At 43.0% G+C, this 115,343-nt stretch carries 103 protein-coding genes and 1 riboswitch (1 of these 104 running past the window's edge); of the genes, 40 read left to right on the top strand and 63 right to left on the bottom strand.

Features of this window, described 5'->3' with window-relative positions; all coding sequences use genetic code 11:
• The 8 genes from ACW689_RS10015 to ACW689_RS09980 form a co-directional block, all read right to left on the bottom strand.
• A protein-coding gene (locus ACW689_RS10015) for an AAA family ATPase (RefSeq protein WP_476290875.1) crosses the window boundary here: on the bottom strand, positions 1 to 333 show its start. 1,179 nt of this gene lie to the left of the window's left edge; the window shows 333 of its 1,512 coding nt (coding positions 1-333); it begins with the start codon at positions 331 to 333; the stop codon falls past the left edge of the window.
• Positions 333 to 1,403 (bottom strand): 3-dehydroquinate synthase, encoded by a 1,071-nt coding sequence (gene aroB, locus ACW689_RS10010; protein WP_476290873.1) that lies wholly within the window; start codon positions 1,401 to 1,403, stop codon positions 333 to 335. The genes ACW689_RS10015 and aroB overlap by 1 nt, the downstream gene beginning before the upstream one ends.
• 26 nt (positions 1,404 to 1,429) lie before the next feature.
• A complete protein-coding gene (aroK, locus tag ACW689_RS10005; protein ID WP_476290871.1) occupies positions 1,430 to 1,948 on the bottom strand; it encodes a shikimate kinase AroK in 519 nt (172 codons plus the stop codon).
• Positions 1,949 to 2,110: 162 nt separating this feature from the next.
• On the bottom strand, positions 2,111 to 4,153 hold the full coding sequence (locus ACW689_RS10000) for a type IV pilus secretin PilQ (protein ID WP_476290869.1): 2,043 nt from the start codon (positions 4,151 to 4,153) through the stop codon (positions 2,111 to 2,113).
• A 19-nt stretch (positions 4,154 to 4,172) separates the two neighbouring features.
• Positions 4,173 to 4,715: a pilus assembly protein PilP gene (locus tag ACW689_RS09995; RefSeq protein ID WP_476290867.1), complete on the bottom strand. Its 543-nt coding sequence runs from the start codon at positions 4,713 to 4,715 to the stop codon at positions 4,173 to 4,175.
• Positions 4,712 to 5,317 carry a type IV pilus inner membrane component PilO gene (locus ACW689_RS09990; RefSeq protein ID WP_476290865.1) on the bottom strand — a complete coding sequence of 202 codons (606 nt, stop codon included), beginning with the start codon at positions 5,315 to 5,317 and terminating at the stop codon, positions 4,712 to 4,714. Before ACW689_RS09990 ends, ACW689_RS09995 begins: the two co-directional genes overlap by 4 nt.
• A gap of 23 nt (positions 5,318 to 5,340) precedes the next feature.
• Positions 5,341 to 5,913: a PilN domain-containing protein gene (locus ACW689_RS09985; protein ID WP_476290863.1), complete on the bottom strand. Its 573-nt coding sequence runs from the start codon at positions 5,911 to 5,913 to the stop codon at positions 5,341 to 5,343.
• Positions 5,901 to 6,980 (bottom strand): pilus assembly protein PilM, encoded by a 1,080-nt coding sequence (locus ACW689_RS09980; RefSeq protein WP_476290861.1) that lies wholly within the window; start codon positions 6,978 to 6,980, stop codon positions 5,901 to 5,903. The genes ACW689_RS09985 and ACW689_RS09980 overlap by 13 nt, the downstream gene beginning before the upstream one ends.
• A gap of 132 nt (positions 6,981 to 7,112) precedes the next feature.
• On the opposite strand from ACW689_RS09980, the gene ACW689_RS09975 reads away from it, so the two are divergent.
• A complete protein-coding gene (locus tag ACW689_RS09975; protein WP_476290859.1) occupies positions 7,113 to 9,566 on the top strand; it encodes a penicillin-binding protein 1A in 2,454 nt (817 codons plus the stop codon).
• 244 nt (positions 9,567 to 9,810) lie between these two features.
• On the opposite strand, the gene metL is transcribed toward ACW689_RS09975, so the two are convergent.
• Complete coding sequence (gene metL / locus ACW689_RS09970; RefSeq protein ID WP_476290857.1) at positions 9,811 to 12,159, bottom strand: bifunctional aspartate kinase/homoserine dehydrogenase II; 2,349 nt, start codon at positions 12,157 to 12,159, stop codon at positions 9,811 to 9,813.
• A 4-nt stretch (positions 12,160 to 12,163) separates the two neighbouring features.
• Positions 12,164 to 13,387, bottom strand: coding sequence for a cystathionine gamma-synthase (gene metB, locus ACW689_RS09965; RefSeq protein ID WP_476290856.1), 1,224 nt, complete (start codon positions 13,385 to 13,387; stop codon positions 12,164 to 12,166).
• A gap of 287 nt (positions 13,388 to 13,674) precedes the next feature.
• On the opposite strand from metB, the gene metJ reads away from it, so the two are divergent.
• The 11 genes from metJ (at position 13,675) to ACW689_RS09910 (ending at position 28,591) form a co-directional block, all read left to right on the top strand.
• Positions 13,675 to 13,995, top strand: coding sequence for a met regulon transcriptional regulator MetJ (metJ, locus tag ACW689_RS09960; protein WP_476290854.1), 321 nt, complete (start codon positions 13,675 to 13,677; stop codon positions 13,993 to 13,995).
• 507 nt (positions 13,996 to 14,502) lie between these two features.
• On the top strand, positions 14,503 to 15,660 hold the full coding sequence (locus ACW689_RS09955; RefSeq protein WP_476290852.1) for an ATP-grasp domain-containing protein: 1,158 nt from the start codon (positions 14,503 to 14,505) through the stop codon (positions 15,658 to 15,660).
• 51 nt (positions 15,661 to 15,711) lie between these two features.
• Positions 15,712 to 16,938, top strand: coding sequence for an ATP-grasp domain-containing protein (locus ACW689_RS09950; protein WP_476290850.1), 1,227 nt, complete (start codon positions 15,712 to 15,714; stop codon positions 16,936 to 16,938).
• Entirely contained in the window at positions 16,931 to 18,133 is a 1,203-nt protein-coding gene (locus ACW689_RS09945; RefSeq protein ID WP_476290848.1) for an MFS transporter, read from the top strand. Before ACW689_RS09950 ends, ACW689_RS09945 begins: the two co-directional genes overlap by 8 nt.
• Positions 18,134 to 18,167: 34 nt before the next feature.
• Positions 18,168 to 19,058: an efflux RND transporter periplasmic adaptor subunit gene (locus ACW689_RS09940; protein ID WP_476290846.1), complete on the top strand. Its 891-nt coding sequence runs from the start codon at positions 18,168 to 18,170 to the stop codon at positions 19,056 to 19,058.
• Positions 19,058 to 22,066 carry an efflux RND transporter permease subunit gene (locus ACW689_RS09935; RefSeq protein WP_476290844.1) on the top strand — a complete coding sequence of 1,003 codons (3,009 nt, stop codon included), beginning with the start codon at positions 19,058 to 19,060 and terminating at the stop codon, positions 22,064 to 22,066. The genes ACW689_RS09940 and ACW689_RS09935 overlap by 1 nt, the downstream gene beginning before the upstream one ends.
• A gap of 18 nt (positions 22,067 to 22,084) precedes the next feature.
• Positions 22,085 to 23,098 carry a TauD/TfdA family dioxygenase gene (locus ACW689_RS09930; RefSeq protein ID WP_476290842.1) on the top strand — a complete coding sequence of 338 codons (1,014 nt, stop codon included), beginning with the start codon at positions 22,085 to 22,087 and terminating at the stop codon, positions 23,096 to 23,098.
• 90 nt (positions 23,099 to 23,188) lie between these two features.
• Positions 23,189 to 24,817, top strand: coding sequence for a phenylalanine aminomutase (D-beta-phenylalanine forming) (locus ACW689_RS09925; RefSeq protein WP_476290840.1), 1,629 nt, complete (start codon positions 23,189 to 23,191; stop codon positions 24,815 to 24,817).
• Between the two features lie 9 nt (positions 24,818 to 24,826).
• The gene (hisC, locus tag ACW689_RS09920; RefSeq protein ID WP_476290838.1) at positions 24,827 to 25,942 is read left to right on the top strand and encodes a histidinol-phosphate transaminase; all 1,116 of its coding nucleotides are present in this window, start codon (positions 24,827 to 24,829) and stop codon (positions 25,940 to 25,942) included.
• A gap of 4 nt (positions 25,943 to 25,946) precedes the next feature.
• A complete protein-coding gene (locus ACW689_RS09915; RefSeq protein WP_476290836.1) occupies positions 25,947 to 27,332 on the top strand; it encodes an FAD-binding oxidoreductase in 1,386 nt (461 codons plus the stop codon).
• Positions 27,333 to 27,352: 20 nt separating this feature from the next.
• Entirely contained in the window at positions 27,353 to 28,591 is a 1,239-nt protein-coding gene (locus ACW689_RS09910; protein ID WP_476290834.1) for an ATP-grasp domain-containing protein, read from the top strand.
• A 121-nt stretch (positions 28,592 to 28,712) separates the two neighbouring features.
• On the opposite strand, the gene ACW689_RS09905 is transcribed toward ACW689_RS09910, so the two are convergent.
• The 12 genes from ACW689_RS09905 to rpsJ all read right to left on the bottom strand — a co-directional run bounded on the left by ACW689_RS09905 (position 28,713) and on the right by rpsJ (position 34,668).
• A complete protein-coding gene (locus ACW689_RS09905) occupies positions 28,713 to 29,237 on the bottom strand; it encodes an N-acetyltransferase family protein (RefSeq protein WP_476290832.1) in 525 nt (174 codons plus the stop codon).
• Positions 29,238 to 29,703: 466 nt separating this feature from the next.
• Positions 29,704 to 29,961: a 30S ribosomal protein S17 gene (rpsQ, locus tag ACW689_RS09900; RefSeq protein ID WP_070986407.1), complete on the bottom strand. Its 258-nt coding sequence runs from the start codon at positions 29,959 to 29,961 to the stop codon at positions 29,704 to 29,706.
• Positions 29,961 to 30,152: a 50S ribosomal protein L29 gene (gene rpmC / locus ACW689_RS09895; protein WP_476291042.1), complete on the bottom strand. Its 192-nt coding sequence runs from the start codon at positions 30,150 to 30,152 to the stop codon at positions 29,961 to 29,963. The genes rpsQ and rpmC overlap by 1 nt, the downstream gene beginning before the upstream one ends.
• Positions 30,152 to 30,565 carry a 50S ribosomal protein L16 gene (gene rplP, locus ACW689_RS09890; RefSeq protein WP_070986409.1) on the bottom strand — a complete coding sequence of 138 codons (414 nt, stop codon included), beginning with the start codon at positions 30,563 to 30,565 and terminating at the stop codon, positions 30,152 to 30,154. Before rplP ends, rpmC begins: the two co-directional genes overlap by 1 nt.
• A 13-nt stretch (positions 30,566 to 30,578) precedes the next feature.
• Positions 30,579 to 31,280, bottom strand: a complete 702-nt coding sequence (gene rpsC, locus ACW689_RS09885; RefSeq protein ID WP_476290830.1) for a 30S ribosomal protein S3 — start codon at positions 31,278 to 31,280, stop codon at positions 30,579 to 30,581.
• Positions 31,281 to 31,292: 12 nt separating this feature from the next.
• On the bottom strand, positions 31,293 to 31,625 hold the full coding sequence (gene rplV, locus ACW689_RS09880) for a 50S ribosomal protein L22 (RefSeq protein ID WP_058031283.1): 333 nt from the start codon (positions 31,623 to 31,625) through the stop codon (positions 31,293 to 31,295).
• A gap of 12 nt (positions 31,626 to 31,637) precedes the next feature.
• Positions 31,638 to 31,916 (bottom strand): 30S ribosomal protein S19, encoded by a 279-nt coding sequence (gene rpsS / locus ACW689_RS09875; RefSeq protein WP_010367084.1) that lies wholly within the window; start codon positions 31,914 to 31,916, stop codon positions 31,638 to 31,640.
• A gap of 16 nt (positions 31,917 to 31,932) precedes the next feature.
• Positions 31,933 to 32,757 (bottom strand): 50S ribosomal protein L2, encoded by an 825-nt coding sequence (gene rplB / locus ACW689_RS09870; protein ID WP_476290828.1) that lies wholly within the window; start codon positions 32,755 to 32,757, stop codon positions 31,933 to 31,935.
• 17 nt (positions 32,758 to 32,774) lie between these two features.
• Positions 32,775 to 33,077: a 50S ribosomal protein L23 gene (gene rplW / locus ACW689_RS09865; protein WP_063701042.1), complete on the bottom strand. Its 303-nt coding sequence runs from the start codon at positions 33,075 to 33,077 to the stop codon at positions 32,775 to 32,777.
• The gene (gene rplD / locus ACW689_RS09860; RefSeq protein WP_070986413.1) at positions 33,074 to 33,676 is read right to left on the bottom strand and encodes a 50S ribosomal protein L4; all 603 of its coding nucleotides are present in this window, start codon (positions 33,674 to 33,676) and stop codon (positions 33,074 to 33,076) included. The genes rplW and rplD overlap by 4 nt, the downstream gene beginning before the upstream one ends.
• Positions 33,677 to 33,693: 17 nt before the next feature.
• The gene (gene rplC / locus ACW689_RS09855) at positions 33,694 to 34,329 is read right to left on the bottom strand and encodes a 50S ribosomal protein L3 (protein ID WP_070986414.1); all 636 of its coding nucleotides are present in this window, start codon (positions 34,327 to 34,329) and stop codon (positions 33,694 to 33,696) included.
• 27 nt (positions 34,330 to 34,356) lie between these two features.
• Positions 34,357 to 34,668 (bottom strand): 30S ribosomal protein S10, encoded by a 312-nt coding sequence (rpsJ, locus tag ACW689_RS09850; RefSeq protein WP_005495349.1) that lies wholly within the window; start codon positions 34,666 to 34,668, stop codon positions 34,357 to 34,359.
• A gap of 361 nt (positions 34,669 to 35,029) precedes the next feature.
• Between rpsJ and plsB the strand changes: the two genes are divergently transcribed.
• On the top strand, positions 35,030 to 37,456 hold the full coding sequence (plsB, locus tag ACW689_RS09845; RefSeq protein WP_476291040.1) for a glycerol-3-phosphate 1-O-acyltransferase PlsB: 2,427 nt from the start codon (positions 35,030 to 35,032) through the stop codon (positions 37,454 to 37,456).
• Positions 37,457 to 37,504: 48 nt separating this feature from the next.
• Here the strand turns inward: plsB and tesB are convergent, their stop codons facing one another.
• Positions 37,505 to 38,368 carry an acyl-CoA thioesterase II gene (tesB, locus tag ACW689_RS09840; protein ID WP_476290825.1) on the bottom strand — a complete coding sequence of 288 codons (864 nt, stop codon included), beginning with the start codon at positions 38,366 to 38,368 and terminating at the stop codon, positions 37,505 to 37,507.
• Positions 38,369 to 38,506: 138 nt separating this feature from the next.
• Here tesB and ACW689_RS09835 point away from each other — a divergent pair, with 138 nt between their 5' ends.
• Positions 38,507 to 38,953: an EVE domain-containing protein gene (locus ACW689_RS09835; RefSeq protein WP_476290823.1), complete on the top strand. Its 447-nt coding sequence runs from the start codon at positions 38,507 to 38,509 to the stop codon at positions 38,951 to 38,953.
• Here ACW689_RS09835 and ACW689_RS09830 read toward each other — a convergent pair.
• A complete protein-coding gene (locus ACW689_RS09830) occupies positions 38,950 to 39,171 on the bottom strand; it encodes a hypothetical protein (RefSeq protein ID WP_476290821.1) in 222 nt (73 codons plus the stop codon). The two genes, ACW689_RS09835 and ACW689_RS09830, sit on opposite strands and share 4 nt — an antisense overlap.
• Positions 39,168 to 40,232 carry a potassium channel family protein gene (locus tag ACW689_RS09825; protein WP_476290819.1) on the bottom strand — a complete coding sequence of 355 codons (1,065 nt, stop codon included), beginning with the start codon at positions 40,230 to 40,232 and terminating at the stop codon, positions 39,168 to 39,170. The genes ACW689_RS09830 and ACW689_RS09825 overlap by 4 nt, the downstream gene beginning before the upstream one ends.
• 205 nt (positions 40,233 to 40,437) lie before the next feature.
• On the opposite strand from ACW689_RS09825, the gene ACW689_RS09820 reads away from it, so the two are divergent.
• The 5 genes from ACW689_RS09820 to ACW689_RS09800 all read left to right on the top strand — a co-directional run bounded on the left by ACW689_RS09820 (position 40,438) and on the right by ACW689_RS09800 (position 47,728).
• Positions 40,438 to 41,385, top strand: coding sequence for a chemotaxis protein CheV (locus tag ACW689_RS09820; RefSeq protein ID WP_476290817.1), 948 nt, complete (start codon positions 40,438 to 40,440; stop codon positions 41,383 to 41,385).
• Positions 41,386 to 41,535: 150 nt separating this feature from the next.
• The gene (gene uvrD, locus ACW689_RS09815; RefSeq protein WP_476290815.1) at positions 41,536 to 43,701 is read left to right on the top strand and encodes a DNA helicase II; all 2,166 of its coding nucleotides are present in this window, start codon (positions 41,536 to 41,538) and stop codon (positions 43,699 to 43,701) included.
• The gene (locus ACW689_RS09810; RefSeq protein WP_476290813.1) at positions 43,679 to 45,754 is read left to right on the top strand and encodes a tRNA(Met) cytidine acetyltransferase TmcA domain-containing protein; all 2,076 of its coding nucleotides are present in this window, start codon (positions 43,679 to 43,681) and stop codon (positions 45,752 to 45,754) included. The genes uvrD and ACW689_RS09810 overlap by 23 nt, the downstream gene beginning before the upstream one ends.
• 31 nt (positions 45,755 to 45,785) lie before the next feature.
• Complete coding sequence (locus ACW689_RS09805) at positions 45,786 to 46,835, top strand: ABC transporter substrate-binding protein (protein ID WP_476290811.1); 1,050 nt, start codon at positions 45,786 to 45,788, stop codon at positions 46,833 to 46,835.
• Between the two features lie 44 nt (positions 46,836 to 46,879).
• Positions 46,880 to 47,728, top strand: a complete 849-nt coding sequence (locus tag ACW689_RS09800) for a CZB domain-containing protein (protein ID WP_476290809.1) — start codon at positions 46,880 to 46,882, stop codon at positions 47,726 to 47,728.
• Positions 47,729 to 47,792: 64 nt separating this feature from the next.
• Here the strand turns inward: ACW689_RS09800 and typA are convergent, their stop codons facing one another.
• A complete protein-coding gene (gene typA / locus ACW689_RS09795; RefSeq protein ID WP_476290807.1) occupies positions 47,793 to 49,616 on the bottom strand; it encodes a translational GTPase TypA in 1,824 nt (607 codons plus the stop codon).
• Positions 49,617 to 50,186: 570 nt separating this feature from the next.
• Here typA and glnA point away from each other — a divergent pair.
• From glnA to ACW689_RS09770, 5 genes are all read left to right on the top strand, one after another.
• The gene (gene glnA / locus ACW689_RS09790) at positions 50,187 to 51,593 is read left to right on the top strand and encodes a glutamate--ammonia ligase (protein WP_476290805.1); all 1,407 of its coding nucleotides are present in this window, start codon (positions 50,187 to 50,189) and stop codon (positions 51,591 to 51,593) included.
• Positions 51,594 to 51,714: 121 nt separating this feature from the next.
• Positions 51,715 to 52,224, top strand: a complete 510-nt coding sequence (locus tag ACW689_RS09785; protein WP_476290803.1) for a DUF4124 domain-containing protein — start codon at positions 51,715 to 51,717, stop codon at positions 52,222 to 52,224.
• 65 nt (positions 52,225 to 52,289) lie between these two features.
• Positions 52,290 to 53,369 carry a nitrogen regulation protein NR(II) gene (gene glnL, locus ACW689_RS09780; protein ID WP_476290801.1) on the top strand — a complete coding sequence of 360 codons (1,080 nt, stop codon included), beginning with the start codon at positions 52,290 to 52,292 and terminating at the stop codon, positions 53,367 to 53,369.
• On the top strand, positions 53,369 to 54,763 hold the full coding sequence (ntrC, locus tag ACW689_RS09775; protein ID WP_476290799.1) for a nitrogen regulation protein NR(I): 1,395 nt from the start codon (positions 53,369 to 53,371) through the stop codon (positions 54,761 to 54,763). Before glnL ends, ntrC begins: the two co-directional genes overlap by 1 nt.
• 408 nt (positions 54,764 to 55,171) lie before the next feature.
• Positions 55,172 to 55,630 (top strand): cyclic nucleotide-binding domain-containing protein, encoded by a 459-nt coding sequence (locus ACW689_RS09770; RefSeq protein WP_476290797.1) that lies wholly within the window; start codon positions 55,172 to 55,174, stop codon positions 55,628 to 55,630.
• 47 nt (positions 55,631 to 55,677) lie between these two features.
• On the opposite strand, the gene ACW689_RS09765 is transcribed toward ACW689_RS09770, so the two are convergent.
• From ACW689_RS09765 to ACW689_RS09700, 14 genes are all read right to left on the bottom strand, one after another.
• A complete protein-coding gene (locus ACW689_RS09765; RefSeq protein WP_476290794.1) occupies positions 55,678 to 56,916 on the bottom strand; it encodes a cysteine desulfurase-like protein in 1,239 nt (412 codons plus the stop codon).
• A gap of 9 nt (positions 56,917 to 56,925) precedes the next feature.
• Positions 56,926 to 57,558, bottom strand: a complete 633-nt coding sequence (locus ACW689_RS09760; protein ID WP_476290792.1) for a 2OG-Fe dioxygenase family protein — start codon at positions 57,556 to 57,558, stop codon at positions 56,926 to 56,928.
• Positions 57,559 to 57,777: 219 nt separating this feature from the next.
• Entirely contained in the window at positions 57,778 to 60,375 is a 2,598-nt protein-coding gene (acnB, locus tag ACW689_RS09755) for a bifunctional aconitate hydratase 2/2-methylisocitrate dehydratase (protein ID WP_476290790.1), read from the bottom strand.
• A gap of 689 nt (positions 60,376 to 61,064) precedes the next feature.
• Positions 61,065 to 61,322: a hypothetical protein gene (locus tag ACW689_RS09750; RefSeq protein ID WP_476291038.1), complete on the bottom strand. Its 258-nt coding sequence runs from the start codon at positions 61,320 to 61,322 to the stop codon at positions 61,065 to 61,067.
• A gap of 60 nt (positions 61,323 to 61,382) precedes the next feature.
• A complete protein-coding gene (locus ACW689_RS09745; protein ID WP_476290788.1) occupies positions 61,383 to 62,021 on the bottom strand; it encodes a hypothetical protein in 639 nt (212 codons plus the stop codon).
• Positions 62,022 to 62,081: 60 nt separating this feature from the next.
• Positions 62,082 to 62,774, bottom strand: coding sequence for a PspA/IM30 family protein (locus ACW689_RS09740; RefSeq protein ID WP_476290786.1), 693 nt, complete (start codon positions 62,772 to 62,774; stop codon positions 62,082 to 62,084).
• 24 nt (positions 62,775 to 62,798) lie between these two features.
• Positions 62,799 to 63,212, bottom strand: coding sequence for a YjfI family protein (locus tag ACW689_RS09735; protein ID WP_476290784.1), 414 nt, complete (start codon positions 63,210 to 63,212; stop codon positions 62,799 to 62,801).
• Positions 63,213 to 63,289: 77 nt separating this feature from the next.
• A complete protein-coding gene (locus ACW689_RS09730; RefSeq protein WP_476290782.1) occupies positions 63,290 to 65,011 on the bottom strand; it encodes a polyamine aminopropyltransferase in 1,722 nt (573 codons plus the stop codon).
• Between the two features lie 3 nt (positions 65,012 to 65,014).
• On the bottom strand, positions 65,015 to 65,914 hold the full coding sequence (locus ACW689_RS09725) for a DUF350 domain-containing protein (RefSeq protein WP_476290780.1): 900 nt from the start codon (positions 65,912 to 65,914) through the stop codon (positions 65,015 to 65,017).
• 30 nt (positions 65,915 to 65,944) lie between these two features.
• The gene (locus ACW689_RS09720; RefSeq protein ID WP_476290778.1) at positions 65,945 to 66,880 is read right to left on the bottom strand and encodes a CHAD domain-containing protein; all 936 of its coding nucleotides are present in this window, start codon (positions 66,878 to 66,880) and stop codon (positions 65,945 to 65,947) included.
• 204 nt (positions 66,881 to 67,084) lie between these two features.
• On the bottom strand, positions 67,085 to 67,594 hold the full coding sequence (locus tag ACW689_RS09715) for a DUF2489 domain-containing protein (RefSeq protein ID WP_476290776.1): 510 nt from the start codon (positions 67,592 to 67,594) through the stop codon (positions 67,085 to 67,087).
• Positions 67,595 to 67,599: 5 nt separating this feature from the next.
• Positions 67,600 to 68,184, bottom strand: a complete 585-nt coding sequence (yihI, locus tag ACW689_RS09710; RefSeq protein WP_476290774.1) for a Der GTPase-activating protein YihI — start codon at positions 68,182 to 68,184, stop codon at positions 67,600 to 67,602.
• Entirely contained in the window at positions 68,181 to 68,858 is a 678-nt protein-coding gene (locus ACW689_RS09705) for a class I SAM-dependent methyltransferase (RefSeq protein ID WP_476290772.1), read from the bottom strand. The genes yihI and ACW689_RS09705 overlap by 4 nt, the downstream gene beginning before the upstream one ends.
• A gap of 648 nt (positions 68,859 to 69,506) precedes the next feature.
• The gene (locus ACW689_RS09700) at positions 69,507 to 70,139 is read right to left on the bottom strand and encodes a c-type cytochrome (RefSeq protein WP_476290770.1); all 633 of its coding nucleotides are present in this window, start codon (positions 70,137 to 70,139) and stop codon (positions 69,507 to 69,509) included.
• 314 nt (positions 70,140 to 70,453) lie between these two features.
• Here ACW689_RS09700 and yihA point away from each other — a divergent pair, with 314 nt between their 5' ends.
• Positions 70,454 to 71,107 (top strand): ribosome biogenesis GTP-binding protein YihA/YsxC, encoded by a 654-nt coding sequence (gene yihA / locus ACW689_RS09695; RefSeq protein WP_476290768.1) that lies wholly within the window; start codon positions 70,454 to 70,456, stop codon positions 71,105 to 71,107.
• On the opposite strand, the gene ACW689_RS09690 is transcribed toward yihA, so the two are convergent.
• From ACW689_RS09690 to polA, 3 genes are all read right to left on the bottom strand, one after another.
• Positions 71,104 to 71,625, bottom strand: a complete 522-nt coding sequence (locus tag ACW689_RS09690) for a DUF1285 domain-containing protein (RefSeq protein WP_476290766.1) — start codon at positions 71,623 to 71,625, stop codon at positions 71,104 to 71,106. The genes yihA and ACW689_RS09690 overlap by 4 nt on opposite strands.
• Positions 71,609 to 72,181, bottom strand: a complete 573-nt coding sequence (locus ACW689_RS09685; RefSeq protein WP_476290764.1) for a YceI family protein — start codon at positions 72,179 to 72,181, stop codon at positions 71,609 to 71,611. The genes ACW689_RS09690 and ACW689_RS09685 overlap by 17 nt, the downstream gene beginning before the upstream one ends.
• A 355-nt stretch (positions 72,182 to 72,536) precedes the next feature.
• Positions 72,537 to 75,302, bottom strand: coding sequence for a DNA polymerase I (gene polA, locus ACW689_RS09680; protein ID WP_476290762.1), 2,766 nt, complete (start codon positions 75,300 to 75,302; stop codon positions 72,537 to 72,539).
• A gap of 432 nt (positions 75,303 to 75,734) precedes the next feature.
• Here polA and elbB point away from each other — a divergent pair, with 432 nt between their 5' ends.
• The 3 genes from elbB to ACW689_RS09665 all read left to right on the top strand — a co-directional run bounded on the left by elbB (position 75,735) and on the right by ACW689_RS09665 (position 79,667).
• A complete protein-coding gene (gene elbB, locus ACW689_RS09675; protein WP_476290760.1) occupies positions 75,735 to 76,385 on the top strand; it encodes an isoprenoid biosynthesis glyoxalase ElbB in 651 nt (216 codons plus the stop codon).
• Positions 76,386 to 76,546: 161 nt separating this feature from the next.
• Positions 76,547 to 76,939: a c-type cytochrome gene (locus tag ACW689_RS09670; RefSeq protein ID WP_476290758.1), complete on the top strand. Its 393-nt coding sequence runs from the start codon at positions 76,547 to 76,549 to the stop codon at positions 76,937 to 76,939.
• A 154-nt stretch (positions 76,940 to 77,093) separates the two neighbouring features.
• A complete protein-coding gene (locus tag ACW689_RS09665) occupies positions 77,094 to 79,667 on the top strand; it encodes a diguanylate cyclase domain-containing protein (RefSeq protein WP_476290756.1) in 2,574 nt (857 codons plus the stop codon).
• On the opposite strand, the gene rep is transcribed toward ACW689_RS09665, so the two are convergent.
• On the bottom strand, positions 79,656 to 81,671 hold the full coding sequence (gene rep / locus ACW689_RS09660) for a DNA helicase Rep (protein WP_476290754.1): 2,016 nt from the start codon (positions 81,669 to 81,671) through the stop codon (positions 79,656 to 79,658). The two genes, ACW689_RS09665 and rep, sit on opposite strands and share 12 nt — an antisense overlap.
• A gap of 117 nt (positions 81,672 to 81,788) precedes the next feature.
• On the opposite strand from rep, the gene ubiK reads away from it, so the two are divergent.
• Entirely contained in the window at positions 81,789 to 82,055 is a 267-nt protein-coding gene (gene ubiK / locus ACW689_RS09655; protein WP_476290752.1) for a ubiquinone biosynthesis accessory factor UbiK, read from the top strand.
• Between the two features lie 4 nt (positions 82,056 to 82,059).
• Here the strand turns inward: ubiK and can are convergent, their stop codons facing one another.
• The 8 genes from can to ilvG form a co-directional block, all read right to left on the bottom strand.
• A complete protein-coding gene (gene can, locus ACW689_RS09650; protein WP_476290750.1) occupies positions 82,060 to 82,713 on the bottom strand; it encodes a carbonate dehydratase in 654 nt (217 codons plus the stop codon).
• A gap of 10 nt (positions 82,714 to 82,723) precedes the next feature.
• On the bottom strand, positions 82,724 to 83,902 hold the full coding sequence (locus ACW689_RS09645; protein WP_476290748.1) for a methyltransferase: 1,179 nt from the start codon (positions 83,900 to 83,902) through the stop codon (positions 82,724 to 82,726).
• A gap of 28 nt (positions 83,903 to 83,930) precedes the next feature.
• Positions 83,931 to 85,025 (bottom strand): ABC transporter substrate-binding protein, encoded by a 1,095-nt coding sequence (locus ACW689_RS09640; RefSeq protein WP_476290746.1) that lies wholly within the window; start codon positions 85,023 to 85,025, stop codon positions 83,931 to 83,933.
• 69 nt (positions 85,026 to 85,094) lie between these two features.
• Positions 85,095 to 86,636, bottom strand: coding sequence for a threonine ammonia-lyase, biosynthetic (gene ilvA, locus ACW689_RS09635; RefSeq protein WP_476290744.1), 1,542 nt, complete (start codon positions 86,634 to 86,636; stop codon positions 85,095 to 85,097).
• 2 nt (positions 86,637 to 86,638) lie between these two features.
• Complete coding sequence (gene ilvD, locus ACW689_RS09630) at positions 86,639 to 88,495, bottom strand: dihydroxy-acid dehydratase (protein WP_476290742.1); 1,857 nt, start codon at positions 88,493 to 88,495, stop codon at positions 86,639 to 86,641.
• Between the two features lie 92 nt (positions 88,496 to 88,587).
• Positions 88,588 to 89,511 carry a branched-chain amino acid transaminase gene (locus tag ACW689_RS09625; protein ID WP_476290740.1) on the bottom strand — a complete coding sequence of 308 codons (924 nt, stop codon included), beginning with the start codon at positions 89,509 to 89,511 and terminating at the stop codon, positions 88,588 to 88,590.
• A gap of 39 nt (positions 89,512 to 89,550) precedes the next feature.
• Positions 89,551 to 89,793, bottom strand: coding sequence for an acetolactate synthase 2 small subunit (gene ilvM, locus ACW689_RS09620; RefSeq protein WP_476290738.1), 243 nt, complete (start codon positions 89,791 to 89,793; stop codon positions 89,551 to 89,553).
• A complete protein-coding gene (ilvG, locus tag ACW689_RS09615) occupies positions 89,790 to 91,439 on the bottom strand; it encodes an acetolactate synthase 2 catalytic subunit (RefSeq protein WP_476290736.1) in 1,650 nt (549 codons plus the stop codon). Before ilvG ends, ilvM begins: the two co-directional genes overlap by 4 nt.
• Positions 91,440 to 91,958: 519 nt before the next feature.
• Here ilvG and ACW689_RS09610 point away from each other — a divergent pair.
• On the top strand, positions 91,959 to 92,843 hold the full coding sequence (locus ACW689_RS09610) for a TraB/GumN family protein (protein WP_476290734.1): 885 nt from the start codon (positions 91,959 to 91,961) through the stop codon (positions 92,841 to 92,843).
• Positions 92,844 to 92,857: 14 nt separating this feature from the next.
• Here the strand turns inward: ACW689_RS09610 and ACW689_RS09605 are convergent, their stop codons facing one another.
• Positions 92,858 to 94,606 carry a response regulator gene (locus ACW689_RS09605; RefSeq protein WP_476290732.1) on the bottom strand — a complete coding sequence of 583 codons (1,749 nt, stop codon included), beginning with the start codon at positions 94,604 to 94,606 and terminating at the stop codon, positions 92,858 to 92,860.
• 132 nt (positions 94,607 to 94,738) lie between these two features.
• Positions 94,739 to 94,942, top strand: a riboswitch (Lysine riboswitch).
• A gap of 113 nt (positions 94,943 to 95,055) precedes the next feature.
• Between ACW689_RS09605 and dapA the strand changes: the two genes are divergently transcribed.
• From dapA to ACW689_RS09585, 4 genes are read left to right on the top strand one after another with little or no spacing between them, the layout of a single operon-like run.
• Positions 95,056 to 95,940: a 4-hydroxy-tetrahydrodipicolinate synthase gene (gene dapA, locus ACW689_RS09600; protein WP_476290730.1), complete on the top strand. Its 885-nt coding sequence runs from the start codon at positions 95,056 to 95,058 to the stop codon at positions 95,938 to 95,940.
• A gap of 10 nt (positions 95,941 to 95,950) precedes the next feature.
• Entirely contained in the window at positions 95,951 to 96,691 is a 741-nt protein-coding gene (locus ACW689_RS09595; RefSeq protein WP_476290728.1) for a 2,3,4,5-tetrahydropyridine-2,6-dicarboxylate N-succinyltransferase, read from the top strand.
• The gene (locus ACW689_RS09590; RefSeq protein ID WP_476290726.1) at positions 96,691 to 97,896 is read left to right on the top strand and encodes a PLP-dependent decarboxylase; all 1,206 of its coding nucleotides are present in this window, start codon (positions 96,691 to 96,693) and stop codon (positions 97,894 to 97,896) included. The genes ACW689_RS09595 and ACW689_RS09590 overlap by 1 nt, the downstream gene beginning before the upstream one ends.
• A gap of 7 nt (positions 97,897 to 97,903) precedes the next feature.
• On the top strand, positions 97,904 to 99,016 hold the full coding sequence (locus ACW689_RS09585) for a succinylglutamate desuccinylase/aspartoacylase family protein (protein ID WP_476290724.1): 1,113 nt from the start codon (positions 97,904 to 97,906) through the stop codon (positions 99,014 to 99,016).
• Between the two features lie 102 nt (positions 99,017 to 99,118).
• Here ACW689_RS09585 and ACW689_RS09580 read toward each other — a convergent pair whose 3' ends face one another.
• The 5 genes from ACW689_RS09580 to ACW689_RS09560 all read right to left on the bottom strand — a co-directional run bounded on the left by ACW689_RS09580 (position 99,119) and on the right by ACW689_RS09560 (position 101,664).
• Complete coding sequence (locus ACW689_RS09580; RefSeq protein WP_476290722.1) at positions 99,119 to 99,688, bottom strand: hypothetical protein; 570 nt, start codon at positions 99,686 to 99,688, stop codon at positions 99,119 to 99,121.
• Between the two features lie 16 nt (positions 99,689 to 99,704).
• Positions 99,705 to 100,271: a hypothetical protein gene (locus ACW689_RS09575; protein WP_476290720.1), complete on the bottom strand. Its 567-nt coding sequence runs from the start codon at positions 100,269 to 100,271 to the stop codon at positions 99,705 to 99,707.
• 16 nt (positions 100,272 to 100,287) lie between these two features.
• Positions 100,288 to 100,854, bottom strand: coding sequence for a hypothetical protein (locus tag ACW689_RS09570; protein ID WP_476290718.1), 567 nt, complete (start codon positions 100,852 to 100,854; stop codon positions 100,288 to 100,290).
• 64 nt (positions 100,855 to 100,918) lie between these two features.
• Entirely contained in the window at positions 100,919 to 101,479 is a 561-nt protein-coding gene (locus ACW689_RS09565; RefSeq protein ID WP_476290716.1) for a hypothetical protein, read from the bottom strand.
• A gap of 32 nt (positions 101,480 to 101,511) precedes the next feature.
• Positions 101,512 to 101,664, bottom strand: a complete 153-nt coding sequence (locus ACW689_RS09560) for a hypothetical protein (protein ID WP_476290714.1) — start codon at positions 101,662 to 101,664, stop codon at positions 101,512 to 101,514.
• Positions 101,665 to 102,067: 403 nt separating this feature from the next.
• On the opposite strand from ACW689_RS09560, the gene ACW689_RS09555 reads away from it, so the two are divergent.
• The gene (locus tag ACW689_RS09555) at positions 102,068 to 103,090 is read left to right on the top strand and encodes a phospholipase A (protein WP_476291036.1); all 1,023 of its coding nucleotides are present in this window, start codon (positions 102,068 to 102,070) and stop codon (positions 103,088 to 103,090) included.
• Positions 103,091 to 103,270: 180 nt separating this feature from the next.
• On the opposite strand, the gene ACW689_RS09550 is transcribed toward ACW689_RS09555, so the two are convergent.
• Both ACW689_RS09550 and rpmE read right to left on the bottom strand, forming a co-directional pair.
• Entirely contained in the window at positions 103,271 to 104,527 is a 1,257-nt protein-coding gene (locus ACW689_RS09550) for a malic enzyme-like NAD(P)-binding protein (protein WP_476290712.1), read from the bottom strand.
• Between the two features lie 678 nt (positions 104,528 to 105,205).
• Positions 105,206 to 105,421 carry a 50S ribosomal protein L31 gene (rpmE, locus tag ACW689_RS09545; RefSeq protein WP_152087320.1) on the bottom strand — a complete coding sequence of 72 codons (216 nt, stop codon included), beginning with the start codon at positions 105,419 to 105,421 and terminating at the stop codon, positions 105,206 to 105,208.
• A gap of 229 nt (positions 105,422 to 105,650) precedes the next feature.
• On the opposite strand from rpmE, the gene priA reads away from it, so the two are divergent.
• From priA to ACW689_RS09520, 5 genes are all read left to right on the top strand, one after another.
• Complete coding sequence (gene priA, locus ACW689_RS09540; RefSeq protein WP_476290710.1) at positions 105,651 to 107,822, top strand: primosomal protein N'; 2,172 nt, start codon at positions 105,651 to 105,653, stop codon at positions 107,820 to 107,822.
• An 8-nt stretch (positions 107,823 to 107,830) separates the two neighbouring features.
• Positions 107,831 to 108,361: an SPOR domain-containing protein gene (locus ACW689_RS09535; RefSeq protein WP_476290708.1), complete on the top strand. Its 531-nt coding sequence runs from the start codon at positions 107,831 to 107,833 to the stop codon at positions 108,359 to 108,361.
• A 78-nt stretch (positions 108,362 to 108,439) separates the two neighbouring features.
• Positions 108,440 to 108,958 carry an ATP-dependent protease subunit HslV gene (hslV, locus tag ACW689_RS09530; protein WP_476290706.1) on the top strand — a complete coding sequence of 173 codons (519 nt, stop codon included), beginning with the start codon at positions 108,440 to 108,442 and terminating at the stop codon, positions 108,956 to 108,958.
• A gap of 11 nt (positions 108,959 to 108,969) precedes the next feature.
• Positions 108,970 to 110,298, top strand: a complete 1,329-nt coding sequence (hslU, locus tag ACW689_RS09525) for an HslU--HslV peptidase ATPase subunit (RefSeq protein ID WP_476290704.1) — start codon at positions 108,970 to 108,972, stop codon at positions 110,296 to 110,298.
• A 45-nt stretch (positions 110,299 to 110,343) separates the two neighbouring features.
• Positions 110,344 to 110,715, top strand: a complete 372-nt coding sequence (locus tag ACW689_RS09520) for a gamma-butyrobetaine hydroxylase family protein (protein ID WP_476291034.1) — start codon at positions 110,344 to 110,346, stop codon at positions 110,713 to 110,715.
• A gap of 17 nt (positions 110,716 to 110,732) precedes the next feature.
• Here ACW689_RS09520 and ACW689_RS09515 read toward each other — a convergent pair whose 3' ends face one another.
• From ACW689_RS09515 to ACW689_RS09505, 3 genes are all read right to left on the bottom strand, one after another.
• Entirely contained in the window at positions 110,733 to 111,533 is an 801-nt protein-coding gene (locus tag ACW689_RS09515) for a VOC family protein (protein WP_476290702.1), read from the bottom strand.
• 241 nt (positions 111,534 to 111,774) lie between these two features.
• Positions 111,775 to 114,459 carry a hypothetical protein gene (locus tag ACW689_RS09510; protein WP_476290700.1) on the bottom strand — a complete coding sequence of 895 codons (2,685 nt, stop codon included), beginning with the start codon at positions 114,457 to 114,459 and terminating at the stop codon, positions 111,775 to 111,777.
• 384 nt (positions 114,460 to 114,843) lie between these two features.
• Positions 114,844 to 114,969: a GNA1162 family protein gene (locus ACW689_RS09505; protein WP_476290698.1), complete on the bottom strand. Its 126-nt coding sequence runs from the start codon at positions 114,967 to 114,969 to the stop codon at positions 114,844 to 114,846.
• Between the last annotated feature and the right edge of the window lie 374 nt (positions 114,970 to 115,343).

Below are 115,343 nucleotides of genomic sequence, written 5' to 3'. Positions count from 1 at the left end.
CGCACCGTCCAAAACCCAAAGACAAGGTCCACAGGCTTGCTCTCGATATAACTGGAAAAAGTTTTGACTCAATGACTGCGTCGCATCTATCAAAGGGCGTGTGAAACTGTTTTGAAGCAGCTGAGTCATAAGCTCAGCGTCTTTCATTGAAGCTGATAAGTGAATAAAGGCCTTGTTAAATTCTGGGTACTTATCAGTGATAAAGGATTCGGCTAAGTAGCTTTTTCCAAGTCCTGATGAGCCCACCAGACAAATTAAATTTTGCCCATACTCAAATTGCAGGGCGACACGATCAACTAACGCTGAACGACTCGGCAATATTTGCGACTGCATTAGCGCCCTATAAGTGCTCTCACCGTGTCATCAGACACGTCATCAACTAAAGCGCACTTGCCAAGGGCCGTGGGAACAATAAAGCGAATCCGGCCTTGCTTATTTTTCTTGTCTTTGCGCATATGATGTAAAAACTGCTCTGAAGTCATATCTACTGGTACCTCGGTCGGCAAACTGTAGTTTGCTATCAATGCAGTAATTCTAGCAACTTCCGCGCCAGCCAACGAGTCCCTTAAATGCGCAAGCTTAACAGCCAACACCATACCTGCAGCGACAGCTTCGCCGTGAAGCCAGTTTCCATAGCCCATTTGTGCTTCAATCGCATGGCCGAACGTATGCCCTAAATTGAGCAATGCTCTTAACCCGGCTTCAGTTTCATCTTGAGCCACTATCTGCGCCTTAATTTCACAGCAACGATGGATAACGTGTGTTAAAGTTGCTTGATCAAGTTGCTGTAAAGCAGCGTGATGTGTTTCGAGGTAACTTAAAAATTCTGCGTCGTAGATAAGACCATATTTGATCACTTCTGCCATACCTGCTGCAAATTCTCTCGCAGGCAAAGTTGATAGGCTATCCGTATCAATAAAAACCGCTTTAGGCTGATAGAAAGCACCTATCATATTTTTGCCCAGCGGATGGTTTACTGCCGTTTTACCACCCACAGACGAGTCAACTTGCGATAGCAATGTCGTAGGAATTTGAATAAATGGCACACCGCGTTGGTAACAAGCAGCAACGAAACCACTAAGATCACCAATCACTCCGCCACCCAGCGCAATTAAACAAGTATCTCTGCCACAGTTATTTTCTAACAAAAAAGCATTTACTTGTTCAAACGACTCTAAATTCTTAAATTGCTCGCCGTCGGGTAATAAATAGTGCAAAGGTTTCAGTGCTTTTAGCGCGTCAAGCAAGCGCTCGAGGAATAGTGGTGCAATAGTGTGATTGGAAATAATGACAGGACGGCAATTACCAATATGCTTAGCAAGCCGTCCAGCATCTGCTAGAAGGTTTTGACCAATATAGATAGGGTAGCTGCGTTCGTTTAAATCCACCTTCAACTCAAGCATCCATCCCTCCTAGGTGATCAAAATAATTAAAAATCTAGCTTTTCTATGATTTGATTTGCGACAACTTTCGCGCTTTGCTCATCTGTGCGCACAACAAAGTCTGCCACTTCTTTATACAGAGGTTCACGCTCCTCTGCCAAACGCTCTAGCACGTCACGTGGCGCTTCTTCTGTTTGTAACAGAGGACGACGCTTATCACGTTGTGTACGAGCCACTTGCTTTTCAATTGGTGTTTCTAGATAAACAACGATACCACGCGCGGATAACTTATTGCGCACCTCTTTGCTCAATACCGAACCACCACCGGTAGCTAAAACTATACCTTGCATTTCTGTGAGGTCTGAAATTACGCCTTCTTCGCGTAAACGGAACCCTTCCTCACCCTCAAGATCAAACACCCACGCAATATCTGCGCCAGTACGGCGTTCAATTTCTTGATCCGAGTCGAAAAATTCAAGGTGTAATTGATCAGCTAGGTGACGACCAATTGTGCTCTTACCAGCCCCCATCGGGCCAACTAGAAATATATTACGTTTCTCAGCCATATCTTTTTAGTACTAACGAACTCTAAAATTTGAAATAAAACCCCGCCTAACGACCTGGCCCCAAAATTAAGGAGGGGATTATCTCAATATTCTGTGAACGATTTCAAGTCAAATAGTATAAAAAGCAACTAAGGCATGTAAATTCGTTCAACTATCTACCAATTACTGACTATCCAACATGATTTTAGGGGTCACGAATATCAGTAATTCTTTCTTTTCATTAATTTCACGGGTATTTCTAAACATAGCACCCAAATACGGAATATCTCCCAACAAAGGTATTTTGCTGACCGCACTGGTGATTTCTTGCTGGTAAATCCCACCAAGTACTACTGTCTGGCCATTATCAACCAAAACTTGCGTTTGAATTTGTTGCGTATTGATCGCTACCGCAGGGCCATTCGGTGTTTGTACATTATCACCACGAGTGTCTTGCGTGATCACCAAATCCAAAATGATTTTATTATCTGGTGTAATTTGTGGTGTTACCTCCAAACTTAATACCGCTTTTTTGAAACTGACCGATGTTGCACCACTCGATGCTGCTTCAACATACGGAATTTCCGTACCCTGCTCTATTCTTGCTTTTTTTTGGTTTGCCGTCGTAATGCTGGGTGTCGCTATAATTTCACCCTTATTTTCTTGTTCTAATGCTGACAATTCAAGATCAATTAGGGTTCCATCGGCAAGTTTTGCGATATGCATACCAATTGTGCCCGCCGATGTACCAGATACAGGTAGATTTACATTCAACCTATTTGCTAAATCAGGGATCGCACCATTCGATAACTGTTCTGCCCCCGCTAAATTACCAGAGATAGCGTCTGAACCTTGTTGATCACTGAACCCCCAACGAACGCCTAAATCTTCTTGCACATTGTCTTTTACTGTGACCATACGCGACTCAATGCGTACTTGCTTCACTGGCACATCTAAAGTCTCAACCATACGGCGAATACTTTCAATACTTCGCGCACTATCTTTAATAAGCAAAGTGTTAGTGCGTTTGTCTACTGACACACTGCCTCGTTCACTCACAATGCTGTTAATATCAGTTTTGAGTAAATCTGCAAATTCTTCCGCTTTGGCATAATTCAATTGAATATATTCGCTGTATAGCGGTTCTAGTTCTTCGACCTGTTTACGCGCCTGCAATTCTTTTGCTTCGCGTGCCGCCAGCTCTTCAGACGGCGCAACCATCAAAATTGAACCATCCATGCGTTTATCAAGGCCTTTGATCCTCAGAACCACATCCAGAGCTTGATCCCAAGGTACGCCGTCCAAGCGTAATGTGATATTTCCTGACACTGAATCACTGGTCACAAGATTAAAATTGTTAGTATCCGCAATGATCTGTAACACTGAGCGTACTGGAATATCTTGAAAGTTAAGCGTAATAGGTTGGCCTTGGTAATTTTTACTGAGTCCAAAGCTATGTTCTTCATCATCTTTTTCAACCGTTAATGTGAAGATATTTCCTAACTGCTGATAGGTATATTTAAATGCTGTATTTGGTGCAATGACCATGCGGCTCTTTCCGTTCTCACGGAAAGTTTCCACGCTACTAACCACTGTACCGAAGTCAAGCACATCTAATTCATAAAGTAAGTCGTCAGGAATGCTTATATGGTGAAAATCTGCATAAATTTTACCTCCGCGCTCTTGCACATCAATTGCAGCTTGAGCATTATCGAGAAAAGCCAATATCTTAGCTTCCCCTTTCTCTCCTCGGCGGAAGTCTATAGATTGAATTTGGTTCATTTGCCCATTAAGCGCTTCGGTCACATCACTGGGCTCACTACCAAGGGGATTATTAGATACTTCGAGATAAACGATGTTGTTTTTCACATAGGTCTTGTAAAGTTTCAACTGCTCCATGTTCACCGTAACAATCAACCCCTGATCGTTTAGTTGGCTTTCAATACTGGTGATCCCCGCCTTGTTGACCATTAACGAACGCAGGCTTTCTTCGAACTCAGCACCAGGAAAAAACAGTTCAAAACGAGCTGGTTCATTCAATGCTTTCACTTCCGGAGAAATACCCAACTGCTCATCAAACACGAGCTCTAATTGCGTTTCACCCTCTGGTACTGGGTTATAGCGAACATCATAGAGCATTGGCACAGCGCATGCCCAGTTTGAAGCTAAAGCAAAAATACCACCTACGATAAATTTAACGCTCAATTTGCTCCTTAAGAGAGCCATATCTACACTACCTTTTTTGTTATTCACTCACCACGCTCCCATCTTCTTCACGGATCTCCACTCGGGATAAACGTTCTTTCCAACAGCCGCTGCCATCGGGGATGAGCTCTAAAAGTTCAACATATCCAGGCTGTACACTGATCACTTCACCGTGATACAAACCCATATATTGACCTCGTTTAATTTTATACAAACCTTGATCTGATGCTTTGATTAGCGCCCAAGTGACATCCTTTGTTGCGATTGTTCCTTTCATTGATAATGTATCTATTGGATATTTCTCCAATGGATCGCGATCTCTGTCAGGATCTGGGTGCAAGCAGTTTTGCACTTGGATCATTTTACTTTCAATAACCTCAGGCTCTGGTGCTACAAATGGACTACGCAAGTTTTGAGCTGTGTACTCAAAATGACTGAACTCTCGCATCTGCGGGATCGGCTCTACCTGCGGCGTGGCGCTTGCCTGAATTTGATCGATAAACTCTTTTTGTTCTGCGGTATTGTCATTGCAACCACTCAATGCACAGAGCAAAACTGAAGAACTTATTAGGCGCCAGTTCATGGTGCATCACCTTGCTCATAACGATAGGTTTTTGCGACCACACTAAAAATAAGCTTACTACTGCCTGAGTTTTCAATTCTAAAGTCGTGTAAACTGACTATTCGCGGCAACTGAGCAACTTTGCTAACAAACTCTCCAAACTCATGGTAGGTACCTATCACCTCCAATTTAATGGGTAGTTCAGTATAAAATTCTTTTTTGTTTTCCGATAGCCAGCCAATTTTTAAAAAGGTTAAGCCACTGGATGTACCGACATAAGTTAAATCATCCAATAGCCCTGGCGTTTCATTTGAAGTGGGCAATCGGCGTAATAGTTGAGCAAATTGTTCTTCCATATCCTTCATTTGCTGGCGATATAAGTCTAAGTTATTTGCTCGTGCATATTTAATACGATAGCTATTTCTTAATGATGCTTCTTGTTGCACTTCTTGTTCATATCGTTCAATTGATGTTGACACAAGCAAACTGTAACCAACGGCAAAAGTCACGATAACGACCAGCGCACAACACATAACCTTAACAACAAATGGCCACTCGCCGATGTTGTCGAGCTCAATTTCGTTCCAATCGATGTTTTGTAAAGATTTTAAATCAAAGTCCACGTACAGTCTCATCAATACAAAAGTTAATTACCACGCTCAGCCACCTCAATCTCTCTAAATGGCTTCACATAAAAGTGCATTGTAAAATCACTTAACAACCTTGAATTTTGCTCGCCTGTTACAATGCCTTGAATCGATGGTTTTTCAAGTAAATACGAACCCTCAACCGCTCTTAACATCTGTGATAACCGGTTGTTTGACTCACTACGGCCCACCACTTTAACTAAGTTTTCTTTTCTTTCTAAACTGGTGAGGTAAACCCCCGCCGGCACCACTTTCACTACTTCATCAATAATTTGAGTGCCCAAATTTCGATTACTTTGCAATTCTTCGATTAAGTTGATCCGACGTTGCAAGCTGCCTTTTTGCTCGCTTAAATCGTTGATCTCTACAATCCTTGAATCGAGTTTAATCACTTCTGAACGAAGGTAGTCATTCTTTATGCGCTGTCCCTCAGTTAAGCTATCGTAAAAAGAACCAATCAGGTACAAAAACACCAACACAGCTGCAATGTTAAATGCAATGATAGTAAGAAATTTCTTCTGTGATTCCTGGCGCTTTTGCTCACGCCAAGGGAGCAAATTTATATGTGGCATGACGAAAAGCTCCTTAATGCCAACCCAGTTGCAACCACAAATTGAGGCTTGTGTCGCTCTAATACGTTACGATCTACCTTAGGTGCAATTTCCATATCGGCAAAAGGATCGGCAACTATAGTGTGAATACCCAACTCTTCTATCAACAGTCTATCTAGCCCTTCTACAAGCGCTGTTCCTCCTGTTAATACAATATAGTCCACTTGTTCCTTACCGCTACTAGTCATAAACATTTGAACCGCTCGCCTTACTTGCTGTAGCAGCGTTGTTTGAAATGGCGCCAAGACTTCAAAAATGTAATTGGGCGGCAAGTCCCCAGTGGTCTTCGCTATTTCAGCTTCATCAAATGATTTGTTGTAATAGGCGACAATACTGTTGGTGTATTGCTCACCGCCAAACACTTGGTCGCGGGTATATATGGTTTTGCCAGACAACACTACACTGACTAAGCTGATAACCGCCCCTACATCTATCACAGCCACCACTTTATCAAATGCATCAGCTGGTAATTGTCCATATAACACAGTTAAAGCTCGGCTCAATGCATAGTTTTCCACATCAACGACTTTTCCTTGCAATCCGCCTTCTTCCAAAGCACCCACACGCGCTTCTACGCTCTCCGTACGAGCGGCCGATAACAACACATTCATTTTAGATGGGTCTGCTTCATTAACAGAAATCTTTTCAAAGTCGATGCTTACTTCGTCCAGCGAATAAGGGATCAAGCTATCTGCTTCTATCGCAATTTGAGACTCTAATTCAGCATCAGTTAATGCAACGTCCATAAAGATAACTTTGGTAATCACCGTTTGCCCAGATACAGCCACAGCTGCATACTGAGTGAGCCGTGGCAAGCGCTTTTTAATTTTTCCAATAACTCGGCCTATTGCTTCGATATCTTGGATTGCACGCTCAGTGATTGCGCCTTTAGGAATAGGCTCAATGGCAACGCCTTCAACGCGATATCCAGCTGACGACTGCGACAGCAAAACAGCCTTGGCACAGTGAGAACCGATATCTATACCAATCATCATCGGAGCTTGCTTTTGAAAAAGGTTACTGAGCATGCGTTTGGTCTTTATCCTTTGTTTTAACTTTTAATAAGTTATAATTATAACGCGAAAATTATTAATCGTTTTTTATTCAAGATATACTAGCAGTGTCTACCTATAATTGGGAGTCTAACTAGGGAACATTCCGTGACTTTATTGAGAAGAGCAATACAATTTTTTATCGTTATAAGCCTTTTAGCGCTGCTTACGTTAATCAGTCTTTATTATTATGTCAAATCGGATATACCCAGTGTGGAAGTTTTGCGTGACGTACAGCTGCAAACTCCCATGCAAGTGTTTACCCAAGACGGCAAGCTGATCAACCAATTTGGTGAAAAGCGCCGTATTCCGGTCAAAATTAACGATATTCCAACGCCTTTGGTGCAGGCTTTTCTTGCCACTGAAGACAACCGCTTTTATGAGCACTTTGGTGTTGATCCAATCGGGATAGTTCGTTCTGCACTTGTTCTGATCAGTACTGGCCAGAAAAAGCAAGGAGCGAGTACCATCACTATGCAACTTGCTCGTAACTTCTTTTTGACACGCGAAAAAGCCTATATTCGTAAGGTGAAAGAGATTTTTATCGCTTTGCACATCGAAAACCTGTTGAGCAAAGATGAAATCCTCGAGTTATACCTCAATAAAATAGAACTTGGAAACCGCGCATTTGGGATCGGCGCTGCAGCGCAAGTCTACTATGGAAAATCATTGAATGACTTGACGCTGGCACAAATGGCAATGATCGCAGGTTTGCCCAAAGCACCTTCAGCGTTAAACCCTATTCGTAACCCAAAAAGAGCAAAATTACGCCGTAATGTCGTATTGGGCCGTATGCTCAAAGAGCGCTATATCAGCAAGGTACAGTACGATGAAGCTCGATCACAACCTATCACGGCCAAGTTACACGGCGCAGAAATTGAGCTCTATGCACCATATATTTCTGAAATGGTGCGAAGCTATATGGTTGAAACATACGGTGAAGACAAGGCGTATAACAGCGGCTTTAAAGTTTTCACGAGTGTGGAATCACACATTCAACAAGCGGCACAGCAAGCGTTAGTCAATAATTTACACAACTATGATATGCGTCACGGTTATCGAGGCCCAGAAAAAATCTTATGGAACCCAAGTGAACAGTTCCCAATGAGCCATGAACAAATTATGCAAGCACTGGGCAAAACGAAAGAAATCGCGCCATTAAAAGCGGCTGTGGTCATTACGGTTGATGAGCAAAGTGCAACTGTCTTGCTAAAAAATGGTAACGAAGTCACTTTGCAATGGCCAGGATTAAAGTGGGCGCGCGCATACATCACAGACACCCGCCAAGCCACACCACCAAAAACGGCAACAGAGATCCTAACACCTGGTATGCAGATTTGGGTAAGACAAGTTGCACAACAATGGCACCTCAGTCAATATCCTCGCCCTTCCAGTGCCCTAGTATCGCTCGATCCACAAGATGGCCGGATCAAAGCCCTCGTTGGTGGTTATAGCTTTGCACAAAGTCAATACAATCGAGCAACTCAAGCCAAGCGCCAAGTAGGCTCAAATATAAAGCCCTTCATTTACTCCGCTGCATTTGAAAATGGTTATACACTCGCCACCATTATTAATGATGCGCCCATTAATCAATGGGACAAGAGCGTAGGGGTTGCTTGGCGTCCGAAAAACAGCCCGGAAGTATATAATGGCCCTATTCGTATCCGACGTGCACTTGCGCAGTCTAAAAACGTTGTATCTGTTAGGCTTCTAAAAGGAGTTGGCTTAAATAAAACCGCAGATCATTTACTGAAATTTGGTTTCGATGATAAAGACATAAACCGCAGTGAATCGCTTGCTTTAGGTAGTGCGGCAATTACACCTCTTGAAATGGCTCGCGGTATGAGTACTTTTGCCAATGGCGGACACCTGATAGAACCCTATTTTATTAGCGAGTTACAGGATGCTTTTGGCAACACCTTGGGCAAAGCTGAACCTTTGATAGCCTGTAATGAAGAGCAACTGGAGAATACCCTTGAACATTGCGCACCTCGTGTCGTATCCGAACAAAACGCGTTCTTGGTGGCCAGCGCCATGCACAGCGCTATCTGGGGTGGTGGTAGCTGGCGTCACAAAACAGGTTGGACAGGCACTGGCTGGCGAGCTCAGGCATTAAAGCGTAAAGATTTATATGGTAAAACAGGTACTACCAACGACTCGGTTGATACTTGGTTCAGTGGTTTCAATCGCAATGTGCTCACGACCGTTTGGGTTGGCTTTGACGATGCAGGTAAACCACTTGGCCGTGCTGCTTACAATACGAATCTGGGTAAAAATCAAATTGTAGGCGCTGAAGCCGGCGCAACCACCGCTCAACCTGCTTGGGTTGAATATATGCGCGCCGCATTAGCGGATCAGCCGCTTGCGCCTGTAGAACCACCTCCGGGTCTCATATCAGTTCGTATTGATTTAAAAACCGGATTACTCAGCTCTAAAAATGATCATACAAGTCGATTTGAATATTTTGAGTCGGGCACCGCACCAAACAAATACGCGCTTGATGAAGACAACAGCACCCCATTTGACGACCAACAACCAGTCACGCAAGAAGAGCTATTTTAAAGCATACAATAAAGGCACCATCTGGTGCCTTCAAATCAGCCTATATACTATTTAACCTCAGCTGCACATAAGCGAATTTGCCCAATAAAGCTATTTCGCTCACTCTCTGCGTTATTTCCACTTGTAATAGCCTGCTATTACTTCGCGAAAATGCCTTGATATTAAGCGAAATATCATCATTGGATGTCGAAATAGTTGCAATGTTTCTATTGCTAGCTATCAAAACTCTTATCCACAGCTGAGGTTATTTAAGTTTTTGTACTAACCAGTACAGATCAGAATGTATCCCTGCAGCCGTCACTTCTTTTCCTGCACCTGGGCCTTGCAGTACTAATGGGTTACTCTCATACCAGACACTTTTGATCACAAAAATATTATCGCCCGGCGTTAAATGAGCGATGGCAGATGCTTTATCAACCAAAGCGATACCAACTTTAGCCGTCACTTTGCCACCTTCGCTTATCGTCAACGCGCCCGTGTAACGTAGCACTTTATCCTGCAGTATGGCACTTTTATGTTGCTCTTGGTAAAAAGCATCGAGCAACTCCCGGCGCGCTAAAAACTCATTCCAACTGCCCTGTGCTAACTCCACAGGCATAAGCGGTTCTAATGCAATATCTTTTAGGTCTAAATTAAGGCCAATATCACGGGCTAAAATCAGCAATTTACGCTGCATATCTCGCCCAGATAAGTCCTCTCTTGGATCAGGTTCAGTGTAGCCTATCTCTTGCGCTGTCAATACCAGTTCGGAAAATGACTTACTGCCATCAAAGCTACTACACAACCAAGATAAAGTACCTGAGAACACCCCTTCAATGTGCGTTATCTTGTCGCCACTATATTGCAAGTCAGCCAATGCAAAATTAATTGGTAGACCCGCACCGACGCTGGTGTTGTAGCGCCAGTAAAGGTCACGTTCCTCGAGTTGCTCTCGCAATCCTTGATACCATTGACTATTTGCTGTACCGGCATATTTGTTGGCACTGATCAAATGACAATCTTGTTTTACAAACTCTGGATACAGCTCACTAAAAGGCTCGCTAGCAGTTATATCGACGATCACTTTGTGCTCGTAATCTAATTCGCCAATACGCTCAATCAGTTCCTCTTTACCATATTGGACTGCTTCGTTTTGCCATTGCTGCTGCCAATTGTCTAAAGCAATGCCACTTGCACAAAAAAGCATTTGCTTGGAACGCACCAATGCAACGACTTTAACATCAAATTGATCTTGCAAACGAGACACTTGCTGACTGCACTGTTCAACAAACACTTCACCCACGTTACCGAGTCCAGCAATGATCACGGCTAACTCACGACCTTTGTTGATAAGCTTATCGTGCAGTAATGCCAAAGTGTCGCTATCAATAGCTTGGTCCGTCAAAAACAAAGCATATTCTGAGGCAACGTGCTTAAAACGTACTACGACATCCTGTTCATTGAGAAGCTGTTGTGTTTGTAACTGTAAGTGCGCAATATCGGCGCTCGGGGCAACAATTGCACAACCTTGCAGCGCACTTTCGACAATATTTGCTCTGCCTGTTAAGGTCTGTAATACCGCATGTGTATGTGCGGCCGGTACCAGTAAAAACGCATCTCCACTCGCTTCAAAATGATGAATGCTGTGTTGAATAAGCTGGCTTAACTCTCCAACTTCACCTTGCGCCAGTCCATCTACTCGAATTAAATCAAGCTCATTAAAAGTGGTAATAAATCGTTTTGCTTTACTATAACCTTCTTTGACAATTTCCGTTGGCGTAGCTTCAGCATCAAAGCTGCTGCGCACTTGTAATTTAATTGCGGTACTTTTAAGTGGTGATAAGGTCTTTGCATGTAGTACAGGATTACCCAATCGGGCTAACAAGTTAGCTTGTGAGCGGCACACTTTATTGTACTTAATAGCGCTAGCAACTTTACGGGGATCAGTACTAAACACCCCCTGCGTATCAGTCCAAATCGACACGGCGTCCGCATCAATATAATTTGCCAACAACGTGGCACTATAATCGCTACCATTACGACCGAGCGTGACGGTTTTACCATCAGCGTCTGAGGCGATAAATCCAGTAACAACATGAATAACGTCATCATTTAAACATTCATTACAGGCTTGCTTATTTTGCTGATGTAGCAATTGACCATGGTGTAATCGAAACAAACTACGTGCGTCTATATCTTTGGCTACACTACCCAGTTGTGACAAATAACTGGCTAAGATCCGCGCCGACCATAGCTCGCCATGTGCCAGTAAACTTGCTTCATGCAATGTACCTTGCTTACCCGCTTCGGTGATAACTTGCAGCTCTTCTAGCAAACATGCGAGCAGGTCACGTTGCTCATCACCTTTCAATAAAGCGCGGATCAACTCAGTTTGATGATTCTCAAGTTGCAGCAATATATCACTAAAGCCTTGGCTATCTTTTTGTTGATAGCACTCCCAAAGTTTCACGAGCGTATTAGTAGTTTTACCCGCAGCGGATACAACAACACAATCACCTTCTTTGCATTGACTTAACACGATTTGCGCAACAGCTTGATAACGCGCCGAAGAACTCAGACTAGAGCCGCCAAATTTATGTACTACTTTTGCCATTTGATTACCATAAAGCCGTATGAGCCGGCGTTAACTTGAACGATTTGCCTTCATCCGAGGCATTTACAGCGCCTGGCTGCGTTTTATTAAATGCCTGGTCGAGATCGTCGATTAGATCTTCGACCTGCTCTATTCCGACAGAAATGCGGATTAACGTATCACCAACCCCAGCTTCTAAACGAGCTTGGGGCTCCATGCCTGCATGTGTCATCGTAGCTGGATGACAAATTAAACTTTCAACGCCACCTAGAGACTCAGCAAGAGAAAACTGTTTAAGGCTTGTCAAAAATGCCGCAGATTCTTTCAAACCACCTTTGATATCAAAACTAACCATTCCACCAAAGCCGCTCTGTTGCTGCTTTGCTAGCTCATGCTGTGGGTGCGACTCAAGTCCAGGATAGTACACTTGGCTGACATAGGGCGATTGTTCTAAGTATTGTGCGATCTTGAGCGCATTTTTTTGATGTTGCTTTAATCGAACATTGAGTGTACGTAGCCCTCGCAAAGTTAAATAGCTATCAAATGGTGCACCAGTAATACCGATGTTGTTTGCCCACCACGCAAGCTCTTCACCAAGCTGTGCCGTTTTGGCGATAACAGCACCACCAACGACATCTGAGTGACCATTGATATATTTCGTTGTTGAGTGAACAACGATATCCACCCCCTGCTTAATTGGATTCTGCAACGCCGGTGACAAGAACGTATTATCTGCTGCCACCAAAGCCCCGGCTTCTTTCGCAACTTTACTCACTGCAGCAATATCCGTCAGACGTAAAATTGGATTACTCGGTGTTTCAATCCATACTAGTTTAGGTTTGATAGCAAGGATCTGCTCATAGCTACTAGACTGAGTCAGATCTAACACTTTTACTTTTAGTAAGCCTCTTTTTTCTAATGAGGTAAACAAGCGATAACTGCCACCGTAGCAATCATGGGGGATAACAATAGTCTCGTCGTGATTAAGAAGCTGTGTCACTAAATGCACTGCCGACATGCCCGTCGCTGTAATAATGCCTCGCTCACCGCCCTCTAACTGCGCTAATGTTTGCGCCAAAATATCACGATTTGGATTACCACTACGGCCATAGTCATAATCACGCTTCGTATCAAAATCAGCAAACGAATATGTGGTTGATAAATATAAAGGGGGCACGACAGCACCATGATGTTTGTCAGCTTCGATGCCATGACGCACAGCGATGGTTGCTTTATTACTTTGACTCATATCATCACCTAGATAGTTGGATGTTTAGACGTCTAAAAGGTTAGACGATCAAAATACAGAAGTCAAAACATTTATACTGCTAAATGGCTATTTAACTAGTATTTGACTATCTTTTTTAAACCGATAAAATTTCGCCACTTAACTAAATCGTATTGCTAATAAGACTACATTTTTGAATAATCTACCATGAATATTCTGTGTCAATCTCAAGCATAGACAAGCACTTGGTCGATGCCTTACGAATTTAGTCTTATTGGCATTTAAAACTCTGAGGCAACAATAACATTATGGCTAAATGGAACGGTGAGTATATTCACCCATATGCGGAGCACGGTAAAAAATCTGAACAAGTAAAAAAAATTACTGTCTCTATCCCGTTAAATGTACTGAAAGTGTTAACTGATGAGCGCACCCGTCGACAAGTGAACAACCTTCGTCATGCAACAAACAGCGAGCTATTATGTGAAGCCTTTTTGCATGCCTTTACAGGCCAACCACTGCCAAGTGATGAAGACTTAAGAAAGGATAACCCAGAGAAAGTACCTGAAGAAGTACGTAAGATAATGGAAGAAATGGGATTAGAAGTACCGGTTATAAACGAAGAGTAGCCTGACTTACTGGCTCGAGTACTCACTCGAGCCAAACTCAAGCTAGTCACGAACTATCATATGCTTATTTTGCATATTTATGATGCAAACACTTCAAAATACAACGCATAAACATATGCTAGCAGGCACTTTCAAGCGCAAGTCACTCCATATTCAGACTCAATACTCATACTAGGTCTTGAAGTGCACTTTTAGAGCAACTCAGTAACATATAATTTAACACTTGCAATAGTCCCCCTATCATCTGTAGCATTCATGTGTCAGAAAAAGATACCTTAATAGTACATGCCGTTCTAACCACCTCTAACTAAAACAACAACTTAATATTACTGACATCAAAAAGTCACTTTAATATATGCAAAGTGATACGTAGGAAATAAATGTTATTTTGTACCAAAAAAACAAAAACAGAAACTTTACTTAAAGAAACAAATATGCATAATGCGTACACATTATAAAAACATTAATGCAATGTTTGGGACGCAAGTTATTTAAGGAAAAATTTACGTGCAAGTTTTAATTGTTGAGCCACTGAGCGAACACGCTATTAAACGGTTTAGCGCAGCTGTCAAAGCTCTTAATTGTGAAAAATCTGTCTTATTACTCACTCCACAAAGCACTTTGATAAAATTTGCATACTTGTTTGATGAGTGCTTATTGTTGGACTCTAATATTGATGAAACTCTAGAAAAGTTAGCTGGATATCATTTCAATGCGGTTATTCCTGGTGGTGAACTGTCGGTGTATGAGGCTGACTATATAGCAAGTAAATTAAAGTTACCGCACAACCCACTTGATAGCTCAATATGCTTTCGTAACAAAGCAAAGATGAGAAAGCTGCTTGCACAAAACAATATTTCCCAACCCGCTCTTTATGGTGAATTTAGTCATCCAAGTGAATTAGATAGTAAAAATTTTACCTTTCCTGTTGTTGTTAAACCTGTTGATGATTGTGGCAGTATTAATGTTTCACTTTGTGATAATCTAGAACAATTGAAACGCCAAACACACACGATAACACAACGCAAAGAAAGCGATTTAAAGGGCATTTCGTTGGCAGGTAAAGCAATAGTGGAACAAGCTATTCTAGGTGACGAGTACAGTGCTGAAGTTGCGATAAAAAACAATCAAATAAAGCACCTTTCCATAACTAAAAAACACCTCTCCCCTTTGCCACACTTCGATGAATTAGGTCACGATGTTGGCATAACTAACCCAGAGTTAACCGATAAATGCACAAGCTTAATTCACCAAATAAAGTCAGCCTATCAATTTAATAATGGCGTACTTCATGTAGAGTTTAAGTACGTTGAAGGTGAGCTTTATGTCATTGAGTGTGCAGCTAGAGTGGCAGGTGGCCGCATTGCCGACCTTGTGGAGTATCAATATGGTATTAGTTTAGAAGCGGCTTTAATTGATTCAAGAGCCAATATCAGCACTTCATTTTCACTCAAAGCACAATCTCAGCCAGACATGATCAGTATCCGGTTTATCTATTCAGATTCAGATCTAAAACATCTCACTAGCCTAAAAGATATTGACATTCAGCAAGTTGAATATCGATTTAAAGCCCCCGCTGAAGGTAAGCCGAAAAATGCACATTATAACCGAAACGGTTTTGTCATTTTTAGAAAAGCAAGTGATGAGTTAACTGTGCATTCGTAAATACATAGAACTTGGTAATGTCGTTGAGCAACTAGGAAGTTGAATTAAAAAATGACTAAAAAACACGCATTAATTATTGGCGGTATTAGAAGCTGCCATACCTATCTGTACGACTGTGATTATAGAGTCACTTGGATCAACAAAAAATCACTTTCAGTGGCAAGTGATATCACAGCTAAAAGCCAAAGGCTCATCTTGCTCAGTGATGCAGATGAACATAACAATATCGTATCTATCGCTTATGCAATACACGAAAAAGACCCTATAGACGCTGTTTTTTGCTTTCATGATGCACTACAGCTTGCAGCCATTCACTTATGTCAAAAGCTCCACTTAGATTTTGTTGTGAATGAACGCTTACTTAGCTTGACCAGAAATAAATTTAAAATGCGCGAGGCGCTGCAACAACACGACGAATTTAAAGTAACAGCCCAAGTCGTTGAACGAAAAAGTGCCTTACAGCAGTTCTTGGCTTCACACCCAGCCGGCGATTGGATAGTAAAACCAGTTGATGGCGCGGGCAGCTTAGCAATAAAAAAAGTGAACACTCAAGATGACTTGTCCAACGTTGAGGACTTCATCTTTCCATCTATTGTTGAGTCTTATCTTGACGGCCCCGAGTATAGCGTTGAAACCTTTAGCATTGATGGTAAACATTATTTTTTGGGCGCGACAGCAAAAACCATAGAGCCTAACAGCCATATTGAACTGGCACATTCATTTCCGGCGAAGCTTTCTCTACAAGAAAAAAGCGATATACAAGCGTATATTTTTAGGTTTCTTAACCTCATTGGGCTTGAAAATGGTCCAGCACATACTGAAATTAAACTTTCTCAATTTGGCCCCAAAATAATAGAGACGCACACCCGCTTGGGCGGCGATCAAATTCCAGATATGGTTAAAGCGTCAACAGGCATTGACCTATACAAACTAACAACGATGCAACAAGCCGGTGTTTGCTCAGCGCAATTGGAGGCTGAGTTGGCCGACATTCAATATCATCATTACTGCACTATTCAATACTTAATTCCACAATGTTTTGATACCCAGATTAGCGCGATTAACTTAAGTGAAAGCGTAAAAAACAATCCATTTAAAGCTGAGATCCAAATAAACAAAAAAGTGGGGGATCATATAAAAGCTTTCACCAACAGTGCAGATAGATTGGGTTATGTTTACATGGTCAGCTCGAACAGGGAGCAACTGGCGCATCAGTTTGAACAGGTTTTAAGCCAGATAGAAATACAATATAGCGATAAGGGCAATACGCGTGACTAAACACCTTATAGCTGGAGAGTTTTTTATTAATGTAGTGCGTGCAGCATTGTTAATTTGTGTCGCCAAATATACTTTTGAAGTCACAGGTCAAATTTGGTCCTTCGGATTAACCTTTATCGTCAGTGCATTTTCATCGTTTATTATCCCATTTTATATCGGTGACAGAATCGACCGTTTTGGGGCTGAAAGGGTATTAAAGACTTGTATGCTCTTAGTCGTATCGCTATTTGCTGTGAGTCTTATTTGTTCTTGGTTTTTGAGCGTCAACTTGTATTTAGTATTAAGCGCTTCTATCGCTTTTAATTTACTCAACCCCATACTCAAGATGACCGTATTTGTACTCATTCCTCAGCTCTCACAAAACCGTAACTTGACCAAAGAAAATGGCAAAGTTCAAATTGCATTTCATTGCGGTCAGCTAAGTGGATTAGCTGTTGCAGCTGCAATTATGGAGCTAGCTGGGCTGTTTGAAGTGTATCTCGCTTTAACTTTATTCTCGTTGCTGTCCTTGTTTTTTTACGCTCGCATTGTGACTGTTGGGAACACACAGACGGTAGGTGCGAAGAAAGAGCAAGATACAATCTCTAATCATGCATTTTACAAATCAATAATCAGTGCCCATGGCTTCTTATTTTTAATTTCACTCAGTACTTTTGACTATACAGCGGTTGCACTTTTTAACTTGTCACTGCCACCTATCGTGGATATTTTTCACAATGGACTTGCGCGTTATTTGAGTATTTATGATGCCGCATATGCTGTTGGTGCAGTCATTATTTCTGTGTACCTCAAACAGTATGTCACACGAGATGTACTCAGTGAATGGCTAATTCTCTTATCGCCTTTGAGCACCTTAATGATGTTTGGCTTATTCAATTTTGAAATGCCAAGTGTGCTTAGAGTAATCACAATTGTATGCTTTGGTTGCTGTGTTACCCTCTCAACTATCTTCTTCAATTCATATATACAAAAGAATTACGCAGTCCATGTCGCCGGTAAAGTCATCGCATTTAAAGGTGTAGCGACTTCTATAGTCACTTCCATTGCCATCCTTGCTGGGGCAAGTGCGTTTGATATGTCTTTCTCTCACTTGATCTTTTTCGCTGCACTAATGAGTGGATTAGCTATTTTGTTAGCCATGATATTCATTGTAAAAATCAGCCCTAGTAAGCAGAGTTTGTCTATCAATGTGTAACTTTAAATTGAGTCGCAAAGCACGCACATTTCTTATGAGGTACCTACATTCCTATGCGGTTATCTTATTGATGCTACTGCCTCTTAGAGTTCATGCTGAGCAAATCCCCGCAGAGCATGTCCATGCCGAACAAGCTCAAACCATACAACTTCGATTAACTGAAGTGTTTAAACCAGTGACTTTTGTTGGCACCGTAGAGTATGTGGATTATCAAAAAATCTATTGCCACTTCAACTGTCTGATCAAAACGCTGGCCGTCAAACCAGGTCAAACTGTGAAACAAGGGCAACGGTTAGCGACGGTTGTGTCTACCGAAGAAGTTGGCTTTCAGCCTTTTGATATTCTTGCAAATAATGATGAGCTCACCGTATCCGGTGTTGCATTCAAAGCGGGTGATAAGGTCAAAAAGAACGAGAATATCGCCATTCTAGTCAATAAACGTCAGTTCATGGTTAAGTTTTATTTGAGCCAGAAGGATTTATTAAGAATTGGCAATCTCGATACACTTCATATTATGCCGGACCTTATTGGTAATAGTGAAGAAGTCTCTACCAATGAGGTTTTTATCCATGACTCAAACCAAGAAAATTGGGGGCAATTTTTGGTAGAGGCACACTTTCATTGCGATAGGCAGTGCCAAAGTACGATCCGCGCAGGCATGATCACTCAGGTTTTATTTAAAGAAGACAAAGAGAAAATACTTTTAGTTGATGCTAAAGCGATATCTAGCAACGCAAATGCCGTATACACCATCACAAAAAAGGGGACGCTGAGCAAGCAAACAATAAAAACTGGTCGTAAGTTTGGCAATAAGCTAGAAGTACTCGAAGGTTTAAAAGTCGACGATACCGTTATTCACAACTTCTTTGAAGCAAGCCGACTGCAACTCAGTGACGCTAAAGAGGCTAAGGTGCAATCGTACTGATGGAAAAGATCCTGAGTAGACATCAAGCAATTATCATGAGCAGTATTTTCGCTGCCGTGATGGGCTTACTATTGCTTGAGCATCTGCCAATTTCTTTGTACCCCAATGTGCAAAAAACCGCAGTTCGTGCCAAAGTATTCTTTAAGCATGACGTCGAAGCCTTCATGGATGTCTGGGGGAAAAAAATAGAAACGAGCCTCAAAGTTGTTGAAAATGCAAAAGAGATAGAAGTTATCTATAGCAGTGGTCAAGCGAGTTTCGATATTGAATTTGAGTGGAACACTGACAATACGCAAGCACTAAGAGATGTCACTTCTGTCATTTCATATTATGCGGGGCAACTAGATAAAGACTTGCCACCACCTTCTGTTGATATTTACAACCCGGGCTCTGAAAGCTACGTCGCTGTTCAAGCCACCGAAGTCCCTGTTGAGACGCTCAGTCGTCATTTAGAGAATAACCTCATTCCTAAGCTGGCACAAATGGATGGTGTTTCAAATAGTTACCTAACTCGAATTGGTCAGCGTAGTGTCACAATTTCTGTAGACCCTTATGCGTTAATTCAACATGATTTAGATATTACTGATATCGAAACTGCCATTAAAAATAGTGAATTTAATAAGTTTGTAGGTAAGTACCGAGTTGATAGGCGAGGCAAGTCCATCGTACAAATGAATCAAAAATTCACGTCCATAGCGCAATTGTCGCACTTAGTGGTGGGTTCAAAACAGCATGTGCCTATCTATTTAAAGGATGTTGCAAAAGTTCAGCATGAAGTTGATGACCTTACTCGTGTACTCAAACTCAATGATGATGACACTATCGCTGTCGCCATTGCCCCTTTTCCTAAAGCAAACCTATACAAAGTATCTAATGCGTTTGTAAGCAAAGTGCGTCAAGCAACGGCAGGAATGGGAAAAGTCATTATTCTCAATCACCCCTCTATCTTTATTTGGGAGGCGATAGAAACCGTCTTATATGCCCTACTCATCGGAATGCTGGTTTCTTCCTTACTCGTTTTAGTGTTTTTTTCTTCCTTAAAGAAAACCTTCATTACTTGCTTGATCATGCCTTTTTCATTAGCTATCAGCATAGTTTTAATGAAAGTTTTTGATGTTGGAGTCAATTTACTTTCTCTTGGCGCGATGAGTATTTCAATTGGTATGGCCATTGATGCAGGGATTGTTGTCATAGATAGCATTAGCCGAAAAATGGCCGAGCAATCAGCCTGTCACTCTGATAAATTTTCTATAATCGTCAGTGCACTTGAGCAAGTAAAAGGCTCTATTATCTTTGCTGCATTAACAACCGTTTTAGTGTTTGCTCCCCTACTTTTCACAGCCCCATTAGTGTCACTGAGCTTAAGGGATTTATCCATAGTCGTCATCTCAATCATCAGTGCTTCAACGTTCATCAGTTTAGTGTTGTTGCCTTCACTTTATATCGTGCTATTTGGCAACAAACGTAGGCACATAGCGCAACAAGCATCAGCCCCCAAAGTGGGACTCTTAGTTAAATTATACAGCTATTTTATCATTTTCTTTTTGAACAGAAGAAGCGTCGGTCGCACCGCCTTAGCTGCGCTTTTTGTGCTGTCTTTGTTTCCAATCACATTAGTTACAGAATTAAAAAAAGAAATCATTGCAATGCCCAAAGCGACCATAGTCGATGTGAGTGTTGAGTTCAAACGAGACAGTGTAAGTATTTTGGCAAAAGAGCAAATGCTTAAGTCAATACGCGAGCAAATGGCGCTGAATGTTTCTGACTACGTAAAGTTTTACTACACAGATATACGCGCTAATGTCGCCTATATTTCGGCACATTTAACACATTTTGAGCATAGTGACTATGTACTAGAAACCCTACGTAGCACTATCCATAGCAATGATGACTACAGCATTAGTATAGAGCCGTGGGTCACATCCAAGTTTCCGGTACCTGAATACCCTGATTATCGCCTAATCATAAACGGTGACTCTAAGCAGGCTCGTCGCGAGAATATGCGTACCTTAGTGCGCCGACTACGCGATGAAGGGTTTGCAAAAAGAGTGATAGAGCGCCCTAAACTGATCCAAGCTGAGCAACTACTTATTGAGTATGATGAGCAATGGGCCGCTAAAGTCTTCTCTGGTGCTGACTTAATCGAAATTAGAAAAGATATTCTAACTTATCTCGATCTTCTTTTTGAAAAGAAATTTAAAGCTTATATAGAGCTTAATAATTTAGAAACGCCGATTTTCCTTGAGTTAAAGCACAATGAACAAACTCAGCTAGACGACATTCTCAACGTTCCTTTGGAGCTTGAAGGGCGAATTATCTATTTGAGAAACTTCATCACAGTGACAAAAGACTTAGGTTGGCGCTACTACTACAGCAAAAATAACCAAGAAATATTTTTGCTCGACGTATGGCTTAACAAAGGGGTTAATGCCAAAGATTTACTTCAGTTAGCACACAACCCAAGGTCGTCAAAGCAAACGCTATTTTCAATTTTAGATGATAACCGCGAGGTGGAAGAGTCAGTATCAAGCTTAATTTTTGCTTTGACTACTTCAGTTATCCTGATTTTCATATTACTACTGTTTAAATATCGTTCCATTGCGCAAACTTTGGTTGTGTGCTCTGCAATTCCTATCGGCATTTCTGGTGCCGTACTGTCTTTATATCTTTTCGACAGCAATATTTCGATGAACTCAATGATTGCTATCATCATGCTTTGCGGGATCTGTGTTAACAGTTCAATTATTTTTATCGACTTTTATAACTATGCCTCAAAAACCCAAGATACAGATACAGCGATAGTGCAAGCAGCACAATCAAGAGTTAACCCTATTTTAGTGACCAGTTTAACAACCCTGCTTGGCATGCTGCCATTGGCCATTGGCGCAGGCAGTGGTGGCGACATTTTAAAACCGCTTGGCATTGCGATGAGCGGCGGAATGATTTTCTCAACATTAATAATATTATTTATCTTGCCCATTATGGCAAAGGAAATACTGTCAAACTAGCTTAAGGAAAGTGTAAAAATGAGTAACGAAAGCATTAATGAATTGGGGCTACATCGCTTTGAACTAGACCCCAAAACAGTGAAAGATGTTGCTTCACTACAACAGTGCCTACTCGACAACAGCGAAAGCATCAATGATATTCTTAATCAGCATGGTGCCATCTTGATTGACTCTGGCAATATCATCAATAATGCAAAAGACTTTGAAGAAACAATTAAAACATTCAATCCAAAGTTACGAGACTATATAGGTGGAACTTCGCCAAGAGAAGCTGTCAAAGGCAAAGTTTTTGAAGCTACAAAGTTAGCTAAAAACTGGTCTATACCTCTTCATCAGGAAATGGCTTATACCCTAGATCCGCCCGATAGAATTTCGTTTTTTTGCGAGCAACCAGCATTAAAAGGATCTGGATTTTCCACCATAGGAGACATGCGCAAAGTCAAATCGATGATAAGCCCTTCTACACTTGAAAAATTCGCTCGTCACGGCGTACAGCTAAGACGTACATTGCCATCAGAAGCAACTCAACACAAAAAGCCTGGGGTTAAGAAGCTTTGGTCAGAGGTATTCGGCACCCATGATAAAAATGAAGTTGATAGGCTTGTTAAGGAAAAAGGTTGGTCTGCGCAGTGGATAGAATCAGACACATTACAACTTTGGCAAGAAATTTTACCCGCCTGTCGAACTCACCCAGCCAGCGGTGAGGAGATCTGGTTTAATCAAGCTCACTTTTTTTCATCAATCTGCATGATGGAGTGGGCAAAAGAAGATGGCCGTATCGATGATTATAACGAGTTAAAAGCAGCTAGAGAAAATCACCCCGAAATGCTAGATCAAGCTTTTTACGGCAACGGCGAGCAAATAGAAGATGAAGTCTCGTTAGAGATTTACTCGGTACTCAAGCAAATTGAGATCAATGTTGAACTTAATCAATCTGAAATCTTGATTTTGGACAATATGATTTATGCCCATGGTCGTACTTCATTTGAGGGAGATCGCAGAATCTTGGTATCACTACTAGCGAACAGCTAAAACTTAAAAAATCTTTTAAATCAAATTATTAATAACGTTTTTGTTTAAGCGTCGGACACGCACACCCAAAATTTATAATAAGGAAAAATTATGTACAAAAATTTTAACCTCAACGACGGAAGTTCAGGACTAACAGATGGCCTAAATGCGGCACATCCAATGAACGAATACTTCAATATCAAGCCAAATACACAAGTTACGTTAGAAGAGCTTGCTCGTGCTGCAATTTTGCATTTGCCGGTGACTTTGGATGAGCAAGTTGTTGCTCGCGTAAAGCGATCACGCCAAATACTCGAAGGCATGGTCAAAGAAGACCGTGTTATCTACGGTGTTAACACAAGTATGGGCGGCTTTGTAAATTACATGGTGCCTATCGACAAAGCAAATGAGCTACAAAATAACCTAATCAATGCTGTTGCTACCAATGTGGGTAGCTATTTTGACGATACAACGGTCAGAGCCACGATGCTATCGCGTATTGTCTCTCTATCACGCGGTAATTCAGCAATTTCTATCGAGAACTTCAATACACTAATCGATCTATATAACAAAGGCGTTGTCCCATGCGTACCTGAAAAGGGCTCCTTAGGCACAAGTGGCGACCTTGGTCCACTTGCAGCCATTGCCTTAGTGTGCACAGGCCAATGGAAAGCACGCTTTGAAGGTGTAGAAATGACAGGTGCGCAGGCACTTGAAAAAGCCGGTATCAAGCCTATGAAGCTGAGTTTCAAAGAAGGCCTTGCCATGATCAACGGTACTTCGAACATGGTCGGTCTTGGTACCTTGCTGTACGATGAGGCAACACATCTACTCGATACGTATCTGACCATTACATCACTATCGCTTGAAGGCTTACATGGCAAAACTAAGCCATTTGACCCGAGAGTTCACAAAATGAAACCTCACTTAGGGCAATTAGAAGTTGCGCAAACTATCTGGGATCAGCTGGCTGACTCGACAATGGCTGTCAATGAGCAAGAAGTTGAAGAGATGATCTCCCAAGAGATGGACGGCTCAGTTAAATCAAGTACTCATCAGATTGAAGATGCCTACTCTATTCGTTGTACACCTCAAATTTTAGGTCCTGTTATTGATAACCTAAAACAGATTAAAGAAACTTTGAAGAACGAACTTAACTCTTCAAATGACAACCCGCTTATTGAACCCGATGCTGAAGAAGTGTTCCACAATGGTCATTTCCATGGGCAATACATCGCAATGGCAATGGATCACCTGAACATCTCCCTTGTCACCACAATGAACTTATCAAACAGACGCATCGACCGTTATATGGATAAATCCAATAGCAATGGCTTACCTGCGTTTCTATGTGCTGATAACCCTGGTTTACGATTAGGCCTAATGGGTGGTCAATTCATGACCGCTTCGATTACAGCGGAATCTCGTGCTTCATGTATGCCCATGTCTATCCAATCGTTAACCAGTACCGGCGATTTCCAAGACATCGTGTCATTTGGCTTAGTTGCAGCAAGACGCGCTCGCGAAGCAATGAAAAACCTAAAGTATGTTATGGCATTTGAGCTGCTTTGTGCATGCCAAGCTGTCGATATTAGGGGTAAAGGTAAATTGAGTACCGCGACTCAGGTACTGTATGACAAAACACGCCAATATGTGCCGTACTCTGATAGCGATAAAACAATCACTGATTACATTGAGGCCATCGTCGCAAATGTGCTTACCAAGAATGCAAATATTTAAGAGCCTGCAATGAAACAACTTAATTTAAATACTTCACCTGGCGCGACAAAGGCGCCAAAATACTTATCAGACTTGCCTACGAGCGAGTCTGACAGTGAGCTCATTGACTTATCAGCCAACGAAAGTGCGTTAGGCCCGTCACCAAAAGCGCTGCAAGCTTATCAAGATGCAAGCCAAGCTATCTGGCGCTACCCTGATGGTACGGGAGCGGCTTTGAAAACGAAGATAGCGAATAAATACTCGCTTGATCCAGAGCGTATCGTATTAGGGTGCGGTTCCGACGAACTGATCACCCTATTGACCCGTATTTTCGCCACGCCCAAGCAAGAAGTGCTACATGTAGAGTATGGGTTTATTATGTACGCGATTAATGCTATTCGCATTGGCGCCACACCCGTGGCGGCCAAGTCCGTTAATTACACAGTGCAAGTCGATGACATCCTTAATGCCATCACAGACAATACGGCTATTATTTTTGTCGCGAATCCAAACAACCCAACGGGTACTACTTTATCCCGAGAGCAAATTATCCATTTAGCACAACAAGTGCCTGAACACATACCACTCGTGCTTGATTCAGCCTACGCCGAATACATGGACGATAGCATGTATACAGACGGTCTAGACTTAGTTGATGCGCACCCCAATATTATTGTTCTGAGGACGTTCTCTAAAATTTTTGGATTAGCGGGTTTACGAATAGGTTGGTCATATTCAAGCTCACAAATCAGTGATTTGTTAGAACGTGCCAGAGGTCCCTATAATATTTCTCTTCCCGCTTTGAAAGCTGCCTGTGTAGCCATTGATGATGATGAGCACCTTCACACAATTCGTGAACACAACCGCCATTGGCTAAAAGTGTTAGTCCCGTTTATCCGCCAACAAGGGTTTCAAGTTGGCGAAGTTGCGGGCAATTTTATTTTAATCAGCTTCAAAGATGAACATGAGGCCAAACGTGTTTTTCAGTTCTTACTCGACAATAAAGTGCTATTACGTCCATTAAATGGTTATGGGCTCTCCCATTGCCTGAGGCTCACCATAGGTGTAGCTGAGCAAAATGAGCAATTTATGACTGTACTTTCAAAATATCAGCATACGTCAGCCTCAAACATTGAGAAAAGTTAGAACGATGAATAAAGATAATTTTTTAACCTTACTTAGCTTGCTTGAGTCTGATTTTGGCTCTCGTGTAAGTAAAAATGAATCAGTGAGAGAGCAGCATTGCCAATCATTAACTTGGTTGAATAAACAACTACCAGATGCGGTCATATTTGCCGAAAGTACTGAAGAGGTGAGCAAAATTGTTAAATTATGCCACCAGTATCAGGTGCCCATAATTCCATTTGGTGCAGGTAGTTCACTGGAGGGGCAACTCAATGCGCCTTTGGGCGGCATCTCTATTGATGTTTCACAACTGAATTCCGTTAGGGAAATTCATCACGAAGACATGCAAGTGGTAGTCCAGCCAGGTGTAACACGGGAGCAACTTAATGTCGACTTACGCCATACTGGCTTGTTTTTCCCCATTGACCCGGGGGCAAACGCCTCTTTAGGTGGTATGGCATCAACAAGAGCATCCGGTACCAACGCGGTCAAATACGGCACTATGAAAGAAAATGTGATAGCACTTGAAGTAGTTATGAGTGATGGTTCAATCATCAGAACGGGTAACCGAGCTAAAAAGTCATCTTCAGGCTATGACTTAACTAACCTATTTGTCGGCGCAGAAGGGACTTTGGGCATCATCACGGAGTTAACTTTAAAGCTCTACCCTATTGCAGAGCACACAGTCAGTGGCGTTTGTTCTTTTTCAAGCCTTGAGGAAGCGAGTCAAACCGTTATCATGGCAAATCACTTGCAAATTGACTGTGCTCGAATCGAGTTACTTGATGTGAACTCAGTGAAGGCTTGTAATGCATACTCCAATCTTACATTACCAGAACAAATTCACTTATTCTTAGAGTTCCATGGCTCGGAGGCTCACGTCCAAAATCAAGTCGCCCAATTTAGTGAATTATACCAAGAGCAAACAGGGCAAGCATTTCAGTGGTCTTCAGACCCGGACAAGCGCAAAGAGCTCTGGCGGGCAAGACATGACGCTTGGTGGGCAATTCACGCACTTTACCCAGGCAAAGTAGGGATCCCAACAGACGTATGTGTACCTATTTCTCGCTTAACCGACGCCATTGAATATGCACAACAGCTCGTAGAGTCATATCAGCTCAATGCGCCCACAATTGGGCATGTTGGCGATGGCAACTTTCATTTGTTGATCATGATTGAGCAAGACAATCAAGCAGATCACGAGAAAGTAAAAGCTGTGGTTAGCAAACTCAATGAATACGCAATTGAAATGCAAGGTACTTGTACTGGGGAACATGGCATTGGCCAAGGCAAAATAGACTATATGCATCAAGAGCATGGCCAAAGCTTGGCTTTAATGCGTTTAATAAAACAAAGCTTAGATCCACTGAACATAATGAACCCTGGCAAACTCATTCCCAATAAAGCTTAGAGCGCGAAAAGGAAACAATCATGAAAAAGATCATTTTAATTGGCGTAGGCTGTGTAGTCGCCAAGTACCTACCAAAATCTTTACGTAAAGCGGGTTATGAGCCCATCATTCTCATCGACCCGACGCAATATACAGGCATGTCTCGTACTGAACTTGAAAGTTGTGAGTGCCACAGTGTGGACATCACATCAATTGAAGCAATACGCACGCTATTTTTGAACAATCCTAGTATCGTTGAAAACGCCGTCGCAATTACTGGTGTATTTGACGAACTGTATCCCATTATCGAGCTGTTAGGGGAAGAATATAATCTTGACCATCCAGAACCTGCCATCGCTCGTTTAAGTGAGAAATCTTATGTATCTTCATTAGTCCCAGAGTTTTGCCCTCAGGGCGTAGATTTCAAAGAAAGCAATTTAACAGCAATTGAAGGATTCAAATCAAGTGCAAGTGAATTGATCATCAAGCCATCTTTATCCTCAGGCGCGTTGGGGTTTAAAATAATTAACAATAACGACAAGCTCATACAAACTATCAAAGAATCAGTGATAGCTGCTGATTTAGGTGAAAGTACCGACTGGCTTTTACAAGAAAAAATTGAAGGCAGTTTAGTCAGCTTCGAAGGGTTTATTCACGAAGGTCAAGTTCACTCGCTAGGCATATCCCTGCGCGGTAGAATTGGAGCAACAGAAGTAAGTAATCAATTTCCTGCTGAAGAAAAACTGGCTGATGCTGCAGTGCAAAGATGCCATGCTTGTGTAGAGACATTAACCCAAAGAGCTGAATTGAAAAATGGTTACTTTCACTGTGAGTTTATAGCAACAGATGAAAGCGCCTATTTAATTGATGCAAATATCGGCCGCATTGGTGGTGCCTCAGTAGTTGAACAAGTCGCACTGGCTTATCAGTTAGCGCCTGAAGATATTTTGCACCATGTGATCTTACTACCTTTACAAAAAACACCTATTTATCAGGTGCCTGAATATAAATTGGCACAAAGTAGGCAATTAACATTGAGTATTTGGTATGGCATGCCACACACAGCTGCTATAAATGCAGTTAATACGGGCTCGTTAAATAAGTGCCAACACACCCAGTTTGCGCTCGCTGGAAATACAGTGCCTGTGGTCGGCACATCTGACTATTCATGGATCGGTATGTTAACGGGCCTATATCAAGATACACTGGAAGAAATTAAGCAATTTACTATCAACACGAGTCTTGGCTTAACACAGCCCGCATTTGTTGTCGTCGATTAACTTATTCTAAATCAGGGTTATATAAATACTAAGAATTGATAATGATTTAGCAAATCGAGTACAAAATAATAGCCTGATTGTCTCAAGAAGAGCGTATTGCTTCTTCTTGAGACACTTTAGGTTATATTGTGTACCGTGACAATACTGTATTCCTGCTGCCAACGGCTCTACGTTCAGGATCGAAATACGTTTCAACGATTTCAAAACCCGCTTTCCTCATCATACCAGCAGATGCTAGGTTCTCTTCATGCCGCTCGACTAGTACCGTTTTAAGTTGCTTTGCTTTCGCTTGGAGTATCGCCTCTTCCAAGAGCTTTGAGCCTAAACCTTTACCACTATAGGCACTGTTTACTACTACATCACCAATATAAGCAGATTGTGTTAAGTCTGTATACTTCGCCAACTCTGGCGGACAAGCATTGGCGAATAAGATAGCGGCAAACCCAACAATTTTAGCGTTATCTTTAGCAACTATTGCTTTGGCTTGCCCACGTTTTATACACTCAAACTGCATATTGATACTATCTTGAGCCAAATAATTCCATTGATTTGGCCCATGGCTCAACAGTAGATTTTCTATATCATTAAACTCTTCAGAAGCTAAAGTTAGCGTATTAACTAGCACACTGGATTTTTGCTTTATCATTGATTTTCACGCTCCTAGTGTCTCAAAAAGCGTTTTGAAATTAACATTTAGTATACAACTTGTAAAGAACGGCGTAGGCAGTGCCAGAACACTAGTAGAAAAGAAGAATTTATTTTAGTTTACGATGGGTATGTATCTAGTTTTATTTCGCAAAATAATTAACGGGTAGCATAACCCAATTACTGCATAACCTCAGCTACGGATAAGAGTTTTGATAGCTCAGAATAGAGACGCAGCAACGCATTCAATATCATGCCATTTTCGCGAAGTAATAGCGGGCGATTACAAACATAAATAACGAAGAGAATGAACGAAATAGCTTTATTGGGCAAATTCACTTATGTGCAGCTGAGGTTACATAGCTTTTATGTAGATAAAAACTCACAGTACACCCTATTACACGCAAAAAGCCCCGACCAAGGTCGAGGCTTTTTAAAACAAAGTTTAATTTAGTTTAAAACTAAAATTAAGCTTGCTTAGGACGTGAAACTACTTCCACTAAAGTCCATGATTTCTTTTTAGAAATCGGCGCACATTCACGGATAGTAACTGTATCGCCTGCTTTAGCAGTGTTGCTTTCGTCGTGTGCGTGCAACTTAGTTGTACGCTTGATGAATTTACCGTAGATCGGGTGCTTCACCTGACGCTCGATTGCAACAACGATAGATTTGTCCATCTTGTCGCTTAGTACACGACCTTGAAGAGTACGGATCTTATCGCTCATTATGCACCTGCCTTCTGGTTGATAACCGTTTTAACACGCGCAATATTGCGACGTACTTTTTTCAGCTCGTGAGTTTGAGCTAGCTGACCAGTGCTTGACTGCATGCGCAGGTTGAACTGCTCACGTAGTAGCTCTAGAAGTTCAGCATTTAGCTCTTCTACGCTTTTGTCTTTAAGTTCGCTAGCTTTCATCACATTACCGTCCGAGTTACAAATGTTGTTTTGAAAGGTAATTTACGAGCAGCTAGGTTGAATGCTTCACGAGCAAGCTCTTCAGAAACACCTTCCATCTCGTAAAGTACTTTGCCTGGCTGGATTTCAGCAACCCAGTACTCAACAGAACCTTTACCTTTACCCATACGAACTTCAAGCGGCTTTTCAGTGATTGGCTTATCTGGGAACACACGGATCCAGATTTTACCTTGACGCTTGATGTGACGTGTCATAGCACGACGAGCTGCTTCGATTTGACGAGCAGTCATGCGACCACGACCAGTTGCTTTCAAGCCGAAAGAACCGAAGCTTACTTTGTTACCGCTGTTTGCAAGACCACGGTTGCGGCCTTTATGCACTTTACGGAATTTTGTACGTTTTGGCTGTAACATTAATCGCTACCTCTTACTTAGCACTTTTCTTGGCTTTCTTCGGAGCACGTTTAGCTGGCTTCTCTTGCTCTTGAACTAGTGGTAAACCACCAATTACTTCGCCTTTGAAGATCCAAACTTTAACACCGATGATACCGTAAGTGGTTAACGCTTCAGAAGTTGCATAGTCGATATCAGCACGTAGAGTGTGTAGAGGTACACGACCTTCACGGTACCACTCAGAACGTGCGATTTCAGCGCCGCCTAGACGACCGCTTACTTCAACTTTGATACCTTTAGCACCAATGCGCATTGCATTTTGTACCGAACGCTTCATAGCGCGACGGAACATAACACGACGCTCAAGCTGAGATGCGATGCCATCTGCAACTAATTGTGCATCTAGCTCTGGTTTACGTACTTCAGAAATATTGATCTGAGCAGGTACACCCGCAATCTTAGTTACAGCTTGACGAAGCTTTTCAACGTCTTCGCCTTTTTTACCGATAACAACACCAGGACGAGCTGTGTGAATTGTTACACGGATTGATTTAGCTGGACGCTCGATAACGATTTTAGACACAGAAGCTGCTTTCAATTCCTTAGTAAGGTATTGACGCACTTTGTGATCGCCAAAAAGCTGTTCAGAGAAATCTTTTGTATTCGCGTACCAGGTAGAAACCCAAGGTTTAGAGATACCTAGGCGAATACCAGTAGGATGAACTTTTTGTCCCATTACTTATATCTCCTAGCTATCCGAAACCACAACAGTGATGTGGCTTGTACGCTTAAGGATGCGGTCAGCGCGTCCTTTAGCACGTGGCATGATACGTTTCATTGTAGGACCATCGTCCACAAAAATCGTAGCTACACGTAGCTCATCAATGTCAGCACCTTCGTTGTGCTCTGCGTTCGCAATAGCAGACTCAAGTACTTTTTTAACTAATACAGCCGCTTTCTTTGGGCTGTACGCCAGGATTTCTAGAGCGCGATCTACCGGTAGTCCGCGGATCTGATCAGCTACTAGACGTGCTTTTTGCGCCGAACCAGAGGCGAATTTGTGTTTAGCTAATGCTTCCATCATACCCTCCGATTAACGTTTCTTAGCTTTCTTATCCGCAGCGTGACCGCGGTAAGTACGTGTAGGTGCAAATTCACCTAGTTTGTGACCGATCATTTCGTCTGTAACGAATACAGGTACGTGCTGACGACCATTATGGACAGCGATGGTCAATCCGATCATGTTAGGGATGATCATTGAACGACGGCTCCAAGTCTTGATAGGCTTCTTGTCACCGCTTTCCAACGCCTTCTCTACCTTCTTCAGCAAGTGTAGGTCAATGAATGGACCCTTCTTGAGAGAACGTGGCATGGCAATTCCTCAACTATTACTTAGTACGACGACGTACGATTAATTTATCAGTACGCTTGTTCTTACGTGTTTTAGCACCTTTGGTAGGCTTGCCCCATGGAGACACAGGGTGACGACCACCAGAAGTACGACCTTCACCACCACCGTGTGGGTGATCAACCGGGTTCATGGCAACACCACGAACTGTCGGACGAATACCACGCCAGCGGTTAGCACCAGCTTTACCTAGTGAACGAAGCATATGCTCAGCATTGCCTACTTCACCTAAGGTAGCGCGACAGTCAGACTCAACCTTACGAACTTCGCCTGAACGAAGACGTAGAGTCACGTATTGACCTTCACGTGCTAGGATTTGAACGTATGCACCAGCAGAACGTGCGATTTGCGCACCTTTACCTGGCTTTAATTCTACGTTGTGTACAGTCGAACCTACAGGCATGTTACGCATTGGCAATGTGTTACCAGCTTTGATTGGTGCATCAACACCAGACTGGATTTGATCGCCAGCTTTAAGGCCTTTAGGTGCAATAATGTAACGACGCTCACCGTCTGCATATAATACAAGAGCGATGTTTGCGCTACGGTTTGGATCGTACTCTAAACGCTCAACAGTAGCAGGAATGCCATCTTTAGTACGTTTAAAGTCAATTACACGATAGTGATGCTTGTGACCACCACCGATGTGACGAACCGTGATACGACCGTTGTTGTTACGACCACCTGATTTAGAGTTTTTCTCTAGTAGCGGAGCGTAAGGCTTACCCTTGTGTAGATCAGGGTTAACCACTTTAACGACGTGACGACGACCCGCAGAAGTTGGTTTACACTTTTGAAGTGCCATAATTCTAACTCCCCTTATTACTCGGCGCCGCCGACAAAGTCTAGCTCGCTACCTTCTTTAAGAGTAACGTAGGCTTTTTTCCAGTCGCTACGACGACCGAAACGCATACCAGTACGCTTTGTTTTACCCTTAACATTCAAAGTACGAACACCAGTTACTTCTACTTCAAAAAGCTTCTCAACAGCTGCTTTAACTTCAGCTTTAGTTGCATCTTTTGCTACTTTGAAAACAATCGTGTTGTTCTCTTCAGCAGAGATTGTGCTTTTCTCAGAGATGTGTGGAGCAAGGATTACTTTTAAAAGACGTTCTTCACGGATCATGCTAGCGCCTCCTCAAGTTGCTTAACAGCACCTGCAGTAATTAGTACCTTATCGAAAGCGATTAGGCTTACTGGGTCAATGCCAGCTACATCACGAGTGTCAACCTTATAAAGGTTACGTGCAGAAAGGAATAGATTCTCATCTACTTCTTCAGTCACGATAAGCACGTCTTTAAGCTCAAGCTCTTTAAGCTTAGCTACTAGCTCTTTAGTTTTAGGTGCTTCTAAACCGAAGTTTTCAACAACTACTAAACGCTCTTGACGAACAAGCTCAGACAAGATGCTCTTAATCGCACCGCGATACATCTTACGGTTAACTTTTTGGCTGTGATCTTGCGGCTTAGCTGCAAAGCTCACACCACCGCTGCGCCAGATTGGGCTGCGGATTGTACCAGCACGTGCACGGCCAGTACCTTTTTGGCTGAATGGTTTCTTACCACCACCACGCACTTCAGAACGTGTCTTTTGAGCACGAGTACCTTGACGAGCACCTGCTGCGTATGCAACAACTACTTGGTGTACTAATGCTTCGTTAAACTCACGTCCAAAAGTAGCTTCGGAAACTTCAAGCGCACCAGCGCCTTTAATTGCTAATTCCATCACTAAATCTCCAGGACTTATGCTTTAACAGCTGGTTTAACGATAACGTCACCGCCGATAGCGCCAGGTACTGCACCCTTAACTAAAAGCAGGTTACGCTCAGCGTCAACACGTACTAATTCAAGGTTCTGAGTAGTTGTTTGCACATTACCCATTTGACCAGCCATTTTCTTACCTTTAAACACCTTACCAGGTGATTGGTTTTGACCGATTGAACCAGGAGCACGGTGAGACAAAGAGTTACCGTGTGTAGCGTCTTGCATGCTGAAGTTCCAGCGCTTAACACCACCTTGGAAACCTTTACCTTTTGAAGTACCAGTTACGTCTACTTTGCTTACATCGTTGAATAGTTCAACAGTAAGTTCAGCACCTACTTCAAAATCGCCTTCACCACCATTTAGGCGGAATTCCCACAGGCCACGACCCGCTTCAACACCAGCTTTAGCGAAGTGACCCGCTGCAGCTTTGTTTACACGGCTTGCTTTTTTCTCGCCTGCAGTAACTTGAAGCGCTTCATAACCGTCTGTTGCGTCAGATTTGATCTGAGTAACACGGTTAGGCGTCGCTTCGATAACTGTCACAGGGATAGATACACCATCTTCAGTGAAGATACGTGTCATACCCACTTTACGACCGACTAGACCTAATGCCATTTTCCTAAAACCTCTCTAATCTTCCGATTAACCCAGGCTGATTTGAACATCAACACCAGCAGCAAGGTCTAGGCGCATTAGAGCGTCTACAGTCTTGTCTGTTGGTTCTACGATGTCGATCAGACGTTTGTGGGTGCGGATTTCATACTGATCACGCGCATCTTTGTTTACGTGCGGAGAGATCAATACAGTAAAACGTTCAAAGCGCGTTGGAAGTGGGATTGGACCACGTACCTGAGCACCAGTGCGTTTCGCAGTTTCCACGATTTCCGCCGTTGATTGGTCAATCAAACGGTGGTCAAAAGCTTTTAGGCGAATACGAATGCGTTGATTTGACATTCTTAAACCTCAATTAAAAGAGCATTTTAAAAAGAGCATAAAAAAACCACCAGTACGAATCTAAGATAAACTCGCTGGTTGCTTCCTTATTTCTACCATTGAACTCCAAATCGGAGTTCCTGTTTCATTGGCTTGAAATCCAAGCCCTATATATTGCTTTCAAACTGACTCACAGTAAGAAAGTCCGCACATTATAATGATATTGGTGATAAATGCAACAACAAATGCTAAGTTATTTTTAAGCAGACTTTGCTACCGCTCAGCTGCTTGTCGCTTTATATCACTTTCGCGCCAACGCTTATCAATGGTCAGTCCAGTTAAAGCTTGGTATCCTATTGCAAATTTTTTAAGTGGTGGTGCCATCGGCATGTTATCTAAGACCTTGAATCTTTTTTCACAATGGGCAAACTTTTTATTAGTTAAAACCAAACTATTACCTGAAAGCCCCATAGAACAGTTTGGCCTTAATCCTAACTTGCCAACTTTTTACGTAACGCCACTACAGTCGCGTTCCGATCTCGCCGCGCTTGATGCGGTTTGTAAAAAACTCGGATTGCCACGCGCAACCCAACCACAGCTGCTCGCAGGTAACCCTATTGAGCGCTTTATCGCTTTGCAAAAACCGACGCCATTATTTGGTTCAGTTGCCAAACCAAGTAATGCCTTAGTTATAGGTAAAGATATTTTCAGTGCGTTGCGCGCAGAACCGCATACGGAAGCGCAGATCGTTCCAGTGACCATTCTTTGGGGTAGAGCCCCAGGAAAAGAAAAGCCCGGTATTGGTACCTTATTCTCCCATTCTCTCACACCTAGCTGGCTGAGAAAGTTCTTTGTATTGCTTTTTTCAGGTCGGGATAACTTGGTTCGCTTCAGCCAGCCTATTGATCTTAAGCAACTGATGACCGACAAATCTGATGTTGATGAGCTACCACAAAAATTAGTCCGTGTGGCTCGTGTACATTTTCGTCGCCAAAAGCTAGCAGCTACTGGCCCGAAACTTCCCTCAAGAGAGCAGCTATTCAGTTCACTCCTTGCGGCACCCGCAATTAAAAAAGCCATCGCTGATGAAGCAAAGAGCAAAGGTTTGAGCTATGAAGAAGCGCGCGTTAATGCACAAGAGTTATTGGATGAAATAGCAGCAAACTACTCCGATGCCATGGTGCGAGTCGCGGATCGTATTCTCACTTGGCTCTGGAACAAACTGTACAACGGTATCGAAGTTAATTACGCAGAGCGCGTACATCAACTGGCAGATAAAGGTCATGAGATCATTTATGTACCCTGCCATCGAAGTCACATGGACTACTTATTGTTGACCTATGTGATCTATCACCAAGGCCTTGTGCCGCCACACATTGCGGCGGGCGTTAATTTGAACTTCTTCCCCGCGGGAGGCATTTTTCGCCGTTCAGGGGCATTCTTTATTCGTCGCTCGTTTGCAGGCAACAAACTCTATTCTGCGGTATTTAAAGAGTATTTGAGCCAACTGTTTATAAAAGGTTACTCAGTCAAATTCTACACCGAAGGTGGGCGCAGTCGCACGGGCCGACTATTGCCGCCCAAAACCGGTATGTTGGCAATGACTATTCAGTCTATGTTACGCGGTATCGATCGTCCTATCTCGATTGTGCCCGTTTATATCGGTTATGAGCATGTTATGGAGATCAACACTTACCTTAAAGAATTGGCGGGTAACAATAAGAAAAATGAATCTATTTTCGCGGTGTTCAAAGCCATCAAAAATCTTAAAAACTATGGTCGTGGTTATTTAAACTTTGGCGAACCCATTAACGTCAATCAGTATCTGAATGAGCACCAAAGTAATTGGCGTGACGCCATTCACCCAACTGACATTCAAAAACCACAATGGTTGAATACTCAGGTGGCTGAGTTAGCAGATGACATCATGGTTAACATTAATAGTGCCGCCGCGCTAAATGCGATTAACTTGCTTGCCACCATCTTACTCAGCAACAGTCAATTCGCACTGAGTCGTCGTAAATTATTAGCACAGTTAGATTTTTATCTAACCCTACAGCGTAGCGCAAAATATAATGCACAAGTCACCGTGCCAGATGATAATGCGGAACAATTATTAGACCATGCATTAAAGTTGAATAAACTAGATGTGCTTGAGGATGAGTTGGGCAAAATCATCGCAATTAAAGAGAAAGAGCGCACACTATTTAACTACTATCGCAATAACATCGTGCACTTGTTTGCGGTACCAAGCATTATCGCACAGCAGTTATTTAATCGTTTTAGTGTGACACTAGATGAATGCAATCAGTTGTTCGACATACTGTATCCACTGTTTGCCAAAGAGTGGTTCTTAACACCTCTTCGCCAAGATTACATCAAAGAAGTATTGGCCTGTTTTGCACAGCAAGGACTTATTGAATTTGATGGTCAGAACGCATACGTTATCAAAGACAACAATGCATTAGCGCAGCTTGAAATGCTCGGTAAGGTGTCACACTTAACCCTAGAGCGCTATGCGATCACTGTCAGTTTAATTCAAAAAAACAGGGATATTTCTCGTCAAAATTTAGAAACGGAAAGTGATGTGATAGCCAAGCGTCTGGGCACCTTACACGGCATAAAAAGCCCCGAGTTTTTTGATAAGAAAGTGCTCGTTGCCTTTATTACTACTCTGAAGGAACAAGGTTTTATCAAGGTCTGTGAAGAGCAATGTATTCGTTCTGAGGCAAAATTGGAGACACTTCAGCACCATTTGAATGAATTGCTCCCTGCCAGTATTTGGCAGTCCATTGATGATACGATTTGATGGTTCCAATAAGTGATAGAGAACGGCCGCCAATTGACGGCCGTTCTCTTATGCGCCTCGCTGGCGCATCACACCTTCTTGGATTGTTGAGGCGACGAGCTCACCTTGACGATTAAAAAACTGCCCTCGCACCAACCCTCGTCCGTTCGATGCACTAGGGCTATCCACACTATATAAAATCCATTCATCCATTCTAAATGGACGGTGGAACCACATCGCGTGATCTATGGTGGCTACCTGCATACTGGGGTGCAAAAATGACAGTCCATGGGGCTGCAACGCCGTTGGCAAAAACTCAAAGTCTGACGCATAGGCCAACAAGTAATTATGAATGCGCCTATCATCAGGTAATGGGCCATTGGCTTTAAACCACACGTGACGTTGAGGCTCTGTCACCTCAGGTTGAAAAGGATTTTGAAACTCAACTGGGCGCGTTTCTAGCGGCATGTCACAGGTAAACTTATTACGCAGTTTTTCTGGGATCAACGCTTTGTTTTCACGAAAGAATTCAATCGATGATTTTAACTCTTCAGGACCTGGCACATTGGGCATAGGAGTTTGATGCGACACCCCTGGTTCATCACCTTGAAATGAAGCCGTCATATAGAAGATAGGTTTACCATACTGTATGGCTCGAACTCGACGAGTACTAAAACTGCGCCCATCTCGGATCACTTCAACATCGTACACAATTGGTTTTTTGGCATCCCCGGGGCGTAAAAAATATGAGTGTAGCGAATTCACGTAGCGCCCTTCAGGTAAAGTATATTTGGCCGCCGATAGTGCTTGCCCCATGACCTGACCCCCAAAAACTTGGGGAAAGCCTAAGTCCTGACTTTGCCCTCGATATATCCCCTGCTCTATTTCTTCCAACTTCAATAATGACAATAGATCGGTTAGCACTTGACTCATCGAGACCTCTTCATTCATCAGTTAATATCAATAATCATAGTATAATCGGCTCAACGATGATTAACCATTACTAACGCATTGAGTATCAAGTTAATATCATGAACAATAGATAACTTCCCACACGCAAATGAGGCAAACATGGCATATTGGCTGTTTAAAACTGAACCCGATACTTTTTCAATTGATGATTTAAAAGCACTGGGTGAGCAAGGCACCTTTTGGGAAGGGGTTAGAAATTACCAAGCCCGTAATTTCTTATGTGAAGCGCAGGTGGGTGATCAGGTCTTTATTTACCATTCTAGCTGCAAAGTGCCAGCAATCGTAGGTATTGGCGAAGTAATCAGTGCGGCTCAGCCAGACCCCCACCAATTTGATGAAAAAAGTGATTATTTTGATGCCAAAGCGAGTTTAGAGAAACCAAGATGGTTTGGTGTCACAGTAAAGTATGTAAAACATATAAGACCTGTCAGCCTAGCTGCTATCAAAGCCAATTCTGCAATCACAGAACTGGCATTAAAAAAGGCTAACCGGCTGTCAGTCATGCCCGTCACAGTGCAAGAATGGACGATACTGACTAAATGCTAATCGAAATCCCGAGTCTTATTTTTCTTTTCAGGCTCGGTATACATACCTTCTTTTGGCACAATGGAATAATACAACAGTAGTGCTATCCACGAAAAAATCAGGGTGCCAATTAACCAGCCATTTTTTTCGTGGCCCCAAGTGCGTTTGCTACTCAATACCATCCCTATGGGCAGCAAATATGCACCTAAAGCCAAAATTAAAACTATCAGTTCTGTCATGATAAAACTTGCCAAGCTACTTCGTCAGAAAGCACACGAACAGGGGCAATGTAATGCAAAATATCCCCAGCATTCACTGGATAATCCAAAGGTGGATTCAAATCCATATTCTGTGCACTTAAATCATGGGCCACCCCCAGCAAAATTGCATCATGTTTTTCTTTGAAATGATGAAATAATGCGCCAAATTGGCAAGTCTTCGTGCCAGATGGTAGCTGTAAACTAAATTGCGTATCACCGTGTAAGGTTGAAAGCAGCTCTTCTTGCACTCGACTCGATCCCGGATCTTGCATGGCACGCACCAATATTTCTGCAGATTTACTCGATGAACACTCCACGTTTTGGCAATGTGCTCGAAGCAAACTCACTTTGCTTTCGTCAACAAAATGTGCGCTGATATGGGCAGTTTCCTTTACCATAGGGCTTAATTTTAACGCTGTGGTAAAGGTTTGATCGTCATCCTGACCATCAATGATAATTTTGTCTGCATGACTTGTTGCAATGCGCGCCAGTTCATCATCATCGGTAAAACTGCCAAGTCTGGCAAAATCCACTTCTGAATAACTCAACAATGGGTGCTCTATAGCATCGGCTACCGCTAAAACAATACGTCTATCCTGGCGTTTCGCATCAGCCAAGATGTAATCGATCATTTTTTTGGTACGCGTTGCGTGCCAGCCAAAAATAATAATGTGGTTTCGTAAATGGTAGAAATCTTTATCGCCCGTCATTGCTCTTTTTATCCAAAATGTCATTTGCTGCCCTGCTTTACCTAACAATATGCCAAATAAAGCTAAACCAAAGGGAATTTGCACTAGTGCAACGACCCAGCGGCCAAGCTGTGAAGTTGCGCTGAAATCACCATAGCCAACTGTTGATGTTGTCACTATGTAGTAATAAACATAAGTGCTTGGTTCAATCAAAGCTTGCTCTTGCGCCACATAGAGACCAACCCACACCAATATCATGTGTAATGCAGTCACACTCACGAGTAATTGCCAACTGGCTTTATCAACATGTGCTCTGAGAAGCACAAAAAAACGTTTAAAAATTATCGGCATAACCCTATGCTCAAAGTTGTATATTCACTTCGCTTTACGTGATCTAAGCACACTTGCATCTTATAAGAAATACTGTGATTACCAAATCGTGTAATTACTCAAAACAGCCAAACCGCCTTAGCAACTTTCTGCTTAGCGCAAAGCTCGTATTTTATTTCAACTTAAGTATACTGGAATACGGACATGAGGAGATAGAGGTAGCGGTATGGCTGGCGTATTAGCTTCGGTAGATCAAAGAACAAAACTGGTCGGTGAGAACCGATTAGAGCTTTTATTATTTCACCTACACAGCCGCCATTTTTTTGCACTCAACGTATTTAAAGTTAAAGAAGTCGTTAAGTTGCCGCATCTCAATAACATGCCCAATGCGCATCCAAAAATCTGTGGCGTGACAACGATACGCGGCGAGTCTATTCCCGTTATCGATTTGCGTAAGGCAATCTGTATGCCCGAATGTGAGCCCGATACAGATAGCAATCTTGTGATTACGGAATATAACCGAACTGTGCAAGCCTTCTTGGTGGGCAAAGTAGATCAAATCGTTAATACCACGTGGCAAGATATTATGCCCACACCAAGCTCCGTAGGTAAAAATCACTATTTAACCGCACTCACCAAGATCCAGCGAGATGGCGTAGAGCACATTGTTGAGATCATTGATGTGGAAAAAGTGCTGGCTGAAATTGTCTCTTATGACATAGAGATATCGGAAGATGTTCTGGACAAAAGTATCATGGACGAGTTTCACGGCCGAAAAATTCTTCATGCCGATGACTCTCCTACCGCTCGCCGCCAAGTAGCAGATACGCTCGCCCAATTGGGAATTGAAATTATTCCAGCCACCGATGGCCAAGAAGCTCTCAATGTATTAAAGCATTGGGCTAATGAAGGCATTGATGTGAATAAAGAACTACTTGCCGTGATCACCGATGCTGAAATGCCCTCTATGGATGGTTATCGACTCACTTATGAAATTCGCAATGATAGTCGCTTAAAAGATTTGTATGTGATCTTAAACACATCTTTAAGTGGTAGCTTCAACCATGCAATGGTCGAAAAGGTGGGTTGTAATGCATTTTTGTCCAAGTTCCAGCCAGATCTATTGGTGGAAGAAGTACAAAATCGTCTAAAACAAGTGTTAGAAAACGAGTAACTGTGTATTTATACAGCCTTTCATTTTTTCTTTTCTCCATTTAAATCAATACGATAATGTTATCTTTTCGGCTTTTTATAGAGCATAACTGGGCAACGCCCCCCTAACGCGGGTATACTTTGCGTTCATTTTACTGAAATAGGCGTGGTAATGGACGTTTCTGAATTAATCGATGGCTTAAACGACAAACAGCGTGAGGCCGTGGCGGCTCCACTGCAAAATATGTTGGTGCTAGCAGGTGCCGGTTCGGGTAAAACCCGCGTTTTAGTGCACCGCATCGCTTGGTTAATGCAGGTAGAACATGCCTCTCCTTACAGTATCTTTGCAGTAACGTTTACCAATAAAGCCGCGAAGGAAATGCGTACTCGAGTTGAAGAAACACTTCGCGCGCCCGTCGGGGGAATGTGGATAGGTACCTTCCACGGCTTGTCACACCGTATTTTACGCGCTCACCACCGTGAGGCGAACTTGCCTGAAGCGTTCCAAATTCTCGATAGTGATGATCAGGTTCGTATGATCCGTCGTTTACTCAAAGCCATGAACATTGACGAGAAGAAATGGCCAGCGAAACATATTGCTTGGTATATCAGTGCCCGCAAAGACGAAGGTCAGCGCCCTAAAGATATTCAAGCGTATGATGTTAATGAGCAACTCTTACTGCGTGTTTACACAGCTTACCAAGATGCCTGTGACCGCGCTGGGCTGGTCGACTTCGCTGAAATATTGTTACGCTGCTTTGAGTTACTGCAGCAACAACCAACGCTGCTACGCCACTATCAACAACGCTTCAGACACATGTTAGTGGACGAATTTCAAGATACCAATAGTATTCAATATCAATGGCTTAAGCTATTGGCTGGCCAAGAAAATACCATGATGATCGTGGGTGATGATGACCAAAGTATCTATGGTTGGCGTGGCGCAAAAGTTGAGAACATTAAACGCTTTTTGGACGACTTTTCAGCTGAAACCATTCGCTTAGAACAAAATTACCGCTCCACCGCAACCATTCTAAAAGCGTCTAACGCGTTGATCAAAAACAACGCCGAACGCATGGGTAAAAGCTTATGGACCGATGGTAACCAAGGTGAGCCCATTTCTATCTATGCAGCATTTAACGAGTTAGATGAAGCTCGGTTTGTGGTGAGTAAAATTCGTACTTGGCTCAATGGCGGCAATGCTTTGCAAGATTGTGCTATTTTGTACCGTAACAATGCCCAATCTCGTGTGCTAGAGGAAGCCATGTTACAAGAGGGGCTTAGATATCGTATTTATGGCGGCATGCGATTCTTCGAACGCCAAGAGATAAAAGATGCCTTGGCTTATTTACGCTTGATCAGTAATCGTCAAGACGACGCGGCATTTGAACGCGTGATCAATACACCTGCTCGTGGTATTGGCGATAAAACGTTGAGTCATATTCGCGACTGTGCACGTAACGAGTCCATGCCTTTGTGGCACGCAGCAAAAGCCGTGATAGAACAAAAACACTTAGCTGGCAGAGCAGCAACGGCCGTGTCGCGCTTTATTGAGCTGGTTGAACAGTTGGATGATAAAATCAGTGAATTAGAGTTATCCGAGCAAGCTAAAACGACGATAGAACAATCTGGCCTGATGGCTATGTATCAAGCTGAAAAAGGCGAAAAGGGCCGTGCTCGTGTAGAAAACTTAGAAGAATTGATCAGTGCTTGTGGCCAATATGAACCACCCATTGATGAAGATTTCAGTTCACCACTACAAGGCTTTTTAGCATACACCTCATTGGAATCGGGTGAAGGTCAGGCCGATGAACACGAAGATGCTGTACAAATGATGACTTTGCACTCAGCAAAAGGTTTGGAGTTTCCACTTGTCTTTATGGTGGGTGTCGAAGAAGGCATGTTCCCATCACAGCAAAGCCATGAGGAGTCTGGCCGTCTTGAAGAAGAGCGTCGCCTTTGCTACGTGGGCATGACCCGTGCAATGGATAAACTCTACATAAGCCATGCAGAGAGTCGCCGTTTGTACGGCCAAGAGAAACATCATAGCCCGTCTCGTTTCTTACGAGAGCTACCGGAAGAGTGTATCGAAGAAATACGCATCAAAACTCAAGTGTCACGCCCTGTGAACAGTGGCCGCTTTAGTGCTGCGGTAACACATGCCGCATTTGATGACAGTGGTTACACACTCGGGCAAAGAGTACTACATGCCAAGTTCGGCGCGGGTACGGTCCTTAACTATGAGGGCAGTGGCGCACAGTCACGCATTCAAGTTAATTTTGACGATGTTGGCAGCAAATGGTTAGTGACGGCCTATGCCCGTTTACAAAGCCTCTAAGCTAAAGCCCTTATTATTAAAACTGGCGCGTGAACAACACCGCCAGTTGTTCTTATTGTGTGGGGAACACAATTGGGCTGCTGAGCAACTATCAGCACTGTTTAACTTTGATAGCAATACACTCCTGCTATCAAAACATCCAGATATCAAACAGGCTATTTGGCCAGAGCATTTACATCAGATCCTTGGGCAAGAGTTTGATATTGCCGTATACGATGGCTACGCAGGCATAGAGCCTAACAAGCTGGCCGCACTCAGTGGCACCATCAAAGCCGGTGGTCTACTCGTGCTCATCATACCTGAACTTGAAGACTTAGACGCTTGGTTAGACCCCGGCATTCACAGCTGCTGTTCATTTGGTTTTAAGGTGCTACAGAGCCCCTTTCTCAAACGCTGGCAGACACTACTCACACAAAGTCGTTTATCTAGCTTTTCACAGCGACATGGCTTGTACCTGCAGCTGGATACAACCTCTCCCCTAGCACGCACTCATTTCGATGAGCAAACACAGGTCGTATCACAATTATCGACGCACTTGCAGCAGAAACAAGCTGCACCAGCTTTACTCACCGCCGACCGTGGACGAGGAAAATCAGCAGCCTTAGGCTTGCTTGCCGGTGCGATGAAAGAATGTTCATTTGTGATCTGTGCGATGCAATATCAAGCGGTCAAAAATACCTTTAAGCATTTGGCTGATGCAATGGGAATACCTTATCAAGGCCATGAGAAACAATTAGCGAACATACGCTACTTACCACCAGATGAACTACTCAAAGCGCGCATAGAGAACGATATTATCTTAGTTGATGAGGCAGCTTCAATTCCTGTACCTGTATTAATCAAAATTACCGAACAAGGGCAGCCTTGCGTCTTTTCCAGCACAATGATTGGTTACGAAGGCAATGGGCGAGGTTACACATTGCGATTTAAACGCTTTCTAGAAGCGCATTACCCTAAGTTCATTTCGCTACAGCTGAACCAGCCTATTCGCTATCAAGCCAATGACCCGCTAGAAAAGCAGATCAATACGCTATTTGCGCTTGATTGTCGCTACCAAGCAATCAACCATATCAGCACACCTTCTTTTACTGAGCTGAAAACAAGTACACTCGCACAAGATGAACACTTTCTGCAGCAAGTATTTGCACTGCTAGTGCTTGCCCACTACCAAACCACGGTAAGTGACTTGCGACAGTTGCTTGATAGCCCATCCCAGCGCCTTTTTGCTGTCAGCGACCAAAACAACTTGTTAGGCTTGTGTTTGGTCAATATGGAAGGCCAATTACCGAGTGAATTAAATAACGACATCGCCGCAGGAAAGCGTCGGCCACAAGGTCATTTGTTACCGCAGCAGCTCTTCGCCATCCAAGGACATACTGACTTTTTGAACAGTCGATTCGCTCGTGTCGTGAGAATTGTTGTCGCACCATCTGTTCATAAACAAACATTAGGCAGCCAACTTCTTTCTTTCACAGAACAGCAACTACACCATGAAGTAGATTACATCGGCAGCAGCTTTGGCGCTAATGCCCAACTCGTTAATTTCTGGCAAAAGAACCATTTTAAAGTGGTTAAATTAGGTTTCAAGCAAGATAAAGCAAGCGGCGAATACGCTGCCATGGTGCTTAAAAGTATCAATAAACAAAGCACACAGGCACTGCAAGACTTACAATACCATTTCCAAACGAGTTTTTATTATCAGCTACTCAGTCAATACCAGCTTTTACCTAGTTCTTTAGTACTAATACTTGTCAACACTTTTTCCTCTCAAGAGATCCCTGCACATTGGATTAACCATTTGAATTATATGGCCAAGAAGTTATCTCATCTTGAACAAGATAGCAGCACACTATGGCATATTTTGACATTTAACCCGAAATTACTATTAAGTTTATCAGATGTTTCACAACACTTAGCGATTGGACTATTATTACAAAATAATAGTAAAGCATGGTGTTTGGATGGACTTAAATTGGAGTCAAAGAAACAGCGAGCACGTGCTTTTAAAACGTTAGTACTGGAGTTACATGCCGCGATTAAGTCCCTTCCATAAGCTTTTATGTTTTGCACTCTCATGGCTAATAATGGCCTCGGGTGTGTGCGCAACAAACAATATCAAACTCGGTATGTCAATTGCGCTAAGTGGTCCAGCTCAAGGAATTGGTAAACAGCTACGTGATGGCGCCCAGCTTTATTTTGACGAACTAAATAAGCAAGGTGGGGTTGCTGGACAGCTGATTGAATTAACCGTTTTGGATGATGGTTATGAGCCAAATCGTACTGTAATCAATACCAAACAGCTTGTTGACGTACATCAGGTCAATGCGCTTTTTAGCTATATGGGCACGCCAACAACATCAGCTATCAAGCCTTTGCTTGAGTACAGTCAAATTCCATTACTCATGCCCTTCACTGGGGCTGATTTTTTGCACGGCGCCCCCACCTTTCAAGTATTTAATCTCAGAGCAAGCTATAAGGATGAAGCGATGGAGCAAGTGCGCTTTTTAGTGAATGAAAAACAACATCAACATATTGCACTATTAATCCAAGCCGATGAATTTGGTATCACATTAGAAAAGAGCATTACCCAAAGTTTACTTCTATCAAAGCTAAAACCTGTCATTGTTACGCGCTTTAGACGCAACACCACTGATGTAGATAAAGCGTTAGAGCAGATCCAAGCCACCAATGCAACCGCAGTGATCATGGTGGGTACTTACGAACCCTTGGCCAAATTTATAGAGCTAGCCAAACAAGCCAAATCAACCCTAGATTTTACGACCGTTTCTTTTGTTTCCAGCAAAGCGCTGTTTCAAAGAATTAAGGTGGGGGAAAATGTGATGGTGACAGAAGTGATGCCAGATCCAAATCTTTGCAGCACGGCATTGTGTGATAAATTTAGAGCGCAAGTAGAGCAACACCCCGAGCTCGTCATAGATCATGTTTTATTTGAAGGCTATCTCAATGCCTTAGTGTTTAGCCGCGCAGCAATGCTTTGTAAAAACGGGTATAGTAATCAATGTATCATGCGCTCACTACCCGCTGTGCTCATGCAAGACAATGAGCTAAAATCGCTCTTTGAATTACCCCAACAGCAAAAGAAATTGCCCGTATACCGTTCATATTCCTCATAATGATCTATCCTTAAACAATCGAAATACGCTTGTTGAGGGAAAACATGGATCTCATTAACTTTCGAGTGGGACATAAAACAATTTCATTGAAAATATTGGATATTTTGCTCACTGAACGCTACGAAGGTAACTTAACTTCTTTACCAAACGATAACCCCAGTTTCTTAGGCGTAAAAGATTATATGGGCACACCCACCCCTATTTTCGATTTGGGGATTATTTTAAACAAGCAGTCGTCCTACGAAATCAATAATGCGTTAGTAGAATTACTCAAAGCTAGGGAGGATGACCATAAACATTGGCTTCAGGCACTTGAAAAAAGCGTGTTAAAAGGCCACGACTTTGACAAAGCCAGAGATCCAAGACAATGCGCATTCGGCCAGTGGTTTTATAGCTTTAAAACAGAAAACGAAGACCTTAAAGCCATTCTCAACCGATTTGAAGAGCCTCATAATAAATTGCATGCCCTAGCCGATCAGCTGCTTTCACTGTGCGATCAAGATCAGCAGCAACAGGCGATTAATTTGCTAGAAAAAGAGCGCACAACCACTTACGCAAAACTTATACGCTTATTTGAGTCCGCGCGTGAGCAAATTAGCCTCGACCATAAACCGATTATTGTGTTTACCACTCAAGATGGTCAGAAGCCACACATTGGCTTATTAGTCGATCAAGTAGAGGACAATATCCACTGTGATGAAAGTGAGATTAAATCACTGAGCGAAATTACCAATATCGGCTTTGAGGTCGATCCTCAAACCAAAAAAATGATGCAAGGGCTCATTAAACGTGGCGACACCCATAGTGTGCTTATTGATCCGAGTGCCATTTTCAGGCCGGAGCACTTACAAGACTACGAGCCAGAAGAAACCGAGAGCTACGGTTTGTTTTGATTTTTCTTTGCGAGCAAACAAAAACGCCGCTATTACAGCGGCGTTTTTTATATGCAAATAGCGCTTAGTCTTTTGCTTGACGGCTAGCGCGCTTACGCTCGCTTTCTGTTAGTAGTTTCTTACGAATACGGATACTTTCCGGCGTAACTTCTACTAGTTCGTCATCATCGATAAACTCAAGTGCTTGCTCAAGTGTCATTTTGATTGGTGGCACAAGTGTTTGCGCTTCATCAGTACCTGAAGCACGAACGTTTGTTAGCTGCTTACCTTTCAACGCATTTACAGTAAGGTCGTTGTCACGGCTATGAATACCAATAACCATGCCTTCGTATACTTCAACACCGTGACCGATGAATAACTTACCACGGTCTTGTAGGTTAAATAGTGCGTTAGTTAACGCTTTACCTGTTGCGTTTGCGATCAATACACCGTTTTTACGTTGACCAATGTTACCACCTTTATGCGGACCATAATGATCAAACGTGTGGTACATCAAACCAGAACCAGAAGTCAGCGTCATAAAGTCAGTTTGGAAACCGATTAAACCACGTGAAGGCATCATAAAGTCCATGCGAATACGGCCTTTACCATCTGGTGCCATGTCAGTCATTTCCGCCTTACGAAGACCAAGTTGCTCCATGATAGAACCTTGGTGCTCTTCTTGAACGTCTACCGTTACTGTTTCATACGGTTCTTCTAACTGACCATCAACTTCACGAAGGATTACTTCTGGACGAGAAACCGCTAGCTCGTAACCTTCACGACGCATATTTTCGATTAGGATACCTAAGTGTAATTCACCACGACCAGATACACGGAAGCTATCTGGGTTATCCGTTTCTTCAACACGTAGTGCTACGTTGTGCACTAGTTCGTTTTCTAAACGTTCAAGGATGTTACGTGACGTTACGAATTTACCTTCTTGGCCAGAAAACGGCGAAGTGTTTACAGAGAAGGTCATTGTTACTGTTGGTTCATCAACAGAAAGTGCTGGTAATGCTTCTACTGTGTTTACATCACAGATAGTGTCTGAAATTTTCAGCTCACCTAAACCTGTAATTGCGATGATGTCACCCGCTTGCGCTTCTTGCGCTTCATGGCGATCAAGGCCTAAATAAGTCAGTACTTGACCCACTTTACCGTTACGTTTAGTACCATCAGCGCCAACAATCGTTACTTGCTGGTTTACTTTAACTGTACCGCGCTTAATACGACCTACACCGATAACACCAATGTAAGAGTTGTAGTCAAGCTGAGAAATCTGCATTTGGAATGCACCATCTGGATCCGCATCAGGCTGAGCTACTTGATCAACAATCGCTTCAAACATAGGTTGCATGTTGTCAGAAGGCTCATCTAAATCTAAAGTTGCCCAACCGTTGATAGCTGAAGCGTAGATAACTTGGAAGTCCAACTGTTCATCAGTTGCGCCAAGGTTATCAAATAAGTCAAACACTTGGTCCATAACCCAATCAGGGCGTGCACCAGGCTTATCGATTTTGTTGATAACAACGATAGGCTTAAGGCCTAGCGCGAATGCCTTTTGCGTTACGAAACGCGTTTGCGGCATTGGACCTTCTTGTGCATCAACCAGTAGCAATACTGAGTCAACCATTGAAAGAACACGTTCTACTTCACCACCGAAGTCAGCGTGTCCCGGAGTGTCTACGATGTTAATGTGGTAGTCGTTCCACTCAATCGCGGTGTTTTTAGCTAGGATGGTGATACCGCGCTCTTTTTCGATATCGTTTGAATCCATTACACGCTCTTCGTTACCGCCGCGCGTCTCTAGTGTACCTGATTGCTCAAGCAACTTATCAACTAGGGTTGTTTTACCGTGGTCTACGTGGGCGATAATCGCGATATTACGTAATTTTTCAATGCTCATGTTTATAACTCAGATAATGACTCGAAAGAGTGGGTTAATCCTAATACACCTAATTGTGCAAAACAGCCTATAAATTGACCGATAGGATTTATAAAGTGGCGTATTATCCCCTAATAACGCGATAGATGAAAGTTTATGCAGCATTATTTTTTGGCTTCATTCAACAATTTCGCTCTTTTTAGCTGTCATTTTATCCACTTAGGACTGCCAGTAAGCTTAAAGGGGCTCATCATAGTACAATGTTAAATAAAGAGAATAATTCAGAAATATGTAAAGGCAATGACAACCCAGCACATTGATAACGTCAATCTGTCACAGCTTCATAAAAATTGGCCTTTTAAATCGTTCATTTTTTACTCTCAATTTCAAAAAATGAACTACAATAATCGCACCAATAAAGTGCAATTACGGATCATTTTGGTGCAAAAGGGCAATTACCCAATGCCTATTCAACTTTAAATCATATATTTTTCATGCGATTACAACGTTGGCACACATTAAGCTTACAAAAATCGCAATCGCATTAAGTTAATGCAGCAAGCATAAAAAAACCAACGAGTCGGAGGACACATGTCACAATCGGTTTTAGATTTTATCAAAGAAAATGACGTTAAATTTGTAGATTTACGTTTTACAGATACTAAGGGTAAAGAACAGCACGTTTCTATTCCTCATCATCAAGCCGATGAAGACTTCTTCGAAGACGGTAAAATGTTTGATGGCTCTTCAATTGCTGGCTGGAAAGGCATTAACGAATCAGACATGGTATTAATGCCAGATGCTGCATCAGCAAAGCTTGACCCATTCGCTGAAGAAACAACGCTTATCGTACGTTGTGACGTGGTAGAGCCTTCAACACACCAAGGCTATGAGCGTGACCCACGTTCTGTTGCAAAACGCGCTGAAGAATATATGCGTTCAACAGGTATCGCAGATACGGTACTTTTCGGTCCAGAACCTGAGTTCTTCCTATTTGACGACGTTAAGTTCAAAACTGACATGTCAGGCTCTATGTACAAAATTGACGCACAAGAAGCTTCTTGGAACTCTGACAGAGACTACGAAGGCGGCAACACAGGTCACCGCCCAGGCGTTAAAGGCGGTTACTTCCCAGTAGCACCGGTAGATTCATCACAAGACTGGCGCTCAGCGACTTGTTTAGTTCTTGAAGAGCTAGGCCAAGTGGTTGAAGCACACCACCACGAAGTAGCAACAGCTGGTCAAAACGAAATCGCGACTCGCTTTAATACCATGGTATTAAAAGCAGATGAAATTCAAGAAATGAAATATGTTATCCACAACATGGCGCACCTATATGGTAAAACGGCAACCTTCATGCCTAAGCCTGTAGTAGGTGATAACGGTTCTGGTATGCACTGTCACCAATCTTTAGCTAAAGATGGCAAAAACATCTTTGCTGGAGACAAGTACGGTGGTCTATCTGAAGACGCGCTTTACTACATCGGTGGTATTATCAAGCACGCTAAAGCAATCAACGCATTTGCTAATGCGTCAACAAACTCTTACAAGCGTTTAGTACCTGGCTTTGAAGCACCAGTTATGCTTGCATACTCAGCGCGTAACCGCTCTGCATCAATCCGTATTCCGGTAGTACCTTCAGAGAAAGCACGTCGTATCGAAGTACGCTTCCCAGACCCTACAGCTAACCCATATCTTGCGTTCTCAGCAATGCTAATGGCGGGCCTTGATGGAATCAAAAACAAGATCCACCCTGGTGATGCAATGGACAAAGATTTATACGACCTACCTGCTGAAGAAGCAGCTGAGATCCCAACCGTAGCAGCGTCACTAGACGAAGCACTAGCCTGTCTTGACGCTGACCGTGAGTTCTTAACTCAAGGTGGCGTATTCACTGACGACTTAATTGATGCTTACATCAAACTTAAGTCACAAGAAGTGGAAAAACTGAACATGACAACTCACCCTGTTGAGTTTGAAATGTACTACAGCGTGTAGTCGCGCAACTTAAATCATATGTGTTCTCAAGCCCGCTTTAGTGGGCTTTTTTAGTGGTAAATCGCAGCGCTTCGTACTAAATTGGTATTTATTAGATGGTGATGAATAGGAAGATTTACTAATGGTACAGCGATTATTATTGGGTTGTTTGCTGCTAACTTGTTACACGCTCGTAGCACAACCACAAGTATACCGCTGGAAAGACGAGCAAGGGAATTGGGTTTATTCCGACGTACCTAGGAAGGGTTCTGAAAAAGTAGATTTAAACCAACCTGTTACTATGCCTGCGGTAGACACAACGGTACTTGAGCCAAAACAGCAAGCCAAAAAAATCAACTATGAACTTAAAATCGCCTCACCGGGCCATCTGCAAACCATTCGCAAAAATACCGGCTCTGTCTATGTTACAGGCCATGTCAGCCCCGTATTTTCTCGCGGTCTAAAGGTTCAGTTGTTCCTAGATGGCAAAGCAGCCAGCGAAAAACAAACCAACGCACAGTTCGCTCTACGTAATGTCGAACGTGGAGAGCACAAACTGATCATGCATCTATTTAACGAACACGGCACAAAAATTGCCAGCAGTTCACCCAGTACTTTTTATTTACACCGCACCAGTCAAGTAAACCCGTAGCACCCAAAATACACGCATGATATGATGCACCAAGTTGGTGCAAAGATTTCCTAAGGTGATCCAAAATGGAACAAAATACGCAACCTATGTTAGGTGCTCTGTGGCATAACCTCTCGACCTGTGTACTGGCATTAGATGAGCAGTTTGTCATTCATTATGCCAATAATAGTTGTAGTGAGTTGTTTGGCCTAGGTCTAAAGCGCCTCGTTGGGCAACCTATTAATGATATTTTTAGTCACCATCAAATCGATTTTGAACGCCTACATCAGTACGTACTTAATGACGGTGTAGACTGCCAGCAGCATAGAGTTGACGTGGTATTTATCGATAACCGAGCTGCCACTTTAAACTTACATGCCCGACGTATTAATCACCAACAAAGGCCCTATATTTTGCTCGAATGCCGACGCATTGATGATGAAGTGCGTTTTGATCAAGCCTCCAACCAAATGCACCAATACCAAGCAGCCAGAACACTGATCCGCGGTCTTGCACATGAAATAAAAAATCCTCTGGGCGGCATACGTGGAGCGGCGCAATTATTGCAGTACGAGAGTTGTCAGCAAGAACGCGATCAATGTGCACAATTGATCATTGAACAGGCAGACCGATTAACAGAGCTCGTGGATAGGTTATTAGGCCCAAATCAATTACCCAAAAAGGCCCCGTGTAATATTCACCAAACACTAGAGTCGGTCATTAAGCTCAGTACGCTAGATAACAACAGTGACATCGTACTTTTGAAAGACTACGACCCTAGCATACCGGATATCGTCATTGATCAAGCAAAGATACAACAAGTGGTCTTAAACATAGTGAGAAATGCCCAACAAGCACTGGGCGATAGTGGCTCAATCACCCTTAAAACACGTATCAAACACAGAATGCGTAGTGGTGAGCGACTCATGAAAAAAGCGCTCGTGATCCAAATTGCAGATAATGGCCCTGGTATAGCCGAGGAACTGAAAGACACTTTGTTTTATCCGATGATCACAAACAAAGAAGGTGGCTCAGGCTTGGGCCTCTCTATAGCACAAACCATCGTTGAGCAACACGGCGGTTTAATTGATTGCGACAGCTGGCCCGGACACACAGAATTTAATATTTACTTGCCGTTTGACAACAACGGCACGGGGAGCAAGTAATGAAAACAGTTTGGCTCGTAGATGATGATGCTTCAATTCGCTTTGTTTTAGACAAAGCGCTTTCTAGAGCTGGTTTTACCACCGAAAGCTTTGCCAATGGGCAAGATGTGTTAACCGCGCTTTCTTATAGTCAGCCTGCGGTATTAATTTCAGACGTACGCATGCCCGGTATTGATGGCATGGCATTGCTCGAAGAAATTGCCGAGCAATTTCCCAATCTCCCCGTGATCATCATGACTGCGCATTCTGATCTTGATTCTGCGGTCAACGCGTTTCAAAAAGGCGCGTTTGAGTACTTAGCCAAACCGTTTGACTTGAATGAAGCAACAGCACTGGTTGAACGCGCCTATCAAGCCAGTCAACAGGCTCGAAAAACCAAGCGTCAAGTTCAAGAACAAAAACATCCAGATATTATTGGTGAAGCCCCCGCAATGCAGGAAGTATTTCGTGCCATTGGTAAGCTTTCCGCATCAAGCATGAGCGTGTTGATCAATGGCGAATCTGGCACCGGTAAAGAATTAGTCGCAGGCGCATTACATAATCACAGTCCCCGAAAAGACAAAGAGTTTATCGCCCTCAATATGGCCGCCATTCCAAAAGATTTGGTTGAGTCTGAATTATTTGGCCATGAGAAAGGCGCATTTACGGGTGCCGATAGCATGCGCCGAGGCCGTTTCGAACAAGCTAATGGCGGTACCCTGTTTTTAGATGAAATTGGTGATATGCCACTGGATGTGCAAACACGGCTTTTACGTGTCCTTGCGGATGGCGAATTCTACCGTGTTGGTGGCCACCAAAGTGTGAGGGTGGACGTGCGTATTATCGCCGCCACACACCAAGATTTAGAGCAACTCGTTAAAAAAGGCCAATTCCGTGAAGACTTGTTTCACCGCTTGAATGTAGTGCGCTTAAAACTGCCCGCCTTACGTGAAAGAACCGAAGACATTCCAAAGCTGGCACAGCACTTTTTAGCACACAGTGCCAAGGAGTTACAAAGCGACAGCAAAGTCTTGAGTGATGAAGCCATCAATATAATGCGCCTTTACCATTGGCCGGGCAATGTTCGACAACTTGAAAATACATGCCGATGGTTAACCGTGATGGCTCCTGGTGAGCTGATCAGTGCCCATGACTTACCAGAGGAACTCACCGCAAACACGCCAAGCGAAGCAAGCCAAGGTGATTGGCTAGATGCGTTCCAGCAGTGGCTTAATCAAGAACTCAAACAAGGTAAGGAAAATATCTGGCCTGATGTACAAGCACAACTGGAAGTACGCTTGATCAAAACCGCTCTAAACGCTTGCCATGGCCATAAACAAGATGCCGCCCTCAAAATTGGCTGGGGTAGAAATACGCTAACTAGAAAACTAAAAGAGAGAAATATTCTAGATTAGGCACTGAAGGATCCATTTAATAGCCGTTGATTAGGGTTAAATCATTTACTTAATTAAGTTTTTCCTTGAAAAATAAACGTGTAATGATTATTTTTGGAATGTATTGAGACACTCGGTACAGTTAAACTTTTTAAAGGACTATTTATGAATATCAAATTGACGAAGAAATCACTCAAACATTTAACACCATGTGAATGTGCTCCTAATGCAGCAGACGGTAATAATGTTACCTCAACAATAAATGTCGTCTAACCTATCCTAGGTGCGCTTGCCTTAGTTTTCTTTATGAGCCAAATGCTAAGCAAGCATTAATGTCGCTTGCAGTATAAGCGACATTAAAAATGTATTTGATTCTTCCTGCAAAAATAGCCACAATTTTAAGCAAATAATAAGCTGCGATTTAACACCATGAAACTCCTTGAAAATGTGCCTTTAATTAAGCAGCTTGAGATCATTAACCGGCTGCCTTTTTTTAATGATTTTACGATTCAAGAAAGACAGGTGTTATTGGAATCATTTACCCACCTGTATTTAGTACACACTGACCGCCATGCATTCAAGCGCTTTGAATTAGATAACCGCTTATTCATTGTACTCAGTGGGGAATTAGTCATTTTTAAAAAGAACGAGCTACAAGAGCTGGGTCGCATTTTACCGGGCGAGTTTATTGGTGAAGGGGCATTCATTTGTCATCGAGAGCACTCCACTAGTGCCAAAGCAATTAAAGACAGTATTTTACTGGCCATTACTCCCGACGCTATGACGCGACTCCCGAATGTCATTCGCGAGAAGGTGAAAGATAAGATCATTGAAGGTATGAGCTTACGTATTAATAAACTCAGCAGTTTTATTGAGGATAATATGTAACGATAAGGGCGCACTGTAAAACTATGTACGCCCCTATTGAACTACTTTTAGCTATTTAACAACTGTTCAAATGCAGCAAATAACTTATCAAGCTCTTCAATGGTGTTGTAGTGCATACAGCCGATGCGCACTACACCGCCTTTATCCATCATACCAAGCTGCTCACACAAGCCTTGCGCATAGAAGTTACCATCCCATACACACATGTGTTGTTTGCCTAAAAACTCAGAGACTTCACGTGGTGCAAACCCTTCAAACGTTAGTGCAAACGTGGGCGTACGCTCTGCTAGACGCGCTCTATCAGTAATGCCAAATAATGAGATCTGCGGGAACTGCTCAAGACGATTTAGGAAGTACTCACTGAGCGCCATCTCATGTTGCTTGGTTTTAGCAAACGCGACTGCCAAACGCTCTCGACGTGGAGTATCCTCCGTCATACCACTTAATGACGCGATATAGTCAATGGCAGCAATCACCCCCGCTAAGCCCTCAAAGCTTTGCGTACCCGTTTCCCAGCGGCCTGGGATCACGTCTTTGGCTGGTTCCACTTTATAAGGCGTAAATCCTTCTAAATGTTCACGCTTGCCATAGACAATGCCCACATGCGGACCAAAAAACTTGTAAGCTGAGCAAGATAAAAAGTCGCAATCAAGCGCTTGTACATCAACCAGTTCATGTGGCGCATAGTGCACGGCATCCACATACACCAATGCACCAACTTGGTGCGCTAGCTCAACAATCTGTTTGATGTCGTTAATAGAGCCTGTGGTATTAGAGGCATAAGTCACCGCAACAAGCTTGGTTTTGCTGTTGAGTAAGTTTTTATAGTGTGCTAAATCAAGCGTGCAATCATCTTCGTTAATACGAACAGCATGTACTTTAGCGCCTTTATCTTCAGCCGCTTGTTGCCAAGATGATACGTTCGAGTAATGATCTGCATTGGTCACAATGACTTCATCACCGACTTGCCAATGACGAGAAATCGCCCGGCTAAAGCTAAAGGTTAAACTCGTCATGTTCGCGCCAAACACAATTTGCTCTTTGCTTGGTGCATTCAATAGATCAGCGACCGCTTGGCGGGCATCGTTCATCAAGCTAACGGTTTTATCACTAGAGAAAAATGCACCACCTAAGTTTGAGTTGTAATAACCCAAATACGCCGACATTGCGCTTAACACAGACTGAGGCACCTGTGCCCCACCAGGGCCATCAAGAAAAATTGGGGATTGACCATTCAACTGCTGCATGAGCGCAGGAAATTGACGTCTTAGTTGTGTAAGTTCCATAAAAGACTCTTAAGCGGTAAATACAAAACAGTCTAGGTAACCAACTTTATCGGCATCTAGTTTGTTCATTGGTGTGGCGTTATGCCAAACCTGACGGTCATTGATCAAAGCAAATAAACCGTCTTTGATCTCCATTTTAAAGCATGGCTCTGACTCTTTGTTTTCGTAAACAAGTAGCTCACCACCGGCAATATTTTCGTGTGACACACCACATACACATACATGATCAAAACCATCTTGGTGAATACCTTCTGGTGCTGGCGGCGTATCTGACTCAATCGCCAACATACGGAACTGATGTACTTCAATATCACGTTCGTCGCTAATGCCCGTCATTTGCTTAAACTCACTTAATAAGTGCTTAAAGCCATCGCTATTAATCAAATCAGCTTCAAGATTTTCATAAACACGTTCAACGTTACCTTGGAAAGTGTTTATTGAATCATCCTGAACAAATGCTTTAGTAGGCTGCACCGAAACCGCGTTATCAGCAAATTTTAGAACCGAGTAGCGGCGCTTACGAAATGCACCATCTGCGTACGGATTGTCTGGAAGTTGATTGAATGAGGGCTTAACTGCTTCGATATGCGCTTGTTGGATAAAACGCAGTTGAAGCAGATTCTGGTTGTTTACTGCTGTCATTTCTCTGCCGCCTATTAATGTAAAATTAGCGACAATTCTAATTAAATAAAAAATAAAATCTGTTTAATTTACCTATTATTTAACCTTTAATTTGAATTAAAAAACCAATATATGAAAAATTAAAGAATATTCAACCCCAAAAGAAAAGCGCGATTTTTATCCACTTATCAGGCACAAAAAAGCCGGTGAATTCACCGGCCTTTTTAGCAAGTAGTGTAATTAAACTGCTTGCTGGATGATCACACCATCAGCCTTTTTAGTGTACTGAGGCATTTTGTGGAAGTTCAAGTAACGGTATGTATCAGCTGCCGTTGCATTGATTTTCGCAGCGTACTCTTGGTATTCAGCAGGCGTAGGTAATTTACCTAAAATCGCAGCGACTGCTGCAAGCTCTGCCGATGCAAGGAATACGTTTGCACCAGTACCTAAGCGGTTCGGGAAGTTACGCGTAGAGGTAGACACAACCGTTGCTTTGTCAGCAACACGTGCTTGGTTACCCATACACAGTGAACATCCAGGAGTTTCGATACGAGCACCAACACGACCGAAGATACCGTAGTAACCTTCGTCAGTTAACTGATCTCTATCCATCTTAGTTGGTGGTGCAACCCAAAGCTGAGTTGGAATACGGCCAGTATAACCATCAAGTAGTTTACCCGCTGCACGGAAGTGACCAATGTTGGTCATACAAGAACCGATGAATACTTCGTCGATTTTCTCGCCTGTAACGTCTGAAAGCAAGCGTGCATCATCAGGATCGTTTGGTGCGCACAAGATAGGCTCTTTGATCTCAGCAAGGTCGATTTCTAGTACATGCTTGTACTCAGCATCTTTGTCCGCTTCCATTAATTCAGGGTTAGCTAGCCACTCTTGCATTGCTGTGATACGACGCTCAATCGTACGTACATCACCGTAACCTTCTGAGATCATCCACTTAAGCATGACGATGTTAGATTCTAGGTACTCAGCAATAGATTCTTTAGAAAGCTTAACTGTACAACCTGCTGCTGAACGCTCTGCTGAAGCGTCTGATAATTCGAACGCTTGCTCAACAGTTAGGTGCTCAACACCTTCAATTTCTAGTACGCGACCAGAGAACTCGTTGATTTTACCTTTCTTCTCAACCGTTAATAGGCCTTCTTTGATGCCGTAGTAAGGGATAGCATGTACAAGGTCACGTAATGTGATACCTGGTTGCATTTCACCTTTAAAACGAACCAAAATTGATTCAGGCATATCAAGTGGCATTACACCCGTTGCTGCCGCAAATGCAACCGCACCAGAACCTGCCGGGAATGAAATACCAAGTGGGAAACGTGTATGCGAGTCACCACCAGTACCAACGGTATCTGGTAATAACATACGGTTTAACCAAGAGTGAATAACACCATCGCCCGGACGAAGTGATACACCGCCACGGTTCATAATGAAATCAGGTAACGTATGGTGTGTGTTTACGTCAATAGGCTTAGGATAGGCTGACGTATGGCAGAATGACTGCATAGTTAAATCAGCAGAGAAACCTAGACATGCCAAATCTTTTAGCTCATCACGCGTCATTGGACCTGTGGTATCTTGCGAACCAACAGTGGTCATTTTAGGCTCACAGTACTGACCAGGGCGAACACCCGGCATGTTACAAGCTTTACCAACCATTTTCTGTGCAAGTGTGAAACCCTTGCCCGAATCCGTTACTAATGCTGGCTTACGGAAAATCTCTTCCGCTTCAAGTCCGAGTGATTTACGCGCTTTGTCTGTTAAGCCACGACCGATGATCAATGGAATACGGCCACCTGCACGTACTTCGTCTAAAATAACATCTGACTTAAGTGCAAACGTTGAGATCACTTCATCTGTACCATGGCGCTTAACCACACCTTCGTACGGATAAATGTCAATTTGATCGCCCATGTTGAACTCATCAACATTTAACTCGATTGGCAATGCGCCAGAGTCTTCCATTGTGTTGAAGAAAATAGGTGCGATTTTACCACCTAAACATACACCACCAACGCGCTTATTTGGTACGAATGGAATGTCATCACCCATGAACCAAAGCACTGAGTTAGTCGCTGATTTACGAGAAGAGCCCGTACCAACCACATCACCCACGTAAGCCAAAGGTAAGCCTTTGCCTTTTAACTCTTCTAGTTGTGAAATTGGACCAATTTCACCGTCTTTTTCAGGATTGATGCCATCACGCGCATTTTTAAGCATAGCTAATGCGTGCAGTGGGATATCAGGACGAGACCAAGCATCTGGTGCAGGTGACAAGTCATCAGTGTTCGTTTCACCCGTTACTTTAAATACGGTAACTGAAATTTTCTCCGCAACTGCTGGCTTGTTTAAGAACCACTGCGCATGTGCCCATGACTCAATCACTTGCTGTGCGTATTTATTGCCCGCTTTGGCTTTTTCTTCTACATCGTAGAACGCATCAAACATAAGTAATGTGTTTGACAGGCCCTTAACAACGATAGGCGCAAGCGCTTCATCATCAAGTAGCTCAATCATAGGTGCGATATTGTAACCACCTAACATCGTACCTAGCAATTCAGCCGCGTACTCTTTGCTTACTAATGGTGATGTCGCTTCACCTTTTGCAACTGCCGCCAAAAAGCCAGCCTTAATATAAGCGGCATCATCCACACCAGGTGGTACGCGGTTTACTAAAAGGTCTACGATAAATTCTTCTTCACCTGCTACAGGTGACTTTACTAATTCAATCAGATCTGCAGTTTGTTGTGCGTCTAACGGCTTAGGAACGATCCCTTGCTGTGCGCGCTCTTCTACATGTTTACGATATTCTTGAAGCACAATTTTGCCCTCTTGGTGACGTGAATCGGTCCGGCTATGTAATTGCCTACACAGCAGTTACCGATAAATTCCGGTGACTTATTATAAGGTCTTTGAGTATAGATGAAAATCTTGCACCTGAAACTGACCTAAAATAGTCACTATAAATACTATGAATAGTCTTGTCTGGACAAGTGCATTTTCATGAATATTAGTTAATTAAGACGCATTCTCAATATGAAAGTAACACCTCAGATAAAAGGGGTATCTTTTTCCAAATTTGTCGACTTATTAAGGGGATTATTTTGAGCATTGCACGCTCGACACTAATCGTAACTTGAGCCGTAGTTCGCACAATATATGCACACCACTAATTCACATATAATTATCCCGAATATCGATACAATTAGTTACACTTTTGAGCTATGTACGCGTATAAAATGCCATAGAATAATTACCAATAACAACACACTTAAGGAATTCAAACATGGATAAAATTCGAAATATGAAGCTAAAAAAGAAAGGCCTCAAATTACTTTCTGCGTCAATGGCTGCAAAGGTAAATGGAGGAGCAGGAGGGACGCCCACTGACATAACTCGGAACACATCAAGAGTGACCACAGGGACCATCATGTAATGCCCTCGTATGCTTAGTTTATTTGTACTGTTGGGCGGTTTATCACATCATGAATAACCGTCCCAACGAGTCATCAAGGTCGAGCACTCGCTATTAACAAGTCTGCGACTTGCTGTTTTACTGCTCGTCTATCACCTTCGGGGACGCCAAAACGCTTCGCCAACTGGACAATTTCTTCATCACTTAAATTAAATGATAAACGCTGTCTAGTTTTTTTCGACTTAACTTCTAAGCCCAAAATCTTTCGAATCATATCCGATGGTGTTAACTCCTGATCAATCGCTTGCTTTTTGATAGATTTTTGTACTTCACTGCTCAAATCAAATGCCATCTGCGTTGCTCGTACAGCTTGCTGTTGGCGTTCCCATTTGGCGACTTTGCTATTTGTCACTTAATCATTCCCCGGAAAGAGCTCAACGATATCCGAGATAGGGCGTGTCAGCGTTAATGATACATCAGTGTCACCCCCCTCCCATATTTCGATATTGATACTGTGATCTCCGCTAGGAGAACTCAAGCAAACCATTTCACAGGATTCTGATCCTGCCTGCTCATACTGAGGTAAGGGCTGATCACGATAATCTCGGTTATGAAAGTAAACAATAAAAGGGGCTTCGCTCTGCACATAGTGTTTAGCAAGAAAGTGACTAAAGCGTTCAGGGACGTTCGCCACATTAATATCCGTGAGTTCTTCCTCATCAAAAATTCGGGCAAACTCATCCAAGGTAAAGATTTCTTCGACATCATCACGTTGAATTTTGATTGAGAAATTGGCCCATTGCTCACCATCTTCTTGTTCGATTTGTAAAAAGATCACTTGCCCTGAATTACTCTCCAGCACCATTTCATAATCGGCACTATGTTGATACTGATAAGTATTAACCGCCGTCACACGTAAAGTCTGCCCCTTTAGCCATTGTGGATACGCAAACGAGTCAATGATACTGAGCATATCGCCAACTTTTAGCTGTGATGGCTCTGATAATTGTCGTACAGGCGTTTCTTTTTTAGATTTGAAAAAATTGAACATATCCCACCTCAAAGCAAAAAGGGATAATCAAGTTATCCCTTTTCGATATGGTTAAAAGGTTTAGTTACCTTGCTTGGCTTTGATCCGCGCTAAAATATCTTCGCTTTTTGGATCGGTACCGCCAATCCCCGCCTGCGCCATTCTTTCTTTTAAGCCATCACCATTGGTTTCTGCCTCTAGTGCCTTCGCTGCACCCAATTGATCTTGACGGTCTTGTTGGCGCTGCTTAATACGCTCCAGTGATTCGCGCGCAGAAGTCATAGATGAACTGTTAGTGTTTAACGTGCTGTTTACCGCCATGGTTGCCTGTTGCACACTTTCAGTCGTTTTAACCATAGTTAATTGACGTTGGTTTTCTTTAATCGACTTTTCAGCTTCTTTCACTTGCTGCTTTAACACCACAACATGCTGGCTAAAACCATTGAGCACCTGTTCATGCTCTGCTTTTTCATTTTCGAATTCTTTGATCTTGTCAACAATTTCGAGCGCTAACGCTTCGTTGCCCTGATCCAAAGCTTGCGCAGCAAACCCTTCATGCTCTGCAATTGAAGCATCCAATGCGCTTAGCTTACGCTTGGTTTGCATTTCTTTCGCCATCACTTCTGTCAGGCTTTGTTTCGCTTTTTGAAGTGCATTTTTTGCATCTGCAATTTCTTGTTCAAAAATACGAATTGCATTTGCATCAACCAAAGCCTCGCCTGCTTCGCGCGCACCACCACGGACTGCTGTGAATAATTTCTTTAAAATACTCATAATCTTAACTCCTAAAATACCTATTTAATCGTTTAAATAAGGTGTGATGGCCTCTAATGCATCAATGGCATTGTCAGCAAGCGTCACTAGCTCATGGGTAATATCGTCAAATGATGAATTCACTGACAAGGCGCCAAAGATAGCGTACTTGTCATCTACTTTCGCAAAAGCGCTTAAGGGGATCGGTACGTTCAAACGCAATAAGTTTTCATTAAGCTCATTTTTCAATTCAGTTTTTACTTCATCTTCAGCAAACAGATAACTGATACATAACAATTGCTCTTGCGTTTGTGTGACGAAAATAGGCAACTCATCGTTCCCATCAACAATCACTTGCAAAACATCTTGCTCACCTGAATTGGTGATCATGAATGACTCAAAGCCAACGCCTTCTGTTTCAAAAGCGGCTAGTTTTATCGAAAGTTCATTTAATTCCATTTTTCTGCCTTATCAAATTGACATATTATGTCTGAGTTAAGATTTACATGGCCGACATAATATGTCAACCATTAAAACTAGTTTTTATACAGCTCATTTTCTTGCTGCCACGCCTGGCGGTAATAGTCATATAATACACCTGAGCCTAGCTGGTTGATTTCAATGTTATCTTCAAATTCAAAAAAGCGATTAGGAAACACAAACGCTGCAAGCAAATATTGCTGATTGGCCCAACGAGAAGGTACAGGCAGTGCATTAACTCGACCGATCCGAGCACTTGCAGGACTCGCTGTAGTCGTTGCAATCGTCCAACCCCACTGCCCAAATGACGGCACATTTTGTTGGTACTGCTCAACATAGCCAAATCCCGCCGCTTTAACCGTTTTTGCTATGCTTATAAACGCATTTTTTGCATGGTAAGGGGAAGTTGACTGGATCACCATCGCCCCATCAGCAGACAACAACTGCCTTAAGTGGTTGTAAAAATAATCACTGTACAACTTATTTAAATCAGGATGATTTGGGTCAGGTAAATCCACAATGATGGTATCAAAACGCAAACCCTGTGCGAGCAACTGTTCAACTTGTATAAACGCATCAGCAACCAAAATATTGACTCTTGGATCACGCATTGCTTGCTGATTAAGCTGAGTGAGTCGCTGTTTAATATGTTCTGGTACGTCGAACCGATCATCATCATGACCAAATAAGTCGAGCAATTGCGCATCTAGGTCTACCAATGTAACTTGCTTAACTGGCCACTTCAGTACATCTCTCAATGCCAGTCCATCTCCACCACCGATGATCAACACATTATCGTGACGATTTGATGCCAACATAGCAGGGTAAACCAACATAGTGTGATAGATTTGCTCATCAATGCTAGAAAACTGGAGTCGACCATTGAGGTAAAGATCAGTAATTGGCTCGGGTCGATTGCGGCTTAAGCGCTCAGTGAGCACCACATGCTGATATTTGGTCGATTGCGCATAAATCACTTTATCCTTGTAAAGTACATTGCTGAGTTCTTTCATCCAACCGCTACCAAATTGCAATATCAACGCAAACAAGGCTAACAGTAAAAAATGACAAAAAAACAATATCTTAGCGAAGCGGACATAACTTCTATATCGCCACAAAAACACCAAACCTGCCACTATATTAAATAATGCAGTCCACGCCGCCGCCTGCATAATAGGCATCGATAGCATGATGCTAACCCAAATCGCCGCACCAATCCCTGCACCGATGTAATCAGCGCCATATATGGTACCAGCATTGTTTTCTAAAAACCGCCCATAAACCTGCTGACGAATTCGCGCGATAAGTGGGATCTCCATCCCAATCAACATACCTAAGAACAGGCCAAATACATAAGGTAAAAATTGTGCCCACTGCTGCAACTGTTCAAATACATAGCCGTTTAGCACCACATCTGGCGGCAGATTGAAAATATTAGACAACAAATGAGGCAGTGAATAGCTAACCGCAATAACGCTGGCAATGGCCAGAATACATCCCATACCAACCAACGCAATAATACTTTCTAGCCAAGCAAACGCACTAAAAGCATCCTTAAACCAGCGAGCTAAAAATGCCCCTAACCCCATCGCTACAATCATGGTGCCGATCATGGCATAAATTGCACTTTCTACTGAGCCCAAGACGCGCCCCGCATAATGAGAGAGCAAGTATTCGTATATTAGACCGCACCCAGCAAGTACGGCCATCACACTAATCAGCAAAACATCATGCCCAAGCAAACTTGTACGGCTTGGACTGCTCATCGATTGCGACACGCTTTATGCCCCTAACAACGTCGCCATGGTAATACCAATCGCAAAGGAAATGGCAGCAGAAATGGCCGCTACACCGACATTCTTTTGACGGTTCACTTCATCTGAAATATCACAACCAGATAAAATAATTTTGATAGTAATCAAATGCAGTAAGGCAAACATTACAATGCTCAAAACTGCGCACAGTCCCCAGTAACTTAAACTAGCAATTAAGTTATCAGGCGCATAAGGTGCTAACCCAGATGCGGCTGTGAGCGCTAATGCACTGCCAATTAAAAAGCCGGCATAACGCACACCAACCGCCACATTGCCATCCACAATCGCTTGCTGCAAACAGTCACCAGCACGATTAGTGCGCTTAAATAGTTGCACGCGATATTGACTCACGAGCAACAGCACCAAATTAGCAATCACAAAAGCGGCAATCACAATAGGTAAGCCGTGCCAGCCTTGCGTTGCAACCCAAAATAAGGACGAGCGGATCACAATAGCAACGCTGACCACATGGCCAAAATCGATTAAAGCAGCGGTCGCATTACCGCGCACAATTTCCTCATGTAAACTGACTTTCCTCAGTGCTACCTTATCTTGGAAAAAGTGTCCTAATTTGATTAGCACAATGGCCAGCGCACCATAGCCCGCCATTTGCACCGCTTCTTGCAACAAAGATGCAGCAAAGGCCCCGCTGCTAATGCCAGTCAGTACAATCGCTAATGCGGCTACACCTCCGGCAAAGCTTATCCCAAACGCAAAATTGTCTCGTTCAGTAATTTCATCATTGGCATGTAAATTTGATACCCAACCTTTGATATATTTTAGGCTGACAAACAATGCAATGATAATTGCAAAATCAATGGCCAAAGCTTGTAAAGACCACATGGTTATTCCGTTAAATTCGTACATTGTTATAGACTCCAACTGTTGTTCTTTACACTACTTACCACGACTCACACCCCGCGAAGTTCGATTACTGCTATTGCGCACGGAGCCTGAACTCCGCTTACTATACGAACTGGTTGAAGCATAGCTACTACGGGTACTGGTAGGCGTATAGCTACTGCGGCTTAAACCCGATGCGCCACTGCGTTTTTTTGCATAGGGACTGGTGAATTGTTTACCTTGTCGCTGGTATGACTGCCGTGTACGCGTTTCAATTGCAGTTTGTGTTTTGATTTGTTTGGGGCTCGAATAGCGATAACGACCATAATCATTGTAGTAGCTGTACTTACGTCGCTTACTCCAGCTGCCATATTCAACCGCATCAAATACATCACCCAGCAGTCGATACATGCCATACCATTGCCAAAAGCTCATGCCATTACTGTTGGTTTGCCATTGGCCATAGTTCGGGTTACCAACAAGCTGATTGCCCACCCCCTCGCCTTCGGCTTTTTGGCTAATCGCACCAACGCGCGCTAAGGTACCATTAGACATATCGGCAAGCATATTAATGGGATCGGTCAGCGCATCACCAAATAAACTCGGCTTCATTGCTTCTCGCAGCACATCTAGGCGCTGTAATGTTTCTTCACTGGGAGGAGAGTTTGGCAAGCTCTTGATATCGATGAGCCGAGTTGCTAGGCCTTGAAATAATGGCCCTTGCTTTGTGGCATCTTGCGCAATAATGGCACTGATCTGTGCTAGCTCGGGCCGCCGCTGCTGTAATACTTTATCGTATTCTTTCAATAAAACCGCATTACGGAGCTGACCATTTTCAAGCGCTTTACCGAGTTGGTTGAGTTCACTGTCTGCACTTTGGATAGCTTGCTCTATTGACTGCTGCAGCTGCTCTTCTTTTGATGAGCAGGCCGTTAATAGGCAAAAGAGACTAAACAAACAAACCAGTTCCCATGTTCTTAATTTCGACATACATGTCACCGTTTGATTAACCAATCATAGTTATAGAAATTTCCCACGTTAGTGTCACATAGCCGCTCAATTCTGCCAAGCGTGAAATTGCAACAAAATAAAACGACCGACCATTTTATGAAACGCGGATTTTTGCTAGCTTTAAAACAAGTAAAGCGGCCTAGGCCGCTTTACTTTAGTAAGAGATAATACAGCTAAAACTGCTCATTGAAACACTACATTTTCGCTATTGGGTAGCGCCTGGAATTCCTTTGCGAGCCTTTCGCAGTCTTGCAAAATTGCTTGCTCTAACTTTTCTTCCGCACGCCAACGCTCGGTGTCCATTTTGAATACTTCTTTTTTCGAGTATTTCTTACGTGCGTCATGCGTTGGCATATCTTTTACCACTTCGTACATTTGGTGTACACCAGGATAAACCTCGCGCAACTCTACCTCCTGAGCAAAGCTATATTGAGATATAAGCACCCAAATTCTCAAGCACCCTTCAGAGTACTCGCATTGCTTTTCTTTCATTGCTCTAGCAATCAAATTAATGCTATCGGCCAGCTTAGCATTGCGTTGCTGGCGCGCTTCATGCAACTTCTTTTGCTGCTCGGCCTGATGTTTTGCAATAAGTTTTTTTTGCACTTTTAATTGCCAAAGCAGTTTACCTGCGTAAAAAGATAACCCAGCAATGATCAAAGCACCAACAACAACCGCTAACACTAACCACATAGACGTTATTTCTCCTCGTCGTCTTCGTCAGTTAACCACTCATCTGCCAAGTCATTACTCATAAATGCGGCGAGCGGATCATCTTCAATAATGTCTTGCTCTTCAAATTCATCATCTTCCAAGCCCAGTAACTCGCAAAGCTCTTGGTGTCGAGCAACACTGCGGTTGAAGTACTTTGCGTCTTTTCCTGTTAGTAATTCACCACGCTCGTGACGTTCAAGGAGAGCCATTAAGCGCTCGTCATTTTCAAGCTGTTCTAACTCTTGCTCCGGTGATAACTGTGGCTTTATTTTTTTCAGCTCAACTTGAGGCTGCAAATGGCGTTGTAAAACTGGTTGCTGCTCTTGTATTGCTGCATCGGCAACTAATGGGACTGGCTTTTTGCTTCCTACCCGGCTATCTTTCGCTGCTTTTGTATTGTTTTGATGTTTAGTTTCTTTTGCATCTTGTGCATTGCGTGAGCCAGGCTTCGCCCCTTTGTGTTTTTTAGGGCGCTGCTCTTTCATTGCTCTTAACTCTTGCAATTTCTCTTTGCTCAATCTAGGCGTGCCATTACTAGCAACCTTTCTACTCTTTTTCTTTCTAGTCATAATACTGCTTCGCTCGGTGCCATTGGCACCTTTGATTTAGTTAGGATAATGACATCGTTACCAATAAATTCGATCTCGCTGCCAAAAATTCGTGCTACATAATTAAATGTCTCGCGGCTAAAAAATGAAATATGTGTCAAGTCATTTTTATAATGCCACGTTGCAAAACGTGCTTTGTCGATAACCAGTTTTGTCATCAACACCAAGGGTGCTCCCGGTTTTAGCAAAGCAAAGAGTTGCGATAATACCTGCTTGGGCTGTGCGATGTGCTCTATTACTTCCGTACAAGTAATAAAGTCATATTCACCCTCTAGCACTGTTGGATCATTTGCATAGTATAGGTCATACAAAGCCATTGTATGCCCATGCTCTCGCAGCATTTGTGCCAATAAGGGACCTGGACCGCATCCAAAGTCTAGCCCTGTACTTGGCTGCACTAAGCGCTGTAACAAAGGTTCACTAACACGCGATAAAAAGCGTCGATAACCTTCATCAGCTAAGTCGTTCTCATGACTATCGTAAATTAACTTTTCTTGCTCTGGCGTTAGTCGTGCATCCTCTGCAACTAACACCAAATTACATTGCTGGCACTGCCAATAATGTCGAAATTTATCTTGGTGATAATGCACAAGATCGGTGCCAGCGCATAAACCACATGAGGTTTTCAATTGCACAGCATTACTTATAGGGTATTAATCAAGCAGGTATTGTAGCAGGTCTACGGCGCAGCATAAATAAAAAGACGGTAGAGATTGCTCCCTACCGCCTACTAATCTGAGCGTCTCAAAACTGGACACTTCTCCCTTCGACTTTCAAAGTCTTTATTTTTCTTATTATGCTGTCATCCGTATTGTTTTTATTGTTACTTCCGTGAGTCTTTCCATATTGTTTTTATTTTTAAACTTCCATGAGACTTTTATTATTCTCGGTCAATCCTGACACTTTATTGTTATTTCCATAATGCTGAGTACCAAAATTAGTACTAAAACTGCCACCTACGCTTCCATCGCGATTTGTCCATGTTGTTTTGTTATCTTGGCGACACCGAATAATCTACGCCTTAATGAAATAGTTACAACTGGTTAATAGTAAATTTCCTCAACTTGCTTTATTGCAAAATACACAAACCAATAAATAACAAAGAGTTACAAGTTGAAAAAAATACAAAATAAGAAAAGTCTCACAATACCATGTGGCAAATGTCTTACAAGGAAGCAAGAGGATTTCGTAATAATAACTTGCGATCAAAAAAGGCAGCGGATGCTGCCTTTTTAATCATTTTGGGTGCAGACTGAGCTAAAGCGACAGCCTAAAATACTACCCTAGTGTAAGCCACCTAAGTATTTTGATAAAACTTCGATGTCTTTATCCGTAAGCTTTTTCGCAATATCACGCATCATGCCGTTAAGATCATTCGCACGCGTATCGTCACGGAATTTCTCAAGCTGCGACTTGATATACTCTGGATGCTGGAATGAAATCTTTGGAAACTTAGATAAAGAAGTACCGTTACCACGAGGTCCATGACATGCTGCGCATGCAGGAATACCACGTTCAGCATCACCTGCTTTATATAACTTTTGTCCCACAGTTACAACGTCTTCTGGCGTTGTGCCCGCGCTCATATTCAATGATGAGAAGTAAGCAGCCAAGTCTTTCATATCTTGATCTGATAATGGCATTGCCATACCACTCATTACAGGATCCATACGGCCTTCACTTCCACCAGAGGTCATACCTAATTTGAACTCTTGCAGTTGCTTGTAAATGTAGTCCGCATGTTGACCGGCAATTTTAGGATACATATTTACAGGTGCGTTGCCATCTGGGCCGTGACACGCTGCACATGTTGCAGATTTCGCTTTACCCGCTTCTGCGTCGCCATCAAATGCTGTTGCGTTGCTTGCTGACAACGTACCAAGCAACATTGTTAAAGTTAATGCTATTTTCTTCATGGTAAATTCTCTGTTTCGACCCTGTAATGTTTAGTCCCAAGCCGCTTTTAAAAGAAGTAGATTAAGCGAAACTCGAGTAGACAATCTTTATCTCTACGTTGCAATTTCTACATTCTACACGATATTAAATTCTCTGGCACGTTTTCTGCTCACATTACGCTTATAAATTATAGGGTTTTGACTTAGATTAAACTTACTCTGCCTAAAAAGAAGGTTTAAAACGGACCAAGAAAATAATGTTTCCTTTTGCAACTTAGCTAAGTGTTATAAACTACGCTTGTTTTAGCTATTCGTATTATTTGTTAGGAAAGCCTGTGCTCAAGTCTCGTATTAAATATCATACCGCTAGTTTTATCACCAGTGCCCCAGATATCACTAAATTACCTGCCGATGAAGGTATTGAAGTGGCATTTGCAGGTCGTTCAAACGCTGGCAAATCAAGTGCGTTAAATGCACTTACCGATCAAAAACTCGCGCGCACAAGTAAAACACCAGGCCGTACGCAACTGATCAATACCTTTGAACTGGATACCGATAAGCGCTTAATTGATTTACCTGGTTATGGTTTCGCCAAAGTACCCATTGAAATGAAAAAGAAATGGCAACGTTCATTAGGTGAGTACTTACAAAAACGAAAAAGCTTAAAGGGTTTAGTGGTATTAATGGATATACGTCATCCACTTAAAGACCTAGATATGGATTTGATCAACTGGGCTGTTGATAGTGAGATCCCGATTCTCGCTTTATTGACTAAAGCCGATAAGCTTAAACAAGGCAAGCGCAAAGCTGAAGTACTACAAGTAAGGCGTGCCTTAGCTGAACTAGATGCAGACATCACGGTTCACGCATTTTCATCTTTGAAAGGGATTGGCTTAAACGAACTAGCGTGGAAATTAGATGACTGGTATTTAGGTCCGTTTGTCAAAGCTGACCTAAACGAAAGTGATTCGGATACCCAAGAAGACTAGTCCGATAGATAGAATTTCATGCCTGCCGAGCTTATATATATACCTTTTGTGTCTTGCTCGGCTATATCTGCCCACTGATAGTACACATTTCTAGCGACTCTCGCACTCAGCCCATTTGTGAGTTCGACATAGGGTAAGCTTTGCCCTTGATACTCCCGTAATGTGACTGGGTATTGTTCACAAATAGGCCATTGTCGTTCTAGATTATCAACAGCGACCATTACCATAACACCTTCGCATTCTACATTATGCCAGTGAGTGATCATAAATGGCGCATCGGTGACTTTGATTTCACAACGTTCAATTGGCGTGGTCAACCAATATCGCTCATTTTCTTTGCTTAAAACGCTGGCAAAAAGACGCAGTAAACCAAGGCGTTTGATCTCTCCACCTTGATGAAACCAACGACCCTGCTGGTCAATTTCCATATCGAGCAAGCCACAAGCTTGCCCCGTCCATTTATCTGTCGGGGCGTGGGGTGTAACAAGTCGATTAACAAGATCAGTGAGCTTGCTCATCAAAAACCAAACTGAAAGTCACTGGAACAGTGGTTGCAATGCTATCCAAACCTGCAACTTTTCTGAGAGCTTCAACTCCCTTAGTAAGTTTAAAGTCCGCAGCTTTAACTAAAATAGCGCGTTGTGGTGTCACATGCAGTGCTTTACCTTGTTTGTTGACAACCAAATCAACTTTCATTTGTTGCTTTTCGCCATGTAGCGACAACTCAACAGGTACGCCCTTTAGCGTCTGAACGCCTGCTTTCAAGCTTTCTAGCTGTGCCGCAAGTTCAGCACGCACTATCGCTTTAGGAAAATTAGCCACATCAAACAGCATTTTTTGCATACGTTCATTTCGGATCGGGATCATAGTCTCAATACTGGCCAAATCAATGCTCAATGTGAGCATCCCTTTATCCGATAATGTACCTTCTAGCTGCTTAAAGTAATGATTTTCAGCAATGCTATTTTTCTTAATAGAAGTAATACTTAAATCACTTTGGGTATTACTGAGCTGCCAATCTGCAAACGCACAAGGTGAAAGTAAAGTAGCGCATAGTAATAATGGTTTAAGCATGACGTAATCCTTTTATTATAAGAAGAGTCGATATACTAGCATGCATTTGGTTGAGATAGACAGTTGAGAAGAAAAACACGGCTCACCAAAAATGTGAGCCGTTATAGCAATCTGGGGAGAAGCTATCAATACGCTGTATCCTCTTACGAGAGATACATCATCAACAGGATGTCCTACAGGATGAGGACGCGCGCACTGTAGCAAAACCAAAAACAGAAATAAACGCCATAACGCAAAAACTGGGCCAATTTGATATTTTATAAACATTCCATTGTTTCTGTTTACGCTTTTTTTACGAGCAGGCCAATAAAAAAGGGCGCTCAGCGCCCTTTTTAAAAATATTAATCTACCTTATCTAGTGAGCTTGCTCCCAGTTTTCACCGTGATCGGCCTCCACAAGTAAAGGCACGTCCAGTTTGGCTGCCTCACTCATCAATTGGCAAATCGTCTCGCTAAATTGTGTCACTTTCTCACTCGATACTTCAAAAACCAATTCATCATGTACTTGCATAAGTAGCTTAATATCATCACGAGACTGCGTATTCAGCCAATCGCTGACTTTAAGCATGGCCTTTTTAATAATATCAGCAGCGGTGCCCTGCATTGGCGCATTGATAGCCGCGCGTTCAGCAGCTTTTCTGCGTGCACCATTTCTCGCTTTAATATCAGGCAGATGCAATCTACGACCAAACAAGGTTTCAACATACCCCTTCTCAGCCGCTTCCTCTCTCGTGCGCTCCATGTAATCAAGCACACCTGGGAATCGTTCAAAGTATTTATCCATATAGTGTTGTGCTTCGTTTCTTGGGATATCTAGCTGTCTTGATAAGCCAAAAGCACTCATGCCATAGATTAAACCAAAGTTTACCGCTTTGGCTTTACGCCTCATGTCTGACGTCACTTCTTCGAGTGGCACTGAGAATACTTCAGATGCAGTCGCACTGTGCACATCTTTACCTTGTGCAAAGGCATTGAGCAGACCCTCATCTTGTGACAAATGGGCCATAATACGCAGTTCAATTTGACTGTAATCAGCCGCTAAAATTTGTTTGCCTTGATCGGCAATAAACGCCTGACGAATTCTGCGCCCAGCTTCATTGCGAATTGGAATATTCTGCAAATTTGGATCACTAGAGCTTAAACGACCTGTTGCCGTCACCGCTTGGTGATAAGAGGTATGCACGCGGCCTGTATCTGGATTCACCAACTTTGGCAGCTTATCGGTGTAAGTTGACTTCAGTTTAGCTAATCCTCGATGTTCAATGATGAGCTTAGGTAGAGGATAGTCGTGTGCTAGCTCTTGAAGTACTTCTTCTGCAGTTGAGGGAGCGCCCTTTGGCGTTTTTTTAATAACTGGTAAGCCCTGCTTTTCAAATAAGATAGCCTGCAACTGCTTAGGAGAGCTTAAGTTAAACTCTTCACCAGCCAGCTCAAACGCCTCTTTTTCAATTTCCTCTAAACGCGTGGCAAGTTCAACGCTTTGCTTTGCCAGCATATCAGAGTCTATTCTAACACCTGTTCGTTCTATGTCTGAGAGCACCGACAGTAAAGGTAATTCAATTTCATTAAATACAGGTAATAACGCTTCATGTTGCTCTAATAAAGGCCATAAGTGTTGATGTAAGCGTAATGTAATATCGGCATCTTCAGCCGCATAAGGTGCCGCCTTTTCAAGTTCGATTTGGTTAAATGTCAGCTGACTTTTACCTTTACCGGCAATATCTTCGAAGCTGATATTCTTATGACCCAAATACTTCAACGCCAAAGAATCCATATCATGGCGCGTGCCTACACTGTTAAAAACATATGATTCCAACATAGTGTCATAGGCAATACCGTTTAATTCAAACCCTGCGCGTGCCAGTACACTTTTATCGTACTTTAGGTTTTGCCCAACTTTTTTTACTGATGGGTCTGCGAGCAATGGCCCCAATTTTTCAAACACAAGCGCCTTTGACAACTGCTCTGGTGCACCTAAATAGTCGTGGGCAATTGGTAAATAAGCCGCTTCCCCTGGTGCCACCGCAAAGCTCATACCGACCAAATCAGCCTGCATATAATCCAAGCTGGTTGTTTCAGTATCAAATGCAATCAACTCTGCAGTTTGTACCTTATCCAGCCAAGTATTTAATTGAGATTCAGTAAGAATGGTTTCATAGTGCGCATCAATTTGTGCAACAGATGCTGCACTACTTTGTGCTTCGACTTCTGTAATCTCTGCTTTGCCGTTGCTTGGCGCACCATCTAACAGCTCACTGAGCCAACGCTTAAACTCACATTCAGCGTATAACTCAATCAATTTATCTTTATTGACTTCACTGATAGCAAATTGATCTAAGTCTTGCTCAACTTCAACATCCAGTTTGATGGTTGCCAGTTCATAAGACAGTTTTAATTGCGCTTCGTGCTCTGCTAGCTTTTTAGCCATCGTTTTTGAGCCTCTAAAGCCCAAGTCAGCAATATCATCTAGACGTTCGTAAAGCGCTTCAATCGAACCGATCCCTTGTAGCATCGCCAAAGCTGTTTTTTCACCCACACCAGGTACGCCAGGAATATTATCCACTTTGTCACCCATTAGTGCGAGGTAATCAATGATAAGCTCAGGGCCAATACCAAATTTATCCACAACACCTTGAGGGTCAAGTACAGTATTGGTCATGGTGTTGATCAAAGTGACATGCTCATTGACCAACTGAGCCATATCCTTATCGCCTGTACTGATCAATACATGACGTTTTTGCTCAGATGCGATTCGCGCAAAGGTGCCAATAACATCATCGGCCTCAACACCTGAAACGCTCACCAACGGCAAACCCATCGCTTCGATAATATCGTGGATCGGTTTGATCTGTGTACGCAGATCATCAGGCATAGGTGGGCGATGCGCCTTGTACTCACTGTACATTTCATTTCTAAAAGTAGGCCCTTTGGCGTCAAACACCACCACCATGTGACTTGGCTGATATTGTTTTAACAAACTTTTTAGCATGTTAATTACGCCATATATGGCACCAGTTGCTTCACCTTTAGAGTTAGTTAAGTGCGGCGGCGCATGATATGCGCGAAAAAGATATGAAGAACCGTCAACCAAGATCAATGGATTTTCTGGGATCAAAGACATAAATAAGGGGATCCTAAATGAGCTTTAAAAAAACAGCATAAGCATGCCATAAGGGCACCGATAAAACGAGGGATAAAAATAATTAACAACCCGCTTGATATGAATAACAAACTGTGGATAACTTTGTAGATAAACAGGAGTCATCGCAGCAGATATTTTAAAAACATCTACCGTAAAAATTTAAACCTATGAAAATAAGGGAAAAAAATAATTTTTTTATTTTTCTAGTTTCAACAAAAAATGTGGAAAAACATTCTGCGTGCTCACAAAGCCTAGTTCACTCTGTATAAAAATCAAGCTCCTTTTTGTGAGCGGACGGGTATACTAACACAATTGATCAAAGATCAAATAAGATCCTTTATAATATTTTTTCAAACCCGTAATGCCGATATGGCATAAAGCAAGAAACTTCAATAATTGAGAGGACCTCATATGAAAAAAGTGGCGATCATTTTAAGTGGTTGTGGCGTATTTGACGGCGCAGAAATACATGAATCCGTTTTGACCATGTTGCACATTGAGCAACAATCAGCTTCATACCAATGTTTTGCGCCAAACATAGAACAACATCACGTTATTAACCATATAAATGGTGAAGAACAAGCGCAAAGCCGCAACGTACTTGAAGAAGCGGCGCGTATAGCTCGCGGTAATATCAAAGACTTATCGCAACTTAATGCAAGTGAATTTGATGCGCTCGTACTCCCCGGAGGATTTGGTGTAGCCAAAAACCTCAGCGACTTTGCATTTCAAGGGGCGCAATCACAGATCCTCGAAGTGCTAAAAACAAGTTGTCAAGCATTCGCAACTCAAAGCAAACCTATTGCGTATTTATGCATTGCACCATCACTGATCGGACACATTCACCCATCAGGTACGTTGGCAACCATTGGTAACGACTTAGACACATCAACCGCATTAGAACAACTAGGCGCAAAACATGTAACGTGCAATGTAGACAACATCGTCGTAGACAGCGAACACAAGGTGATAAGCACGCCAGCATATATGTTAGCGCAATCCATCAGTGAAGCCTCTGTTGGTATCCAAAAAGCAATACAGGCGCTGCTGGAATTGGCATAGGCAAAATGGCGGAAGATAAATTTGCGATAGCGCAATAAATTGGCATTTTTATCTCAATATGCACAAGTTTAGTTTTATAAATTAATTGGTGGCGTTATAATCGCTAGAAATTCCGTCATCTTATCGTGATTGATCACGTCCAAATGAAGTGAGCAAGACAAATGAAAAAACTTTCGGCAGCACTTTTATTGCTATCAACAGCCGCTATGGCTCAGCCTTATGACAATGCTTTAACAGAAGAAGCTATCAAAAACCGTATCGCTCCTGTAGGCGAAGTGTATTTAGCGGGCGCAGCCGACGCAGCACCTGCAGCTCCAACTGGACCGCGTTCTGGTGAGCAAGTTTACCAAGCTTCTTGTTTTGCTTGTCACGGCACTGGAGCCCTAGGTGCGCCAAAGTCTGCGGATGACTGGGCTCCTCGTCTAGCAAAAGGCAATGACGTATTACTTGAGCATGCGCTTAACGGCTTTAACGCTATGCCACCACGTGGAACTTGTGGTGATTGTTCTGATGATGAAATTGCAGCAGCTATTGATTTTATGACTGCAAAATAATCGCGCTCAGTATGAGGAGATCGCCGATCTCCTCTGCACTTACAAGCAAAAAATCCTCATATTACACCCCGGACATATCACTTGACCACTACGAATAAAAGTGGAAATATAAGAGTAATATTTAAGCGAATAATAATAAATTTGGGTTAAATCATTGGAAGATCCCTCGACTCTGCTTCGTAAACTTGAGCGTAACAATATGCGCCTTAAGTTTCTGCTAAAAAAATACAAGCAGAACAGCCACTTGCAACATGCTCTCATTCTTTTATCTGAGCAGGCGAGTACGGTTGCGGAGTTGACTTTGCTCTATCCTGCGATCCACAATATCTTAGCGCAATACTTACCAAGCCGTAGTTTCTACGTCGTTCTGCAAAATCAGTTCACTCAAGCGCTTGAGCTTTCATACTTTGTTGATGAGAAAGATGGTATTTCTGTACCATTGAATGAAAATAGCCATTTTTCTGAAGGCGTAACGGGTTACGTCTTCCGCTCTGGAAAGTGTGTCTATCTGACCAAAGAAACCATGCAAAAGCAAACTCAACAGGGTTTATATAAGGCTCTCGGTAGCCAAGCCGAACATTGGGTAGGCGTACCAATTTATCGAGACAAGTCCATTATAGGCGTCATGGTTTCGCAAAGTTACAAAGTCGAGCAAAGTTATAGCGAACAGCAAATCGAGCTACTTGAGGTAATGTCGCTCTACCTATCTACCGCGATAGAACGTGTAAAGAAGCGTGAGTTGCTAGAGTCAGAAGTTAAAATTCGCACACGTGCTTTAATGCAAAGTAATGAAGCTCTCAACAAAGAGATTGAACATCGAAAACGCGCGCTCGAACGGCAACAGATCTTATTTAAAATTTCAGAGCTTGCCACACAATTCAATGATATTGACGACGTGTATAAGCAAGTTCACGACATCATACGCTCGATCACATTCGCAGAAAATCTGTATATTGCACTATATGATAAGCACAAGGGCTGGCTGAATTTCCCTTACAGTGTTGACGAAGTTTGCGAATATCGCCCAAGGCCTTTTGCTAAGGGGTATAGCGAGCTCGTTATTCGTACTGAACGTAGTCAACTGATAGATACAGAACGTGCCAAAAAGCTAATTACCGATGGCACTGTTGAGCGAGCTAAAGATTACTATCAAATAAAATTAGCAACAAGCTGGATGGGGGCACCGTTAAAAACGGCTAACGGGGTAATAGGACTTATTGCTTGCCAAGCTTACGATCATAAGTATGAGTTCGATTATGATGATGTGGAGTTGATCTCATTTGTATCAAATCAGATTGCTTCCGTACTGCAAACACACCTAGCAAATCAAGCGCTAAAACTTAGCCACCAAGAGTTAGAGCACCGTGTTGCTGAAAAAACCAAAGCATTGCAGCAAACTAACTTACACCTGCAAATGCAAATTGAAGAACGTAAAAAAATAGAGCAACAGCTATATCATGACGCTCATCATGATCCGCTCACCAGTTTGCCCAATCGCAGTTTATTCCTAACCCAATTAGAAAAAACACTGCACAAATTTCAGCGCCATCCCGAGCACCACTTTGCTGTACTGTTTATTGATCTGGATAAATTCAAATCAATCAATGACGAATTAGGTCATCAGGCTGGTGATCAGTTTTTGATTTGGGTGAGTAAGTCATTTTCAGAATGTATTAGAGAGCATGATCTTTTAGCACGCCTTGCCGGTGATGAGTTTGTGATATTGCTGGATCATTTAAGTGATAAACAACAAGCTGAAGATGTCGCTAAACGTATCATTCGGGTTATGCAACAACCGTTCTGTATGAAGGGTATATGCGTGCAAAGTGGCGCGAGTATTGGCATCACTTATAGCAATAAAGATTATCAAAACACTGATGAAATCATACGAGATGCTGATGCCGCCATGTATTATGCTAAAAATGCAGGCCGGGGCCGATATGAGTTTTATCATCCGCTATTAACTGCCAGTTCTGGCAGCGCAAAGCATGTTGAACATCATCATTTGAGTGCCTTACCCACACATTTTCGCAGCACAGAAGTTGTTTCAATGACCGAATGTGGTTACCCAATTAGCTTACTTGATGCATTTGGTGAACACCCAGTACTGGGTAGTACTAACTTTGATGTACTGAAGAAATTTGCAGCGGAAAAAGCTGAACAGTTAGAAATAGAGCTGCAACTGCTAGAACAGGCCGTTGAAATAGGCAATGTGCAGCACCAAGATCTCCTCTTTGCGTGTTCTGCCATTATTTTAGACAGCCAAGCATTTGGCACCTTGTGTAAGATTTTAAAAACAGCGCAACACAAGTTATGTTTGCTTTTTGATGAAGCGCAATTACGTCACGCATCGAGCCAGCAATTAGATAACCTCAAATCACTACTTGCAATCGGGCAAGCTATTGGCCTAAATGATTTCGCTCAAGATCGCTGTGATTTAGCTTTACTGACACAATTTGATTTTGAGTATCTATTGCTCAGCTCTACTTTCAGCAAACGTGTCTTGCAGCAACAATCCTATGATCTGCAGTTACAGGGTATACTCGCGGTCACTAAGCTGAAAAATACGCGCGTCATTGCGAAGGGACCTGCGATTTTAAATTTCCAAGGACTGCTCGAAAGTCATGGTGTTGCGTTATTCTTTGGAAAACAACAAAGCATCGGCAAAGAGCCAGCTATCGCCAGCGCTTCAGCCACACAGCAAACACAAGAAACGCTATCGTTTTAACATCGCTCTGAGATTAGCCACACGCGCTTGACCTTTTTCCATTCTCTCCGCTTGCGAAGCCACGGTTTTCTTCTGCCCTTCAAAACTTAAGTCGTCTTGTGGTAACTCATGAACAAAACGACTCAACTCAGGAGTGGCCACTTCACCAAACTGACGACGGTTTTTAGCATACGTGAGTGTTAGCGTTTGTTGTGCTCGCGTGATCCCTACATACGCCAAACGACGCTCTTCTTCTACATTATCTTCATCAATGCTGGTTTGGTGGGGTAAGAAACCCTCTTCCATACCCACCATGAATACGTGTGGATACTCCAAGCCTTTTGACGCATGTAGAGTAAGTAGCTGTACTGCATCACTATCGTCTTCTTCTTCATTACGCTCAAGCATGTCACGCAAAGTAAGTTTACTGACCACTTCAGGTAGTGTCATTGGCGGATTATCCGCATCACCGGTGAGCATATCGGTGATCCAACGATAAAGTTCAGAGACGTTTTTCATACGCATTTCCGCAGCTTTGGCACTAGGTGATGTTTCGTATAAGTAAGCTTCGTAATTGGTTTCTCTGACCATATCTTTTACCGCTTCAAGCGTGTCACCACGAGTGGCTCTATCCGACAACTCTACAACCCATCGAGCAAAAGCCATCAAGGCATTTAAACCTCGACCCGCCAAGCGCTCAGCGAGCTGAGGGTCAAAACAGGCCTCAAATAAACTAATGTGCTTCTCGTTAGCTAAACTGCCTAACTTCTCTAATGTGACAGGGCCTATTTCGCGTCTCGGCGTATTAACGATACGCAAAAAGGCATTATCGTCGTCCTGATTTACCAACAATCGTAAGTACGCCATGATGTCTTTGATCTCACTACGCGAAAAAAATGACATGCCACCACTAATCTTATAAGGAATACGGTTACTCATTAGCGATTTTTCAAAGACTCTGGCTTGGTGATTACCCCGATACAAAATCGCATAATCTCGATAACTGGTGCGTTTCATAAACTTGTGTGAAATAATCTCAGCAACCACGCGCTCCGCTTCATGCTCTTCATCTCGGGTTGCAATAACACGAATGGGATCACCATTTTCCAATTCACTGAATAACTGCTTATCAAACTCATGGGGGTTATTTGCAATCAAAATATTGGCCGCTTTTAGAATGCGACGGCAACTACGATAATTTTGCTCTAATTTGATTAAACGCAGGCCGGGAAAGTCCTTTGAAAGGAGTACCAAGTTCTGTGGCTTAGCACCACGCCATGAATAAATTGACTGATCATCATCCCCCACCACAGTGAAACGCGCCCGCTCACCCACCAACAACTTAACTAGTTGATATTGGCTGGTATTGGTATCTTGATACTCATCCACCAGCAAGTAACGAAAACGTGCTTGCCAGCGCTCTCTCACATCGGCACTTTGTAGCAACAATAGTGTTGGCACCATGATCAGGTCATCAAAATCGAAAGCGTTATAGGCTCTAAGCTGTGTTTGATAACGAGCATACAACTGCGCAAACAAAGCCTTTTGTGGCTCTCTTGCTTGTGCAATAGCTTGCTGTGGCAAAATAAGTTCATTTTTCCAACTGCCAATTTGCATCTTCAACAAATTGAGTAAATCTTTATCTTTTTCTAGCTCTTTTTCTGTTAACTCACTAAGTAGCTGGTTGGTATCCTGATCATCAAGCAAGGAGAAGTTCGATTTATAACCCAACGTCTTTAATTCTTTTTTAATGACTTCCAACCCTAAGGTATGAAAGGTAGAAACCCACAAACCTTTAGATTCTTGTTTGCCAAGTGTTTGAGAAACACGTTCACGCATTTCTTTAGCAGCCTTATTAGTAAACGTAACGGCAGCAATATTTTTGGCTTGGTATTCACACTTTTGCACCAGATAAGCTATTTTGTTGGTGATCACTCGAGTTTTACCCGAGCCAGCGCCAGCCAGTACTAGACATGGGCCACTAATGTATTTTACCGCTTCATCTTGTTTTGGATTGAGTTTCATTACTAAGGATACTTTGAGCTACCGAAGGGCGCATTTTAACTTAAAGCGCTCTGTGCGCCTAGGCGCTCAGCAAAGCATTTGCTAATATGAAGCCATACTTTTAAATAAGGACTTGTCATGATTAACCCTGCAAAGATAGAAGAAATTGCTAAGCAAATTTCTAATAATATGCCACAAGGTGTAAAGAATTTAGCGGATACATTTGAATCTAAAACCAAACAAGTGATCCAAAACAAACTAGCGGAAATGGATTTTGTTAGCCGAGAAGAATTCGACATTCAAAGCAAAGTCTTGATCCGAACACGAGAAAAATTAGCTGAGTTAGAAGAAAAAGTGGCGGCACTTGAAGCGCAATTAGCGCAACAAGACGACAACGCTGAGTAAAACGTTATAAATAACGTTTTGCCACTTGCTCCACCGCTTGGGTATAAGCCGCATTAACATACTCAAGCGACGTGGTTTGAGTTTGCACTTCATGTAACAAACCATCTGCTAGACCATAAACCCAGCCATGAATGGTCAGTTCTTGCCCTCTTAGCCAAGCATCTTGTACCACATTGGTCAGGCACACATTTCTTACTTGGTCGATGACATTAAGCTCACATAATGCAGCACATCGCTTTTCAAGCGCGATGGAAGTTAATAATGCTTGATGTTTTTCTTTCACATCAGCCACATGGCGTAACCAATTATCTATTAAGCCAAAGCGCGCTTCATCCAACACCGCTTGAACGCCACCACAACCGTAGTGTCCTACCACCATAATGTGCTCTACTTTAAGCACCTCAACCGCATATTGCATTACCGATAGACAATTATGATCGGTATGCACCACCACGTTGGCTACATTACGGTGCACAAAAAGTTCACCCGGCATAAGATCCACAATTTCATTGGCAGGCACCCGAGAATCCGAACAGCCAATCCAAAGGTAATCAGGGTTCTGCTGGCCTGCTAACTTTTTGAAAAACTCAGGATCACGTTGCTGAGTACGTTTTGCCCATTGTTGGTTATTATTAAGTAAATGATCAAGCGAGCACATGTGCTTTCCTCTAGTTTGCCGTAGCGAGGATTAGAATATTCCTTGGCGTTAGCTGTTTATGACAAAATTCTTGAATATCGACATCATACCCAGATGCTTGTAAATATAAAGCCCTATCGAGGACCAACCAGATCTCAATGGCGCGTCTAAATGCGTGTCTTACCAACTCAATTCTATCGGTAACTCTCTTTCTTTGTTGCCCTAACAGTAAGTAATGTGTGTAGTCACATTCAGCAGGTAATGACACGCCTTTTTGTTCTGCTGCCCATAAGCAAAAATCAGAAAAGTCACCAGAAAAAATGCTTTTATTCACTGACGGTACACTCACATACTCACTCTCCCCCGTCACATCACGTCTAAGCGCATCAAAACCCAAGCGCCAAGTCACTTCGGTTTTCCTGATTTTACCAACGCGCTGTGGCGCTGTGACAGTTTCTTGTAATGCCAGTTTCATGTCACTGTGTGTTAAGCGCAGCTCACTTTGCTTAGCAGGTTCGCTCATGGCCTGATAAGTCGGTTCTGTGAATAAATGATAGCAACAAGGCGATAGACTTATCTTTTTTACCCCAGCCCTAACCGCTTGTGTCATAAAAACTTGATGGAGTCGACCACAGGCATGTAAAGCAACGGCATGCTGCTGTTCAAAGAAATGTTGCTGGGTCGTATCTTTTAGCACATCAGCACAACTAAACGTCATGGCTAAGTTTTGCTGCTTAGCACTTTTTTGCCCCTGCTCACATAGCGGAGCCTGTAACTCGATACTGTGCACATGTGGCGCACCATTAAACGCTAAAATACGTCCTAGATGCCCCTTTCCTGCACACCACTCCAATACAGGATAGCGGGCATCCTCAATATGACTCACAAAGTCCTGTAATTGCTCTAGTTTGCGCCCTTTAATGCCGTTGCTCAACCAAAATGGCAATGGTGTTCTTGGATGCGTTTGGAAATCTAAATGAAGAAGCGCTTCTAGCTCATTTAGCTGAGGAATAAACTGACTGAGTGCCAATTGTAGTTGTTGCGGATTTGCATCGAGTAGAGCGACCTGTTCATCGCTTAGAGACATTAGCCAAGTATTCAGCTTTTCATTCCACGGTAAAGCATCAAACTCAAACGCTACCAACTGCCAATATACTTTAGTTTGCGTAAGTAGTTCGTCTAACTTTTTAAACCGCGATAAGAGATACATAACAGGCACTGCACAACATATAAAAGCACTATTCTACCTGTTTTTTACTCGACTGTGTGGTACTGGTGATGCGGTATTGCTGCTTTTTAGAAAAAATAAGGTGCAAGTATAAAGGAATACACAATAAAGTAAGAATTGAAGCAATGATTAGCATCCACGACCATGGGTATGAATTCGACTTACTAGTGGGGTGATAAATAAACTTCTCTATTACAGCCTGCGCCTTGTCTATATCATACTCGTATATTTGCGCTATCCATTGCCAGCGGATCTCTGACATGCTACCGATCGGGATCCCAGCATGTAGTATAAAATCTCTGAGTGTGTCTGCTTCATACGCTAATTGCACTTTTGTCTTTTTCGGGTTGTACTGACGTAAAATCACTTCGATGCTTTCATCCATGTGTAGCATGGCATATCGCCACCCTTTCAGGCTCGCTTGACGAAACTTTTCTACCATCTTCGGTTTTTGCGCAATCACATTTGCACTGGTAAACAAAATATCACCATACACATTCAAGCCATATTGCTTAGGGCATATCTGACGTGTCATCACCCCTTTTTGACGCATTTGAAAAGGCTCATTGGTGATATAAACCTGTAATGCATCAAATATCCCTTTTTTGAAGTCTTCCATTGGCCTAAGTCCGGCGTACAAAGGTAACTGCAACACATCAATGCCCGCTTGTTTTAGCATCATGAGTAACTCGGCATTTTCAGAGCGGCCCAAGTAACTGATCCGCTTATGTGAAAAGTCTTTGGGAGTATAAATATTAGAGTCTGCCTTGACCATCCAGCAGTAAGGTGAGGATTGGAGTATTGCAGCCAGCGCTACGAGTGGTTTACCTTCCATTCGCGATTTAAGAATACCCGAATGGGTAACGCCAAATTGCACCTGTCCTGCGAGCACTTTAAATTGCGCATCAGGGTTATTTAGATCGGCTTCTACAATGCTAACGTCTAAGCCTGCTTGTTCATAGAAGCCTTTTTCCTTTGCCATATAATATCCAGCAAACTGGAACTGATGTTGCCACTTTAACTGTAAGACCACATGCTCTTTAGCGTGGCTAAAACTGCCAAAACACAATGCTAAGAGCCACACTAAAGACATGATGGTTCTCATTTTCTTCCTTGCATTATCTTGCTAGACACGAATAACCCTAACTATAGAAAAGGAGTTAGTATTTGCAAACTAACCAGCTTGACGTTGTTGTTCTGTTGGCAACTGCAAGTATTGCGAGAAACAGGGATTATTGGTTTCTTCAATATATTGATATCCTAATTGTGCCAAGTGGCTATCAAACTTAGCGTAGTCGCTGCTGGCAATTTCAAAAGCAGCCAGTACATTACCTTCTGCAGCACCATGGTTACGATAGTGAAATAAAGTAATATTCCATTCACTGCCTAGGGTATCTAAAAAGCGTGCCAATGCCCCTGGATATTCGGGAAACTCAAAGCGTAACAAGCGCTCCTGCAAAGCAATCGGTGGTTTACCTCCCACCATATAGCGCAAATGTAACTTCGCTAGTTCATTATCCGAAAAGTCTTCAAATGCATAGCCATTTTTATAGAGTTGACTCTTTAACTCATCCAACTCAATTTGCCCACCCCGTAAGCCGACTCCAACAAAGATTTGCGCTGCGCCTTCGTCCGCGTAACGATAGTTAAATTCGGTTATCGCTCTACCGCCCAATGATTGACAAAAGCGTTTGAAGCTGCCTTTTTCTTCTGGAATTGTCACCCCAAACAGCGCTTCGTTTTTGGCTCCGAGTGCGGTTCGCTCTGCAATATAACGTAATCGATCAAAGTTCAAGTTTGCTCCAGACAAAACCGCAGCCAGATTTAATCCTGCCCGCTTATTTTTCTGGCTCCACTTTTTTAAACCCGCCAGAGAAAGTGCCCCTGAAGGCTCCGCAATCGCTCGCGTTTCAATGAAAATATCTTGTACCGCTGCACAGATTTCATCGGCACTGACCGTCACCACCTCATCACAAAACTTTTGCGCTAAACGAAACGTTTCGCTGCCGATTATTTTTACCGCTACACCGTCAGCAAAGCCACCGACTTGCTCTAACTCAACGGGCTCACCCGCTTCTAAAGCAGCCTTTAAACACGCACTTTCTTCAGCCTCGACGCCCACAATTTGGATATCAGGACGTAGAGATTTGATATAAACAGCCATCCCCGCCAACAAACCACCGCCACCAACAGGGACAAATACAGCGTCTAGTTCATGTAATTGTTGCATCAGTTCACGCGCAACCGTTCCCTGACCAACAATCACATCTTTATCATCAAATGGCGGCACGAACACCGCACTATGTTGCTCCGTCAATTCAAACGCGTGCGCTTTCGCAGCATCAAAATTATGGCCATGTAATACGACTTCTGAGCCTAAATTACGCACCGAGTTAACCTTGATCTCAGGAGTTGTCACGGGCATCACGATAGTGGCTCTATGACCCAAGTGCGCGGCACTGAGTGCGACACCTTGCGCATGATTACCTGCTGACGCGGTGATCACCAAGCTATTTGCTGGCAACTGTCGTAGCTTGTTATACGCGCCACGTAGTTTAAATGAGTATACAGGCTGCTGGTCTTCACGTTTGAGCCACACATGCTGCCCCAATCGCTCCGATAAGCCTTTCATTTCACTGACTTCAGTTACCTTAGCCAGCGGCGAGATGTCTGCTTGGATTATCGCCCGAAAATAGTCTAACTCTTGCGATACCATGGCTAGCTCAACTCCTCTAATTTACCCAAGTCACGAACAGCGCCTTTATCAGCACTCGTGGCCAATAATGCGTATGCTTTTAACGCAGGACTAACCACACGTTGGCGGTCTAGTGGTTTATAAGCCTCTTTGCCACGGGCATCTTGTTTTGCTCGGCGCGCTGCCATTTGCTCGTCATCCAGTAACAAGTGAATTCCACGATTTGGAATATCGATTTGAATTAAATCACCATCTTCCACAAGCGCTAATGCACCACCGCTGGCCGCTTCTGGTGAGGCGTGGCCAATAGACAGCCCTGAGGTACCACCAGAGAAACGGCCATCGGTCAATAAGGCACAATCCTTATCCAGCCCCATTGATTTTAAATAGCTGGTTGGATACAGCATTTCTTGCATACCTGGGCCACCTTTTGGCCCTTCATAGCGAATGACCACCACGTCGCCTTTCTTCACTTTACCATTTAAAATGCCATCTACCGCATCGTCTTGCGATTCAAATACTACGGCCGGGCCCGTGAAGTTGAGCATTTCATCAACAACGCCTGCGCTTTTTACAATACAGCCATCTGGGGTTAAATTGCCGGAAAGTACTGCAAGGCCGCCGTCTTGCCTAAAGGCATGTTCAATGCTGCGAATACAGCCATTCTCACGGTCTAAATCAAGTTCATCCCAACGATATTCTTGACTCATTGCTTTGGTGGTACGAATGCCAGCAGGTCCTGCTCGATAGAACCTTTGTGCTTTGCTGTTACTACTGTCAGTCGCATCCCAGCGAGTGATGACGTCACCCAATGTGCCACCGGCAACATGACCCACACTTAAATCGAGTCTTTCGCCTTTTGCTAACTCATTCAAAAGGCCCATGATGCCACCAGCACGATGTACATCTTCAATATGATATTGCTGTGTTGCTGGCGCCACTTTACATAAGAACGGCGTGTTGCGTGACAGTCTATCGATATCACTCATATCAAAGTCAACACCACCTTCTTGCGCTGCCGCTAGCAAGTGTAAAACTGTATTAGAAGAGCCACCCATCGCAATATCCAGCGTCATTGCGTTAGTGAAAGCGGCTTGATTGGCGATGTTTCTTGGTAACACAGCCTCATTGTCTTTGCGGTAATATTCATCACAAAGTGCCAAAATGCGTTTACCCGCCGCTTCATAAAGTTGTTGTCTGTCTTTGTGCGTCGCTAAGGTAGTACCATTACCTGGTAGCGCTAAACCGAGCGCTTCCAACAAACAGTTCATTGAATTCGCAGTGAACATACCCGAACATGAACCACACGTTGGACAAGCCGAGCGTTCTACTTGCTCTGAGTCTTCATCACTGACACTCGGATCGGCGCCTTTAACCATCGCATCGACCAAATCGAGTTTAATATCAATATCGGCCAAACGAGTTTTGCCCGCTTCCATTGGTCCACCAGAAACAAAAATAACAGGGATATTCAAACGCAATGCAGCCAATAACATTCCCGGTGTGATCTTATCGCAGTTAGAAATACACACCATCGCATCAGCACAATGGGCGTTGACCATGTACTCAACTGAATCAGCTATCAAATCACGAGAAGGCAAAGAGTAAAGCATACCGCCATGACCCATGGCGATACCATCATCGATGGCAATAGTATTAAACTCTCGCGGCACACCACCAGCATCACGAATAGTCTGTGCCATTAAGTCACTAAGCTGATTCAAATGCACATGACCCGGCACAAACTGGGTATACGAGTTCACTACGGCAATAATTGGTTTTTCAAAATCACTGTCTGTCATGCCCGTTGCACGCCAAAGTGCGCGCGCACCTGCACGTTGTCTGCCTTCAGTGGTTGTTTTGCTTCTTAATTTAGCCATGGTGTTTACCCCTTGTTGATGCGATGCCAATTATGGCAGCGGCTTTCCTCATTCCCAAAAAATAGGCCACCGGATGATGGCCCAATCAATTTTTACTCGTTGATATAGTCTAACCAGCCATTGCTGTCTTCGCTTTGGCCTTTTACTAAATCAAAATACGCTTGCTGTAACTCAGCCGTGATCGGCCCTCGCTTACCTTCACCAATTTGAATTTGGTCAACGCTACGTACCGGCGTTACCTCTGCCGCGGTGCCGGTCATAAAGAATTCATCGGCCAGATATAACGCTTCACGGGCAATGGCTTCTTCACGCACTTCATAACCACGCTCTCGCGCGAGATGCATGATAGTGTCACGCGTTAATCCTGGTAAAATACAAGCGGTTGTTGGTGGCGTGAATAACACCCCGTTTTTGATCACAAATAAATTTTCGCCAGCACCTTCACTCAAGTAACCATTGACATCAAGAGCGATGCCTTCAACATAGCCATGGCGTTTGGCCTCTGCTGTGATCAGCTGCGATGATAAGTAGTTGCCACCGGCTTTAGCGCCCGTAGGCATGGTATTTGGCGCAAGTCGAGTCCATGATGAAATACATGCATCAACACCTGTTTCTAAACTACCATCGCCTAAATAAGTACCCCATTCCATCGCGGCAACACTCACATCCGCTTTATGAGATTTAGGATGCACACCTAGGCCCACATTGCCTAAAAAAGCGAAAGGACGTAAGTAGGCATTGGTAAAGCCATTTGCTTTTACCGCATCTTTACATGCCTGCATCAGTTCATCTTCAGTGTATGGGATCTCTATACGGTAGATTTTCGCTGAATCATAAAGGCGCTTGATATGATCTCTGAGACGGAAAATAGCCGGACCTTTTGGCGTATCATATGCGCGAACCCCTTCAAACACCGAGCTACCATAATGTATCGCGTGACTCAAAATATGTGTGGTTGCTTGCTCATAAGGGATCATCTCGCCGTTATGCCAAATTAATTCCGATGTTTTTGTCATTATGTAATACCTTGATTATTCTTTTCTAAAATAAATTATTTAAATTGCCTGTTGCTGTAGTGTGTGCAAATTAACTTGCTGCACCTCTACAAGCTTACTCAGTTGTGACGTTAATAGATAGATGGGTTTATCACTGTCGACCGTCATTTTGACTTGAAACAGCTCATCTTTTCCCTCTAATTCTAACTGAGTAAGGCGAAATCCACGGTGACGAGCCACACGTAAAAAGCGTTCGACTGCAATGGCTTGGTTTTTTACTGCAACAGTTAATTGGTGTTTCATTGAGCTTTCTCCGTCATCATTTCATCATTTGCAGCACCTGGTGGAACCAGAGGCCATACGTTTTCTTTATCATCAATACATGCGTGTAATATGTAGGGTCCTTTGCTCGACACAAGGGCATCGATGGCATCATCTACTTCGTCGGCACGCGTAATGGTTTTTCCCGGAATCCCAAAAACAGCGGCTAATGCCACAAAATCTGGGTTATCGGATAAATTGGTTTCACTGTAGCGACCTTCAAAAAACAATTGCTGCCATTGACGAACCATGCCTAAGCGCTGGTTATCGAGGACCACTATTTTTACCGGTAAGTTATTACGACGAATGGTCGCTAGCTCTTGAATATTCATCATGATAGAGCCATCACCAGAAACTGTGATCACCATGTCATCTGGACGTGCGATTTGTGCACCAATTGCAGCAGGTAAACCAAAACCCATAGTCCCAGCACCACCGCTGCTTAGGTGATTAGAGGGATGGGTAAATTTCATATGCTGCGCTACCCACATTTGATGTTGCCCAACATCACAGCACACCACACCCGTGTTTGGCATTTTTTGACTTAATTGGTTTAACAAACGTGGCGCAAATACACGTTCTCCCGGGTAGTCATAACGCCATGCATGTTGTTGTTTTAACTCTTTGACTGTCGCCAGCCACTCGCTATCTGTCACAAAGCAAGCAAGCTGTGGAATAGACTCCTTTAAGTCTGCAATAAGGGAAGCCTGAGCAGGTTTGCGCTTGCCCACCTCTGCTGGGTCTATGTCGAGATGAATAACGTCTGCTTTCGCCGCAAACTTAGCCAAATTCCCCGTTACACGGTCATCAAAGCGTGCTCCGATACACACCAATAAATCACATTCTTGTACTGCAATGTTTGCAGCTTGACCACCGTGCATACCTAACATGCCTAAGTCATATTCGTACTCTGGTAGCACACTACCTAACGCCTTGAGTGTCGACACGGCAGGCATCTGTGTTTTGTCTAAAAATTGCATCAGCTGTGCTTGTGCGTCGGCGTTTTGCACGCCGCCCCCCACGTACGCAACTGGCCTTTTCGCTTGCGCCAACAACGCTTCAGCTTTTTGCACCTCTGACGGTGACACTTTAGGATTTGCTTCTTCAAGTGCTAGCCATGGATGAAATGGCACTTGCGCCAGTTGAATGTCTTTAGGAATATCAACCAATACTGGACCTGGACGACCAGATTGCGCTAAGTGCATAGCTTCTTGTAACACTTCTGCTAAGTCTTCCGCTTTTTCAACCATGTAACTGTGTTTGGTGCAAGATAGCGACATCCCCAATACATCCACTTCTTGGAATGCATCAGAACCGATAGCAGCAGTAGGGACCTGACCTGTGATAGCAAGCAGTGGAACAGAGTCCATCATCGCGTCGGCAAGCGCGGTGATCAGGTTGGTTGCACCTGGTCCGGATGTAGCAAAACAAACGCCCAATTTACCTGTGCTGCGAGCATATCCCACCGCCGCAAAGCCGGCGCCTTGCTCGTGACGTGTTAAGTAATGCTTCACAGGCGCACCATACAGGGCATCGTAAATTGGCATGATCGCGCCACCTGGATAGCCGAATACCTCTTTAACGCCATGTTTGGCTAATAAATCTATCAGTAATTGTGCGCCTGTCATTGTCATCCTCATTGCCACTAGCTTGCTGTAATTAATTAAATTTGACCCTAAAACGAAAAAGCCCCCCGAACTTTTCAGTGCGGGGGGCTTTCTTTGCTAATACTTTTCTTTTAGCACTAACCAGCCCCCGCGGTAATAATAATCACCACGTTGATAATCACGACTAGGATAAGTGCTGTTGTTAGCATGTTTTGTATCACCAATATAAATCTTTTGTTTCTGATTGGCTGCGACAGTGCGCCAACCTGTTCCTTTTTCTATTAGTAACCCGTGCACACTTTTAAGTCAACCATAAAATCTATGCTAAATAAAAGTTTCACAAACCAAAAAGAGAATAAAAACACCCAACAACAACCCACATAGAGATAAAAAATTCACAACAGAAACTATTTGTATAAAAGTTAATAAGTTGAGCCGTATTTACAGCAGAGCTAATTTCGTAAAAATGTCTTTGAAATTTTTGAGCGTTACCTCAAACCATGCTTACAATGCACTAACACAAATAAACCAGGTACACACATGCGCACATTACTCGCTAGATTGAGTGTTTTTTCACTACTTTGCTTTGCTTTTTTTGCTTGCCAATTAAGCCAAGCGTCACACGCTCTTTTTAAAGTGGAAAAAGGCGGACACACTTCCTATCTATTCGGCACCGTACATGTTGGCACACCCGATATGCAAGGCTTACCAAACAAGGTTTTAAAAGCGATAAAAAGCAGCAACAAGGTGGTTGTAGAAGTGAACATGGCCGCCATCTCTCCTGCAGAAATCCAACAACAATCGGCACAATACATGCTACTGCCTGCTGAGCAAACATTGGCTGACTCCTTAACCGCTGACAACTACACAAAGCTCACTAGCTACTTAAAAAGTAAGGGCCTTGATATACAGATGTTTTCACGTCATAGCCCTTGGGCGGTGATGATCACCATACTACAAATTGAATATCAACAGCTCGGGTTTAGCGAACAACATGGCATAGACAAGCAAATACTGAAATATGCTATGCAGCAAAACAAAGCAATTTTAGAGCTGGAAACACTGGCTCAACAGTTAAGCATATTCAAATCCCTAGAAGCACACAGTAACGCCATGCTTGAGGAAACATTCAAGCACATGACTGATTTAGACACATACTTTGTCGATTTGGTGCAGGCATGGAAACAAGGTGACATGGACAAACTGGCTAAATACTACAAAATGACCTTTGACGATTCAAAATACGGACAATTTAGCGAGCAAACGATGTTGATTGCACGTAATAAAGCGTGGATGGAGCAGCTTCCTCCTCTGCTTTCAAAGCAATCGCTGTTTATTGCCGTGGGCGCATTACATTTACCTGAAAAACACGGCCTGATCCAGCAGCTACAACAAGCAGGATTCTCAGTGTCTCTAGTTGATTAGGCTGAGTGAGCACATCAGTTAGTACATGTTTTATCACAAGTCATGTGCACCCCTAACTTAAAAAGCGCTTGTTTAATAGCAGGCGCAGTGATGGGCTTAATGATGTAGCCGTCTCCACCCAATGCCATCGCTTTATCTAAGTCTTGCTGTTCATTATTTGCGGTGACTATGATCACCGTGGTTTGTAGCATGAGCTGAGTGCGGATCTTATCGATTGCTTCATAGCCATCCATTTTTGGCATATTTAGGTCCATAAATATCACGTCGAAGCTTTGTTGCTGTAAAATATCCAAGGCTGCTATGCCATGCTGCGCATGTGTAACCTCAAAGCCAATATCGTGCAATAACTTTTTGATCACAATGGCATTTACAGCATTGTCTTCAACCAATAACGCTGTTTTACCAGTGATAGACATATTGCTATTAAGTTGTGTGCTTGAAACAAATTCAATGGGAATACTGATGACGACCTGAGCTCCCCCAGTAGAACCATTACTTATCTCCATTTGCCCAGATAACGCATTTATCAACAACTGGCAACGCGTCAGGCCCAGTTGCATGCCTTGAAAGTGGTTATCTTCCTCACTGCTTGAACTGAGCATTTGCAATAATTCATCCGAGAACCCAGAGCCTTGATCTTTGACGGACACAACGAGTATTGCCTGTTGCAATTCTCTGCGGATCTGAACATTAATGTGGATCTCTCCTTGTTCGCTAAACTTGACTGCATTGTCAACAAGCTGAGATAAAACCCATGCCAAATGCTGGTGATCACATAACACGTCCTGATCACAACCATCAGCAATGTGCAAAGTCAAAATTACGCCTTTTCTATTGGCGACAAGCTGATAAGGAGTGATCACCGTATCGATGGTTGCCGGTAAGTAGGCAATTGTTTTTTCAATTTTAATATTCTCATTCGACCATTTACTAAAATCATGCATCTCATCGATCAACACATGGAGCTGCTTGGCTGAAGCAGCAACTTGCCTGAGATACTGCTCCTTTCTATCTTGCAGATAGAGGTCTAGATAACCAAGAGTAGCTTGCAATGGCGTTCTTAATTCATGGCTGGCGCGTGCTAAAAAACGTGATTTAACATTCAGTGCCAACTGCGTTTGCTGCTTTTGCTCCTTGAGTTCATCAATCCCCTGATGCACCATAACTTCCATTGGCTTGAAGATAAATTTAACTTCAAAAATCAACAATAAAATAGCCACAACCCAAATCAATAATTCTACATAGCGTAGTACCAGTATTCGTTCATTTGCTTGCTGCTCAAATAGCTTTACTGCACCATCGAGATCCGGCAAAAGTTGCTGAGATTGGGTATACAATTTAGCCAATGCCTGAGTGTCATCATTCTGCCATGCTCTAATATCATGAATAAATTGCTTACTGCGTGAATCTAAATTAATAGGAGATGCAAAATACAATTCGGATAAAGACTGCGATGTATGAGTCGCGCTATTTTCGACCAAAAATTGATGGTTTTGTTCGAAACGTTCCGAGGCTTTTTCCAGTTGCAACCGAGCTTCATTTTTTGCCTGTAGGCTAACTTCCGGACGCGCTAAAAATTGTGCATGCAATAAGGCCTTTTGCGATAACATACGCTGCATACCCGCAATATTAATAACAACCGCATCATCTTGTTTATTAAACAATAAATACTGCATAAAGCCAGTCGCGAAAGTCACCAATAACACCAACGCGGTTACCGCCAAAATATAACGAAAGCGGATCCCTCTGGTTAGTTTAGACATAGCATCTCAATATATTTTTAGCTTTCATCAGTGTAGTTCAGTTTGCAATATTTGCACTTGACACCTAGATGGCTAAAGTGTTTCAATGCGCGCTCACCCTATTTTAGAAACCAAGCCAATTTGGCTCGGTTTAGGGCTGGAAGAGGTGCGTTATTCAGGTAATTGTGTTGAGGAGAGCAAACTCCAATGACACACAATGAGGGGAATTAACGCCGAGAAGTTAGCTGCATTTGCGTTGCACTGGCTTCGGGCGACTGGGCTGAATCCCAGCGACTGTCACCAATTGTATTGTGTTAAACACAAAACAACTCAGTTTGGTGGAGAGCTTCTGGTCTTAGAATAATAAGGCCCGTTGCCTTATCATTTTTAAGTCCATTGCTCTTCGAATTTTAACTGTTCGAAGTTTGGACACCCGCCTAAACTCCGAACAAGATATAAGTTCGGTAGAGATGAATTCACAGTTCGATTTATCCAAGTATCCATTATGGACAGCGTTAGTTACGCCCTTTGACGCGCATAACAACGTTGACTACAACACACTAAAAGCACTGGTTGCAGAGCAGCAAAGTGCCAACAATGGCCTATTAATTTTAGGTAGCACTGGTGAAGGGTTGGCCCTAGGTCAAGCCGAACAGCGTGCCATTGTTGAATTCGTTTGTGGCCTTACCCCATCAGTTCCTATCATGGTCGCCGTCGGTGGTTTTAACCTTGCAGAACAACTTGAGTGGTTGGCATTGTGTAACACCTTACCCGTTGATGCCTATTTACTTGGCTCTCCGCTTTATGCCAAACCGGGTGTGGTCGGTCAAACACAGTGGTTTGATGCATTACTTAGCGCCACTGACCGCCCTTGCATGATTTATAACGTACCGGGGCGCAGCGCAGTTGCCATCGAACCACAAGTACTTGAAAACTTACAACACCATAGCAACCTTTGGGCACTAAAAGAGGCCAGTGGCGATATTGCCTCCTTTGAAGCGTTTCGCACAGCAGCGCCGAATGTCGCTATTTTCAGCGGCGACGATGCTCTAATGCCCTACTTTGCGCAAGCGGGAGCCGCTGGTTTAGTGTCAGTGGCTGCCAATGCCTGGCCTGAGCAAACCGCCGAATTTGTGCGCCGCTCTTTGGCCGGTACATTCCCTAACATGTTTACTACATGGACGGACGCAGTGAACAGCTTATTTGCGGTCGCCAACCCGATCCCTGTCAAAGTGCTGATGCATGCGCAAGGTAAATTGGCTACGCCCAATCTGCGTCCACCTTTGACGCACCTTGAGTTGTCATGCAGCCAAGCACTGAACAACGCAAACGAATCAATTTTATCTTGGAACTAAGGCAATCATTATGAGCTGGTTAGAACTATTAAATAATTTAGAAAACGGCAGCGTGCGTGCTGCAATGCAAGACGAAAACGGCAATTGGCACGCCAATGTAGAAGTAAAACAAGGCATTTTAGAAGCGTTCAAAAACGGCAACAATACCGAATTCCCAGGTGGCTTTGTTGATAAACACAATTTGGCACCACAAGGTTTTGCCGCGGATGCGGGGGTACGTATGGTACCAGGAGGATCCAGTGTTCGTCGTGGCGCGCATGTTGCCGCTGGCACTATCATCATGCCACCCGCCTACGTCAACATTGGCGCATTTATTGACGAAGGCACGATGGTAGACAGCCATGCGTTAGTAGGCTCTTGCGCACAAGTGGGTAAAAACGTGCATTTGAGCGCGGCTGTTCAGCTAGGTGGTGTATTAGAGCCCATCGGTGCTAGCCCTGTTGTGATTGAAGACGATGCCTTTATCGGCGCCGGCTGTGTGATTGTAGAGGGAGTGGTAATTAAAAAAGGTGCGGTATTGGCACCGGGCGTACGCTTGTCGGCAACCATCCCAGTGTATGACTGCGTGAACGAGCGCATATTAGAGAAAGGCGAACCAATTCCGCAAAACGCCATTGTGATCCCGGGTTCTCGCCCTTCTTCAAGTGCCTGGGGTCGTGAGCAAAGTTTAAGCATGTCGTGTGCGCTGATCGTTAAATACCGCGATGAAAAAAGCGATGCATCATTAGAGCTAGAAGAGGTATTACGCTAATGCCCTTTTTGAGCACCGCACATCGTCAGGTGATTGAAACCATCACCCAAACCGAGCAAACACCGTTTTTTGTTTACGACTTAGACGCGCTACTAGCGCACCTTAAGCCGCTTACCGAGCAATCGGTGGTGAAGCTATGGTACGCAGTAAAAGCCAATCCACTGTCGAAAATGATACAAACGTTGGATAAGGCTGGATTTGATTTTGACGTAGCAAGTTCTGGCGAGCTAAACCAAGTGTTAGCTCAAGGTGTTTGCCCCTCGCGCGTGCTCAACACTGGACCTGCCAAGTCAAAAAGGCAGATCCAACACTTTTTGTCACAAGGGGTTCGCACCTTTGTGGCAGAAAGTCATAACCAAGTGGTTTGGCTTAACCAAGCTGCCATTGAACACAATGTCCAGCTACGCGTTTTATTGCGTGTACAGCTGCGCTGGCCTGATGGGGAGAAAAACCCACTGGGTGGCGATAGCTTAACGCCGTTTGGGCTTGGCACTGAGCAATGGCAATCTTTAGACATTAACTCATTCGACGCACTCGATTTTGCGGGCCTGCATATTTTCCAGTGGGGCAATATGCTCAGCACACAGAAGCTGGCCTCGCTGTGGTCGAAAATGGTGCCGCCGCTTAAACAACTGGCACACGATCTTGGTTTTACGTTACGTATTTTAGATTTAGGCGGTGGTTTAGGTATTCCATATACCAGCGCCGACAACCCCCTTTCATGGCCACATTTAATTGATGCGCTAGCGACCATCAAAGCGTCATCGGGCGTTGAAGAATTATGGATGGAGCTGGGCCGTTATGCGGTAGGCGAATGCGGTCACTATGTAAATCCAGTCGTAGAACAAAAACAAAACTACGGCGAACATCAACTGATTGTCGCAGGCGGTATTAACCATATTCTGCGCCCTGCTGTGACCAATCAGGCTTTTCCATGTGCCTTATTACGCAAGTCAAATGCCGATACGAGAAGCTACTTGCTCCATGGGCCATTGTGTACTGCACTCGATCATTTAGGTCGCCACACTTTACCCAGTGACATCTATGAGGATGACTGGCTGGTATTCAGTCAATGTGGTGCATACGGCTTTACCGAAAGCATGCCGTACTTTTTGTGTCACGAATTACCCGCCGAATATGTGATAGAGCAAGGCCAAGTTGCTTGTATTCGCACATCACAAGCGGCCGATGCGTATTTGAGGTAATAAAGCAATGAACCCAATTAGCCAAGAAAACATCCAAGTAGGCGAAATTGCCAATGGTTTACCACTGACCATTCCGGTATACCGAATGAGGGGCAACGGCAACGGCCCCAAGGTGTATATTCAAGCAAATATGCATGGCGCTGAAGTGCAAGGTAACGCGGTCATTTACCAATTGCTTGAACAACTCAAACAACAAACACTGGCTGGTGATATAACGCTTGTGCCCTACGCAAATCCCATTGGTTGCAATCAAAAGTCAGGGGAATTCACTCTAGGGCGATTCGACCCCGTAACAGGCACAAATTGGAACCGCATGTATCACAACCACACGAAAATGGTTGATGAATTTGTTGCACAGCATTTGGATAGCTCGCTGGATGAAATCAAACACGCTTTTAAAAACCTGTTGGTAGAACAAACCCAAACCATGTTGGATGGCCCTGCCCACAGCATCAACACAGGCAAACGTATTGCACTTAATTTGCAACGCTTGGCCCATGAAGCGGATATTGTGCTGGACCTACATACCGGCCCTATTTCGGCAAAACACTTATATTGCCCTGAATATGCCAAACCCAGTGCCAGCTATTTTGATATTGAGCATGTGCTGTTGATCCCCAATGAGTTTGACGGCGCATTAGACGAAGCCAGCTTTTGTCCTTGGTGGTCACTCAGTGAAGCGTTTAAACAACAAGGCCGCGATGTGCCCGTGTTGGTGGAAGCCTTTACAGTAGAACTGGGTTCGCAAGAAAAAATCGACTTAGCTGAGGCAAAAAACGATGCCAACAGTCTACTCAGTTACCTCACCTACAAAGAAGCATTGCTACACTCGCCGTTCCAACCCAAAAATATATTGCGCTATGGTTGTATGCTCGATGACTACATAACATTTTATGCGCCCATAGGTGGCATGGTGGAATATGTCGCACCCTTAGGTGGTCATATCAAGGCGGGTGATACCATCGCGCATATTTTACGAATGGAGCATTATTTAAGTGAGCAACCACTGCGAGCGATCACTTTAGATACAAATGCCATTACCATTTTGCACTTTGCCTCAGCATCAGTGAATCAAGGCACAGAATTGTACAAGTTTTTTACCAACTACTTTGAACTCTAGTTGGCCACCAGTTATTGCGTGAGAGTAAGCAGGCTTTGGCAAGCTTACTAAGGTATGGCGGCATGTGCCGCCGGCCTTTTTTCACTGATTTCTGATTGCACATCACTTTTTCGTGCATTCCGCGCGGCGCTGTACCCAGTATATTGTTGTTTGCTTGATGGGATAGACCGACATCGCCACCACTGAGATAATATTCGACACCCAAACGCCAATGGTATGCAGCAAATTCAATTGATGATAGTCAAAATAGCCACGGGCAATAAGCTGCATAAACAGCAGCGCCATATACAATATGGTCATATACATCACCATACGTGTGGTTTTAGCAAACATGCAACCACGTAAGCGATGCAAACAAAACAACGCCACTAAAAATACAAATTGCGTCACCATCAAACCAGTATAAAACAACTTAATGCGGCTCATATGCTCAAAGCTTGCACTGAGTAAATAGTCTTCTATTTCAACGCCAAACACATAAAACCCAGTAAACACAATTAGAGTCATAAAACACGAATGCATTTCATGCAGCTGCATTGAATTCAGTGTGCCGAAACGAGCATAAAACAAAGACCACTTATGGCTGGGAAACTGCGTCACCAAAAACCACAGGAGCAGTAGACCGAGGTAAACCGTTAAAAACCCACTGAGTTGTAGTAAGATGTCGTCCATAGTTTTCCTCCGTGGTTTACTCCAATGCTTGCTCGCGCCGCTCAGCAAAGTATTTTAGTGTTTGGCGGATGGGGTAGATGGAGAGCGCGGCGATAGCAATAATATTTGAGAGCCAACCTCCAATTCTATACAACGGTGTTAATTCATGAAAATCAAAATAGCCCCTCGCGATTAGCTCCATAAATAAAAGAGACATATAGATAAAAGTCATATACATACATATTCGTGCAGTTTTTGAGAAAAGACAGTGTTTTAATCTATGCAACGTGAAAAGCATCACAAGCAACACAAACTTATACGCTATCATCCCCGTATAAAACACTTTGATTCTGTTAACTTGCTCAAAATCAAAAGCCACTAAATACATCTCTACTTCGCCACCAAGAATGTGAAAAATATTGAATACGAGCGCGGTCAAAAAACAAGAATGTAATTCATATTGCTCCAATGAGTGGTGACTTTCAAAAAACAACTGCCACTTGTGTATCGTAAATTTAAAAAACATAAACCACAGCACAATTAAGAACTCGTAACTTTTAAAAATCCAGCCTAAATAATGCAAAAGTTCATTTAGTGTATTCATTTAACACAACTCATTGTTAACTAACTTGCCGCTCGCGGCGATCAGCAAGATATTTTAATGTTTGGCGAATGGGGTAGATTGAAATACCTATGGTTGAAATTAAAATACATACCCAAATACTCATAGAGTAAAGCATTCTTAGCTCGTGATAATCAAAATAAGCTCTTGATATTAAACGCAACATAATGATGGGCATTGCCAACAGTGTTATATACATCAGTAAGCGAGCGGTTCTAGAAAAGTAGCATTGAGAAAATCGGTGAAATACTAATATAGCAACCATTGCAATAAAATTGTAAGTAATCAATCCGACATAAAATATTTTAATCTGATTGATTTTAGCGAAGCTCAAATTAAGTAAGTACTGCTCAATCTCCCAAAAAAATGTTCGGAATACGCAAAAGCAGAGCGCACTGATAAAGCAAGAATAAGCTTCGTGTGATTGCATTGAATTTAGATATTTTTTAGGAAAAATCAGAAATGACCAACTATAAGCTTTGGGTAAAAAAATAATAAACCACAACAGAACAATAACCACATACCCATTTACTATCATTGAAAACTGAAAAGCAAACTCATTCAATCTAGCTAATTCCTTTAAGATGTTCCCAAACACAAAAATGACCGCACAACGCCGCCATTTTATTTTAAGAAATCATAGTGCGCTTTTCTTTTAAGTACGCCTTGAAAGAGCGCATGGGATAAGTTGCCAATGCGCTAATAGCGATAAAGTTACACAACCAGCCACCTACAGCATATGCCATGTTTAAACCGTGATAATCATAATAGCCACGTGCTATTAATTGCATAAAGGAGAGAAGCATTCCTACAATTGTCACGTAAGCACAGATACGCGATGTCGGTGAGAAGGTACAACCTCTCACTAAATGTAAACAAAATAAAGTTAATAAAAATGCAAACTTAACTATTATCATGCTGGTATAGAAAAATTGAATCTTTTCCACCTTATCCATTTCTAAAGTTAGTAGAAATTGCTCTGCTTCAGAAGCGATCAGGTGGAAAAACAAAAAGCAAAAGGCAGTTAAAAAGCATGAATAAAGCTCGTGATGTTGAACACTAGCTAGGTCTTTTTTTACGCCAAAAAATAACTTCCAACGTATGCTAGAAAATTTTTTTAACCAAAAAAGGACGATCAAAAGTTCAATTCCTTTTAGTATCCAACCCAAGCTATACAAAATTTCGTTCATGCCTTATTCCTTTAATTCTTATATATCTAACTTTAACAATTTATTAGCGTTGGCCAGACCGCATAAGCAGCTGCCATTTGAGGTTGAACATAATCACCAGTAGCACCAGCCACTTGCTGCGCGTGCTCTTTTGATAATGTTTTTAGTTTTTTTGCTTTTAGATTTAGTTTGATTGAGGTTTTCATAGTCCAGTCCTTACTATTTGGTATACATCCCTCATCAGCGCGCTGGAATTTTAACCTTTAGTACACAAATTAACAACAATACTCTTGATGTATTCCCGCACAACTGATTGGTTTGTATGAATTAATTTATAATTAAGCTGCTGTGGCCAGATAAAATAGCGCACAGTCAAAGTTATGTTACTGTCTTGAAATGGGTTCAACAAATAAAATCTTTAAGATAATGGTTGCAGGTGGGGGGGTTGTTGTTACCACCTAGGTATGACAACGTTGATATTTCTTTATGAACTTTACCTAAACTCAGCCAATATCTGACAGGTGAAAAAAGCAGTGACCCACTCAGTTCACCGCCCTTTCATTTAAAACATGTATAATGGATGTACAAATTGCTATAAAACAAACCATTATGACACGCTACTCTGCTATTTATTGTTTTTTACTGGCTACAATCAGCCTACCTACTTTAGCCAATGAACCCACCGAGGTGGATGAAATTGATTTGGTAAAGCAATGCATATTAAATGAAGTGCTATCGGGTGATAAAAATCAGACCGTAGAGCAACTGAGACAACACTGTACCAAGCTACATGAAGATAAGCTCAGCTCGCTAGATAAGCGTATGGCGCGAGAGCGCTTTACCCAGCAAAATCGCAACGTGATCACCCCGCACTATCGCAACTATATTTTACCTGTGTCGTATATTACCAATCCAAACAGCCGTCCATTTAGTGGCTTACGCGCCATTGATGATTCCAATGGTGAGCCGCTGGATCATTTTGAAGTGAAGTATCAATTGTCATTAAAGGTGCCTGTTTACACCGGCTTTTCCGACCCCGATCAGGCTATTTATATGGGTTTTACACTGCAGTCGTTCTGGCAGTTTTATAACAAAGATATTTCTTCACCCTTTAGAGAAACCAACTATGAGCCCGAGCTGTTTTGGATCAACTTTTTAGACGATGAAAACGTATTATGGGGCGACGAAATGGCCGTTGCGCTCGGTATTAGTCATCAATCTAATGGCCGCAGCCAGCCTAACTCGCGCTCCTGGAACCGTATTTACGCCAATTTTATATGGGAAAACCGAGGCTTTGTATTTAGCTTCAAGCCTTGGTATCGCCTACCGGAAGATAAAAAAGAAGATGTACTGGCGGCCAAGGGTGACGACAACCCCGACATCTACAAGTACATGGGTTATTTTGAATTTCGCGGTGTGTATCGTCATGAAGAACATGAATTTGGTTTTATGACCCGCAATAACCTCAACAGCGATAACAAAGGCGCTATCCAATTAGATTGGTCATTTCCTATTTGGGGCCGATTACGAGGTTACGCCCAATATTTTAACGGTTATGGCGAAAGCATGATTGACTACAACGCGCATATTCAACGCTTTGGTGTGGGTATTTTGCTCACGGATATTCTGTAATCAGACTCGTGGGGAAGCATTCAGCGCCTTCTGATCTAGTGGCGCTCAGGCAGGCACTACCCACAATTTAAGGTACAAACCTTTATTACCTATCTCTGTGAACAATTTTCACAAAGTGCGCCATAAACAAAAAGGCCATCAATCACTTGATGGCCTTTTTAAACTGAATACTGGTGAGAATTATTGCATCTTGTGATGTGCCATGTAATTTTCTGGCAGCTCAATTTGCGCCACACCCGACTCAATTGCCGCATTAGCCACAGCTTTTGCAATACGAGGTAGTAAGCGCGGGTCCATCGGTTTTGGAATAATATACTCAGGACCAAACTCTAGGCTTTCAACATCCGCCGCTTTAAGTACTTCCGCTGGCACCGGCTCTTTAGCAATGCTTCGAATCGCTTCTACCGCTGCAATTTTCATTTCATCGTTAATCGCTGTAGCACGCACATCTAATGCGCCACGGAAAATAAACGGGAAACAAAGCACATTATTCACTTGGTTTGGATAGTCAGAACGACCTGTTGCCATGATCAAATCTTGGCGAGCGCTGTGTGCAAGCTCTGGATTAATTTCAGGATCTGGGTTCGAACATGCAAACACCACTGGCTTATCCGCCATCAATTTAAGCTCTTCAGGTTTTAGAAGATCAGGGCCTGATACGCCCACAAATACATCCGCCTCAGCGATAACATCCTGCAATGTCCGCTTGTCTGTGTTGTTTGCAAATAACTTTTTATACTCATTTAAGTCATCACGACGCGTATGGATCACCCCTTTACGGTCAAGCATGTAAATGTGTTCACGTTGCGCGCCACATTTGATCAATAACTCCATACAGGCAATCGCAGCCGCACCAGCGCCTAAACACACAATAATCGCATCGTGAATGGCTTTACCCTGGATCTCCAAGGCATTCAACATGCCAGCGGCGGTTACAATGGCAGTACCATGTTGGTCATCATGAAAAACAGGAATGTCGCAACGCTCAATCAAGGCTTTTTCAATTTCAAAACACTCTGGCGCCTTAATGTCTTCTAGGTTAATACCGCCAAAAGTATCCGCAATATTGGCGACTGTATTGATGAAGTCTTCAGTCGTGCGATGCTTTACTTCGATATCAATTGAATCGAGGCCTGCAAAACGCTTGAATAGTAACGCTTTACCTTCCATTACGGGTTTTGAAGCCAACGGACCCAAGTTACCTAAACCTAAAATAGCCGTGCCGTTACTGATCACGGCCACCATGTTGCCTTTACCCGTGTATTGGTAGGCTGTCGCTGGATCGGCTGCAATTTCTCTAACTGGCTCAGCAACGCCTGGGCTATAAGCTAAAGCTAAGTCTTTAACGGTTTCCGCAGGTTTGGTCAACTCAACGCTGATTTTACCTGGAACGGGATGAGCATGATAATGTAGTGCTTGTTCACGAAAGTCTGACATGACGCGATTTTTTCCTGCAAGAAGTTAAAAGTGAGAGTGAGATAAAATTCGCAATTAATTAAACCATACCTTTTTTACAAATATATTCAAGCAATTTCAGGTCTATCCACTTAAACACATTTTAACTGCAAATCACTGCCATTTTACCGACATTTAACTTAATTTAATTCAATTTTGCTTACAGTAAACAGACTAAAATGGATGAGTCACTACTGAAACAAGGTGAAAATCTATCTAAAATTAAGCAAAGTCTAAGAAAATTCACAAAGCAACACTTTTAATGAGTTTTTACAGAATTTAACCGCAAAGTATGAACAATTAAACCAAAAAATAGGAATTACACGAACAATTTGATAGGTATCTTTATGCACACAATTGTGCTTTATAAGCAAATGCAAACCTTATCCTTGTACAAAATATAGCCTAGTGATTTACCGAAACAAATGCATAACTGTGAATAATGGAGATAACGAAGAGTAATTAGAGTTAAAACTCAAATATCGATATTTTGGTTTTTTGATTAAGAGATTGGGTGACTAGCTGTTGTCATAGTAACAATAGGAATGTATTTACCAGTCCACATTAACACTTAGCCACTTTGAGAGATTAAAAAGAGCGAAGAAAAAATTTCAGGCACAAAAAAAGCACCCTAAGGTGCTTTTTTCAAACAAACGTTTATTACTTCTTGCTGCTAAGCGCGCCGAAACGTTTGTTGAAGCGATCAACACGACCACCTGTATCAAGAATTTTTTGCTTACCAGTATAGAACGGGTGACACTCAGAACATACGTCTAAGTGGATGTCTTTACATAGTGTTGAACGAGTTTGGAACTTGTTACCACATGAACAAGTAGCGTTAATCGTTTCGTAATTAGGGTGAATACCTTCTTTCATAGCAACCTCTGGTTAGGCCGTATCGCTCTCCAAACCCGAAGTTTGGCACCATACGTAGTTTATACAAATTAGTGGACGCGTATTTTATGTAACTCGTGGGCGTTCCACAAGTAATAAATGATCAAAAATAGCATTTTTTGTACAATTTCTGATTACCAAGGCAGCTCAACTGGGCTTTTCCTTCTACCTTTAGTACATTAGCGCCATGATTGCTTGCCAAGACCCATTGATGATGTTTGCCGAAGTCGCAATAAAAATCCCTCTATTTCGCACCTTTGATTATCTGATCCCCGACGATTATAACTTGCAAGTGGGATGCAGAGTGAACGTACCGTTTGGCAACCGTAAATTAGTGGCCGTAGTACTGGCGATAAAATCACATTCACAAGTGCCTAGCAACAAATTAAAAGCAATCGCCGAGCAGTTAGATGACACGCCCATTTTATCCGCCGAGCACATTAAGTTTTTGCGCTTTACTGCCCAGTATTATGCTCACCCGCTTGGCGAGACTATTTTTACCGCCTTGCCCGGTGCTTTACGTGATGGCGAACACCCCGACAAAACGACAGTGACGACATTCTCCCTAACAGAGAAAGGTAAGCAATTGCCCACCCTGCGAGCAAAAAAGCAAATGGCCTTACTCAAACAGCTGAGTGAGTCTGGCGAATCGAGTCTCACAGAATTAAAAGCACTGGGATTTAGCAAGCAGCAACTGACTGCACTACAAGATAAAGCACTTATTGAAGAGCAAGTTAAGCATGATGAAAAATGGCAAACGCAATCACTTAGCGTTGCACAAAAACCACGCCTGAACGAAGAACAAGCAGCCGCTTGTAGTGTTATAAATCAACAACAGGGTTATCAGTGTTTTTTATTGGAAGGTGTCACGGGTAGCGGCAAAACGGAAGTTTATTTACAAAGCCTTGAGCGTATTCTACAAGCAGGAAAACAGGCACTGATCCTAGTACCTGAAATTGGTTTAACCCCGCAAACAGTTAACCGCTTTCGCCGCCGTTTTGCAGATACACCTATCGATTTATGGCACTCTAACTTAACTGATAATGAGCGCTTACATACATGGAGAAGAGCAGAACAAGGGAGCTGTGCATTGGTGATTGGTACTCGTTCGAGTATTTTTTTACCGTTTAAAAACCTCGGTATGATCATTGTTGACGAAGAACATGACAGCTCCTTCAAACAGCAAGAAGGCTTACGTTACCATGCGCGAGATTTAGCGGTTTATCGCAGTGCACACTCCGCTGTGCCGCTTATTTTAGGCACAGCCACACCAGCTCTTGAAACACTGCACAAAGCCATCACCTCAAAATATCAATTGCTCATTTTATCTCAGCGCGCGCAAACCACCACCAATAATCAGTTTTTGTTAGTCGATATGAAAGGCCAACCCGAACAGTCAGGCTTTGCCATTGGCACTTTGCAACATATTGAAGCCACATTAAAACGTGGCAAACAAGTGATGGTATTTTTGAATCGTCGCGGCTATGCGCCCACGCTGTTGTGTCATGAATGTGGTTGGTTAAGCCAGTGCTTACGCTGCAGTGCCAGCGCCACCTACCATAAAGCAATGAACCGTTTAGTATGCCATCACTGTGGTGAGCAAACCTTTGTGCCACCGCAATGCCCCGATTGCGGTAGCACGCAAATCATGCCTACAGGACTGGGTACTGAACAGCTCGAAAACTTTTTTGCAGAGCGATTCCCTGATACCCCATTGAGTCGCATTGACCGAGATACCACACGTCGTAAGGGAGCACTCGAAGATGCGCTTGCTGATATCAATCAAGGCGGTTCGCGTATTTTGGTGGGTACGCAAATGCTCGCCAAAGGCCATCATTTTGCCGACGTGAGTTTGGTGGTGATCTTGGATGTTGACAGTGGCCTATATTCCAGCGATTTTCGCGCCACAGAACATATGGCACAACTGATCACCCAAGTAGCAGGCAGAGCAGGCCGTAGCGGTGAAGCCGGTAAGGTATTGCTACAAACTCATTTCCCTGAACATCCCTTACTGCAAGATTTAGTTAATAATGGCTATCAAGACTTTGCTCGATACGCCCTTACAGAACGTGAAGAGGTACAATTACCACCGTTTAGTCACATGGCACTGGTTAGGGCACAAGCCACCAATGCAAAATTGGTATTCGACTTTTTATCTGATCTGGTTCCAGCAACCCCCTTCAGTGGTATACAATTGCTTGGGCCGATCCCCGCGCCGATGGAGCGAATGGCGGGTAAGTATCGATATCAATTACATATTCAAGCGGCAGAACGCACGGTATTACACACATATATTGCACAATTAGTCACTTATATGAGTGAGCATAAACTTGCTAACCGCGTACGCTGGAGCATAGACATAGATCCGATGGATACCTACTAAGTACACTTATGGCACAACACGATTATATAAATAGAAAGCCAAAGAATAGCAAAGGCACTAAACAAGTTGCCCCCAAAAAGCCCTTTCCGACCCTACTTGCGTTAGCCGCATTAGTGTTAGTTGGAGGCTTTGCCTACGGCCTTTGGTATATCAAAAACAATGCCGAACCGGCCAAGTTAGAAGCCGTCACAAAGCCAATCAAAAAAGAACCTGAAAAGCTTAAAAAACCCGAAATAAAGCCTTTTCTTGAAGAAATAAAAGAGCATGAAGTTAAGGTTGAAGTAAAAGAAATCGAGAGCAAAGGACCTTATCAGATGCAATGCGCTTCGACCAGAACCCGAGCGCGCGCAGAAGAGATCAAGGCCAAAATTGCTTTTGCAGGCCTCATTGCCGAAATACGTCGCACCGAAGGCAGCAATGGTGTGTGGTATCGCGTGCGCCTTGGACCATATGAGAAAAAGCGTGAAGCAGAGCGCGATAAAAACAAACTTAAACGTATCAAAATCACAGGCTGTGGCATTTGGGGTTGGACACCTTGATTTTCGCCTAAACGCCCATATCTTGTATTAATCAGACAGTATAAAGGCGCCAAGAGCGCCTTAGTTTTAAGGAATACTATGACTACCATCGTAAGCGTCCGTCGCGACAACAAAGTTGTCATTGGTGGAGATGGCCAAGTGTCGCTTGGTAACACAGTAATGAAGGGTAATGCCCGTAAAGTTCGCCGTTTATACAACGGTAAAGTACTCGCTGGATTTGCTGGCGGGACTGCTGATGCCTTCACATTATTTGAACGCTTTGAAAGCAAGCTTGAAATGCATCAGGGTCATTTAACCAAGGCAGCCGTTGAAATGGCCAAAGATTGGCGTAGTGACAGAGCGCTGCGCAAACTTGAAGCCCTGTTAGCGGTCGCAGACGAAACCGCGTCACTCATTATCACAGGTAACGGCGACGTGGTGCAGCCAGAGCATGACCTAATCGCCATTGGCAGTGGTGGTAACTTCGCCCAGTCAGCAGCCATTGCACTACTTGAAAACACTGACTTAAGCGCACGCGAAATTGTTGAAAAAAGTCTGAAAATTGCAGGCGACATCTGCGTATTTACTAACAATTTCCAAACTATTGAAGAATTGTAAGAGGAATTGCCATGACAGCAATGACCCCAAGAGAGATCGTCCACGAATTAGATCAACACATTATTGGACAAGACAAGGCAAAGAAAGCCGTTGCCATTGCACTGCGTAATCGCTGGCGTCGTATGCAGCTAGCAGAAGACTTGCGCGCTGAAGTCACACCGAAAAACATTTTAATGATTGGCCCAACAGGCGTCGGTAAAACCGAAATTGCCCGTCGCTTGGCTAAACTTGCTAACGCGCCATTTATTAAAGTGGAAGCGACTAAGTTCACCGAAGTAGGCTATGTTGGCAAAGAAGTTGAATCGATCATCAAAGACTTGGTCGATATCTCTTTTAAAATGACCCGCGAACAACAAGCGAAAAAACACCAACATCGAGCAGAAGAAGCGGCTGAAGAACGTATTCTGGATGCGTTATTACCGCCAGCGAAAGATGCATGGGGTGAGTCTCAACCAAACGAAAACAGCTCAACGCGCCAGGTATTCCGTAAAAAGCTACGTGAAGGCCAATTAGATGACAAAGAAATTGATATTGATGTAGCAGAAGCAGCACCGAATGTTGAGATCATGGCGCCGCCGGGCATGGAAGAAATGACCAACCAATTGCAAGGCATGTTCCAAAGCATGACTGGCGAGAAAAAGAAAAAACGCAAATTGAAGATCAAAGATGCGTTTAAACTCTTGGTTGAAGAAGAAGCCGCTCGCATGGTGAACCCTGAAGAGCTTAAAGAGCAGGCCATCTTCTCGGTTGAACAAAACGGTATCGTTTTCATCGATGAAATTGACAAAATCTGTAAGCGTGGTGAAGCGCAAGGCCCTGATGTAAGCCGTGAAGGTGTTCAGCGTGACTTACTACCATTAATTGAAGGGTCTACCGTAAATACTAAGCATGGTATGGTGAAAACAGACCACATCTTGTTTATCGCCTCTGGTGCATTCCAGATGGCGAAGCCATCAGATCTGATCCCTGAGCTACAAGGTCGTTTACCGATCCGTGTTGAGCTTGAAGCACTAAGCGCGGGTGACTTCAAACGCATTTTAACCGAGCCACATGCCTCACTGACCGAGCAACAGCAAGCACTGATGCAAACAGAACAGGTTGAGATCAGCTTTACTGATGATGCACTGACGCGCCTTGCAGAAGCCGCTTGGCAAGTGAATGAAAAAACCGAAAATATCGGTGCCCGTCGCCTTCACACCATTATGGAAAAGCTGATGGAAGAGCTATCTTACGATGCATCAGAAAAAGCCGGTGAAGCATTTGTGATTGATGCAACCTATGTGGAGCAACACTTAGACGCACTCGTACAAGACGAAGATTTATCTCGCTTCATTCTATAAACTTCATTTTAAACGGGGCCTATGCCCCGTTTTACCGAGCTTATTATGTACATAGTCACTAAACTGCATTATCACCAACAAAGTCGTTTGCTCGATGTTTATTTCGATGATGACACCCACTACGCATTAAGCTGTGAGTTCTTACGCACTCATTCTCCTTCTGCCGAAGTACAAGGTCATGGCGAAGGCATGAAGTTAGTACTGAACAAGCAAAACGTAGCAATCAAAGACATTGAACCCGTGGGCCACTACGCCGTGCGATTGTGCTTTGATGATGGCCACAATACAGGTTTGTACAGCTGGCAATATTTGCGCACATTATGTGTAGACCAAAGTAAACTTTGGGCCCAATACCAAGCGCGTGTTAAAGCACATCAAGACAGTAAGCACAGCGTCCCTATCAAGTTTGTGCCTTAACAAAAGGGACAAAATAACTAGGGTGAGATCTCATCCATTTTAGATTCAATAATTGAAAAGAAGGCCCCTTGTGGGTCGCAAATGACCGCATAGCGGCCCACTTCGGGAATATCTTTGGGTGGCACACACACCTTTGCTCCAAGACCTGCCGCTTTTTTAGCGACCGCATCACAATCAAGTACTGCAAAATACATCATCCAATGAGAAGGCACTGTCGGACTCCAAGCCTCAGTCATCTCTACCATGCCCCCTAGCGCATGATCCTCATTGCTAAATATCACATAATCAATATCATCCACTTGTTGATGTAAAACCTGCCAACCAAAAAGCTGGTGATAAAATACTTCATTTTTGTGCGTATCTCGGCACGCCAATTCGTGCCAATAAGGGGTGTTGGCTTCAAACGCACGCCGACTACCAATATGCTCTTTGGCTTGCCATAAAGTCAGCTGAGCGCCGCTGGGGTCGCTAATGATAGCCATACGCCCTGCTTCTCCAATATCGTAAGGGCCACGCACCAGTTTTCCATCCAGTTTCTCAGCTTGAGCAACGGAGGCATCGACGTTTGTTACTGCGACATAGGCTTGCCATACGCTTTGCATTCTCGCGGCCTTTTTTCCCTCACTCATTTCATACATGCCGCTGATAATGTCATCTTGTTTTTTGAAGTTGGTGTAGAAGTCTCCATTTGCACCACGTTCATCATCAAACTCCCAACCAAATAGCGCGCAGTAAAAAGGTTTCGCAATGCGCCAATCCGCTGCGCATAACTCCGCCCAACAAAACTCATGGGTATGTGCATAAGTGAGTCTACTCATGTGAATATACCTTTTTATAATCCTATTATGGGGATAGTTGAACTTTGCAAAATATGCAATGCGTTTTTATTGAAGATATCAAACTAACTGATATTGACACCAAACAAAGTATTAGCTTTGAATCGAAATTAAGGCACACTTGAAAAACATTACTTGATTGCAAACTTGAGCTTATATAGACAAATACAAAAAAGCCAGCTAACGAACTTAACTGGCTCTGTGAAAATTTATGAAAACAATGTTATAGATGGAAGGTAAGCATACCGTGTTCGCTCACTAACATATCTCCATGTTCATCAGCGCGCAATTGTACTCGGTGCCCATCCTTAAGTAATTGATAACGTTGACCTGCGGCTAATCCATTAATATGGACGTTTGCCCCTGACTCAACCGGTGCAGTGAAATAGATATCTTGCGCGTAAGGTGATAACAACTCCTTGCTGAACAACACAACCTCATTTACCCGCCCAGAAGTTTGCACATACACACCTAAGTGAGAAGACGAGACTCCATCAAGCACTTGTACATTAGCTTCTGGCACTTCTCCCACATCTGCAAAGCTTAACACCGACAGTAGTTCATTACTAACTTGGGGTACACTCGCTTCTAATTGAGTATGCCATTTACGCTGGTTCAATGGTGCCTGATAAGTCAATACATCTTGATAATACTGAGTTTCGTCAACTATCGACAAAGTATAATCTCTTGGCAAAATGGGCTGATATATAAACTCTTTACCGTCATAAATGGTAGACACCCTATCGCCATCAAACATAGGCTGTGTTAAAAAGCGTTGATTCTGTTTTACACGGCGCACATAATGATCACCCACCTGTAATCCAAGTTCCTGATGATATTGCATTAAGTCACGGATCACACTCGGCTCAGTTTCAGTATTGTCGTAAACCAGAACGGTATTAGGCTTTAAAAAAACGAGCTGTCTAGCGACCTTTTTCGCGTAATTAGCCTGCCAATAACCTAGCATATTATAGGTTTGCTCAGCGCGTGCAGCGATGAAGCTCATTGTAGGACTATCGTATAAAGTAACATATTGGCCACGACCAGCTGCTTTATATGTTGGATTCGAAGAGCCGTCATGACTGGCGTTTTCAATCAAGATGGTATTATGCGCTGTTGAGTTGATAGCAAACTTACCATACCCCGTCATCTCTTTAGTGATCCACTTTCCAGCATGAGCAATATCAAATGACAAAGTATCGAAATGTTGATGATCTACAACCGCAGGGCTATTCAAAAAATACAAATTTGTTGCTGAATGAGACCAATCAGAACGCGTTGCAACTAAACCAGTTCCTGGTGCATGAAAAAACGTGCTGGGCTGCTGTGACGCCTCACTGGTTGGTTCCTCTGGTTCAAATAACACACGCTCTAGTCCTGTATCCATTGAGCCGCTTGGGTAGCCCTCTTTTTCGATGACCTGCTCAAGCCAAGCTTGAGCCTGAATGCGGCGCTCTGGGTTTTCGACTATTCCGATTAAATGCAACATCATGGCATAACGATGATCACCCGATAAAGGTACGTAATCCTCAACATGTTCCTGATCACCATAAAAGTACATACCTGTGCCACCTGCCAAGGTTTGATGAAGATAAGCCAGTACCACATGCTCTGCGTAATCGTTCGGATAATCAATATTACGTAACTCTTTATTGTACATGTACAAGCGCATCCAGTGCATCATAGTACCTGGGCTATAATCAATGCCTTCAGCCCATACGCCGCCAGCCATAACATCATCCATAAACTTATCGACAACGTATTCTTTTAATAACCTATCTCCGGCGCTTAAGTACTGTGTACTTTTCTCTCGGATCTGAGGATCATGCGCGTTTTGTAACGTCATGCCCAGTAAAGAAAGGTTTTCAGCTAGTGAGGTTACTTCATCAGTGTCTTGCCAGCGCATTTTCGAAAAATCATCACTATAACCTAAGTAATCAAGCCAGTAGTCACCCCACAACGCAAAGATCGCTTCAATATCCTGCTGTTGTTGCTCACTAAACATGGTTTTTGCCCATACATAAGTATATTGCGACCACCGGGCTTGTGAGCGAAACAAGTTTCGATTGCTGTAATACTGCCACCCTACGACAGGTTCACTTAAGTATTGTTCTGAAAACAGCTGTTTGGCTTTAGTACCATGAATTTTATTGCCCGTAATTCGATAGCTCAACGCGTACGCGCCTGCGTAATCCCAGGTATTGTATATACGCTCTTTTGCAAGGTTCGCTGCAAGCTTACTCTGGAATGCTTGCCAAGCGGGTGTTTCTTTCTGAACAGCTTGAGCAAGTCGAGCTATCCGAGCAGCTGGGAGTAAATAACTTGGTTCCAAGCTAGGGTTATTATGTATACCGTCATCAATATCTGAGTCACATGCCGCATAGGGCAAGTTAGGGGTTAATGTCACATCATCAAGCAAAACCTCTGCTGTACCACCTTGCAGCGCCAAGGCGATAGAATACCCTGTAACCTGCTCATTGGCAGACAATGTGATCGGCTGACAAATTGTTTGTACTTGTTCTGTAAACGGATTCAAATTGATACTGTCTTGAACATGCTGACCACTTTTCACCTTCACTACACTACGAAGCTGTAATGTTCCGCCTCGAACCTGATTAAGTAGCTTCACTTTTGCCCTGAGCGTCATACCCACAAGCTTTGGTGCTTGCCCCCAAGGATAAAAATAACTGTAGCCACCGCTACTCCAACTAGTTAATGCTAATTGTAAACTTTGCGTGCCAGAAATGGGCTCAATTCGGTTTAAGGTTAATTGTGCTGCTTCAGAGTTAGAGGCCGTAAAATTGTTATAGCCTTGCTCAAAATCCGCGTTTACTAAATACGACTGGTCGGCTAATACATGCATACTTGTGCTACTAGCCAGTACAATTGAAAATAAATGGGCTCTCATATCAATCTCCTTATGATCTGAGTAATTATCCTAATTCACACTAATTTATCAATGCAATACTTGTTTAAGATTTAATAATTAAAATAAGCATCACAACGTATGAAGAAAGGGCTATATCATAGCCCTTATAGACAATAACTTTACTGGCTAACCATATTTTGGTGATCTCGGTCTGTGAAGTATGCCATTGTACATATCCACAGAAAGTAAAAGTTGGCTAGCATTGGCTGAGATATTAAACCCTTCATCTGTAGCAGTCTCAAAGGCAGCTGACAACAGCGCTACAACTAAATCGGCATCAGAACTTGAGCATTGATCGCTACTTGCAGTTCATGCACTGCCTTCCCATAGTAATATTCTCGTTCTTAGATCAACGAGCTTAGCCTAAACACTAACAACTGTATCACTAGAAATAGCGACATAAGAGGTACCGTACTCTTTTATATCAATGGAAAGACCAGCTTCAGCACCGCAAATTTCATGTAGCTTGTGTGTTGGAACAGCATACATATCTTGAGCAAAGTTAAACCATTACTTTTCAATGTTTCATCAACTAATGATGACTGGAAATACGTAATTCCGTGACTCTGACAAGAACTAAGTGACATGTGATTAAACACTATAAGGAGCTATCACTTCGGGTGAATTATTAATCGAAGGAACAACAAGTGCGGAACTTGGCCCTCTCTTATATTCAGTGCAATCATATCGCTCTGACTTTGATGCACAACCGCTGAGGGACTCACTACTACCGCTACGAAACACACCTCGTCGGATGGCACTTCGCTTATAGCAACCTACAAGACATAAAAAAACCCGAGCCTAAGCTCGGGTTTTTCTAATGCTTTGTGGCATTAACTAAAGTCGATATTACTCAACGATAG

The sequence above is a fragment of the Pseudoalteromonas sp. ABE4_541 genome, assembly GCF_056312285.1.
The sequence above is the reverse complement of the archived record's forward strand: the minus strand, read 5'-3'. Positions and strand labels throughout refer to the sequence as shown.

What these genes read in the sequence shown, in the direction of transcription:
- aroB (WP_476290873.1), bottom strand. Translation starts at nt 1,403, where the DNA reads ATGCTTGAGTTGAAGGTGGATTTAAACGAACGCAGCTACCCTATCTAT.
- aroK (WP_476290871.1), bottom strand. Translation starts at nt 1,948, where the DNA reads ATGGCTGAGAAACGTAATATATTTCTAGTTGGCCCGATGGGGGCTGGT.
- ACW689_RS10000 (WP_476290869.1), bottom strand. Translation starts at nt 4,153, where the DNA reads ATGGCTCTCTTAAGGAGCAAATTGAGCGTTAAATTTATCGTAGGTGGT.
- ACW689_RS09995 (WP_476290867.1), bottom strand. Translation starts at nt 4,715, where the DNA reads ATGAACTGGCGCCTAATAAGTTCTTCAGTTTTGCTCTGTGCATTGAGT.
- ACW689_RS09985 (WP_476290863.1), bottom strand. Translation starts at nt 5,913, where the DNA reads ATGCCACATATAAATTTGCTCCCTTGGCGTGAGCAAAAGCGCCAGGAA.
- ACW689_RS09980 (WP_476290861.1), bottom strand. Translation starts at nt 6,980, where the DNA reads ATGCTCAGTAACCTTTTTCAAAAGCAAGCTCCGATGATGATTGGTATA.
- metL (WP_476290857.1), bottom strand. Translation starts at nt 12,159, where the DNA reads ATGGCAAAAGTAGTACATAAATTTGGCGGCTCTAGTCTGAGTTCTTCG.
- metB (WP_476290856.1), bottom strand. Translation starts at nt 13,387, where the DNA reads ATGAGTCAAAGTAATAAAGCAACCATCGCTGTGCGTCATGGCATCGAA.
- metJ (WP_476290854.1), top strand. Translation starts at nt 13,675, where the DNA reads ATGGCTAAATGGAACGGTGAGTATATTCACCCATATGCGGAGCACGGT.
- ACW689_RS09950 (WP_476290850.1), top strand. Translation starts at nt 15,712, where the DNA reads ATGACTAAAAAACACGCATTAATTATTGGCGGTATTAGAAGCTGCCAT.
- ACW689_RS09940 (WP_476290846.1), top strand. Translation starts at nt 18,168, where the DNA reads ATGAGGTACCTACATTCCTATGCGGTTATCTTATTGATGCTACTGCCT.
- ACW689_RS09935 (WP_476290844.1), top strand. Translation starts at nt 19,058, where the DNA reads ATGGAAAAGATCCTGAGTAGACATCAAGCAATTATCATGAGCAGTATT.
- ACW689_RS09930 (WP_476290842.1), top strand. Translation starts at nt 22,085, where the DNA reads ATGAGTAACGAAAGCATTAATGAATTGGGGCTACATCGCTTTGAACTA.
- ACW689_RS09925 (WP_476290840.1), top strand. Translation starts at nt 23,189, where the DNA reads ATGTACAAAAATTTTAACCTCAACGACGGAAGTTCAGGACTAACAGAT.
- hisC (WP_476290838.1), top strand. Translation starts at nt 24,827, where the DNA reads ATGAAACAACTTAATTTAAATACTTCACCTGGCGCGACAAAGGCGCCA.
- ACW689_RS09915 (WP_476290836.1), top strand. Translation starts at nt 25,947, where the DNA reads ATGAATAAAGATAATTTTTTAACCTTACTTAGCTTGCTTGAGTCTGAT.
- ACW689_RS09910 (WP_476290834.1), top strand. Translation starts at nt 27,353, where the DNA reads ATGAAAAAGATCATTTTAATTGGCGTAGGCTGTGTAGTCGCCAAGTAC.
- ACW689_RS09905 (WP_476290832.1), bottom strand. Translation starts at nt 29,237, where the DNA reads ATGATAAAGCAAAAATCCAGTGTGCTAGTTAATACGCTAACTTTAGCT.
- rpsQ (WP_070986407.1), bottom strand. Translation starts at nt 29,961, where the DNA reads ATGAGCGATAAGATCCGTACTCTTCAAGGTCGTGTACTAAGCGACAAG.
- rpmC (WP_476291042.1), bottom strand. Translation starts at nt 30,152, where the DNA reads ATGAAAGCTAGCGAACTTAAAGACAAAAGCGTAGAAGAGCTAAATGCT.
- rplP (WP_070986409.1), bottom strand. Translation starts at nt 30,565, where the DNA reads ATGTTACAGCCAAAACGTACAAAATTCCGTAAAGTGCATAAAGGCCGC.
- rpsC (WP_476290830.1), bottom strand. Translation starts at nt 31,280, where the DNA reads ATGGGACAAAAAGTTCATCCTACTGGTATTCGCCTAGGTATCTCTAAA.
- rplV (WP_058031283.1), bottom strand. Translation starts at nt 31,625, where the DNA reads ATGGAAGCATTAGCTAAACACAAATTCGCCTCTGGTTCGGCGCAAAAA.
- rpsS (WP_010367084.1), bottom strand. Translation starts at nt 31,916, where the DNA reads ATGCCACGTTCTCTCAAGAAGGGTCCATTCATTGACCTACACTTGCTG.
- rplB (WP_476290828.1), bottom strand. Translation starts at nt 32,757, where the DNA reads ATGGCACTTCAAAAGTGTAAACCAACTTCTGCGGGTCGTCGTCACGTC.
- rplW (WP_063701042.1), bottom strand. Translation starts at nt 33,077, where the DNA reads ATGATCCGTGAAGAACGTCTTTTAAAAGTAATCCTTGCTCCACACATC.
- rplD (WP_070986413.1), bottom strand. Translation starts at nt 33,676, where the DNA reads ATGGAATTAGCAATTAAAGGCGCTGGTGCGCTTGAAGTTTCCGAAGCT.
- rplC (WP_070986414.1), bottom strand. Translation starts at nt 34,329, where the DNA reads ATGGCATTAGGTCTAGTCGGTCGTAAAGTGGGTATGACACGTATCTTC.
- rpsJ (WP_005495349.1), bottom strand. Translation starts at nt 34,668, where the DNA reads ATGTCAAATCAACGCATTCGTATTCGCCTAAAAGCTTTTGACCACCGT.
- tesB (WP_476290825.1), bottom strand. Translation starts at nt 38,368, where the DNA reads ATGAGTCAAGTGCTAACCGATCTATTGTCATTATTGAAGTTGGAAGAA.
- ACW689_RS09835 (WP_476290823.1), top strand. Translation starts at nt 38,507, where the DNA reads ATGGCATATTGGCTGTTTAAAACTGAACCCGATACTTTTTCAATTGAT.
- ACW689_RS09830 (WP_476290821.1), bottom strand. Translation starts at nt 39,171, where the DNA reads ATGACAGAACTGATAGTTTTAATTTTGGCTTTAGGTGCATATTTGCTG.
- ACW689_RS09825 (WP_476290819.1), bottom strand. Translation starts at nt 40,232, where the DNA reads ATGCCGATAATTTTTAAACGTTTTTTTGTGCTTCTCAGAGCACATGTT.
- ACW689_RS09820 (WP_476290817.1), top strand. Translation starts at nt 40,438, where the DNA reads ATGGCTGGCGTATTAGCTTCGGTAGATCAAAGAACAAAACTGGTCGGT.
- uvrD (WP_476290815.1), top strand. Translation starts at nt 41,536, where the DNA reads ATGGACGTTTCTGAATTAATCGATGGCTTAAACGACAAACAGCGTGAG.
- ACW689_RS09810 (WP_476290813.1), top strand. Translation starts at nt 43,679, where the DNA reads ATGCCCGTTTACAAAGCCTCTAAGCTAAAGCCCTTATTATTAAAACTG.
- ACW689_RS09805 (WP_476290811.1), top strand. Translation starts at nt 45,786, where the DNA reads ATGGCCTCGGGTGTGTGCGCAACAAACAATATCAAACTCGGTATGTCA.
- ACW689_RS09800 (WP_476290809.1), top strand. Translation starts at nt 46,880, where the DNA reads ATGGATCTCATTAACTTTCGAGTGGGACATAAAACAATTTCATTGAAA.
- typA (WP_476290807.1), bottom strand. Translation starts at nt 49,616, where the DNA reads ATGAGCATTGAAAAATTACGTAATATCGCGATTATCGCCCACGTAGAC.
- glnA (WP_476290805.1), top strand. Translation starts at nt 50,187, where the DNA reads ATGTCACAATCGGTTTTAGATTTTATCAAAGAAAATGACGTTAAATTT.
- ACW689_RS09785 (WP_476290803.1), top strand. Translation starts at nt 51,715, where the DNA reads ATGGTACAGCGATTATTATTGGGTTGTTTGCTGCTAACTTGTTACACG.
- glnL (WP_476290801.1), top strand. Translation starts at nt 52,290, where the DNA reads ATGGAACAAAATACGCAACCTATGTTAGGTGCTCTGTGGCATAACCTC.
- ntrC (WP_476290799.1), top strand. Translation starts at nt 53,369, where the DNA reads ATGAAAACAGTTTGGCTCGTAGATGATGATGCTTCAATTCGCTTTGTT.
- ACW689_RS09770 (WP_476290797.1), top strand. Translation starts at nt 55,172, where the DNA reads ATGAAACTCCTTGAAAATGTGCCTTTAATTAAGCAGCTTGAGATCATT.
- ACW689_RS09765 (WP_476290794.1), bottom strand. Translation starts at nt 56,916, where the DNA reads ATGGAACTTACACAACTAAGACGTCAATTTCCTGCGCTCATGCAGCAG.
- ACW689_RS09760 (WP_476290792.1), bottom strand. Translation starts at nt 57,558, where the DNA reads ATGACAGCAGTAAACAACCAGAATCTGCTTCAACTGCGTTTTATCCAA.
- ACW689_RS09750 (WP_476291038.1), bottom strand. Translation starts at nt 61,322, where the DNA reads ATGGCATTTGATTTGAGCAGTGAAGTACAAAAATCTATCAAAAAGCAA.
- ACW689_RS09745 (WP_476290788.1), bottom strand. Translation starts at nt 62,021, where the DNA reads ATGTTCAATTTTTTCAAATCTAAAAAAGAAACGCCTGTACGACAATTA.
- ACW689_RS09740 (WP_476290786.1), bottom strand. Translation starts at nt 62,774, where the DNA reads ATGAGTATTTTAAAGAAATTATTCACAGCAGTCCGTGGTGGTGCGCGC.
- ACW689_RS09735 (WP_476290784.1), bottom strand. Translation starts at nt 63,212, where the DNA reads ATGGAATTAAATGAACTTTCGATAAAACTAGCCGCTTTTGAAACAGAA.
- ACW689_RS09725 (WP_476290780.1), bottom strand. Translation starts at nt 65,914, where the DNA reads ATGTACGAATTTAACGGAATAACCATGTGGTCTTTACAAGCTTTGGCC.
- ACW689_RS09720 (WP_476290778.1), bottom strand. Translation starts at nt 66,880, where the DNA reads ATGTCGAAATTAAGAACATGGGAACTGGTTTGTTTGTTTAGTCTCTTT.
- ACW689_RS09715 (WP_476290776.1), bottom strand. Translation starts at nt 67,594, where the DNA reads ATGTGGTTAGTGTTAGCGGTTGTTGTTGGTGCTTTGATCATTGCTGGG.
- yihI (WP_476290774.1), bottom strand. Translation starts at nt 68,184, where the DNA reads ATGACTAGAAAGAAAAAGAGTAGAAAGGTTGCTAGTAATGGCACGCCT.
- ACW689_RS09700 (WP_476290770.1), bottom strand. Translation starts at nt 70,139, where the DNA reads ATGAAGAAAATAGCATTAACTTTAACAATGTTGCTTGGTACGTTGTCA.
- ACW689_RS09690 (WP_476290766.1), bottom strand. Translation starts at nt 71,625, where the DNA reads ATGAGCAAGCTCACTGATCTTGTTAATCGACTTGTTACACCCCACGCC.
- ACW689_RS09685 (WP_476290764.1), bottom strand. Translation starts at nt 72,181, where the DNA reads ATGCTTAAACCATTATTACTATGCGCTACTTTACTTTCACCTTGTGCG.
- polA (WP_476290762.1), bottom strand. Translation starts at nt 75,302, where the DNA reads ATGTCTTTGATCCCAGAAAATCCATTGATCTTGGTTGACGGTTCTTCA.
- elbB (WP_476290760.1), top strand. Translation starts at nt 75,735, where the DNA reads ATGAAAAAAGTGGCGATCATTTTAAGTGGTTGTGGCGTATTTGACGGC.
- ACW689_RS09670 (WP_476290758.1), top strand. Translation starts at nt 76,547, where the DNA reads ATGAAAAAACTTTCGGCAGCACTTTTATTGCTATCAACAGCCGCTATG.
- rep (WP_476290754.1), bottom strand. Translation starts at nt 81,671, where the DNA reads ATGAAACTCAATCCAAAACAAGATGAAGCGGTAAAATACATTAGTGGC.
- ubiK (WP_476290752.1), top strand. Translation starts at nt 81,789, where the DNA reads ATGATTAACCCTGCAAAGATAGAAGAAATTGCTAAGCAAATTTCTAAT.
- can (WP_476290750.1), bottom strand. Translation starts at nt 82,713, where the DNA reads ATGTGCTCGCTTGATCATTTACTTAATAATAACCAACAATGGGCAAAA.
- ACW689_RS09645 (WP_476290748.1), bottom strand. Translation starts at nt 83,902, where the DNA reads ATGTATCTCTTATCGCGGTTTAAAAAGTTAGACGAACTACTTACGCAA.
- ACW689_RS09640 (WP_476290746.1), bottom strand. Translation starts at nt 85,025, where the DNA reads ATGAGAACCATCATGTCTTTAGTGTGGCTCTTAGCATTGTGTTTTGGC.
- ilvA (WP_476290744.1), bottom strand. Translation starts at nt 86,636, where the DNA reads ATGGTATCGCAAGAGTTAGACTATTTTCGGGCGATAATCCAAGCAGAC.
- ilvD (WP_476290742.1), bottom strand. Translation starts at nt 88,495, where the DNA reads ATGGCTAAATTAAGAAGCAAAACAACCACTGAAGGCAGACAACGTGCA.
- ACW689_RS09625 (WP_476290740.1), bottom strand. Translation starts at nt 89,511, where the DNA reads ATGACAAAAACATCGGAATTAATTTGGCATAACGGCGAGATGATCCCT.
- ilvM (WP_476290738.1), bottom strand. Translation starts at nt 89,793, where the DNA reads ATGAAACACCAATTAACTGTTGCAGTAAAAAACCAAGCCATTGCAGTC.
- ilvG (WP_476290736.1), bottom strand. Translation starts at nt 91,439, where the DNA reads ATGACAGGCGCACAATTACTGATAGATTTATTAGCCAAACATGGCGTT.
- ACW689_RS09610 (WP_476290734.1), top strand. Translation starts at nt 91,959, where the DNA reads ATGCGCACATTACTCGCTAGATTGAGTGTTTTTTCACTACTTTGCTTT.
- ACW689_RS09605 (WP_476290732.1), bottom strand. Translation starts at nt 94,606, where the DNA reads ATGTCTAAACTAACCAGAGGGATCCGCTTTCGTTATATTTTGGCGGTA.
- dapA (WP_476290730.1), top strand. Translation starts at nt 95,056, where the DNA reads ATGAATTCACAGTTCGATTTATCCAAGTATCCATTATGGACAGCGTTA.
- ACW689_RS09595 (WP_476290728.1), top strand. Translation starts at nt 95,951, where the DNA reads ATGAGCTGGTTAGAACTATTAAATAATTTAGAAAACGGCAGCGTGCGT.
- ACW689_RS09590 (WP_476290726.1), top strand. Translation starts at nt 96,691, where the DNA reads ATGCCCTTTTTGAGCACCGCACATCGTCAGGTGATTGAAACCATCACC.
- ACW689_RS09585 (WP_476290724.1), top strand. Translation starts at nt 97,904, where the DNA reads ATGAACCCAATTAGCCAAGAAAACATCCAAGTAGGCGAAATTGCCAAT.
- ACW689_RS09580 (WP_476290722.1), bottom strand. Translation starts at nt 99,688, where the DNA reads ATGGACGACATCTTACTACAACTCAGTGGGTTTTTAACGGTTTACCTC.
- ACW689_RS09575 (WP_476290720.1), bottom strand. Translation starts at nt 100,271, where the DNA reads ATGAATACACTAAATGAACTTTTGCATTATTTAGGCTGGATTTTTAAA.
- ACW689_RS09565 (WP_476290716.1), bottom strand. Translation starts at nt 101,479, where the DNA reads ATGAACGAAATTTTGTATAGCTTGGGTTGGATACTAAAAGGAATTGAA.
- ACW689_RS09560 (WP_476290714.1), bottom strand. Translation starts at nt 101,664, where the DNA reads ATGAAAACCTCAATCAAACTAAATCTAAAAGCAAAAAAACTAAAAACA.
- ACW689_RS09555 (WP_476291036.1), top strand. Translation starts at nt 102,068, where the DNA reads ATGACACGCTACTCTGCTATTTATTGTTTTTTACTGGCTACAATCAGC.
- ACW689_RS09550 (WP_476290712.1), bottom strand. Translation starts at nt 104,527, where the DNA reads ATGTCAGACTTTCGTGAACAAGCACTACATTATCATGCTCATCCCGTT.
- rpmE (WP_152087320.1), bottom strand. Translation starts at nt 105,421, where the DNA reads ATGAAAGAAGGTATTCACCCTAATTACGAAACGATTAACGCTACTTGT.
- priA (WP_476290710.1), top strand. Translation starts at nt 105,651, where the DNA reads ATGATGTTTGCCGAAGTCGCAATAAAAATCCCTCTATTTCGCACCTTT.
- ACW689_RS09535 (WP_476290708.1), top strand. Translation starts at nt 107,831, where the DNA reads ATGGCACAACACGATTATATAAATAGAAAGCCAAAGAATAGCAAAGGC.
- hslV (WP_476290706.1), top strand. Translation starts at nt 108,440, where the DNA reads ATGACTACCATCGTAAGCGTCCGTCGCGACAACAAAGTTGTCATTGGT.
- hslU (WP_476290704.1), top strand. Translation starts at nt 108,970, where the DNA reads ATGACAGCAATGACCCCAAGAGAGATCGTCCACGAATTAGATCAACAC.
- ACW689_RS09520 (WP_476291034.1), top strand. Translation starts at nt 110,344, where the DNA reads ATGTACATAGTCACTAAACTGCATTATCACCAACAAAGTCGTTTGCTC.
- ACW689_RS09515 (WP_476290702.1), bottom strand. Translation starts at nt 111,533, where the DNA reads ATGAGTAGACTCACTTATGCACATACCCATGAGTTTTGTTGGGCGGAG.
- ACW689_RS09510 (WP_476290700.1), bottom strand. Translation starts at nt 114,459, where the DNA reads ATGAGAGCCCATTTATTTTCAATTGTACTGGCTAGTAGCACAAGTATG.
- ACW689_RS09505 (WP_476290698.1), bottom strand. Translation starts at nt 114,969, where the DNA reads ATGTATGCTGTTCCAACACACAAGCTACATGAAATTTGCGGTGCTGAA.